Source organism: Cellulomonas sp. JZ18 (genome assembly GCF_009720485.1).
Lineage (GTDB): Bacteria > Actinomycetota > Actinomycetes > Actinomycetales > Cellulomonadaceae > Cellulomonas.
The window spans coordinates 3,619,779-3,735,121 of record NZ_CP045245.1 but is presented as its reverse complement, the minus strand read 5'-3'; the positions used below and the strand labels follow the sequence as shown (position 1 = coordinate 3,735,121).

The window sequence follows — 115,343 nt, the reverse complement described above, 5'->3', positions numbered from 1 at the left end:
CGGGCGACACGAGCGCGAGCGCGACGCCCGCGGCGACGAGCACGCCGCCGAGCGGCGGCCCGACGAACTGGTTGGCGGTCACCTCGACCGCGTAGAGGCGCCCGTTCGCGCGGTCGAGGTGCTCGCGCCCGACGACCTGGGGAAGGATCGACTGCGCGCTGGTGTCGTGGAAGACCTCGGCGGTCCCGACCACGAGGGCGAGCGCGTAGAGCAGCCCCAGCGAGGCCGGCCCGTCCGCGGGCAGCGCGACGAGCGCGACCAGCGCGGACGCGCGGACCACGTTGGCGACGAGCATCGTGCGACGGCGGTCCCACCGGTCGGCGAGCGCGCCGGCGGGCAGCGACACGAGCAGCCAGGGCAGGGACAGCGCGAGCGCGATGCCGGCGACCACGGCGGGGGAGTCGGTGTAGCGCAGCGCGACGAGCGGCAGCGCGGTCTTGAGGACGCCGTCGGCGGCGTTCGAGAGCCCTGACGACGTCCACAGCCACCAGAAGGCAGGACGGTGCCCGGGGCTCGGCATGCGCGGCACCGTAGCAGTTTCACGCGGGCGGATGACAAGAGTGCGCGGCTGCCCTCACCGCCCCTCCCGTCCCGGTTCGTCCCCGTCCCGCCGCACCGAGGCGGTACGGTCCGCGGATGGCCGTGACGAGCGCGGGGATCCTCCTGCACCACGGCGGTGCCACGCCGCGCGTGCTCATCGCCCACATGGGTGGTCCGTTCTGGGCCCGCAAGGACGCGCGCGCGTGGACCGTGCCGAAGGGCGTCGTCGAGCCGGGGGAGGACGCGGCTGCCGCCGCGCGGCGCGAGTTCCACGAGGAGGTCGGCGTCCCGGCGCCCGACCTGCCCGCGGTGGAGCTCGGCGCGTTCCGCTACGCGTCCGGCAAGGTCGTCGTCGTCCTCGCCGTCGAGGTGCCCGCGGAGCTCGTCGGCTCGCCCGACGACCCGGCGTGCGACGACCTCACCACCCGTCCGGGGGTGAGCACGGTGGAGGCCGAGTGGCCCCCCCGCTCGGGGCGCCGCACCACGTTCCCCGAGGTGGACCGGGCGGTGTGGTGCGGTCTCGACGAGGCCCGCGAGCGGCTGGTCGCCGGGCAGGTGCCGGCGATCGACGCGCTGGTCGCGGCGACGGTGCGGGCGTGAGCGCCGACCGGGAGGCCCGCCGTCCGGGCGACGGCGTCGGGACCGGTGCCGACGCCCGGGCGAGCGACGACCCGCCGCGCTGGAACCACAACGTCCACTACCACCCGGTCGTGATCGCGGCCGTGCCCGACGGCGCGCGCACCGCGCTCGACGCCGGGTGCGGCGAGGGCATGCTCGCCCGCCGGCTGCGTGCGCTGGTACCCGAGGTCACGGGCATCGACCTGCACGCGCCGAGCCTCGCGCAGGCCCGGGCCGCCGGGGACGACGTCACCTACGTGGAGGGGGACGTGCTCACGTACCCGTTCGCCCCCGCGTCGTTCGACCTCGTCGCGGCGGTCGCGACGCTGCACCACCTCGACGCGCGCACGGGGCTGCTGCGCCTGGCCGACCTGGTCCGCCCGGGCGGCCGGCTCGCGGTGGTCGGTCTGGCCCGCGCGTCGGGCCCCGCCGACCTCCCGCCCGGGGTCGCCGGACTCGTCCTCGACCACGTCGCGCGCCGGCGCCGCGGGTACTGGGAGCACCCGTCGCCCACGGTCTGGCCGCCGCCGTGCACGTACGCGCAGATGCGCCGCCTCGTGGCCGAACTGCTGCCCGGCGCGCGCTGGCGGCGGCACGTCTACTGGCGGTGGTCGGCGGTGTGGACGCGGCCGTCCGCGTGAGCCGTCAGCCGGTCGGCTCGGGGGTCTGCTGGTGCAGCACGAGGCGCCACCCGGAGTCCGTGCGCCGGTACGTCGACGCGAGCGTCGCGCGGTACGTCCACTCCCCGCGGCGCCCGCGGAAGGGGTAGACGACGGTCGCGACGTCGCCCGACGCCACGAGCCGGGGCGCGCCCAGCTCGACGTCGTCCCAGCCGTCGGAGGCGTCCATCGCCGCGACGCACGCGTCCCGGTCGAGCACGGCGCCGGGGACGACCACGAGGGCGTCGTCGGTGAGGGTGTCGGCGTACTCGGCGCCGCGACCGTGCGCGAGGCGCCGCTCGGAGGTCATGAGCTCGTCGGCGAGGTCCATGGGGCAGTGCTAGCACGCCCGGGCGCCGCGTGCCGCCGCTCACCGGGCGCGGGACCGGGTGCCTGGCTAGCGTCGACGACGTCGGCCACGGGAGGGGTGCGGGATGACGCTGCAGGGCAAGGTCGCGCTGGTCACGGGCGCGGGGTCGGGCATCGGACGGGCGACGGCGCTGCGGCTCGCGCAGGACGGTGCGACCGTCGTCGCGCTCGGGCACAGCCAGGACAGCGCGGACGACGTGGCGGAGGAGATCCGCGGGGCCGGCGGCACGGTGCTCCCGGTGGCCGCGGACGTGGCCGACGCCGCTGCCGTCCGCGAGGTCTACGAGCGCGTCGAGCGCGAGCTCGGCCGCCTCGACGTGGTGGTCGCGAACGCCGGTGTCAACGGCGTGTGGGCGCCGCTGGAGGAGCTCGAGCCGCAGGAGTGGGAGTCGACGATCGCGACGAACCTCACGGGCACGTTCCTCACGGTGCGCTACGCCGTGCCGCTGCTGGTGCGGCAGGGCGGTGCGGTCGTCGTCGTCGCGTCCATCAACGGGACGCGCACGTTCAGCAACTCGGGCGCGTCGGCGTACGCGACGAGCAAGGCCGGGCAGGTGGCGTTCGCGCGGATGGTGGCCGTGGAGCTGGGCCCGCGCGGGGTGCGCGTGAACGCCGTCTGCCCGGGCGCGATCGACACCGAGATCGACGACAACACCGAGCAGCGCGGCACCGAGGACCTCGGCGTCGCGGCCGAGTACCCCGACGGGCAGATCCCGCTGACGGGCGAGCGGTCCGGGTCGTCGCAGCAGGTCGCCGACGTCATCGCGTTCCTCGCGTCCGACGCGGCGAGCCACGTCAGCGGCACGGAGGTGTTCGTGGACGGCGGGCAGTCCCTCATCGCCTGACGGTGCCCCTCGGCGTCACGCGGCGGGCGCGTCCTGCTCGTCCGCGTGCGCGACGTGGCGCAGCTGGTGCCAGATGAGCACGACGAACACGGCCGAGCCCGCGAACGCGAACCAGAACGGCGCCGTCACGCCGTACCGCTGCGCGAGCGCGCCACCGATCCCCGCGCCGAGCACGAGCCCGCCGAAGACGCCGACGAGGTTCACGCTGCCGACGCGCCCCTGCAGCCGGTGCGGGACGGCGCGCTGGCGCACCGTCACCGACGTCGTGCCCCAGACGAACGCGTGCGCGCCGAAGACGAAGAAGATGCCGAGGGCCAGCCACGCCTGCGTCGTCAGCGCGAGCGCCAGGTGCGTGAGGGTCTCGATGACCAGGCCGACGCGCAGGAGGTTCGCGAGGGAGACGCGCGCCGTCAGCCAGCCGTACGCCGCGATGCCGGCGAGGCCGCCGAGCGCCTGCGTCGTCGTCAGCAGGCCGTAGCCGACCTCGCCGAGGCCGAGGCGCTCCTGCGCGTACAGGACGAGCACCGAGAACGCGGCGCCGAACGTCACGTTGAAGATGAGGATCGTCAGGACCAGCGTGCGCACGGCGGCGTGGTGCCACACCCAGCGGACGCCCTCGGCGACGTCGGCCAGCACGTGGCTGCGCTCGTGGTGGTCGGACGCGCGCTCGGGCAGGCGCACCCGCGCGACGAGCGCGACGCCGGCGGCGACGAGCAGCGCGTCGGCCGCGACCGGCCAGGCGTGCCCGACCGCGAACAGCGCGGCGCCCAGCGGCGGCCCGGCGAGCTGGTTGAGCGCGATGAACGCGGTCTGCATGCGCGCGTTGGCGACCGCGAGGTCGTCGCGCGCGACGAGCGTCGGCACGAGCGCGTTGAAGGTGTTGTCGGCGAACGTCTCAGCCGTCGCGACGAGGAACAGCGCCGCGAGCACCACCGCGATCGGCGCGGCGTCGAGCGCCACCGCGGCCGCGAGCGCCGCGAGCACCCCGACCCGCACGACGTTGACCGTCACCACGAGTCGGCGCCGGTCGAGCCGGTCGGTCAGCACCCCCGCCCACAGGCCGAACAGCAGCGGCGGCAGCCACGTGAGGAGCGCGGCGAGCGCGACGAGGAACGGGTCGTCGGTGCGCGAGGCGACGAGCAGCGGGCCGGCCGCGAGCAGCAGGCCGTCGCCGAGGTTGGTCGACCAGGACGACGCGAGCAGCCACCGGATCCCCGTGCCGAGGCGCGCGGGCAGCAGGCGCTCGACGAGCGGTCCCGCGACGCCGCGCGGCGGAGGAGCCGGCGTCGTCCCGGGCGCGCCGGTCGACGCCTCCGGGTCGGCCGTCACCGCGAGCCCGCGGGCCGGTGCCCGGGCAGGGGAGGCGCGCGGGGACGAGGGGGACATGGGCGTCATCGTCGCAGGGGCGCACGCGGCGGTGCACGCGGATTCGCCCGTGCGTCCGCGGGTGCGGTGGCCGACGTCCGGGGCTCGTCAGCGCATGCGTGCGAACCGGGTGCTGTCCATGGCGCCGATCATGAGGCCGTCGTCCTCGCGCACCCACCGCTGCCCGGTGGCGCGGCGCTCCGCGCGGGTCGCGAACCGGTACCGGTACAGGTGCGCGCGCACCCACCGGGGCCGCTCCCCGTCGAACGGGTCGCGTGCGAGCAGCCGCAGCGTGGGCCGGTCGGCCTCGAGCAGCCGGCCCAGGAACGGCACGAACCAGCGCAGCTGCGACGACGAGCCGAGCGCGAGGAACCACATCCCCCAGTCGAGGCGCAGGTGGTACGGCGCGTACTGGCGGGGCAGGCGGCGCACGTCGGTGGGCTTGCCGCGGAACTCGTACTCGAGCCACGTGGCGGTCGCCGGGTCGGGGTCGCGCGTCCCCTCGACCACGACCTCCGTGCGCCGGCGCGTGATGGAGCCGAACGCCCCGTACGCGTTGACCAGGTGCCAGACGTTGAAGGAGGCGTTCATCGCCTGGTGGCGCGACAGCAGGTTGCGCAGCGGGTGCCGGCTGATCCACACGCACAGCGCGGTGACGGCCAGGACCACGACGACGAACCACAGCGGCGGGTCGGCGGCCGGTGCGGCGGGGGCGACGTCCGCGCCGACGAGGCCGAGGGCCCACCGCCACGACGCGTCGTCGATCGCCGCGCACGCCAGGACGATCGTCAACCAGTTCAGCCACGCGAAGTTGCCGGACAGCACGAGCCACAGCTGCGTGACGACCATGACCGCCGCGGCCGTCGACGCCACAGGCCCGGGCACCAGCAGCCCGAACGGCACGACCAGCTGCGTCACGTGGTTCGCGACCACCTCGACCTTGTGCAGCGGACGCGGCAGCAGGTGGAACAGGCGGCTCAGCGGGCCCGGCATGGGCTGCGTCTCGTGGTGGTAGTACAGCGCCGTCAGGTCCCGCCACGCCGGGTCGCCCCGCCACTTGATGAGCCCCGCGCCGAACTCGAGGCGGAAGACGAGCCACCACAGCAGCGCGAGCACGGTGACCGGCGGCGCGACGTCGTCCGACCCGAGGAACGCCACGAGGAACCCCGCCTCGAGCAGCAACGACTCCCAGCCGAACCCGTAGAACACCTGCCCGACATTGACGACCGACAGGTACAGCGCCCACAGCAGCAGGAACGCGAGCGCCGACAGCCACGGCGGTCCCTGCTGCGGGAGCCCGGCGACGAGCGTCAGCGCGACCACGACGCCGACCCAGCCGACGACCACGACCAGCCGGTCGGAGAACCACCGGTGGAACAGGCTGGGGCTGGCGCGGAACGGCACCCGGGCCGTGAACGCCGGCACCGGCAGCAGCCCGTGCTCGCCGAGCAGCGGCCGGAACTGGCGCAGCACCGCGACGAACCCCAGGACGAAGACCGCCGCGACGCCGCGCTGCACGACCTCGCGCGCGATCGTGTACCCCTCGGCGTCGAACCACTCCACGCCCGACCACCCCCGCCCTGCTCGGCGCGCCCGCCGTCCAGGGTGGTCCACCGGACGCCCCGCCGCCCGCCGACGCCCCCGCCCGGTCCTGCACGGCCCCCGCCGGGTCCCCGCCCCGCCTCGGTCCCCCGCCCGGCCTCCGCCCCCGCCCCGCCCACCGCCGCCGAGATCGGTGGTTGCGTGCCGAGTCCGACGGCTACGAGTGCCGAACTCGACGCACAGGTGCCGGACTCGCGGGGAGGGGGGAGCGGGGGGACGGGCCGGAGGACGGGGCGGGGGCCGGGCCGGGCCGGGACGGGGGCGGGTGGGTCCGCCGGAGGACCGGACGGGGCGGGTGGGTCAGGCGGCGGTGCCGGTGACCGTGGTGCCCGTGCGGGTCACCGTGTAGCTCACCGTGTCGCCGCTCCAGAAGTGGAACGTCAGGTGCACGGGTGCACCGTCGGTGACCTCGGCGAAGAACGCCGGGCGGAGCACGATGCGGCCGTCCTCGGGGGCGAACGTCACGTCGAACTCCTTGAATGACGTCCACCCGTGCGGCCCGGCGTTCGTGCCGTCGGCGTACCGCGCCTCCATCGTGGCGAGGCGGTCGCCGCGGAAGTCCGTCGGGATCGCGAGGTCGTCGACCGTGCCGGCCGCGTCACCGAGCACGGGCGTGTCGGCGGCGACGACCTCGATCCGCCACGGCAGGCCCTTGCTGAACCGGACCTCCACGACCGCGCGCGGGCCGTGGGTGCCGTCGGCGACGAGCGGCTGCAGCAGCGCCGCCGGCAGGGTGAGCACGTCGCCGTCGAGGCGGTACTGCGACGGCTTCAGGCGCCGGCCGTCGAGGCGGACGTCCTTCACGCGGTTGCCGTTCGGGTGCAGCGTCACCGTCTGGTCGGCGACCGCGCCGGGACGCACGAACACCTGGTCGGTCGACGCCGTGCCGGACTGCCGCTTCCAGCTCTCGCGGATCTGCGCGAACAGCGCCGGGTCCTGCCACGTGAACGCGGTCCGCGACAGGTGCTGGCCGTTGTCCCACAGCATCGTGGTGACGCCCGTCGTGCGGGCCAGGTGGCCGACGTGCTCGAAGAACTTCAGCTTCTCGCCCTGCTGGATCGTGCCCGTGTGCCGGTCGAACCCGAGCAGGCCGTACTCGCCGAGGATCACGGGGATCCCCTGCGCGACGAACGAGTCGTGCACGCGCGCGAACGTGCCCTCGGTGTCCGCCTGCGCGGTCGCGTCGTACCGGTAGCCGCCCGCGACGTTCACGCTGAACGGCCAGTAGCCGTAGTAGTGGACGGTCGCGGCGAGGTTCGGGTCGTCGAGCTGCTCGAACGTCGCGGTCAGCGCGTCGAGGCGGCCCTGCTCGGCGTTGGTGTGCAGGGTCGGCAGGACGAGCACGCGGTCGGCGTTGCGCCCGCCGGACGAGCGGACGATCTCGTGGAACACGACGTTGAGCTCGTGCAGCAGCGCGTACGACGTCGCGTCGTCGACGCCCGCGAACTGCGGCTCGTTCACGCTCTCCAGCAGCAGCCGCCTCGGGTGGTCGCGGAACCGCTCGGCCAGCTGCTCCCACAGGGCGGTGTACTGCGCGAGCACCGCGTCGTGCTGCGTCGGCATCTGGTTGATCCACTGCCACGAGTCGTGGTGGACGTCGAGCAGGACGTACAGGCCCTCGTCGAGCGCCATGTCGACGACCTCCTCGACGCGGTCGAGGAACACCGGGTCGACCGCGTACTCGGGCGCCGGCCCCTGGTGCTGACCGAACGTCACCGGGATGCGGACGCTGTTGAAGCCCTCGTCCTCGACGGCGTCGAACAGGTCCTCGGTGACGCGCGGGTTGCCCCACGCGGTCTCGTCGGGGCCGACGGCGTCGAGCGTGTTGCCGAGGTTCCAGCCGGGCTGCATCGCGGCGACGGTCTTCTGCGCCGCCGTCTGCTTCGGTGCGCGTGCGGTGGCGGCGTCGGGCGCGGCGGCCGCGGGTGCGGCGAGGCCGGCGGCGAGCGCCGCGGTCGAGACGAGCGCGGTGACGCTCGCCCACAGGCGTCGGTTCACGTGTGTGCTCTCCTTCGAGCGCGGGGGGCGGCGGTGCCCCGGCGGCGCGGGCGACGGTGCCCACGGGCTGCGACGACCGGAACGTCGAAGCGCTTCGACCGGAGTGTACGGACGCGGGCGGTTCGTCCGGAACCCCCGGAACGCTTCGGGAACGCGGCGCGGGTGCGGGCGGGGGCGGGAGGTCAGGCGACGGTGCCGACGCTCGCGGCCCGCCCGCCGCCCGTCCTGCCGCGCAAACCCGTTGACGCGCCGCCGTCGTCAGGACGAGCGTCGCGGCGTGGACCACCGAGACATCTGGGACGAGCGGACGGCGCGACGCTACGACACCCCGGGCGTCGGCATGTTCGCGCCGGAGGTGCTCGACCCGACCGTCGACCGCCTCGCCGCACTGGCCGGGGACGGCCGCGCGCTGGAGCTCGCCGTCGGGACCGGGCGCGTCGCCGTGCCGCTCGCCGCGCGCGGCGTGCCGGTGGCGGGCGTCGAGCTGTCGGCGGCGATGCTCGCGCAGCTGCGGACGAAGGTCGACGAGGCGACGCTCCCGGTCGTGCTGGGCGACATGGCGACGGCGAGCGTGCCGGGGGAGTTCGCGCTCGTCTACGTCGTCTACAACGCGATCTCGAACCTGCTCACGCAGGACGCGCAGGTCGCGTGCGTCGCCAACGCGGCGCGTCACCTGGTGCCGGGCGGGCGGTTCGTCGTCGAGCTCGAGGTGCCGGACCTGCGCGTGCTGCCACCGGGGCAGCCGGGCGTCCTGTTCGCGTCCGCGGACCGGTACCTGGGCGTCGACACGGTCGACCCGCTGCACCAGCGGCTCGTCTCGCACCACGTGCGGTGGGACGACGACGGGACGGCGGAGGTGTGGCGCAGCGGCCACCGGTACGTGTGGCCGGCGGAGCTCGACCTGATGGCGCGCCTCGCCGGGCTGGTGCTCGAGGAGCGGCACGCCGACTGGTCGGGGACGCCGTTCACGGCGGAGTCGCGCTCGCACGTGTCGGTGTACCGGCGGCCGACGGGCTGAGGGCCGGGCGCCGCCGGGTCGAGCGGTGAGCCGGGTCGGGCGGCGGCCGGTCAGGCGGCGGGGTCCGGCCCCCGGGGTGCCCGGCGCGCGAGGACGTCCGCGGCCGCGACGACGGCCACCCCGGCCGCGTACGCGAGCAGGTCGGTGGGCACGAACGTCGACCCGAGCACGTACGCGGCCGGCGGCCACGCCGCCACCACCGTGGCGGGTACGGGTGTCAGCTGGGCGAGCTCCACCGTGACGCACGCACCGAGCGCCACGGCTGCGGCCACGCCGGGGCGCGTCCGCGGGGCGACCAGCAGCACGAGCAGGTGCACGAGCGCCGCGTACAGCGCGCCGCCGGCGAGGTCCGCGCCCAGGCCGCCACCGCGGGAGACGGCGAGGCCGCAGGCGAGGACCACGGCGGCTGCGGCCACGAGGGGATCCCGCCGACGCGCGGCGGCCGGACGCCGGTCCGCGGCGCGCCGGAGGGAGGGGAGCACGCGGTGACGGTAGCGGCTCGCGAGGGGCTGCGAGCACAGGCACCGCTGCGGGGTCAAACGTGCGGAAAGCGCGCTCCGAAACGATTCAAACCGTCCCTCCTGCTGCGTGACGCCGCCTACGGTCGAGACCGGCCGACCGGCTGGGCGTCCACCGACGCACGCCCGCACGTCGCCCGGCGGCCCGACGAGAGGTCACCGCATGCCGTCCTCCCTGCTCGCCCGAACCGCACGACCTGCCCGAACGACGCGTCACGCCCGATCTGCGCGCCCCCTCCGGCCCGCACGCCGACGCGCCGTCCTCGCGGCGCTCGCGGCCGGCGCCACCCTCGCCGCCGGCCTCGTCGCGGTGCCCGCCGCGCACGCCGCACCCGGCACCAGCTGCACCGGCTCGACCGTCCACGGCTCCGCCGTCCAGGACGGCAGCACCTGGCGCGCCTACCGCGGCACCCGCGAGCTGTGGTCCGGCTCCGACATGCTCACCGCCATCCAGCGCGCCGTCGACGGGCTCGACGCCGGCCGCACCAGCAAGCAGCGCGTCGTCGTCAACGGCTCCGGGACCATGAGCGCGAACGCCCGCATCACGCTGCCCAGCCACACCGCGTTCGAGTCCTGCGGCACCATCCACGTCAGCGGCTCCGGGTCCGGCAACGTCGCCGGCATCTACATGCGCGGGGTCCGCGACATCGAGGTCGCCCGGCTGGCGATGACCGGCACGCCCGTCTACGGGATCTTCGCGCGCAACGTCGACGACCTGCGGCTGCGGGACGTCGACATGCGCCTGTCCGGCGGCGGCATCGGCATCCGCGTCGACAACCACGGCGACCGCTCCCGCTTCGCGCGCAACATCAGCATCGACCGCGCGTACGTGTCCGGCGCCGGCTCGCACGCCGTCGAGACGTACGGCGTCGACGGCTTCACGCTCGGCACCCTCACGGCGCGCGACGTCCGCGAGTCGGGGCTCCTGCTCAACCAGACGATCAACGCGCGCGTCGGCACGGTCGACGCCGTCAACGTCGCCGCCGGCACGGGGTACGCCGCGTTCCGCATCGCCAACCGGGCGGGCCGCGTCGGCAGCTCCTACCCGACGAACATCGAGGTCGGGACCGTCCGTGCGAGCGGCGGCGGGCGCGGGATCTTCTGCGTCTCCGAGAGCGGTGGGCTGCGGGTGAACCGCGTCGAGCTGACGAACACCGGCAACAACCCGGTGCTCATCGAGAACTGCACCAACGTCAGCCTCGCGACCACGAGCGGCACCGTCTCCCGCGGGGACGTCCGGCTCGCCGAGCGCGCGGAGTTCCCCGGCAACCGGGACATCACCCTGCAGAACCTCACCCTGGCCAACGGGGCGCGCATCGTCGAGAACCCGTGCGCCGACAACCTCGTGATCCGGAACGTCAGCGGGCCGGTTCAGCGCTGCTGACCCGGGGGCGCGGCCCTGCCCGCGGCGTCGGCGAGCGTCCGCCGGCGCCCCGGGGCAGGGCCGGACCGGTAGCCTGCCCGCCGTGCCCCGCGCCGTGCTGGTCGACCTCTACGGCACGCTCGTCGAGGACGACGACGCGGTGGTGGCCCGGATCTGCACCGACGTCGCCGCCCGGTCGGGCGCCCCGGTCGCCGACGTGGAGGCCGCGTGGACGACGCACCTGTGGGCCGGCGGCGACGCGCACGGCGACGCGTTCCGCACCCTGGCCGACCTGACGCGGTCCACGCTCCGGCACCTCGCGGACGCGTTCGGCGTGACCGTCGACGGCGACGCGTGGCTCACGACGTCCCGGGCGGCGTGGCGCGCCCCGCGCCTGCTGCCCGACGCGCGGGCGTTCCTCGACGCGCTCGACGCGGTGGACGTGCCCGTGTGCCTCGTCTCCGACGTCGACCGGGACGACGCCGCCGCCGTCCTCGCGCACCACGGGCTGCACGTCGACGCGGTCGTGACGAGCGAGGACGCGCGTGCGTACAAGCCGCGCCCGGAGCCGTTCCTGCTCGCGCTCGACCGGCTGGGTGTCGCGCCGGCGGACGCGGTGCACGTCGGCGACTCGCCGGCTGCGGACGTCGCGGGTGCGCAGGCGCTCGGCATCGCCGCGGTGCTGCTCGACCGCGCCGGGCGTGCCCGCCCCGACTCGCCGGCGCACGTCGTCCGCTCGCTCACCGCCGTCCCCGCCGAGCTCCTCACCCCGTAGCCCCGAACACCGGGCCCCCGAGCCCCCGGACCCCGCCCCGCCCGACGCCGAGCTCGGTGGTTCCGTGCCGAGTACGCGACCTCGAGATCGCGAACTCGCGACAGAACCCCGAACTCGGCGAGGGATCGCGGCCGCGGGTGGGGAGTGGGCGCAGCGGTGCGTCAGCGGGTGGGGGTGCGGGGCGGGGGCTGGAGGTCCGGGCGGGGGGTCGGGCGGACGTCGGGCAGCAGCGACTGCACACGGGTCACCAGACGTGCGGGGTCCCGCCGGTCGGCGGCCGTCGCCCGCACGACGCGCCAGCCCGCCTCCTCGACGGCCAGCTGCCGTCGGCGCTCCTGACGCAGGGCGTCGACCGCGGCGGCGGCGTCCGTGCCGTACTTCTCGGCGCCGTCGTACTCGACGAGCACCCGGCGGCCGGGGTAGCCGAGGTCGCCCCAGTAGCGGCCGGCCGGCGTCACGACGGCGACCTGCGTCTCGGGCGTCGGCAGACCGAACCGCAGCAGCGTCCAGCGCGTCCAGGTCTCACCGGGCGACTCCGCCCCGCCGTCCGCCGCGGCGACGACCGCCCGTGCGCGGCGCACGCCCCGCCGTCCACGTGCGGCCTCGAGCATCGCGCCGATCCGGTCCGGGTCCGCCCCGGCGTGCAGGGCGGCGTCGGCGACGACGAGCCCGCCGTACGGGTCGAGCGTGGCGGCGCAGTCGACGACGGTCCGCTCGAGCGTCGTCACGTGCAGCCCGCGGTGCACGGTGCGGTGCTCGGCGGGGACGTGAACGACGTGCCGGACCACGTCCGCAGCGCTGCGGTCACTGGGGTGCGACGCCTGGGCGACGTGCGTGACACGGGGGACCGCGGCGAGCGGGAGGCCCCACACGAGCGCCGCCGACTCGCGCACGAGGAGCGGTGGGTGCGACGACTGGCGGTGCACCGCGACGACGCGGGCGAGCGCGGTGCGACGGTCGTGGCGTCCTGGTCCCGGCGCGTCGACGGACGCGCCGCGCCGCACCCGCGTCCACGTCCCGGTGGCGAGCAGGCGCCGGACGTCCTCGGGTGGGTGGTGCCCGTGCAGGTGCACGGTCGGCAGCGGGGTGGGGTCGAGCTGGAGCGCGGACGGTGGACCGGGACGACGAGGCATGCGCCGAGCCTCGGTGCCCGTCACCGCCCGTGGGGCCGAGCACCGACGACCTGTGGACAGGCCGGGACGCGTCCACCGAGTACGTCGGCTCGGCGTCGAGTACGGCACCTGGAGGTCGCGAGCTCGGCACCTACGCGGCGGACTCGGCGGGGAGGTGAGGATCTCGGGGCGGACGGGCGGGGTGCCGGGGCGGCGGGTGGGTGTGCGAACGCCCGGTCCGCGAGGGAGGTGCGGACCGGGCGTTCGGGTGGGCGATGGGTCGACCGGGTGGGTCAGCGGCGCGAGCAGATGCCGGTGGGGACCCAGTTGATGTTCTGGCTGCCCTTGTAGTACGTCACGCCGAAGGAGTGCGAGCCGGTGCTCGTGAAGGTGTTGCCGTTGCGGGTGGCGCCCCACGAGCTCTGGATCGACTGGCCGGTGTTCGGGTAGACCGTCACGCTCCAGGGTCCGGAGGACTGGACGTTGTAGGTGACGTTGAAGCGGTCGCCCCACTCCTGGCCCTTGGTGGCCGTCGCGGTGCAGGTGCCGCTGCCGCCGCCGCCCGTGGGCGGGGGCGTCGAGCCGCCGCCGCCGTTGTTGCCGCCGCCGGAGGACGTGCCCTCCCACACGGTGATGTTCGAGGAGCCGGAGGACTGGTACCCCTCCGTCGCCATGATCATGTAGTAGTGGTTGCCGAGGTTCATGCCGGCCCGGGCCCACGCGTCGAAGTGGTTGCCGGTGGTGATGGTGCCGCCCGTGCGCTTCTGCTGACGCACCGACCAGTACTGGTAGAAGGTCTGCGTGCCGTCGATGGACGGCTGGTTCACGCGCTGCGTCCGGTAGATGTCGTAGGTGCCGCCGTCCGAGGTGACGGTGCCCATGAACGTGCCGGTCGGGCGGTAGGTGCCCCAGTTCTCGACGATGTAGTACTCGACGAGCGGGCTGCGGGTCCACCCGTAGAGGGTCAGGTAGGAGTTGCCGCCGGGGTTGAACGTGCCGGAGTACGACACGGTCTTGCGGCCGCCGGGGTTCCAGCCCTTGCCGCCGACCCAGTTGTTGATGCCGGACCAGGACGTGCTGTACTGCCCGGCGTTGCCCATCGTCATCGAGACGTTCCCGGAGTCCTTCCAGAACGAGTAGAAGAACCCGTTGTGGGTGCCCTCGGAGTTGTTCGTGATCGTCTGGGCGGCGGCCGGGGTGGCGCCGACGGCGAGGCCGGCGGCGACGAGCGCCGTCGTCGCTGCGGCGGCGAGAACCGCGCGCAGGGGACGACGTGCCCGGGTGAGGGTTGCGGTCATGCGTTGCACTCCTTCGTGCGATCGGTGTGGCGGGGACTGTCCGGGTGGAGGGGACCGGGGCGGGGGCTGCCGTGAGCTCCCCGCCCCGGCACCCGGTCGGGAGGGCCGTGGCCGCGCCGAGCCGGCGCGGTGCCACGACGTGGGTCAGCGCGGTGAGCAGATGCCGGTGGGGACCCAGGTGATGTTCTGGCTGCCCTTGTAGTAGGTGACGCCGAACGACGCGTTGCCGCTGCCGGTGAAGGTGGTGCCGTTGCGGGTGGCGCCCCACGAGCTCTGGATCGACTGGCCCGTGTTCGGGTAGACGGTCACGGCCCAGCTGCCGGAGGCCCGGACGGCGTAGGTGACGTTGAAGCGGTCGCCCCACTCCTGGCCCTTCGTGGCCGTCGCGGTGCAGCTGCCGCCACCGCCACCGGTGGGCGGGGGCGTCGTCGGCGGGGGCGTCGTGCCGCCGCCGGAGCCGGCCGGGGCGACGACCCGCCCGGTGCCGGCCGAGATGTGGCCCGTGCAGAGGTTGCGCGAGCGCAGGTCCTGCAGGATGCCGGGCAGCGCCTGCACGGTCGCGGCCGGCCAGTCGTGCAGGAGGATCGTCTGCCCGTCGGTCAGGCGGGTGGCGGCCTGCCGGATCGACGCGGCGCTCGCGTTGTTCCAGTCGGTGGAGTCGACGTCCCAGGTGACGACGCGCAGACCGAGCGACGAGGCGACCGAGCTGACGGTCGCGTTCGTCTCGCCGTAGGGCGGGCGGAACACGGTCGGCGTGACGCCCGCGGTCTGCTGGATCGCCTGCTGCGTGCGGGACAGCTGCGACTGCACCTGTGACTGCGACTGCTGCACCAGGTGCGGGTGGTCCCAGCTGTGGTTGCCGATCTGGAAGCCGGCGTTCTTGTACGCCTGCATGAGGGTCGCGTTGTTCTGGGCGTTCTGACCCGTGGGGAACACGGCGGCGGTCGCGCCGTACTGCCGCAGGGTGCTGATGATCTGGTTGGTCGTGCTCGCGTTGGGGCCGTCGTCGAAGGTGAGGCCGACGTAGCCGGCGGAGCACGTGGAGCCGGTGATCGCGCCGGCGGGCGCGGCTGCGGCGAGGCCGCCGGCGAGCAGCGCCGCCGCCGCGGCGCCCCCGGCGAGCAGCCGCAGGGGCGGCGCGCGCGACGCGCTGAGCCTGCGCGGTCGAAACTGTCGGACATCTGCACTCCTTCGTGCGGACGGAGAGGCGCTCGTCCCGGTCAGTACCGGAGGTGACCGCGGGGTGTGCCGCTGTGACCCGCCGCCCGTGACGTCCCTCCCGGCGGCGTCGAAATCGATATCGACCGAGTGTGGGGACCCGGAGACGTCGATGTGAACACCTCGTTACGGTGAGGAAACGTTTAAGTCACCCGCGCGTGCGACACCAGTGCCAGCGGGAGCGCGACCACGGTTGACGCACGCCGGGCAGCGAAACTATCGAGCACCGTTCACCACGGCGTTCCGCCACGGGGGCAGCGGCTCGCCCGGCACGCGCCCCGCCCTGCCGCGCCGGCGGCACCGACGTAGCGTCGGTCCCGTGCCTGCCCCGCACCCGCGCCAGGCGGACCGCGCCCAGCGGCTCCGGCTCGCCGTCGCCCGTGACGGCGCCCGCTGCGTCTGGTGCGGACGTCCCTTCAGCGGCCTCGTGCCCGCGACGCGCGAGCACCTGGTCCCGCGTGCGAAGGGCGGGCCGTCCTGGCTGGAGAACGAGGTGCCCGCGTGCCGGCGGTGCAACGGCCAGCGTGGGCACCGTGGCGTCGTCGAGTGGCTGGAGGAGTGCGAGCGGCGCGGCTGGCACCCGGACGCGGCGGTCGTCGAGCGTGCGCTCGCGTCCCTCGCCGAGGCCATCGCGGAGCGCGGCGGTCAGCGGCGGGCGCGTGAGTACGTCCTCGCCCAGCAGCGGCGCCTGCGACGTCGGCACGCCGAGCCGCGGCCGGCCGGCGCCTGACCGCGCGGCCCCGAGCGGGAGGGGTGCTCAGGCCGTGGCCGCCCGCGTCGACGGGTCCTCGCCGACGCGCAGCAGGGGGATGCGCTCCACGGCGTGCCCGACGGCCGCCAGGCCCCGGCTCGTCGCGCGCAGTGCGGGCCGCACCCGCTGCGGCGCGTGCGGCACCAGCGCGTCGGCCCCGTCGCGCAGCCGGTCCACCACCGAGAGCGGCAGCGCCGAGATCACGTTGCCCGGTGGCCGTCGTGCCACCACCGGGTGCGCGCGCGTCGGTGCGACGCGCCGGACGACCTCCCAGAGCAGCCCGAGCCGCACCAGCCGCCCCCGGTCGGTCACCGCCTGCAGGCGCGGGAACAGCTCGTCCTCCTCGTCGCGCACGTCCTCGCGCAGCACGGCCGCGAGCCGCTCCAGCAGCGGACCGCGCCCCGGGTCGTCCGGGCCTAGCCGCTCGATCCGCGTGACGATCTCGTTGACCTCCTGGTGCTCGCGCTCGACCTCGAGCGTCAGCGCCTCGCCGTCCGGCAGCGCCCGGCGCATGAGCGGCCACAGCACCGACTCCTCCGCGAACGCGTGCGGGAACACCAGGCGGTACAGGCGCAGCAGCACCTGCTGCTGGTGCTCGCCGGTCGCGCCGTCGAGGTCGTGCAGCAGGCGGTCGAGGTGGACGTGGTCCGCGCGCTGGCGGGCCAGGACGCTCAGGCGTCCGCCCAGCTCCGCGACGCTCTGGTCGGCGATGGACGTGGGCACGGTGCCTCCCCGGGCGTGGGCGTGCCGTCCACGCTAGGCCGGGGTGCGGCGGACCGCCCGTCCGCCGGGCGTGTCGGTGACCGGGTCTACGGTCGGCGGGACGGACGGGACGAGGTGTCGGCCGCCCACCGGCGCCGCCCGCACGACCCGCGACGGGAGACGGCGATGACGACGTTCACGAGGGACGACGACCTGCGGGGTGCCCGGTTCGTCGGCGCGGACCTGCGCGGCGCGCGGTTCGTCGGCGCGGACCTGTCGGGCGTCGTCATGCGGGGGGTCGACGTCGACGGCGCGGACGTCGACGCGCCGTGGCTGCTCGAGGGCGGTGCGGCCTTCCGCGTCAACGGCGTCGACGTGGCCCCGTTCGTGGACGCGGAGCTGGACCGCCGGTTCCCCGGACGCGCCCTGCGCCGGGCGGACGACCCCGCGGGGCTGCGTGCGGCGTGGGCCGCGGTCGAGCGCGCGTGGGACGCGGCCGTGGCACGGGCCGCGTCGATGCCGCCCGGGACGGTGGACGTGCAGGTGGACGGCGAGTGGTCGTTCGCGCAGACGCTGCGCCACCTCGTCATGGCCACCGACACGTGGTTGCGCGGCGCGGTGCTCGGCGTCGAGCGGCCGTACCACCCGATCGGGCAGCCGAACGCCGAGTACGCGCTCGACGGGCACGACCCGTCCGTGTTCGCCGAGGGCACCCCGCCGTACGCGGAGGTGCTCGAGGTCCGCGCCGGCCGCGTCGCGATGGTCCGCGACGTGCTCGCGACCGTCACGGCCGAGGATCTCGCCGCGCCGCGCCGCAACCCGTGGGCGCCGCAGCACGAGGAGACGACGCTCTCGTGCCTGCGCACGATCCTCGAGGAGGAGTGGGAGCACCTGCGCTACGCGCTGCGCGACCTCGACGTGATCGAGGCGCGGCGCGACGGGTGAGTCCGCCGCGGGGGCGGCCGCGCTCGTCCCGCCAATCGTTTCAGGCTGCCCGCGCGTCGCTCGTGGCTGCCTAGATTGCGAGGCCTCGTCACGACGACACGCAGGGGGTCACCGCATGAACAGGATCAGGACGACGCTCACCGTGGGGCTGCTGGCGGCATCCGTGCTGGCCACGGTCCCGGCCGCCACCGCGGCGACGCCGGACGGCGGGCGCCACGGCGGGCCCGGCTACCACGGGCAGCGCGGCCCGTGCGACCGGCTCGACGCGCTGTTCTGCGAGGACTTCGAGTCCCTGCCCACGGGGGTGCGGCGAGCCTGGACTGGGGGATCAGCACGCGGCACGGCACGCTGCACGTCGAGCGGGACCGCCGCGCCGGCAAGGTGCTGCGCGTGCACACCGAGGGCAACGGGATGGCGTTCCTGCAGGTGCAGGACTTCGCCGCCCCGGCAACAGCTTCTGGGGCCGGCTGCGGCTGAAGGTCGACGAGTTCCCGACCGCGCCGGACTGGGCGCACTTCACCCTGGTCGAGGTGACGGGCAGCGGCAGCCCCGAGGTCGTGCGGCCGCTGGGCGGGCAGTTCGCGCCCACGGTCGGGCCGGACGCGACGTTCTGGGGCGTCGGCGCGGACGGCGGCCCGACGGGCGACTGGACGAGCTGGCGCGAGTCGGCGCCCACGGTCGAGGACCGCTGGCAGTGCGTCGAGTTCCAGTGGTCGGCGCCGGACAACCGGGTGGCGGTGTGGTTCGACGGCGTGCCGCAGCCCGACCTGACGGTGACGACCACGCAGCACGGCGGTGCCCCCGTCGACTTCGTCCTGCCCACCGCGGACACCGTGAAGGTCGGCTGGCAGCTCTACCAGGGCGGGCCCACGCCCGACCACTTCGACGTGTGGATGGACGACATCACCCTCGACGAGGAGCGGGTGGGCTGCCGGTAGGGGGACGGGACGCGCGAGGGGCCGGTGACCTGAGGTCGCCGGCCCCTCGCCCGTGCGGAGGTCGTTCAGGCGACGGGCTCCTCGGGCACGTCGCCCACGCCCGCGCCCGCACCGTCCGCGCTCTCGCGTCGCAGCAGGTCGCCGGGCTGGCACTGCAGCGCCTCGCACAGGGCCTCGAGCGTCGTGAACCGGACGGCCTTCGCGCGGCCGTTCTTGAGCACCGCGAGGTTGGCCGGGGTGATGCCGACGCGGTCGGCGAGCTCGCCGACGGACATCTTGCGGCGCGCGAGCATGACGTCGATGTCGACGACGATGGGCATCAGATCACCTCGTCCAGCTCGGCGCGCAGGGTCGTCGCCGTCGAGTCGAGCGCGACCGCCTTGGCGAGCAGCATCCGCATGACGAGCACGACGAGCCCGATGCCGAACGCGGCCGCGCCGATCGTGGTGACGATGAGGACGATGCCGGGCGGCACCGCCTCGCCCGGGGCGAGCAGCACCGCGAGCAGCGCCCACAGCCCCGCCTCGACGACGGCCGCGCCGATGACGACGTCGACCCAGCGGAACGCTGCGGTGGAGAACACCGTGTCGCGCCGGGTCATGGTGAGCAGCCGCCACACGCACACGAGCGCGACCTGCACGCACAGCACCATCGCCATCCCGATCAGCAGCAGCGCCCACCGCAGCGGCAGCATCGCGGGTGCCTCCTCCGGGACGTCCCGCCACAGGGCCGGCAGGGGGATCACCTGGATCGCGACGAGGCCCGCGAAGACCCCCACGATCACCACCCGCAGGGCCAGCACCGCCCATCGGCTCATGGTCACCACTCTCGCTTCCGCCTATCGAAGAACGATAGGAATCTATCGAGAGTCGTAGCCGACGGCAAGCCGGAGCCCTGCGACCACGCGGCGCCGACCGTGCGGTGCGTGGCTCGGCACGCCGGCTGCCTGCGCCCGTCAGCGCGTGGTGAACGTCTGCACGGGCCCCACCGTGCGGCCGTGCGCGTTCTGCGCCACGACGCGGAAGCGGTAGGTCGTCCTGCGCTGCAGGCCCGAGACCCGCTGCTCCTCACCGCGCTCGTACCCGGCCGCGCCCAGGGCGAGCGTCGGTGTCCGGCGGTCGGTGGACGACGTGCCCCACTCGACCCACGCGCTCGTCGCGACGCCGTTCGGGTGGACGCGCAGCTTCAGGTCCGCGGACGTCGTCCCCACCGCGGCCGGTGGCACGGCGCGCACGTCCGGCCGGCCGGGCGTGACCCAGGCGTCCTCGCGCGTGACCGACCCCGCCCCCGTCGTCGCCGTGACCGTCCACGTGTAGGCGGTGCCCGGGACGAGGCCGCGCGGGCGCACGGTGCGGATCTCCTGCGGCCCGTCCTTGGCGGCGGCCTGGAGCGTGCTGCTGCCGACCCGCGCGCCGTCGGCGAACCACTGGAACCGGACGCGGCCTGCGGCGCCGTTCGTGTCGACCCAGGCGTGCAGGTCGGCGGCCGTCGTGGTGACGTTCCGCTCGGCCACGCCCGTGACGGCGGGCGCCGCCGCGACCCGGACCGTCCGCCGGTCGGTGGCGGTGCGCCCGTCCTCGTCGGTCACCCGCAGCGTCGCGGTGAACGTGCCGGCCCTGTACGTGTGCCGCAGCGCGGTGGGCGGCCGGCCCGTGCCCGACCGCGTCGTGCCGTCGCCGAGGTCGAGCGACCACGAGGCGACGCCGCGGCCCGTGGCCGACCGGGCGCCGGAGCTGCGCTCGCCCGACAGGGTCACGGCGAGCGTCCCCGCGCCCTGCGTGGCCGACACCTCGAGCCACGCGAGCGGGCGCGGCCGCACCAGGGGCCGCGCGGCCAGCTCGCGGTAGGCCTCGGCGGCGGCGCCCTCGCCGAGCCGCCAGTCGCAGGTGCCCTCGGTGTCGAAGTAGGCGACCACCTCCAGCTCCGGCCACGTCGCGAAGTGCGCGAAGGCGTCCCGCAGCCACTGCGCGCGCCGCTCCGGCCGGTCGGGGTCCTCGACCGAGCCCCACTCCGCGAGCACGACCGGCTTGCCGTGGTTCGCCGCGAACCGGCGCAGGCCCGAGGCGACGCGCTCGAGGTCCCGCCACTGCGTGGTGCTGCCCTCCCGGCAGCCGAACCAGTTGTAGATCGCCGAGCCGATCCGGTCCACGACGTCGTCCCCCGGGTAGTAGCCCTCGGCCGTCGGGTCGCTGTTCGGGCGCGTCAGCACGCCCGCGCTCGGCAGCCAGGTCCAGCGCACGTTCGTGACGCCCTCGTCCCGGAAGACCCGGACGTAGTGGCGCCAGGCCGCGACGTAGTCGGCGGCCGTGCCGTACGACGACGACGCGATGTCCGGCTCGTGGTGCAGCGTCAGGTAGACCGTCGGGCCCATCTGCCGCACCTGGCGGGCGTGCGAGCGGATCCGCTCGTCGGCACCGCCGCGCGCGATCGTCGTCCACCGCACGACCGACCCGTCGGCCCGGCGGGGCAGGACCGACAGCACCGGCACGCGGCCGCGCTGCACCGCGTCGGTGGTCGCCGGGCCGAGCAGGTCCTCGTCCCAGCGGTGGTACAGGCGCTGCACGTCGAGCCGGCGGTCCAGGCGGTGCTCGGCGGCGTCCGTCGCGGCCGGCGCGCTCGCACCGCCGGCGCGCGCGACGTACTGGCCGAGCATCGTCCTGCCGGTGCCCGCGGAGGACGCAGCCGCGTCCGGCGCCGCGGCCTCCGCTGCGGTGGCCCCCTCGGCGGGTGCGGGGCCGGCGCCGCGGACGTCGGGCGTCGACCCGCCGGGCAGGGCGGGCGCCGTGGTCGGCCCCGGAGGGACGGACGGGGCGGACGTCGCTCTCGACGTCGGTGCCGGCGTCGCCGGCGCGGTCGGGGCGGGCGCCGGTGTGGTCGGGACGGAGGTCGGCGCGGTCGTCCCGGCGCCCGGTGAGGGGCTGGTGGCGGCGGCCACGACGGCTGCGGCCCGCTCGGCCTGGGGGGCACGCGCCGCGCTCGCGGACGCGTCGGCGGACGGCCCGGGCGGGGCGCCGTGCGCCGCGGACGACGGGACGACGAGCGCGGCGACGGCCAGGAGGGCCACGGCAGCGCGTGACGCGAGCGGCGCCGGTCGGGGCGCGTGGCGGTGCGGACGGGGCACGGTGTCCTCCCGGGGAGGGACGGGCGGGCAGGGTGGCGCGAAGGGTCAAGAAGACCGCGGTGTCACCCGTTCGGGTTCATCCGTCTCACCCGCTGGAGCGCCGCGGCCGCCGCTGCTCGCCCCGGACGCGACGCCTCGGCCGCCCCGTCGCCGCGCACGGCGGCGCCTCGGGCGCAGGTCAGACCAGGCGCAGCACGCCCGCCTCGGTGGGCCGGAAACCGCAGGCGTTCTCGTAGAAGCGCGCGAACCGGGGCTCGTAGTCGGCGTGCAGCCAGGTGCAGCCGTTCCGCCGGGCCTCGTCCGCCGCGGCCGCCACGAGCGCCCGCCCGACGCCGCGCCGCTCCACGTCGGGTGCGACGCACGTGTCGAGCAGGACCGCGTGCTCGCCGCCGTCACCGATGACGTTGACGAACCCCACGAGCCGCCCGTCCATGCGGGCGGTCACCCACGTGAGGCTGTGCCGGTCCAGCCGTCGGCGCCAGGGCGTCGCCGACGGGGGACCGCCGAACGCGGCGGCGTGCAGCGCCTCCAGCTCGCCGTCGGTCAGCGCGCCGCGGACGTGCACCGTCGCGCGCCCGGCGTCGGGACGGTCCGCCGCGACCTGCCCCTGCTGCGCCCACCAGCGGCGCAGCAGCGCGACGAACTCCTCGGGACGCGTCGGGTGCACGTCGTGCCCCGCGTCGATCGTCGCCATCGTGCCGGCCGGGAAGCGCGCCGCGAGCGCCGCGAGCCGGTCCTGGTCGACGAAGCTGGTCGGCCCGCCGCCGACGACGAGCGTCGGCACCGTGACCTCGTGCGCGCGGCGCGCCCACGCCGCGCCGGGCCGCCCGAGCTCGCGCAGGACGGCCGGGCGCACCTCGACGTCGTAGGGCACCGGACCGCCGGGGCGCGGCGGCGGGGACACGTCGACGGGCGGGAGCCCGAACGGCGGCGGCGGGGACGAGTCCTCGACGACGAGCGCGGCGACGAGGTCGGGCCGTGCCTGCGCGAGCACGACGGCGACCACCCCGCCCATGGAGTGCCCCACCACGGTGGCGTCGCGCACGCCGAGCAGGTCGAGCAGCCGCGCGACGTCGTCGGCCATCTCGTCCAGCGTGTAGCTGCCCGGCCGGCTGCTCGCGCCGTGGCCGCGCAGGTCCGGGACGACGAGCCGGTGGTCGCCGGCCAGCAGCGGCACGACGTCCCGCCAGGAGGACCCGTCGCTCGCGGCACCCATGCCGTGCAGCAGGACGAGCACGGGTGCCTCGGCGGGACCGTGCAGCTGGTAGGAGAGGGTCACCCCGGCGACGTCGGCGAGCACGGGCACATGGTCGCAGAGGCGCGCGGGCGGCGGTCGGGTCCCCGCGGGCGAGGAGCCACGCTCGTCGGCCTCTCAGCGCGGGGCGGGGGTGCGGCGACGTCAGCGACGGCGGGCGAGCAGCGTCGTGACGAGCGGCGCCACGAGCGCGACCGCGGCGGCCACGAAGGCGGCCGTCGCCACCGTGCCGTCGACGAGCGGCCCCGCCGTGCGGCCGACGCCGATCCACGTCAGACCCCAGGCCGTCGCCAGGCCGATCGGGACCGCGACCGACGGGCGTCCCCGCGCGACCACCGCGTACGCGACCGCGAGGACGGCGGCGACCGCGAGCACGACGACCGACCACGTCGTCGCGCCGAGGCCGAGCCCGCCGACCTCGGCGACCGCGAGGAACGCGGCCACGTTGGCCAGCGTCGCGACGCTCACCCAGCCGAGGTAGAGGCCCACGGTCACGTCGGTCACCAGGGAGGCCGCGGTGTCGGTGTGCGGGATGCGGACGAGCCGGACGAGGACGGTCGCGAGGACGGCGACGAGCGCGAGGATGACGAGGACGCTGCCGCCCACGGAGTCCGCCTGCACGGTCGCGATCCACAGGGCGTTGAGCACCATCGACGCCAGCACCCACCACGAGACCGCGCGCAGCCGCCGGTCGCCCGCCCGGCGGGGCAGGGCCTGGACGACGGCGAACACGGCGAGCCCGGTGTAGACGGCGGACCAGATCGAGAACGCGGGGCGGTCGGGGGCGAGCGGCGTCGCGGTCGCGGAGAGCGCGCCGCCCGCCGCCTCGGCCACGGGCTGCCCCCGAACGCACCCGAGCCGACCGCGGCGCCGGCGATCGCGAGCGCGGCCCCGAGCAGGACCGTGACCTGCCGGACGTGGTCGCGGGACGTGGCGGGCCGGCCGACTGCTGCGCTCGTCGTCTGCATGGCACCAGCGTGCCAACCCTCAGTACGCTGAGCATCTCGAGGGCGTCCGACGCCGGCAGCGGCGCCGGGGCCCGGGCTCAGTCCCGCACGCGCGCGCGCCGCTGCTCGCCCTGCGTGCGCAGCACGTAGCGGAACAGCGCGTCCTCGTCCTTCTCGTCGAGACCCACGAACCGGCAGCCGTAGTGCGTCGTGCCGGTGGTCGTCTCCTGGACGCGCACCACCTCCGCCTCGAGCGCGAGACCGCGCTCGGGCGTCGGGAACGTGAACCGGACGCGGTCCCGTACCGCCAGGCCCGCGGTCGTGGAGACCCGCACGCCGTGCGCGGCGAGGTCCACGACGACGAACGTGAGGCGCCGCGTGGCGCCGTCGGGGGAGCGCACGACGCCCGTGCAGATCTGGGTCAGCCGCACCCGCGCCGAGCGTCGCTTCTGCACGGTCGAGACGAGCTCGAGGTACTCCACCTGCACCGTCGTCGCACCGACGTGCGTGACCCGCCCGGTGTACCGCACCTCGCCGCGCACGTCGTCCAGCACCTGCAGCGCGACGTCGTCCCCGGCCTGGACCGCCCCGCCCAGGATCCCGTGGTCGGGCACGAACGACAGCACGCCGTCCGCGCACGTCGCGACGTGGCCGAGGACGGCGCGGTCGTCGACGAACACGGTGCAGGGTGCGAGGTCGTGCATGTCTGGTCCGTCCCGTCGACGTGACCACCCCCGTCGCGGCGGTGCGCCGCTGGTCCCGTGCACGTCCTGTCGGCGGGCGCCCCGCGGTGCTGAGGGGCGGGCCGGGCAGGTCCCCCGGTCGGCGCACGCGACGCCGGCCGGGTCAGGCGTCCCAGGTCCGGCCGTGCCACCACCCCCGGCCCGCGGGCGCGTCCCACGTGGGCACGGTGGCCGCCTCGAACCGCTCGTCGAGCGGGCGGACCAGGGCCCCGAGCCGGCGCCCCTGCCTCCCGCCGCGTCGGACCACCGCCTCGAGCCGGTCGCGCGCGTCGAGCCCGTCCTCGCCCTCGCAGAGGGGGCAGCCGGACGGCACGGCGGGCTCGCGGCGCTCGGCGCGACGGACGAGGTGGGACCACGCCTCGAGGTCGGAGCGGACGGCGCCGGGACGGCGCGGACGGCGCTGCCGCTGCGCGCTCACCGCGTCGGGGGCACCGCGACGGGCGGGCGGGGACGGAGGCGTACGGGACGGAGTCGTACGGGGCGGGGGCGCACGGGACGGGGTCGTACCAGGTGCATGCGGGGCGCCGTGACGTGGCGCTGCCGGTGCGTGCGGGTGCGGTGGCGCCACCCTGGCGTCAGGCGGGGGTGGCCGTCCCGGGCGGCGGGCTGGGCTGCCCCGGCTCCTCGCCGTCCCGTTCCCGCACGCGCAGCGACGCGCGCAGACCGCGCCTCGCGCCCGTGCTCACCCGGGCGCCGGTGGACGTCGTCGCGTGGTCGTCCGCGGCGAGCCGGCTCAGCACGGCGTCGTACCGCTCGTCCCCGGTCGCGCCCAGCGCGCGGGCGGCCCAGTACCGGATCTCCGGGTCGGCGTGCGCGGTGGCGGCCAGGAGCCGTGCGTGGACGTCCGGTCCGCAGGCGGCGAGCGCCCCCGGGAGGTAGCCGGGCCGGGGGTGCCGCCGGGCCAGGAACGCCGCCCACAGCGCGTCGGCCGCGGCGTCGGTCCCGATGCGGGCCAGCGCCCTGCTCGCCGCGGCGCGGACGTGCTCGGACGGGTCGTCGACGCAGGTGGCCAGCGCGCCGACGGCGGGCGCGTTGCGCAGCTCCCCGAGGGCCTCGCACGCGCTCGCCCGGACCATGCCGTCGGGGTGCGTCAGGAGCCCGACGAGCAGCGGCGCGGCCTCCTGCACCCCCAGCCGCCCGCAGGCGTCGGCGGCCCAGGCCTGGCAGCCGAGGTCCTCGTCGGACAACGCGGCGAGCAGCGGCTCGGTCAGGCCCCGGTCGCCGAACACCTCGACGCGGTTCAGCGCACGCGTGTAGACCTCCCGGTCGGTGTCGCGGTACCGGGTGACGACCTCCCGCAGCAGCGCCCGCGCCTCGTCGTCGCCGTGCGCGGCGAGCCCGACGAGCCCGTCCAGGGCGGCGACGCGCACCTCCCGGTCGGGGGCGGTCAGCTGCGAGCGGACGACGGTGGCGACGAGGGACTCCTGCCCGGACGTCGACGGGACGCCCGACAGCGCACCCGCCTCGGCGGCGCTCACGGCTGCGGGCGCACGCGCCGCACCGCCGCCACGACCTCGGCGTGCAGGGCGGCGACGAACGGGGTGCGGCCCTCGACGACGCGCTTCGCGACGGCGTTCGCGGGGTGCAGGAGCAGGTCGCCGGGCCGGCCGTGCAGCGCCAGGTCGGTGCCGTGCTCGTCCGTGGCGATGACCCACGACAGCCCGGTGTCGCGGGCCACGTGCTCGCCGAACGCGACGCCCACGGCGTTGACGACCGTGTTGACGTCGATCCCCCGGTCGTCGCCGTGCCATCCCGCCACGACCGCGTCGAGGGAGGTGAGCGAGGGAGGCGTCGTGCCGTCGCCCGCGTAGGCCTCGGCGAGCACGCCGGCGACGGCGAGCTGGTCCTGGCACCACTGCGCCTCGGCCTCGCTCAGGGGCGACACCTGCGGGGCGGGGGCTGGTCGGCGAGGCCCGGTCATGGGCGCAGTGTGCCAGCGGGCGGTCCCGGGGAGGCACGGAGAACCCGCTGCCGTGCGAGGAGCGCCCCGCGCTACCGTGCGCCGGTGAGCTGGACGGGGTGGGCGCGCCGGGTGCGCGACGCGGACCTGCCGCTGCGGCACCGGTCCAGCGCGCTGCGCTCGCTGCTGAACCTCCACGCGCCGTTCGGGTTCGAGGGCACCGAGCGGCACCTGCGCCGGCTCGTCGGCGTCCCGGACCACGGCGACGGGCCGCTGGGCGCGCGCCGCACCGGCGACTGGAGCGACGCCACGCTGCTCGCGGCGCTCGACGCCCTGGAGGCGTCGCGGGCGAGCCACCTGCGGTACCGCGCGGTCGTCGCGGAGCGGCGCCGGCACGAGAAGGCGCAGCACCGGCGCCAGCCGACGAGGGGTGACGTCGCCGCGCTCCGGCGCGCGGAGTGGTGCAAGGACGTCGACGAGGCGGCACGGCGGCAGCCGGGCGCCCGTGAGGCCCGGCGCGCACGCCGGGGGTCCCCGCGTGGCGGGGCGTGACGGGGGATTCCCGGTGACCGCGACGGCAGCGCCGGGCACGATGGCGCGGTGACGGGGTCGGGAGCGCGGTTCCAGGACAGGGACGAGCCGATGCGGTACCTGCACGCGTCCCGGGTGCTGGTGCGGTGCCCCCGGTGCGCGGAGCCGGCCGTCGCCACGCCGTGCCGGGTGGCCTGCCCGACGTGCGGGTTCACCCACGAGGGGCGCGGCTGGGTCGCGACGGCCGCGCGGACGACCGTCGTGCTGGAGGGCCGGTGCGGCGGGTGCGGGCGGCAGGCGCGGGTCGAGCGGGACGTGCCCGGGACGACGCGCGACCTCCCGGTGCGCTGCGCGGAGTGCGGCGCCGTCACCCGCCACCCGGCGCGCCCGGCGGTGTACCGGAGCGCGGGCGGACGCCCCCTGTACCGGGGGCTGGACCTGTGGCTGCAGACGCCGTGCGAGGGGCGCGTGCTGTGGGCCTACGACGAGGCGCACCTGGACTACCTGGAGCGGTACGTGGCCGCCGCCGTGCGCGAGCAGGAGCCCGGCAACGCGTCGCTGGCCAGCCGGCTGCCGGCGTGGGTGAAGGCGGCGGGGAACCGCGACGCGGTGGGCCGCGAGCTCCGGCGCCTGCGGGCGATGCTCCCCGCCTAGACCTCGGCGCGGACCCGCGGGCTGGGCCCCGCTGCGCCCGGCCCCGCTACCGTGACGCCGTGGTCCGGCTGCCGGTGGTCGTGTGCGCAGGGCTGGTGGCCGCCGTGGTGTGGGGCGAGGTCGCGCACCGGGGCGCGAGCAGGCGTCGGCTCGGGGACGGGCGGAGCGCGGGCGGCCGGGACGCGGTGGTGGTGCTCGGCTACAGGAACCGGGGCCGTCGCGCCAACCACGTCAACCGCTACCGCGTGCGCGCGGGGCTGCGGTCGCTCGACCCGGCGGCGGCGCGGAGCGTCCTCGTGCTGTGCGGCGGGGCCGTCGCGGGCGGCGTGCCCGAGGCCGTGCTCCTCGCGCGGTACGCACGCGAGCGGGGCTACCGCGGCCCGGTGCTGCTCGACCGGGAGAGCCGCTCCACCTGGGAGAACGTGCGGAACGCGATCCCCTTCCTCGAGGACGCCGACTCGATCGCGGTCGTCTCGAGCTCCCTGCACGCGGAGAAGGGACGTGCCTACCTGTGGCAGCTGCGCCCGGACCTCGCACGCCGGCTGCGCCGCGGCGAGGACTACCGCCCCGGGGAGCTGCTGCTCGTCAAGCCGGTCGCGGCGGCGCTCGGCGTCAGGAACCTGCGCCGGCTCCCGCCGTGAGCGCGGCGCGGGGCGCCATGTCGTAGGTGACCCACGGCGTGGCGTCGGCGTGCCGGTCGTAGAGCGCGCGGGCGGTCGCGTTGTCGGCCGCGGTGATCCACCGCACGACGCTCGCGCCGCGCTGCGCGGCGAGCCCGGCCGCGGCGTCCAGCAGGGCCGCACCCACCCCGGCCCGGCGGGCCGCGGGGTCGGTGAAGAGGTCGTCGAGGTAGAGGCCGAGGGTGCCGGTCGACGGCCGTGCGAACGTGCGGAGGTTCGCGAGGCCCAGCAGCGTCGTGCCGTCCGCTGCGGTCGCGACGAGGCCGGTGAGCCCGTGCTGCTCGCCGAGGACCCACCGCCAGGTCGTCGCCACCGCCTCGGGGTCGTCGGGCAGACGGTAGAAGGCCCGGTAGCCCGCGTACAGCCGCGCCCACTGCGGCGCGTCGTCCGCCGTGACGCGCCGGACGGTCGGCGCCGGCTGGTCCTGGTGCACGTGGTCGGTCACGGCGGACAGCGTGGTGCCGCGGCCCCGCCGGCGCGGCCGCGGCCACCATCCGGGACGGGGGGCGCACGACATGCCGGCGGTCGGCGTCAGCAACGTCGGCCCCGTCGTCGAGGGCGGGCTGCGACCGCGCGCCGGGACCGCCGCCCGGGGTGCGCGCTCTCGCGGTCAGCGGGGCCGGTGGCTCTGGTCGACTGTCCCGGGGGACGGTGCGGCCGTCCGGCAGCACCGGGCGATGCTCGCACGCCGTGCCGGGCACGACGCCGCGTCGGCGTGGCTCGCCTGACGGCGCGTGCACCGCGTGGGGCTCAGGCGTCCCGCCCGCCGTGGACCCGGGCCGCGACCGCGCCCTCGGCGGGCTGCGGGCCTGCGTGCCGTGCCGGCCGGTCGTCCACCGGGTCGGGCACGTCGCCCCCGCGTGGCCGTCGCACCCCGAGCACCGCTCGGACGACGAGCCCGGCGAGCAGGGCCCAGAACGCGGCGCTCACACCCGCGACGGCGACGCCCGAGGCGGCGGTCGCGAAGACGACGACGGCGGGGAGCTGCTCGGCCGGCGCCGCGAGCGCCGCCCGCAGCGAGGCGGCGAGCGTGCCGAGCAGGGCGAGCCCGGCGACGGCGGGGACGACGCCGGCGGGCGCCAGCGCCACGAGGGTGCCGAACGCCGCGGAGGCGACGCCGAGCACGACGAGGACGACGCCGGCGGTCACGCTGGCGACCCAGCGCCGGGCGCGGTCCGCGCCGGCCTCTGGGCCGGCCGCGAGCGCCGCACTGATCGCGGCGAGGTTGACGGCGTGCCCCCCGGCCGGTGCGCCCACCACGGTCGCGGTCCCGGTCACGAGCATCGAGCGGCGCCACGGCACCTCGTAGCCGAGGCCCTTCATCACCGCGACGCCCGGCACGTTCTGCGACGCCATCGTCACGAGCCACAGCGGCAGGGCGACGCCGACGACGGCCCCGGGGGTGAGCGTCGGCGCGGTGAGCTCGACGCGCGGCACGAGGGCGGCGGCGTCGACCGCCACGCCGGAGGTCACGACGTGCACCCCGATGACGACGGCCGCGGTGACGAACGCGAGGGGCGCCGCCCAGCGCGGTGCGAGCCGCAGCGCGAGCAGCCAGACGACCACGACGGGCACGACGCCGGCCGGGTTCGCCGCGAGCCCCGTGACGGGCCCGAGGCAGAGCTGCAGCAGGACGCCCGCGAGCATCGCCTGCGCGACCGAGGCGGGGATGCGGGCGATCAGCGCACCGAGCTGCGGCACGAGACCGGTCAGGACGACGAGGGCGCCGGTGACGAGGAAGGCCCCGACCGCCGCCGGCCAGCCGCCGTCCACGGCCCCGGTCGTCGCGAGCAGCGCGGCACCGGGGGTCGACCACGCGGCCGTGATCGGCATCCGCGTGGACCACGCGAGCACGATGCACGACAGGCCCATCGTGACGCTGACCGCGAGCAGCCCGCTGGACGCCTGGTCCGGGTCCGCGCCGACGCTCGTGAGCCCCGCCAGCACGACGACGAACGCGCTGGTGAAGCCGACCAGCGCCGAGACCACGCCGGCGGAGACCGGCCGGGACCACCCCTCCCGTCCGCCGCCGGGCGCGTCGGGAGCCGGGTCCGTGGGGGTCTCGTGACGCATCGTGTGGTGTCCCTCTGGTTCGGGGCCCGCTCGGTCGGCGCGGAGAGCGCGCGCGACGAGGGGGACTGTACTGCGCACGTCCGCGCCGGCCTCGTGGCGGGTCAGGGCAGCAGCCGGACGATCCGCTCCCGCCAGAGGCGGTCCATGAGGGCGTGGTCGTCGTAGGCGGCCTGCGAGACGAGCACCCGGCGCGGTGACACGTCCCGCCACCACACCCCGCGCACCGGCAGGACCTCGCACGCGAACGCGCCGTGCCCGCCGCGTGCTGCCAGGAGCGGGGAGAGCCACGACGGCCGGTAGCGCGCGATCACGCCGTCGTCGTCGTGCTCGTCGCGCCAGTCAGCCGCCGCGCACCGGTGCCGCTCCAGCAGCTCCGCCAGCACGGGCGTGCGCGGTGCGACGAGAAGTCCGGCCGTGGGGGCGCGCTCGACGTCGGCGACCCACTCCTGCCACGCGCCGGCCGGGACGTCCACGCGCGGCAGCGGTCGCACCGCGGGGGTCAGCGGCGGGAACTCGCCCAGCGCCGACGGGTCGACGCGGTCGCGCAGGTACAGGACCGTGGTGAGACCGGAGGCGTTGGTGCTGCTCACGACGAGCGAGCTCGTCCCGTCGACCCTCATGGGCTTCCCTCCGCCGGCGGACCACGTCGCGGGACATGCTGCCGGACGGCGGGCCGCGTCCCGTCAGGGACACTGGAGGCAGCAGCAACCGCCGCCTTGATGGAGGAGTCACCGTGCCCCAGGCAACCGTCCGTTGGTTCGACGCCGAGCGGGGGTTCGGCTTCCTCGACCTCGGGGAGGACGCCGAGGACCTGTTCGTCCACGCGTCCGAGATCGTCGGCGACGCCGGGCCGCGGGTGCTCCGCGAGGGGCAGACCGTCGAGTTCGAGCTGGGCGAGGGCGACCGTGGCCCGGTGGCGCGCCGCGTGCGCGTCACGGGCGACGTGGCCGCCGGCGCCGCGCTCGGGGTGCTCGGCACCGTCAGCTGGTACGAGCCGGCGAAGGGCTACGGGTTCGTCAGCCCCGACGGCGGCGGCGCGGAGATCTTCGTGCACAGCTCGGCCATCGTCGGCGGTGGTGTGATCACCGAGGGGCAGCGGGTCGCGTTCCTGGTCGTGCCCGGCGAGAAGGGGCCGCAGGCGGACCACCTGCTGCCGCTGGGCCCCGAGGCCGGGCGCCAGGCCGCGGCGTCCGACGGGGCCGACGGCACCGTGACGTTCTACGACGCGGAGAAGGGCTTCGGCTTCGCCGTCCGCGACGACGGCGGCGAGGACGTCTTCGTGCACGCCCGCGCGCTCATGGGGGTGACCGAGCTCGTCGAGGGCGACCGCATCACGTTCGACGTCGCCGAGAGCGACCGGGGTCCGCAGGCCCGTGAGGTGCGGCTCGTGGGCGGCACGGGACCGCGGCGCGCGCCCGCGTCGGCCGGTCGCGGCCGGCCCGCGCCGTCGGAGCGTGGCCGTCCGGCACGCCCCGCGTCGTCCGGCGCACCCGTCCGCGGCGGCGAGGGCGTCGTCGCGCGCTACGACGCGGACCGCGGCTTCGGCTTCATCACCCCGGACGCGGGCGGCGACGACCTGTTCGTGCACGTCTCGGTCGTGCAGGGCGGCGAGGTGCTGGAGGAGGGCGACCGCGTCCGCTTCTCGGTGCGGCAGAGCGACCGGGGACCGCAGGCGGACCGCGTCGAGCTGCTGTGAGCAGGGGACGGCCGGACCCGGCGCCGTCACGCGGTCGTCACCGGGTCCGGCCGTCCGGCGGCCGGAACGCCGTCCAGTGGTCGTCCCCCACCACCAGGACGCCGTGGTCACCGAGCGGCCAGAGGCTGTGGGCGTCGGCGGGGGCCCGCACCGACCACACGACGGTGCCGGTGCGGACGTCCCGTGCGACGAGGTGCGCCGCGCCGTCGCCGTCCTCGAGGGTGAGCACGCGGTGCCCGTCGGTCACGACGTCCCACCCCGCGACGTCGCCGGCCGTGTGCTCCCACACGACCGCGCCCGAGCCGGAGTCCAGGGCGACCATCCCGGTGGAGCCCCCGGACGCGGATCTGCCTGAGCCGGTCGGGACCAGGACGAGCGAGGAGAGCACCAGCGGCTGCCCGGTGGCCCCGGAGCCGACGGCCTCCTGCTCCCACCGCACGTGACCGCTGCGCGCGTCGACGCCCTGCAGGCCGCCGCCCTCCGGGGACGTCATCAGCAGCAGCCCGGGGGCCGTGCCGTCGTCCACGGCCGGCGGGAACACGTGCCCGTCGCGCTCCCACAGCACCGTGCCGTCCGCCTCGCTCACCTCGGTGCGCACGCTGCCGTCGCCGAGGCGGACCACCGCGACCGCGCCGTCCTCGAGCCCGATCCGTGCGACCTCCTGGGCGGGGTCCTCGTCGGACGGCTCGGTGGGCAGGGCCCGACCCGTGCCCGGCTCCACCACGACCTCTCGATCGCCGTGCGCCGCGTCGGCCACGACCTCGCCCGTGCGCGCGTCGAGGACGACCTCCCAGCTCCCGAACGACGCCGTCAGCAGGTCGTCGCCGAGCGCGAACGACTGCTGCGCGTGCCCACCCGGCAACGCGTCGGGGCTGCGGTAGGACCAGCGCTGCTCGCCCGTCCGCAACGACCACCGCCCGGCGGTGACGTGCTCGTCCACGGAGACGCCGATGACGACGAGGTCCGCACCCGACAGCGTCCAGCTGCTCGTCCCGTCGCCGACCAGGAGGGTCTGCTCCAGGCTCCCCGTCGCGGGGTCGAGGACGTGCACCGTGGTGGCGCCGCTCCCACCGCTGCTGAAGCAGGCGACGAGCACCGGCTCCGGTGCTGCGGTGCCCGCGGTCGGCCCGGTGGCCGCCACGGCCGGCGGAGCGTCCTGCGACGTGAGCTGGCACATCGACGCCTCGGTCACGCGCTCCTGGCGCCACCGCACCGTCCCGTCGCGCGCGTCGAGCGCGACGATCCCCTGACCGTCCGGGGCGACGGCGATCAGCGTGTCCTCGTGCACGCCCACCGAGCCGCGGAACCCCGCCTGCCAGGACTGCACGAGCGGCTCCTCCAGCGACGGACCGACCCCGGCGACGCGCGCGAGCCGCTGCTCGTCCGCACGTTCCACCCAGGCCTGCGCGAGGGCCGCGACGGCCACCGCGAGCACGCCGGCACCGGCCGCCCACCGCCAGTGGCGGAGTCGGGGGCGCCGCGCGACGGGAGGCGCGGCGTCGTCGCCCGGGACGGCGCCCTCGACGCCCTCCTCCACGAGCTCGACAGCCGCCTGGGACCCGCGCCCTCGCGCCACGGGGCCGAGGCTATCGGCCCCGTGGCGTCGAAGGGGGGCGCGGTCCGCGCCCGCGACCTCGCCCCCTCCGCGCCCGGTCGGCCCCTGCAGTCAGCCCGTCGGCGGCGCCTGATCGTTCCGGACGCCGATGATCGGGTCCGGCGGACCGTGCGGCCGTCAGGGTGGACGTCGGAAGGGAGCACCGTGATCGCCTGGCTCAACCGGCTCGTCGACCTCGTCGAGGAGAGCCTCACCGAGGACCTCGACGTGACCCGCCTCGCCGCCTCGGTCGGCACCACCGAGCACCACCTGCGCCGCATGTTCTCGTCGCTGGCGGGCATGCCGTTGTCGGAGTACGTGCGGCGCCGGCGGATGACGGTCGCGGCGGCGGACGTGGTGAGCGGGTCGCAGGACCTGCTGACCATCGCCGTCCGCCACGGCTACGGCTCGGCGGAGGCCTTCGGGAGGGCGTTCCAGGCGGTCCACGGCGTCACCCCGGGCGAGGCTCGGCGCGACGGCGGACCCTTCCGCACGCAACCACGCCTCAGGTTCCGCCTGACCGTCGAAGGAGAGCACCCCATGGACGTCCGCATCGTCTCGCGACCCGCCTTCCGCCTGGCCGGCCACGCCGCCCGTGTCCCGCTCCGGCACGAGGGGGTCAACCCCGCGATCCAGGAGCACGTCGCCGCGCTGGCACCGCAGGAGCACGTGCGCCTCAAGGCGCTGGGCGACGCCGAGCCGCACGGCCTGCTCGCCGTGAGCACCGACCTGGACCCGGACCGGCGCGAGGGCACCCCGCTGACCTACCTGCACGGCGTCGCGGTCTCGGACGCGGTGGAGGTCCCCGGCGACCTCGACGTCATCCCCGTGGCGGCCGGCTCCTGGGCGGTCTTCCGCGCCGCCGGCCCCTACCCGCAGACGCTGCAGACGGTGTGGGCGGCGACGGCGACGGAGTGGTTCCCCTCGAACCCGTGGCGCCTGCGCCCGGGTCCCGAGGTCGTCGCGGTGCTCGAGCGCGCCGACGACTTCAGCACAGCGACGGTCGAGCTCTGGCTGCCGGTCGAGCCCGCCTGAGACCGAGGCGGCGGGTGCTCAGCCGGCCCCGAGCGGGCGCAGGTCGTCCCGGCCGGTGAGGCGACGGAGCTCCTCGACGGCGGCGGGGGGCAGCGTGCAGGCCTCGGGGGAGCTGCACGCCGCCGTGGTCGTGTAGGTGCCGTCGGTGCCGACGAGCACGGCGTCGACGCCGCCGTCGGCCACCTCCGCGTCGACCCGGAACACCGCGTGCCGGCGCCCGGACGGCTCGCCGGGCAGCGCGAACGTGGGGACCTCGACCGCCGCCGTCCTGCCGGAGCCGGTGTCCCAGCCCTCCTCGGACACGAGGAAGACGCGGGCCCCCGGCAGGGCGGACGGCACGGCGAGCACCGTCACGCGTCCGCCCGCGACGTCCGCCGACGAGGCCCCGACCTGCTCCCGGCCGGACGGGAGGGTGATCGGCCGGGGCTCCCCGGCCACGAGCACCTGCGCCGGCGCGGCACCGCGCGGCCGCTCGTAGACGACCTCGACACCGCCCAGCGGGCCGAGCGGCACGGCCGCGCCGTCGTCGGCGCCCGGACCGGTGGAGGCCGCGACCCCGACGGCCGGCCGGACGACGCCGGCGACGGCCGGGGACGCGGCGGTCGGCACGGGCGCCGGCACGTCGGCCGGTGCGACGAGGGCGCGCGGCGCGAGGGTCGAGACCGCCACCGCGGCCACCACGACGGCGGCCGCGGCCGCACCCGTGGCCGCGGTCGCACCGAGGATCCGACGCCGACGTCCTCGCACGATCGCCGCCGCGGCGTCGACCTGCATCGGTGGCGCCAGCCGGGTGACGTGCTGCCGCAGACGTGCGGCCGTCTGCTCGTCCGTGGTCGGGGTCATCGGACGCCTCCTTCGCGGTCGTCGGCCGACGCGTCGCCGGTCGTGGTGCCCAGCAGGTGCCGCAGGCTGGCCAGGCCCCGCGACGCGGTCGACTTCACCGTGCCGATGCTCACGCCGAGGTCGTCGGCGACCTCCGCCTCGCTGAGCCCGACGAGGTGCCGCAGGACGACGATCCGGCGCTGCCGGACGGTGAGGGTGCGCAGCGCGCGGACCAGCTGGTCCCGGTCGTCGACGGTGCGCGACCCGCCCTCGGCGTGGTGGGCGGGCAGGTCGTCCGGCGGCACGAGCACCTCGCGACGCTGCCGCCGCCACGTGTCGACACGCAGGTTCACCAGGACCCGGCGCGCGTACCCGCCCGGGTTGCCGTCGCGCACCCGGGGCCACGCCGCGTACGTGCGCACCAGCGCCTGCTGCGTCAGCTCCTCGGCGCGGTGCGGGTCGCCGACGAGCAGCCACGCGGTGCGCAGGAGCTCGTCGGCGTGCGCCTCGACGAAGGCGGTGAACTCGGCGTCGTGCCGGGCGCGGGTCGGTTCCGCGCGCGCGGACCGGACGGAGCGCAGCTCCACGGCGGCCTGCCCGGTGTCGAGGCCGTCGGTGCCGTCCGGCGGCACGGCCGCGCTCGTCGCGATGGCGGTCATGCTCTCTCCAACGAGCCGGCCGGGAGGAAGGTTGAGTCGCGACGTCGGATGCCCGCCACCTGGCCCGTCCGCACCCGTGCGCTGGCACCATCGCGGTCATGACCCAGAGCGCGACACCGGTGACCCAGGGGTGCGTCTTCTGCGCCGTCGCGGCCGGCAGGGCCGAGGCCAGCGTGGTGCACGAGGACGAGACCGTCGTGGCCTTCATGGACCTGAACCCGGTCACGCAGGGGCACCTCCTCGTCGTGCCGCGCGCGCACGCCGTCGGCCTCGAGGACCTCGACCCCGCGACGGGTGCCCACGTGTGGTCGGTCGGCCACGGGCTGGCACGGGCCCTGCGCCGCTCCCGCCTGCGGTGCGAGGGCGTGAACCTGCTCGTCTGCGACGGCGAGGTCGCCTTCCAGACCGTCTTCCACGTCCACCTGCACGTCATCCCGCGCTACGCGGGGGACGGCTGGACCCTCGTCCCCGACACGACGGAGCGCGACAGGTCGCTGCTCGACGCCGACGCACGGGCGGTCAGGGACGCCGTGGCCGAGGTCGGCGCGAGAGGACCGACGCCCGGTGCCGAGCGGGCCGCTCACCGCACCCCCGGTCCGTCGCGCCCCGCGTAGGACGCCGGGACGACGGCGGCCCCCGCCGCGGTGCGCGGGGCCGTCGCCGTGTGCCCGGGCGGCAGCCCCACCCGGGTGACGTACGGCCCCGGCCGCGCGTGCACGCCGGCGCGGCGCCGACGGCTACCGTGCGCGCATGAGCAACCTGAGCGACGTCGGTGCCCGTGACGGCTGGCGCTGCTGGCTGTGCGACGAGCCGGTGGACCCCGACGCGTCGGTGAACTCCGACCTCGGGCCCAGCGTCGACGCGGGCGCACTGGTCAAGGGCAAGAAGGGGACGACCGGTGTCGAGCGGCTCGCGCACCGGGCCTGCAACACGCGCAAGGGCGCGGTGAAGCCGGTCGTCCCGTGGTCGCCGGACCTCTTCGTCGTCGACCCCGCGCCCATCGCGGAGACGGTCGAGCGGCTGCGGCGCAAGGGCGGGCGCGAGGTCGTCGCCCGCTGCCCCAGCCGGTCCGACGCCGACGCGGCCGCCGACTGGCTGGCCGACCGGCTGTCGCGGTTCGCGCCCGACCTGCCGGTGACGACGCAGGTCGAGCCCGGCGGCGGGCAGTTCCTGCTGGCGGTGCGGACGCGATGACGGACGCGAGCCGGACGATCCGGGTCGGGATGGCGCAGCTGCTCGTGGTGCCGGGACGGCCCGACGACAACCTCGCGCGCGCCCGCGCCGCGGTCGCCGAGGCGGCGCAGGCCGGCTGCGACGTCGTCGTGCTGCCCGAGTGCCTCGACCTCGGCTGGACGCACGAGAGCGCCCGGGAGCTCGCCGAGCCGATCCCCGGTCCGCGCGTCGACGTGCTCGCCGCCGCGGCCCGCGAGCACGGCGTCCTCGTCGCCGCCGGCCTCACCGAGCGGGCGGGCGACCGCGTCCACAACTCCGCCGTCCTGCTCTCCGCGACCGGCGAGCTGCTGCTGCACCACCGCAAGATCCACGAGCTCGACTTCGCCCGGGCCCTCTACACGACGGGCTCGTCGCTCGCGGTGGCCGACACCCCGCTGGGTCGCATCGGCCTGGACATCTGCGCGGACAACTCGGCGGCGACCACGGGCATCGGGCACGCACTGGGCCTGATGGGCGCGGAGGTCCTGCTCTCGCCGTCGGCGTGGGCGGTGCCGCCGGACCACGACAACCACGTCGACCCGTACGGCGCCGAGTGGGAGGCGCCCTACCGCGAGCTCGCCACCGCGCACGACATGCCGGTGGTCGGCGTGAGCAACGTCGGGCCGGTCGTGGGCGGCGAGTGGGACGGGTGGCGGTGCATCGGCGCGTCGCTCGCGGTGGGCCGGGACGGGGAGACGATCCGGCAGGGCACCTACGGCGAGGCGGCCGCGGAGCTGCTCGTCGTCGACGTCGAGCTGCGGCCGCGCACCGGGGCCGCCACCGGGTCGACGGCGGACTCACCCGCCGCGTGACCGGCGCTACCCCGGGCGGTCGTCGGTCTCGGCGACCGTCGTGACCGGCGTGGTCAGCGGCCCGTGACCGCGTCGAGGCCGCGTCAGCCCTCCACGACGACGTAGCCGGTGAGATCCCTGCCGGCGGGGCGCAGCAGAGGTCGCCGTCCGCGTCCGCGCCTCGGGGAGCGGCACCGGACCGGGACGAACAGGACACGAGGTGACCTGTTCGGTCCGGACGATGACGGCATGACCACACACACGAGTCCCTCTGCCGCGTCCCACCCCGGCCCCGCCGACTTCCCCGAGCCCACCCTCGTGCCGCTCGGCGGCGTGGAGCTCGAGGTGTTCGAGGCCGGCCGCGAGAACGCGGGCCGGCCGATCGTCCTGTGCCACGGGTGGCCCGAGCTCGCGTACTCCTGGCGCCACCAGGTCCCCGCCCTCGTGGCGGCGGGCTACCACGTCATCGCGCCGAACCAGCGGGGGTTCGGCGGCTCGTCCCGCCCCACCGAGGTGACGGACTACGACGTCACGCACCTGACCGGTGACCTCGTGGCCCTGCTCGACCACCACGGCTACGACGACGCCGTGTTCGTCGGTCACGACTGGGGCGCGATGGTCGTGTGGGGACTGGCCGTGCTGCACCCGAGCCGGGTCGAGAAGGTGGTCGCGCTGAGCCTGCCGTACCAGGAGCGCGGGGAGCGGCCGTGGGTCGAGGCCATGGCCGACGTGCTCGGCGAGGACTTCTACGTCGTCCACCTCAACCGGCAGCCCGGCGTGGCGGACGCGGTGCTCGAGGCGGACACCGCCCGCTTCCTGCGCAACCTGTACCGCAGGGACCTGCCGCCCGCGGCGCCGCCCTCGGGGATGATGCTGATCGACGTCGCCCGTCAGGAGGCGCCGCTCGGCGAGCCGCTGATGAGCGACGACGACCTGGCCGTCTTCGTCTCCGCCTTCGAGGCGTCCGGGTTCACCGCCGGCCTGAACTGGTACCGGAACCTGGACCGCAACTGGCACCTGCTCGCGGAGGTCGACCCGGTCGTCCGCCGCCCCGCCCTGATGGTCTACGGGACCCGGGACACCGTCGCGCGAGCGCCGCACCTGACCACGTTCGTCCCGGACGTCGACGTGGTCGAGCTCGACTGCGGCCACTGGATCCAGCAGGAGCGGCCCGAGCAGACGACCCGCGCGATCCTCACCTGGCTGGAGCAGCGGGACGCCGGGTAGCGGGCCGCGGGACGGACGGGGTCAGCGGCCCATGATCGCGTCGATGATCCCCTGCTGGGTCACCGTCGCGGTCCGCCGGTCGAACAGCGCGAACCCGTACTGGCCGTTGTACCCGTTGTCCCAGTAGGCGGTGGCGGCGCCGTACTTCTTCGCCGTCGCGACGAGGGTGCGCGCGTAGTCGGCGCGGTACCGGTTGTTCGACGCGTCGAACGCGGTCTTGTCGATCGAGCCGTACTCGCCGATGAAGACGGGGTAGCCCTTGACGACGAACGCGTCGTGCATCTTCTTCAGCTGCGCGTCCATGAAGTCCTGCTGGCCCCACGTGGACGTCCGCGCACGGTCGGTCGCGTTCGGGCCCCACTGCGTGATCGCGCCGTCCTCCGTGCCGGTGAAGTCCCACGGGTCGTAGTAGTGCGCGTAGATCATGAGGCGCTGCTCGTTCGCGGGGATCGCCGACGAGCGGTACCGGTCCGTCGGGATGACGAACCCGTAGTTGCCCGTGGTGTAGTCGATGTTGGTGTTCCAGCCCGGGACGAGCAGCCACCGCGAGGTGTTGGTGCCACCGGTGCGGCGCACGGTGTCGACGAAGATCTGGTTGTACGCGTTGATGTTGGAGTAGCACGGCTGCGTGGGGGCGCCGTACTGGCCGTCGAAGTTCTCGTTCATCGACTCGAGGACGAGGCGCCCGCCGTAGTCCCGGAACGTCGTGGCGACCTGCTGCCAGACCGCTCGGTACTTCTCCCGGATCTGGTCCTGGTTCGCCGCGTCGCAGATGAGCCAGCCGCCGCCGACGCTCTTGTATCCGTCGCCGTGCATGTTGATGATCACGTGCAGGCCCCGGTCGTAGGCGAGGTCCACGACCTGCCGGATCCGGGCGAGCCAGGCCGCGTCGACGGTGTACGACGGCGCCGGGCCGATCTTCGCGAGGTACGACACGGGGATGCGGACGGTCCGGAACCCGGCGGCCTTCACCCGGTCGAGCAGCGCACCGGTGACGACGGGGTTGCCCCACGCCGTCTCGCTCGGCACGCCGTCGATGTTCGCCTCAAGCTGGTTGCCGAGGTTCCAGCCTGCGCCCATGTCTGCCACGAGCTGCGTCGCGCCGACCGTGACCGGACCCGTGGTGGGGGTCGGCGTGGGCGTCCGCGTCGGGGAGGGTGTCGACGTCGGCCGGGGCGACTGCGTCGGCGTGGACGTCGGCGACGTCGACGGTGAGGTCGTCGGGGTGACGGGGCTCCCCGTGCACGTGACGCCGTTGAGCGTGAAGGTGGTCGGCGCGGGGTTGCTGCCCGTGGACGTGCCGATGAAGCCGAACGACGCGGTCCCGTTGGTCGCCAGCGTGCCGTTGTACGCGGCGTTGCGCACTGACACCGCCGCCCCGGACTGGGTGGCGACGCCGTTCCACACCTGGCTGACGGTCTGGCCGGCGTTGAACGAGAAGCGCAGGTCCCACCCGGTGACGGGGTCGCCCAGGTTGGTCACCCGCACGTCGGCCTGGAAGCCGCCCTGCCACTGGCCGGCGACGGCGTAGTCGACCCGGCAGCCGGCGGCGGCGCTCGCCGTCCCGGTGGCGGCGACCGATCCGACGACGGCGACGACTGCTGCCGCGCTCGCGGTCAGCACCTTGCGCAGAACGTGCACGGTGGGTTCCTTCCAGGAGTGGGGGCAGGTCATGCCACCAGACCGACGCCCCTGCGCACACCCGTCGAAGCGCTTCACACGATGCCGTGGGCCCGTCCGCGAGCCCGGGCCGTCGAGGCCTCGACCGGGCCCTCGCACGCGCGTACCGTCGCCATCGGCAGGAGAGGTCGGCGTCCCTCGGCGACGGCGCCGCACGGGACCTCGTCGAGCAGGCGAGGCCCACGCACATCCACAGCACGAGCGGCAACCGGACCAGGGGCGGGTCTCGGAGCATGGACATGCTGAGCGGCGACGCGATCGCCGAGGCCGGGCTGACCGACCGGCGCAAGCTGGCCCAGGGGCTGCACGCCCGGTACCGGGTCGACGACTTCGGTGCCGGCGTCCGTCTCCTCGCCGCGGTGGCGGAGGCGGGCGACACGCTCGGGCACCACCCGAGCGTGTCGATGGGCACCGGGCACGTCGACCTGAAGCTCGTCAGCGCCGACGCGATCTACCGCGACGACGAGGGCACCGAGCACGTCGTCGAGTGGGTCACCCAGCAGGACGTCGACCTCGCGCGACGCATCACGGCGATCGCCGCGGAGCACGGCCTCGTCGCCGACCCGGCCTCGGTCAGCGTCCTCGAGCTCGGCCTCGACACGCCGGACCCCGGGACCATCGCGCCCGTGTGGGCCGCCCTGCTGACGGGCGACGCCGCGTCCCAGGGGCGCGGGTCGCCGAGCGACGAGGTCCGCGACGCCACGGGGAGGGTGCCGAACCTGTGGTTCGGCGACGTGGGGTCGGACGACGCCGCGCGCCAGCGGTTCCACGTCGAGGTCTACGTGGCGCCCGAGGTGGCCGAGCAGCGGGTCGCGGCCGCCGTCGCCGCGGGTGGGACGGTCGTCGACGACAGCGAGGCGCCGTCGCTGACCGTGGTCGCCGACCAGGACGGCAACACGGGCGTCGTCTGCGTCGCCTGAGCCGCGCGGCGACGGGCCGCCACCCCCGCCTCCAGCGACGCGCGGGAACCCGGCGGTGCCGGCTCAGCCCTGCAGGAGCCAGAGCACGGACGCGAACGTCGGGCGCCCCTGGGCGTCGACGGCGAACGGCTGCGCGCCCGTCTCGGTGCCGACGGCGACGACGGTCTGCCCGGCGGGCACCGTGACGACGCTGCACGTCTGGACCGTCGCGCCCACCTCGGGCCCGACCAGCGGCTCGTCCGCGCACTCGAACGGACCGGTCAGGCGGTCGAAGACCATGAACGTCGTGCTCCGCTCGCCCTGGTCGGTCCAGCCGAAGAGGTTCGGCGCGTCGAGCACCTCGAGCGGGTCCGACGACTCCGCCCACAGCAGCTCGTGCCGGGCGCGCAGGTAGAACGCGTCCTCGGCCTGCGGGTCGTACGCCGGGCCGCCGCTGACGTCGACCGCGGCGAGCGCCTCCTCGTCCGCGGGCTCCACGGCGACGACGCTCGTCCGGTAGTGCGCCTCCCGCCAGGAGCCGGACGCGCGGTCACCGAGCGCGTACCGGACGACGGCGCTCTGGTCCGCCGGCAGCGTCGTGCCGTCCGGGGTGAGGTCGGCCGGGCCGGTGCCCACCACCGAGGGTGCGGGCGACGGCGCGGCGGCCGTCTGGGCGAGGGGCGGCGAGGGGGGTGCGGCGGTGCCCCCGTCGCCGGCGCTGCACGCCGTCAGGGTGAGCGCGACGACGGTCACGGCCAGCAGGGTCGTCGAGGAGCGGCGGGCGGTGCGCGGCACGGTGCCTCCGGGCGTGGGGGCGTCGGGTCGTGGAGGAGTCTTCCCCACCTGCCACGACGGCCGCACCGGGGACGGTCGCTCCGGGGGGACGCCGGTCCCGCGGGCGCCGGCATCAGGTGGCGCGTCGCACCCCGTACCGGACGTGCACCACGCCGCTGGCGAACCGCCGGTGCTCCAGCAGCTCCAGGTCGAGCCGGACGCCCCGCGGCAGTGCCGGCTTCCCGCCGCCCACGGTCACGGGGTGCAGCAGCAGCACGCACTCGTCCACGAGACCATGCCGGAACGCCTCGGCGCCGAGGGTCGCACCACCGACGCTCAGGTCCGAGCCGGACTCCTCCTTCAGCCGTCGGACCGCGTCCGGGTCGAGCTGCCGCTCGATCCTCGTCCGCGCGGTGCTCACGTCCTGCAGCGTCGTGGAGTAGACGACCTTGTCGGCGTCCCGCCAGATCTGCGCGTACTCGCGGACGACCGGCGGCTCGTCGGCGAGCCAGTCGTCGTCCTCCCACACGCGCATCGCCTCGTACATGCGCCGGCCGTAGAGGGACGTGCCGATGCCCCGCTCGTGCTCGTTCCAGAACGCGTGCACCTGCTCGTCCGGCTCGGACCACCCGAAGGAGCCGTCCTCGTCCTCCACGTAGCCGTCGAGCGAGACGTTGGCCGCGTAGACCAGCTTGCCCATGGGTGCGCCTCCGGACGGACGGGTGCTCCAGGCTCCCAGCGGCGCGGCGGCACGGGCAAGGGCCGGCCCGGGCGGGCCCGGGACCCGTCGGGGCGGTCCGGTGCGGGCGGTGGTCCTCCGTGCCCGCTCGCCGGGCACGACCACCGGCCCCGGGTGATCCTGGACGAGCGGCCGGACGACGCCCGCGCCCACCACCGGTCAACCCGAGGAGAGCTCATGACGACGAAGGTCGAGAAGTCGGTGCTGGTGAACGTGCCGATCAGCGTCGCCTACAACCAGTGGACGCAGTTCGAGGAGTTCCCCCACTTCATGGGCGGCGTGAAGAAGGTGACGCAGCTGGGCGACGACCGCCTGCACTGGGTCGCCGAGATCGCCGGGGTGAAGCGGGAGTGGGAGGCGCGGGTCCTCGACCAGGTGCCGGACCAGAAGGTGTCGTGGGCGGCGACGTCGGGCGCGACGAACGCCGGCGCGGTGACGTTCGAGGACGTCGGCGGCGGCCAGACGTCGGTGCACCTGTCGCTCGAGTACGAGCCCGAGGGCCTCGTCGAGAAGGTCGGCGACAAGCTGAACGTCGTCGAGAACCAGGCCGAGCGCGACCTCGAGCGGTTCAAGGCGTTCATCGAGGACGAGGGCTACGCGACGGGCGCCTGGCGCGGGTCGATCGGCACGGGGACCGCCGGCACGCCCGGGGTGGAGGCAGCGGCCGCGTCCCGCGGGGACAGCGGCCACGCCGGGATCTCGGGCAAGGCGGCTGCCGCCGGGCTCGGTGTCGCGGCGGCTGCGGCGGCGGCCGTGGTGGCCGGCCGGAGCAGCGGCTCCGACGAGACCGAGGTCGTGGGTGCCGACCTGTCGAACCCGACGCCGCCCGTCGTCCCCGTCGTCGACGAGACCGTGGCTCCCACGACCGCGCCGGCGGGTGGCACCGTCGCGGCCGACCCGCTCGTGGTCGCGGACGACGCCGACGGCGACCCGCGCATCTGACGGCTCGCACGGAGCACACGGCGCGCACCGCGCCGAGCACGTCCCGACGGGGCGCCGGACCTCCGGCGCCCCGTCGGTGTGCGACGTCTGCGTGAGCACGTCTAGCGGTACTCCGCGACCACCTCGATGGGCCCGACGATGTGCCGGTTGAGGTCCTCGAGGTCCTCGGCCGGGATCCAGTACTCGAGGATCGTCTGCCCGCCCGCCTGCTGGACGTCGTAGCGGTCGAGGAACTCCTTCTCGACCTCGAAGCGGGTCACGTACCCGACGCCGCTGGCCTTGACGTTCCAGTCCCGGGCGATCCGTGTGGCGTAGTCCTCGTTGAGCACGGGGTAGAAGATCGGCTGGTCCGGCAGCCGAGGCGGCCACGCGCGCCACCCCGTCGCCTCGACGAGCGCCAGCTCCTGCGGTCCTGTCGGTCGCCACAGCGTCACCGTCTCCACGGTCGCGATGCTGCCAGTCGCGCTCACCCCGGGGTAGGGCCCGCGTCGACGTCGCTCGGCCCGGTCACCGGCACCACCCGTCGCCCGGGGCGGCGCAGACCCGTCCTCCGCTGCTGCCCGGCCCCGGCATCAGGCTCCGGCGCCCTCCTGCGACGTCCGCGCGAGCCGTTCGACGAGGTCGTCCGGGACCGGCCGGCGGGGCGAGAAGGTGATGCCGGTCTTCGTCGCCTTCAGACCGGCGGCGGCGATCTCCTCGGCGTGCGCGGTGATCGCGTGGGGGAGGACGTACAGCCCGCACTGCCTGCTGAACGCCGCATAGCTCGCGACGACGGAGCTCCCGACCCGGAACCCCGGCATGTCGTACGCCACGATCTCCTCCGCGTCCGGCAGGGCGCGGGCGAGGACCGCGCGCAGCCGTTCCAGCACGGGCCGGAAGGGCTCCGGTGCTGCGGCGATGTACGCGTCGTGGTCGGCCACCGTGGCCATGGCTGCGGCTCCTTCCTCGCGGCGTGGCGCACCTCGACCAGGGGTACCCCAGGCTGGCAGCGCCGTGGTGGCACCGGCAAGGGCGGGGGACGGCGACGAGGAACGCGCGCCGGGCGGGCCGGCGTGCTCGGCGATCGGCCGAGCCGTGGTGCGGGCCCGGTTGCGTGGTCACGCTGACGCGACGGACCCGGTGAAGCCGAGGATCGCCGCCGCGAGTGCGTCCGGGGCCTCCAGGGCGACGTAGTGACCGACACCGTCGAGCTGGACGGCTGTGACGGCTCCGGCCGTGACCTGACGGAGGGTCGCGGAGGTGAACGACCCACCACCGGCGCCGACGGCCAGCACGGGCACGGTCAGCGGGCTCGACGCGGCCAGGGCCCGGAGGTCCTCACCCTCGGCCAGCATGGAGCGGTAGAGCCCGACGGCGCCGCGCCAGCCACCGGGGCGGGCGTAGGTGCGGGCGAGCTCGTCCACGTCGGCGTCCGTGACCGACCCGGCGACGGCGACCATGCTCGGGAAGGCCCACCGCCCGAGGAGCTCGCGCTCCCGGCCCGCGAACAGCAGCTCCGGGATGCCGGGGGCCACCAGCGCGCCGATGTGCCAGGAGCCGCCGTGCGTGACGTCCGCCAGGCCCTCCAGGCCGAACCCGGCCAGGCCCGTCTCGATCGCCGTGAGGCTGAGGACGTCCTGCGGGTGCGCGGCGACGAGCCGGAACACGGTCCCTCCGCTGATGTCCTGCGCGGTCACGTGCACGCGTCCCCAGCCGAGGTGCTCGATCAGCCCGTGCAGGTCCTCGGCAGCGGTCGCGCTGTCGTGGTCGTCGTCGGCGGTGCTGGAGTCGCCGAACCCGCGCAGGTCCACGGCGACGACCCGGTGGGCCTCGGCGAGCAGCGGGATGAGCCTGTGGAAGGCCCACCAGGTCTCCGGGAACCCGTGCACGAGGAGGACGGGCGAGCCGGTGCTGCCGGCGGTGACGTAGTGGATCTGCGCGCCGTTGATCGCGGCCGTGTGGTGCGCGACGGCCGGGATGGTCGCGTTGGTGGCGGGCATCGCCGTCTCCTCAGATAGACAACCGGGTTGTCCACCAACGTAGACAACTCGGTTGTCGTTGTCCACCACCGATCTAGACTGCGTCGCATGTCCCGGTCGGGGGCCGATCTCGCCCTGCTGCTGCTCGGCGGCTTCCGCACGCTCGTGGACGGCGCGACGAGCGAGCTGGCCGCGCGCGGGTACGACGACTTCCGCCCGACCCACGAGTTCGCGATGCGCGCGATCATCGCCGGCGCCGACAGCACGTCCGCCGTCGGACGCCGCCTCTCCGTGTCCAAGCAGGCCGCCGCGAAGACCGTCGCCGTCCTCGTCGAGCGCGGCTACGTGTCGAGCGAGCCCGACCCGTCCGACGCGCGACGCAACCGGCTCCAGGTCACCGCCCGCGGGTTCGACGTCCTGCGCGAGGGGGAAGCGGTCTTCGAGGAGCTGCGCGCCCGGTGGGAGGAGAAGCTGGGCGCCGCCGAGCTCGCGCACCTCGAGGCGAGCCTGGCGACGCTCGTCGGCGACGCCGCGGTGGACGCGGGCGCACCCGGCTGGGTCGGCCAGGACACACCCACGACCTAGGAGCGCCCGGCCACGGGGCTCGCGATGTGCCGTCCGCCCGCTCCCGGACGTCCTCGCGGTGCACGGCCAACCGCGTCGGAGGGGGAGCCCGCGGCCCCCTCCTCAGGAGGCGGCCGCGCAGCCCCCTGCGTCCCCGGTGCCCGCCGACCCTCCCGCCGGTCGCGGTGGACCTGCCCGGCGCGGATGACGGCGTCGAGCTTGTCCCGCGTGGCCGTCAGCTCGTCCAGCTGCGCCTGCACGCGCGCCCGCTCGGCCAGCAGCCGCTCGTGCATCTCGTCGGTGAGCACGCCGTGCTCCATGCACGGCAGGATCCGCAGGACCGCCTTGCTGCCGAGCCCAGCGGCGTAGAGGTTCTGGATGAACCGCACCCGCTCGACCGTCCCGGCGCGTACCGACGCTGCCCGCCGGGGCTGCGCTCGGCTGTGAGCAGGCCCTGCTCCTCGTAGTACCGCAGCGCGCGCACGCTGACGCCCGCCCCTGCCGCGACCTCGCCGATGCGCACGCGTCCCTCCCGCACTTGACCCTGACGTCGACGTCAGGTCCTAGCGTCCCACCCATGACCACCGCACTGATCACCGGGGCCAACCGCGGCCTCGGCCGCCACTTCGCCGCCGAGCTCCTCGCCCGGGGGGCCACCGTCTGGGCCGCCGCCCGCGACCCGCGCGCGATCGACCTGCCGGGCGTCCGGCCGCTCGCCCTGGACGTCACCGACCCCGGCGCCGTCGCCGCGGCCGCCGCGGTCGCCGACGACGTCGACCTGCTCGTCAACAACGCGGGCATCTCCACCGGCGCCGCGCTCCTGGGCGACCTCGACGCCGTGCGCGCCGAGATGGACGTCAACTTCTGGGGCGCCCTGGCGATGGCCCGCGCCTTCGCCCCCGTGCTGGCGGCCAACGGCGGCGGCGCGATCGTCAACGTCGCCTCCGCGCTGTCCTGGTTCGCCGCCCCCGGCGCCGGCGCGTACGCGGTGTCCAAGGCGGCGAGCTGGAACATGAGCAACGCCCTGCGCCTGGAGCTCGCCGGGCAGGGCACGCGGCTCACCTCCGTCCACCTGGGCCTCGCGGACACCGACATGGCGCGGGGGATCGAGGGGCCGAAGACGGACCCGGCCGTGGTGGTGCGTCGCACGCTCGACGCCGTCGAGGCGGGCGACCTGGAGGTGGTCGTCGACGAGTGGACCGCGATGGTGAAGGCGTCCCTGGCGGACGACCCGCGCACGTTCTACGCCCGCTTCCTGCCTGCCTGACGCCCCTGCGCGACCTACGCGCCGACGACCGGAGAGGTCGCGAGGGACGGCCCGACGATCCTGGTCCGACCCGGGTGCGCGGCGGGCTACCCGCCCGCCGCGCGCCCGGCTGGTGCTACCGGACGAACTGCATCTCGGGGTAGCGCGGGTGCGGCGCGCGGAGCAGCCGGCCGCTGCCGTGCCGCAGGTGCTCGTCGAAGAACGCCCGCACGTACGTGCGCTGGACCGTGAGGGAGCGCTTCGGGTCGAGGGTGCCGACCAGCTCGGCCAGCACGTCGGCGGGCAGGCCGATGGCCGGGGCCGCCTGCGGGTAGAGCAGCAGGCCGTCGTTGAACGAGCCGTGGGCCGAGCCGGTCAGGCTCAGCTCCCGCTTGTACCCCGTGTGGTTCGCCCAGAACGCGTCCCAGCTGGGGTCGCGCGGCTCGGTGCCGTGGTCGCTGCTCAGCAGCAGGAACGGCCGGTCCGAGCCGGCGGTGGCACTGTCGCCGACGAGGGTCCCGTCCAGGTTGACGCCGGCCTTGATGCGGCGGTCGTCGTGCATCGTCGCCGCGGCGGTGCTGCCGCCGAGGGAGTGGCCGAACATGCCGACGCGGTCCAGGTCGAGGGCACCGCGCAGACCCGTCGGCAGCCGGCGTCCCCCCGCGTCCGGGTTGCGGCCGGCGTTCAGCACGGCGAGCTGGTCCAGGACGAACCGGGTGTCGGCCTCCCGCACGGCGGCGACCTGGGCGATGACCTCGTCGTCGATCTCGGGGAGGGCACCGACCTCGACGCGCCCGTCGGGGAACTCCACCTCGCTGGCGTCGTGGGTGTGGTCGATCGTGGCCACGACGTAGCCGTGGCTGACCAGCTCCTCGACGAGCGCGGTGCTGGTGCCGCGGTCCCCGCCGAGGCCCGGTGAGTAGAGCACCACCGGTCGACCGCCCCGGGCCCGGTCCACCGGTGCGCCCTCGCGGGCGTGGGTGACGGTGGACCGCACCGCGTCCGCGGGGAGGCCGAACGCCTCGGCGAAGTGCGGCACCGCGCCGGGCGACAACCACGGCGACACGGGGTGCCCGTGGGTCCGCTGGGCCGGGTACCAGAGCTGCACCATGATCTCGCGGACGGGCTGGGACGGCACCCACGGGTCGGTGCGCGTGGTGTCGACCAGGTGCAGCGCGACGGTGCCGAGGCGCTCGGGGCCGGTCGGTGCCGGGAGGCGGTAGCCGGCGGTGGCGGGCGGGTGGCCGGGGTGGGCGGCGACCGGCGCGGCGCTGCCGACCAGTCCGATGCCCGCGGCGAGGAGTGCGGCGGTCAGCAGCCGGCGGCGGTGCCGTGGTGGGCGCGGGGAGCTCGTGCGCATGTGGGTCCTCCTGTGTCGTGGCCTGCCCGGTCGGCGGCCGCGACGTCAGGCTGCCGGGGCCTGCGGGGCGTTGTCGGTGAGGCGGACGGCGGCGGTGAGGTGGGGATGTCCGCACCCCGCGCGGCGGGGTGACCCCCTGCCTGCGCGGTCGGCCCCGTGGCTACGGTGACCCCCGTGACCTGGACTGGAGCGGCCGTGGCCCGGCGACGCGGGACGGCCCTCACCACGGTGCTGCGCGCCTGGTGGTCGGCCCGCGCTCGCGGGGGCACCGCGCACGCACTCGTGGGGCTGCCCCTCGGTGCGGTCTCGTTCGCGCTCGCCTGGGTCCTGCCCATCGCGGCCGTCTACTGCGCGGGCTGGAGCCTGATGTACGCCGCCCCCGAGTACCGGGTGCGGACCGTCGCCCTGGTGGTCCTGGCCGTCGTCGTCCCGCTCCCGGTGCTGGCCGCCGTCCGGGTCCTCACCGCACTGCAGCGCCGGCGCTTCCGGGGCCTTCTCGGGGTCGACCTGCCGCCGCCGAGCCCCGACGGCCGGTGGTCGCGGCCGCTGCTGCGCGACTGGGTCGCGCCGGGCACCTGGCGGCAGGTCGCGTACCACGGGCTGGCACTGCCCCTCGGCGCGCTCGGTGCCGGTGCGGTGGCGGCGTCCTGGCTGGCCTGGACCGGGGTGGTCGTGGCGCTGGCGTCCGGCGGCGCTCACCCGCCGGCGCGCGCCGCCGCACTGACGGCGCTGGCGGTGGTGGCGCTGCTCGCCGCCCCGTGGGTCGCCCGCGGGGTAGCCCGGGTGGACACCGCCGCGGCCCGGGCCCTGCTCGGCCCGAGCCGCAGCGAGACGCTGGCCGTGCGTGTGGAGTCGTTGTCCCGGAGCCGGGCCGACGTCGTCGCCGCCACGGACGCCGAGCGCCGGCGGATCGAACGGGACCTCCACGACGGCGCGCAGCAACGGCTGGTCTCCCTGGCGATGAACCTGGGGATGGCCCGCGCTGCACTGACCGACGCGTCCGGACCCGCCGGGCGGGCGATCGAGGCGGCTCACGAGGAGGCAGTCCAGGCCGTCGCCGAGCTCCGCGAGCTGGTCCGCGGCCTGCACCCGGCGGTCCTCGACGACCGCGGGCTCGACGCCGCGCTGTCGGGGATCGCCGCGCGGGCGCCGCTCCCGGTGCGGCTGACCGTCGCCGTGACGCCACGGTGCTCCCCGGTGATCGAGGCGATCGCGTACTTCACGGTGTCCGAGGCGCTCACCAACGTCGCCAAGCACGCCCGGGCCGACCACGCCGAGGTCGTCGTCGAGCGCGTCGGCGACCGGCTCCGGGTCGTGGTGTCCGACGACGGCCGGGGCGGTGCCGACCCGGACGCCGCACCCGACGGGACCGGGGAGCGCACCGGGCTGCGCGGCCTGGCGCAGCGCGCCGCGTCGGTCGACGGCACGTTCCGCCTCGACAGCCCGCCCGGCGGGCCGACGACGATCACCGTGGAGCTGCCGTGCGCGTCGTGATCGCCGAGGACTCGGTCCTGCTCCGCGCGGGCCTGACCACGCTGCTCACGGGTGGTGACGTCGAGGTGGTCGAGGCCGTGGCCGACGCCGAGGGGCTCCTGCGTGCCGTCGAGGAGCACCGCCCCGACCTGGCACTCATCGACGTCCGGATGCCCCCCACGCACACGGACGAGGGCATCCGCGCCGCCCTCGTGATCCGGCACCAGCACCCGGAGGTCGCCGTCCTGGTGCTGTCCCAGTACGTCGAGGAGCGCTACGCCACCGACCTGCTGTCCGCGCAGACCAGCGGTGTCGGCTACCTGCTCAAGGACCGGGTCGCGCACGTGCCCGACTTCCTCGCCGCGCTGCGCCGGGTCGCCGCCGGCGGGACGGTGCTCGACCCCGAGGTCGTCGCCCAGCTGCTCGTGCGCCGCGGCCACGACCCGATCGACCGCCTCACGCCGCGCGAGCTGGTGGTGCTGCGGCTCATGGCCGACGGCCGCTCCAACAGCGGGATCGCCGACGCCCTGGCGGTCAGTCACAGCGCGGTCGAGAAGTACGTCGGCAACATCCTCGCCAAGCTGGACCTGCCGCCCACCGACGCCGACAACCGCCGGGTCCTCGCCGTGCTGAAGTTCCTGGCCACGCGCACGGCCTGAGTGCGGCCGGTGCTCGGGCTGCTCACGGCGCGCGCCCGGCAGGGAACCCGGTCCAGCGCAGCTCCGGGGGCAGGTGCCCCTGGTCGTTGAACACGACCAGCGTCGGTGGGAGGTCCGCGCGGTACTCGAGCACGGTGAGGGCCGCGTTGGCGCTGTCCAGGCCGAGCCACCGGGGCGCGGGTGCGTCCATCGCGTGCCGCACGAGCCAGGCGATCGGGTAGGAGTGCGTGACGAGCACCTCGTGGGTGTCCCGCGACGCCGTGGTGCCCGGCGCGGTCGCGAACCGGGCGACCAGCGCCTCGGCGACCGTGCTGCCGGCGGCGGCCTCCGCCTCGTCGTAGCCGTCGAAGAACTGGGTCCAGGCCCGAGGGGTCTGCGCGGGTGCGGGGACGAACGGGACGTGGTCGACCAGCTCGGCGGCCTCGGCGACGGGGGCGCCGGGCAGGTGTTGGGCGAGCTCGTGGGCACTGGCCGCGGCACGGGGGAGGGGGGAGTGCCAGACGACGTCGACGGGGACGGACGCGAGCCGTGCGCCGAGCAGGCGGGACTGCAGCCGACCGGCCTCGGTGAGGGTGCCGAACGCGTCGGCGGCGCCGTGACGGGCGAGGTAGAGGTGTCGCGTCGCGCTGCGCACCATGGTCAGCCCACCGCCGTCGTGACGACGCCCGCGGTGCCGTCGACGGTCACGGGTACGGCGTCACCCAGGAGCAGGGTCGCGTCCGGGACGCCGAGCACGGCGGGGATCCCGCGTTCGCGCGCGACGATCGCGGCGTGGGACAGCACCCCGCCGACCTCGGTGACGACGCCGCCGGCGACTCGCAGCAGCGGCGTCCAGCCGGGGTCGGTCCAGGGGCAGACGAGGATGTCTCCCGGCCCGACGCGGCCGAAGTCGGCGGGACCGCGGACGACCCGCGCGAGGCCGGTGGCCGTGCCGCGGCTGCCGGGCGCCCCGGTCAGGACCGTCGCCCCCGGAGCGGGAGCCGGGGCCGGGGTCGGGGAGGGCACCGTCCGGTGGGGGAGCGCTGCGGTGACCGGCCGGGCCTGCAGGACCCAGGTGCGGCCGTCGGCGATCGCCCACTCCACGTCCTGCGGACCACCCAGGGCGGCTGCGACCCGCTGCCCGAGCTCGGCGAGCCGTCGGGCGTCGGCGTCGTCGAGCACACGCCGGTCGCGGTCGGGAGGGAGCACGCCGCGCGGCACGAGCCGGTTGCCTCGGCGGTCGAGGCGGGTCCGCTTGTCGGCCACGACCGTGACCACCGAGCCGCCGGCGCCGACGGTGTACGCGTCGGGGTTCACCGTGCCCTCCACCACGCTGGGTCCGAGTCCCCAGGAGGCTTCGATCCGGGTCGCGGCGTCGGGGGCTGCGGGCGTGAACATGACGCCGGAGACCTCGGCGTCGAGGTGCCGCTGCACGACGACACCCATCGCCGGCTCCCCGTCGTGGCCGCGGCCACCGCGGTAGGCCGCGGCGGTGTCCGCGTAGAGCGACGCCCAGCAGGCGCGCACGGCCTCGACGACGTCGTCGACGCCGTGCACGGCCAGGACGCTCGTGTACTGCCCGGCCGCCGCGCCGTCGCGGGCGTCCTCGTCCGACGCCGACGAGCGGACGGCCACCGGGCCGCCGCCGAGCGTCCCGAGCGCTGCCGCGAGCGCCTCGCGCAGACCGGCCGGCGCCGGGCGTCCCAGGATCGCCGCGCGCGCCGCCGCCGGTCCCTGCCGACGAGCCAGCGTTCCCGGGTGCAGCCCGCGGACGGCGGACGTGTAGACGTCCAGCGGGACGGCATGACCGTCCGGCACGGGGAGGTCGGCGCGCAGCAGCGCCCCGAGCGCGCCCGCCTTGCTCCCGCAGGCCCGGGTGCTGGCGGCGCCCAGCGGCACGATCATCCGGCTCCTCCTTCCGCCACGACCTCAACGGATCGTTGACAACGTTTCGTTGAGTGTGCAGGGTCGGGGCCATGGAGCACAAGCACGACGACGGACGCGGTGCGGGCGCCGACCAGGCCCGCGCACGTCGCGAGGACGAGGCGCGGGACCGACTCCTGCGGCAGGGTGCCGACGAGCTCGCCCCGCGCCCGTGGCGCCCGGCGCCCGTCCCGCCCTCGGCGGCCGACCTGGCTCACTTCGCGCTCTGGCGCTCGGCCGACCTCCCCGCACCCGACCTGCTCGCGGCGCTGGCGCTGCTGCCCGCGGCGCGAGCCGAGATGGACGGCCTCGAGGCCGGGCTCCTGTTCGTCGCCAGGAGCGCAGGTCTGACCTGGGCGCAGATCGCCGACGCGATGGGCTTCAACTCCCCGCAGGCGTGCCAGCAGCACTACACGCGGCTGACGAACCGGGCGAGCACGTGACGTGGGACTCCTCGCCCGAGGTCCTCACGCTGCACGCGGTGCGCGTGCTCGGCTTCGCCGACACCCCTGCGGTCGCGCGACGCTACGACCTCGAGCCGGCCGAGGCCGACGAGGCGCTGGAGGACGCGCGGGCGCGCGGCTGGGTGACGCAGGCGAGGTTCGCCGACCTGAGCGGCTGGTCGCTCACCGACGCCGGCCGTGCCGAGAACGAGCGGCAGCTGGCCGCCGAGCTCGCCGCCGTCGGAGCGGACGCCGAGGTGCACGCGGTCCTCCGCGAGTTCCTCCCCCTGAACGCGCGGCTGCTGAGAGCCTGCACCGACTGGCAGATGCGGCCCACCCCCACCGACCCGCTCGCCGTCAACGACCACACCGACACGGCCTGGGACGCCGCCGTCCTGGCCGAGCTGGAGGGCATCGGGCGCGGGCTGGCTCCGCTGGTGCGACGGCTCGAGGACCTCCTCACCCGCTTCCGGGGCTACGACACCCGGTTCCGCGCCGCGCTCCGACGCGCCGAGGCAGGGCAGCACGGCTGGGTCGACCGCACCGACCTCGACTCCTGCCACCGCGTCTGGTTCGAGCTGCACGAGGACCTCCTCGCCACGCTCGGCATCGACCGCCACCCGCACCCGCGCGTCCGGCGCACGGAGGAGCTGTAGGGACTCCGTGGAGCGGTCAGGTCGTCCACGTCAGGGAGGGGAGGGCGCGTGCCCTGCCTCGCCCTCACGCACCACGCTCGGGGACCCGCCCCGGCGGACTCTCGTCGACGACGAGGAGCAGCTTGCCCTTGGCGCGTCCTGCTGCGAGCCGAGCGAGCGCAGCGGGGGCCTCGGTGAGCGGGGAGGTGCTGTCGACGACGAGCCGCGCGCCCTCGTCGATCCTGTTCACGACGTCGGCGAGTCGCTCGGCGTCGGACTGGTGGAAGACGAAACGGGCTCGGACGCCCCGGGCGCGTGCCCGCTCGTCGTCAGGGGGTGCCGGGGTCGCCACGAGCACTCCGCCCGCCGCGAGGACGTCGAGGGAGTCCTCCTCCACCGCGCCGCCGACGGTGTCCAGCACCACGTCCACACGCGGGACGACGGTACGGAAGTCGGTCTCGGTGTGGTCGACGACCTGGTGCGCACCCATCTGGCGTGCGATCTCCAGTCCGCGTCCGGACGCCGTGCTGATCACGTGCGCACCCAGCGCACGAGCGAACTGGACAGCGAACGTCCCGACGCCTCCTGCGCCTGCGTGGACGAGGATCGTCTGACCCGCCCGGAGACCTGCGACCTCGGTGAGGGCCTGCCACGCCGTCGCCGCCGTGGTGACGACCCCCGCGGCGTGGGCCAGGGGCAGCGACCTCGGCGCGGCGACGAGCTGGTCGACGGGGACCACGACCTCCTCGGCGAAGGCGCCGCCGCGGCTCGGGTCGAGTCGTGCGACGACGCGGTCGCCGACGTCCCACCCGGCGCGGGTGCTCCCGGTGGACGCGACGGTCCCGGACACGTCGGTCCCGAGGGTGTACGGGAACTCGACGGGGAAGTAGTCGTGCACGGACCCCGCAGCGATCTTCAGGTCGAGGGGGTTGAGCGCGGCGCCGGCGACACGGACCACGACCTCCCCCGGGCCCGGACGTGGGCTGTCGACCTCGACCACGGCGGGCCGGTCTCCGTAGCTGGTGATCTGCACTGCCTTCATGACTGCTCCTCGTGGACCGCCGGCGCGGCACCCGCCTGTGGGGACGATGCACCGGTCCCCGGTGCGGGACGGTGCCGTCGTACGACCCTGCGGCGGAGGGCGACGACCGACCAGACGGCGCACTCCCTGGGGACGCCGCCCCCTGCCTCGGCCCCGGAGCAGCACGGGATACTCCAGCGGTGGACGTGTCTGCGCTCGGCGCCTTCCTGAAGTCGAGGCGCGACCGGCTCACACCGTCCGACGTCGGCCTGCCCAGCGGGCCTCGGCGGCGCGTCCCGGGCCTGCGCCGCGACGAGGTCGCCCGGTTGGCGCAGGCGTCCGTCGAGTACTACACCGAGCTCGAGCAGGGCCGCGGGCCCCAGCCGTCCGAGCAGATGCTGGCGTCGCTGACTCGCGCCCTGAGGCTGACCGCCGACGAGCGCGACCACGTCTACCACCTCGCGGGACGCGCACTGCCGTCGCGCACCTCCACCGCTGCCCACGTCCACCCCGGGATGCTGGACCTGCTCGATCGTCTCCACGGCACACCGGCACAGGTGATCACCGACCTGCACGCGCCCCTCGTCCAGAACCCGATGGCGGCGGCCCTGCTGGGCCGACCGGAGCACCACGCAGGTCCCCGCGCCGGGTTCATCCACCAGTGGTTCCTCGACCCCGTGGTGCGCCGGCGCTATCACCCCGAGGAGCACGACCACCAGTCGCGCGTGCTCGTCGCCGACCTGCGCGCGGTGTCGGCGCGCCGAGCCGGTGCCCGTGACGTGACCGAGCTCGTCAGGGACCTCACCCGCGGCAGCGCCGAGTTCGCCGGACTGTGGGAACGGCACGAGGTGGCCGTGCGGCGGCAGGACCGCAAGCGGCTGGTCCACCCGCAGGTGGGCGTGGTCGAGGTGCACTGCCTCAGCCTGCTCAGCGAGGACGGGACCCAGCGGCTCCTGTGGTTCACCCCGGCACCCGGCACCGACGCCGCCGAGAAGCTCGAGCTCCTCGCGACGATCGGTGAGCAGGACCTCGCACCCGCGAGCGCGGCCGAGCGACGTCCGCAGCCGCACCCGGCACACCGGCACCGGTAAGCGCCGGCCGCCGGAACCCGGCACCCGCCGTCTCCTCCACGCGGCGGACGAGAGGCGCGCCCGCGACGGCGGTGCGTCGGCACCAGTCGACGCCTGCTCCTGGTCCATCTGCACCAGGGGGAGACCGCCGCCGAGGGCGATGTCGCGGGAGGGGCCCGGCGGAAGCCTTGCAGGCGTGGGCTCCCCGCGCCGCTGGGGGCGAGGGCCTGCATCCCTGTCCTCCCGACGAAACGAGGCCGTCGTGTCCACAGCCGTGAGAGTCCCGGAGGGTGCTGTCTCCCCTCCCCGTCTCGGGAGGAGGTCCATCGGTGCCCTCGGCATCCTGGCGCTCGCTCTCGGGACGCTGCAGTCGGTGGTGGAGCCTGCGCTCCCCCTCCTGCAACGCGAGCTGGGCGTCGGCCCGGCCGAAGGCGCCCTGGTCGGCAGCGCACTGCTCATCACCGGTGCGGTGCTCACACCCGTGGCCGGGAAGCTGGGCGACCGCTACGGCGGCAAGCGGGTGCTGCTCTCGCTCATGGCCGTCGTCGCGGTCGGCGGACTGCTCAGCGCCCTGGCGCCGAACCTGCCGGTGCTGCTCGTCGGTCAGGCGCTCCAGGGCGTCATGGTCGGTGCCCTGCCGCTGTCCTTCATCCTCGTGCGCCGGCACCTCACCACGGGTGAGTCGCAGGCAGCCGTCGGCGTGGTCCTCGCGCTGTTCGCCGGCGGCAGCGCCATCGGCATGTCGGTCGCAGGGCCGATCGCGCACGGCCTGTCCTGGCAGTGGATCTTCGCCCTCCCGACGGTCGTCGTCGTCGCGGCTGCCCTGGCCGTCGCCGTCTGGATGCCCCACGACCCACCGGCGTCGTCCGGGGACCGGATCGACTGGGCCGGCGTCGCCCTGCTCAGCGGCACGCTCTTCGCCCTCATGGTCGGGCTCGCCCTGGTGTCGAGCGGCGACCTGTCACCGCTGGCGATCGCCGGCGTCCTCGTGGTCGTCGTCGGCCTCGCCTCCTGGTGGGTCCTCGTCGAGCGCCGCGCGGCGGCGCCGATGGTCGACCTCCGGATGCTCACGGCGCCCGTGACCGGGAGGTCGTTCCTCCTCACTCTCGTCATCTCCGTCATGTTCGGGATCGTGGGCCTGCTGCTCCCGCAGGTGTTCGCGGCCCCGGTCGACGGGTACGGGTTCGGTCTCAGCACCGGCGAGATCGGGCTCCTCCTGCTGCCTGCCGCTGTCGCCGGTGCCCTGAGCGACTCGGTCGGCGGTCTCGCGGCGCGGCGCCTCGGGGCGCGTCGCGTGGTGCTCATGGCGATGGGGGTGGCCGCTGTCGTGCTCGCCGCCCTGGTGTGGCTGCACGACGCCGCGTGGCAGCTCGTGGCGGCGAAGGTGCTCATCGCGTTCGCCGTCGGCGTGGGGACCACGGCGTTGCTCGCCACCACGGCCGTCGCCGTCAAGGCCGAGGACACGGGGATCGCCACCAGCCTCCTCGTCGTCACCCGCGTCGTCGGCGCCGTCGTGGGCGCGCAGGTCGCCGGCGGGATCCTCGAGGCCGGGGCGGGACCGGCGACCGGGCTGCCGACGGAGCCCGCCTTCGTCACGGGTCTCGTCGTCGCCGGCCTCGCCACCGCGCTGTCGCTCGTCGTCGTCCGCACCAGCAGGAAGGGGACCTGGGCATGATGTCTCGCAGGAGGACCACCACCGGACCCACCGTCCTGGTCACGGGAGCCGGCATCTCCGGGCTCGCACTGGCGTACTGGCTGCACCGGGCGGGGTTCACGGTGACCGTCGTGGAGAAGGCCGCCGCACCGCGCGACGGCGGCTACCCGGTCGACGTCCGCGGCACCGCGATCGAGGTCGTGCGGCGCATGGGGCTGCTGGCACGGCTGCGCGAGGCGGACGTCGACATGCGGCGTTGGACGTTCCTCGACGTCGACGGGAGCGAGCTGGCGTCGTTCGCCCCGCGGCCCGGCGGGGGAGGCGCGGCGGGTCAGGACCTCGAGGTGCGCCGTGGTGACCTCACGGCGAGCCTCCACGCGTCGGTCCGCGACGACGTCGAGCTCCGCTTCGACAGCTCCGTGGACACCCTCGAGCAGTCCCCGGGCGGTGTCGACGTGCGGTTCCGCGACGGCCGCGCTCGCACGTTCGACCTCGTGGTGGGGGCGGACGGTACGCACTCCTCCACCCGCAGGCGCGTGTTCGGTCCCGAGGAGCGGTTCCACCGGCACCTGGGCTACGGCTTCGCCATCTTCACGATGCCGAACGTCTTCGGGCTCTCCCGCGAGCTCGTGCTCTGGAACGCGCCGGGGCGGGCCGTGGCCCTCTACGCCGTCGGGGACGACGAGCTGCACGCCTTCCTCAACTTCCACCACCCGCGGCCTGCGTCCCGTGCCCGGGGGGCCCGAGCGTGCACGCGGACCTCGTCACCAGGACGTTCGCGGGGGCGGGGTGGGAGGTGCCGACGGTCCTCGACGCCATGCACCTCGCGGACGACGTCTTCCTCGACACGGCCGGACAGGTCCGGATGCCGCGCTGGTCCAGCGGGCGGGTCGCGCTCGTCGGCGACGCCGCGTACGCGCCGTCGTTCCTCACCGGACAGGGGTCGAGCGTCGCGCTCGTCGGTGCGTACGTGCTCGCCGACGCGCTGGCCACGCACGGCGACCACACAGCGGCCTTCGCCGCCTACGAGCGACGCCTGCGTCCCTTCGTGGACATGAACCAGGCGCTGGTCGACCACGGGGCAGCAACCCTCTTCCCCACCAGCGCGCAGGCCCTCGAGCAGCGCAACGCCGGCTTGCGCGGGCTCACGTCCGTGCCGCCGTCGGCCCCGCGCCCGGCGCACACGGCGCTCGTGCTGCCCGAGGCGACCTGGGGGTCGTGAGCCCACCGCGCCGCCGGGCAGGACCGCGTCATGTCGCCCGGGCGAGGCCGTTCCGGTACGCGATGACGACGAGCTGCGCCCGGTCACGGGCACCGAGCTTGGTCATGGCGCGCTGGACGTGGGCGCGTACCGTGAACGGGCTGACGCGCAGCCGCTCGGCGATCTCGTGGTTGGACAGGCCCGTCGCGACCAGGGTGACCATCTCCCGCTCGCGAGCGGTGAGCGTCTCGAGGTCCGCAGAGGGCCCCGGACCCCCTCGTCCGGGGTCGCGAGGAAGCGGGCGACCAGGGAGCGCGTCGCGGCCGGGGACAGCAGGGAGTCCCCGGCCGCGACCGTGCGCACCGCGTCGAGCAGGTCCTCGGCCCGGATCCCCTTGCCGATGAAGCCGGCGGCCCCCGCACGCAGCGCCCGGGCGACGTGCTCGTCGGTCTCGTAGGTGGTGAGGACGAGGACGTGGGTCGCACGCAGGTCCGGGTCCGCGCAGATCCGCGAGGTCGCGGTGAGACCGTCGGTCCCCGGCATGCGGATGTCCATGACCACCACGTCCGGACGCAGCTCGCGGGCGAGCGCGACCGCCTCCACGCCGTCGGCGGCCTCTCCCACGACGGTGATGTCGTCGGCGCTGTCGAGGAGCAGCCGGAACGCCTCGCGCAGCAGCGCCTGGTCGTCGGCGAGCAGGACCCGGAGCGTCACGGGGCACCTCGGGCCGGGAGCTCGGCGCGGACCCGGAAGCCACCTTCTGCCCGGGGGCCGGCGGTGAGGGTCCCGCCCGCCGCGGCGGCACGTTCGCGCATCCCGATGAGGCCGTAGCCGGGAGCGTGGTGCTGCGGGGTCACGGTGCCCACGCCGTCGTCGGAGACGGTGAGGACCACACGGTCGTGGGTCCACGTCAGGTGGACCTCCGCACGATCGGTGCCGGCGTGCCTGGTCGCGTTGGTCAGGGCTTCCTGGACGATGCGGTAGGCGGCCAGGTCCACACCCGCCGGGAGCGGTCGCGCCGTGCCTTCCTCGCGCACGGACACCTCGAGGCCCGCCCCGCGGACGGACTCCACCAGTGCCGGGAGCCCGGCGAGCCCGGGAGCCGGTTCGGAGAGCGCTGCCGTGTCCCCGGACCGGCGGAGCAGGCCGACCGTCGCCCGGAGCTCGTCGAGCGCCTGCGCGGTCGTCCCGAGGAGCTGGTCCAGGCTGCGCCGAGCCTGCTCGGGGCGGGTGTCGAAGAAGAGTGCGGCCACCTCGGCCTGCGCGTTGGCCAGGGTGATCTGGTGGGCGACGAGGTCGTGCAGCTCCCGGGCGATGCGGAGGCGCTCCTCCGCGACCCTGCGGCGGGCCTCGCGGTCCCGGCTCTCCTCGGCCCGCCGGGCGCGGTCCTCCAGGGCCGAGAGGTAGGCCCGTCGGGTCCGCACCGAGTAGCCGAGCACGCCGGCCACCAGCGGGACCGCCGCGACCAGGGCCATCCGGCTCGCGTCCTGCCACGAGAGCTCGTCCCAGGCGGGGGCGGACGCGCCCAGGAGCGCCGCGGCGGTGAGGACGACCGTGCCCAGCGCCCGCCTCTCGTCGCTCGCGGTGCGCGCGTAGTGGTAGGTGGCGACGACGACGGCGGCCTCGACGAACGGGTTGGGCAGCAGTCCCAGCGGCCGAGCCAGGACGACGACCGCGGCGGTCGCCACGAGGGCGGCCTGGGGTGCACGGTGCCGGGCCGGCAGCAGGACGCTGGACACCACGGCGACGACGTACGCCGCGACGGACGGCGGCCACACCACGCGGTCGGACTGCATCGCGCCGCCCAGCAGGCAGACGACGAGCACCGTCGCGGTGACCACTGCCTCCCGCAGCCGGCGAGCGCGCCCTCCCTCACGCCCGCTGCCCGGGTCCGCGAGGACGCGCCCCGCAGCCGGCGCGCCGTCGGCGTCGTCAGCGCCCTCGACGGGCGCGCGGTGGAGGTCGGGACGTGTGTGCACAGCACCCCCGGTGTCGACGGTCGGCACTCGACGCCCAGGATAGGAGGTCGCCCCGGCGGCCCCTCGCCCCGGACGGGACCCGACGTCGTGCAGGAACGCGCGGGACCTGTCATCGGGACGGTGCCGCGACCTGCACGGGGGCGACCCGGGCGCAGCGGGCACGAGGGCAGGTCCGTCCGATCGGTCGCCGCACTAGCCTCGCCGGGATGGAGATCCTGCATCTCGCCCATCGCGCCGACTGGGACGAGGCGCTGGTCGGTGGTCAGTACCGGACGTCGACCCGCGGGGCGTCCCTGGACGACGTGGGTTTCATCCACGCCTCGACCCGTGACCAGCTGCCCGATGTGGCGCGCGTCGTCCACGCCGACGACACGGAGGAGCTCTGCGTGCTGGTGCTGGACTCGGCGACGATCGAGGCCGCGGGCACCGACGTCCGACTCGAGGACGGGGGAGACGGGCGGATGTACCCGCACGTCTACGGGCCGATCCGGCCGGAGTGGGTGCTCGCTGTGCTACCGGCGGTGCTCGGGCCGGACGGCGAGCTGAGGTTCTGAGCCCGTCACACCGCTGCGTCGGCCGCCGCGCCTCGCCGCACCGTGACCCACGCCGCCGCGCAACGGCAGCGTCGCCCTGCGACGGCCGGGTGCGACTGGCGACACGCCTGACGCCTCGATGCGACAGGACGACGTGGATGCGATCCCCCACGCCTGCAGGGACGCGAGATGGCCGGCCTCGAGGCCGGGCTCCTGTTCGTCGCCAGGAGCGCAGGTCTGACCTGGGCGCAGATCGCCGACGCGATGGGCTTCAACTCCCCGCGGGCGACAGGCCGACGCGACCGCGGCTTCGTGGGTGCGGACCCACGTCGTCTGATCCAGGGGCCGTGCGTCAGGCCGGACCCCTGGGCGCGCCTCGCCGCGGGAGCCGGGCTGATCGCTCCGGCGCGCGCCCGGGCGTGCCGGACCTCAGCGCAGCGTGAGGGCGAGCAGGTCGTCGACGAGCCGCTCGGGGGTGTCGTCCAGGGCGAGCTTCGCCAGGCCGCCGCGCTCACCCAGCACCGCCAGGCCGTGCAGTGACGCCCACAGCGTGCGGGCGATCGCCGCGGTGGGCTCGTCGGCGGGGAGGTCACCGCTCGCCTGCGCGTCGATCACGGCCTGGACGAGCGGCCGGAACGTCGGCGGACCGACCTCACTCGTCCCCCGAGCCTGGCCGTGAACATGATCGCGAACACGGCGGGGTTCTCGGCGGCGTAGCGCAGGTAGGCGATGCCGAGCCGCCGCAGGCGGTCACGCGGGCCCGACGAGGCGTGGACCGCGGCGTCGAGCGCAGCGCCGAAGGCGACGTAGCCCTCGTCGGCGAGGGCGCACAGGAGGGCGTCGCGGTCGGCGAAGTGCCGGTAGGGCGCTGCGGTGCTCACCCCCACCCGTCGGGCGAGGGCGTTGAGGCTGAACCCGTCGGGGCCGCGCTCGACGAGCATCTCGCGGGCGCCCTCGAGCAGGGCCGTGCGCAGCGCGCCGTGGTGGTAGCCGGCGCGTCCGTGACCCCCGGGACGTGCACCGTCGGAACGTGTCGTGGACGGCATGTTGACGACCGTAACATCGCCCGCATATGTTCATGGTGCTCACAATGTGAATGCCACTAGCATCCGGGAGTCCCGATGACCGTCGCCCCGCCGTCGCCGCCATCCTCGCCGGATCCCGTCGCCGCCTCGCCCGGGACGGTCGCGTCCAGAGCCGCCGAGCCCGGCGCGGCCCGGTCCAGGGCCGACGCGCCCGGTTCTGCTGCGCACGTGACGCCGGCTCGCTCGCCCGCCGCCCGGCCGCCCGGCCCGGCCGGTCTCGTCGTCGTGGGCCTCCTCGCTCTCGGCGTCGCCGTGGTGTCCTCCGGCGCCTACGCGCTCGCCGGCCTCGACGCGCTCGCCGAGGACGGCGCCGGGCTCGCCGCGGCCTACGCCGTGCTGCCGGCGTTCGTCCAGGGGGCGCTCTACGTCCACATCGTCTCCTCGTCGGTCGCCCTGCTCGTCGGCCCGCTGCAGTTCTCGCAGCGTCTGCGACGACGCTCCCTGCGCACGCACCGGCTGCTCGGGCGCGTGTACCTCGGCGGCGTCGCGGTGGGGGCGGTCAGCGCGGTGCTCATGCTGCCCACCAACAGCGCGGGCGTCGTCGGGTTCTTCGGGTTCGGCGCGCTCGCCGTGGTGTGGGCCGTGGCGGCCGTCCGCGCCTACCGGTCGATCCGCGTCGGCGACGTCGACTCCCACCGGGCGTGGATGATCCGCACCTACGCCCTGACCTTCGCCGCGGTGACGCTCCGCGCGTGGCTCGGCCTGCTCGTCGCCGTGCAGCTGCCGTTCGCCGGCGCCGAGCCCGACGTCGATGCCGTCTTCGCGGACGCGTACGCCGCCGTACCGTTCCTGTGCTGGCTGCCCAACCTCGTCGTCGCCGAGTGGCTGGTGCGCCGCCGCGGTCTGCCGTCCTACCGCCTGGTGCCGACCCCGACATGACCGCTGACCGCACGGTGGCGGACGCGAGCCCGACCACCGTCGTCGCCTCGCAGCGCGAACGGCCGGGCCGCGATGCGCCTACTCGACGGTCGCATCCGCGAGGTCGACCACGGCGTCGGCCAGGAAGGCGCCGAACCAGACGGGGTCGTTGTGCCCCGCACCCGGCACCTCGATCTCGCCCTGCAGGTTGCCCACCCGCGACGCCAGCTCGGCCGAGAGCCGGGACGGCACCACGTCGTCGGCGCTGCCGTGCAGCACGAGCACCGGGACCTCGCTCGCCGAGAGGTGCTCCGCGCTCGGGAACCGGTCGCGCAGGACCAGCCCGACGGGCAGGAACGGGAGCTGCGCCCGCGCCACGTCGACGAGCGACGGGAACGGTGACCGCAGCAGCACACCGGCGGGCGGGTCGGTGGTGACCAGCCTCGACGTGACGCCGGTCCCGATCGACTCCCCGACGTACAAGGTCCGGGCCGGCGCGAAGCCCTCGGCGCGGAGCGCCGCGGCCCCCGCACGGGCGTCGAGCGCGAGGCCCTCCTCGCTCGGCCGACCCGGGTTGCCGCCGTACCCCCGGTACTCCAGCAGGAGCACCGTGAACCCCCGGCTCGCGATCTCCTGCGCCACCTCCAGCCGACCGAGCCGGTTGCCGCCGTTGCCCGGCAGGTACAGGACGGCGACGTCCCGGTCCGCACCGCTCGCCGGGACGAGCCACGCCGTCAGCTCGAGCCCGTCCTCGGTCCGCAGAGTGAGGTCCCGCCCGCCCGGCAGGCGGTCCGCGACCGAGCCGACGTCGGTCCGGTCCGGGAAGTAGATGAGCGCTCTCTGCAGCACGGCCACCAGTGTGACCAGCACCAGGGCACAGGCGAGGACCACGGCGACGCCGCGCCCCAGCCGGCGCGCGAGGCCCCGCGGCGGCTCGGACGGGCCCGGCCGAGTCACGACGACCTCCTGGGGACACGACGCTCGACGGGCCGGCGACGCGCCCCGCGCTCCGGCTGCCCGCCCGGCGGGGACCTGAGCGGCTGCCTCTCCGCCCGGACCGCCCGACGTCGTCACGGTAGCGCCGCGGACGTCGGAGGGCTCATCGGGCTGCCGGAGCTCACGACCCCAACGCACCAGGGGCGGTGGTGGCGACTCATCTGTGGCACGCGATCGAGCGCAACTCGTCGCTCCGATCGCGTGCGACGCTCCCGCCCGGTCACCGTGCCGAACGCACTGGCCCGGCCTCGCCGTGGGTCGTCGTCGAGGACGTGCTCGAGCCCTGGCGATCGTCCGGCGGCGCTACTGGCTCACCTTCGGCCCGAGCAGCTCCCGGCGACCCGGAGACGACAAGCGTGCCGAGCGATTCTGCGTCTTCCCGAGCCCTCGGGCGCGTCTTCCCGCAGGATCGCGGGCCGCAGATCAGCTGATGAAGTGAGCCGGCCGCGCGGGAACAAGCCGTACGACGCCACAGTTGAGCCAACCAGACTCAACTTCACCGCGTCTGGTTTGCCTCGGATCCACGTCGGACGCAGACTTGAGCGCGGCGGACTCAAGACTCAGGGCCCGCGGGCCCGGACGACGGGCCGCACGGCCCCGGAAGGAAGGCATCACACATGGCACGAGCAGTCGGCATCGACCTCGGCACCACCAACTCGGTGGTCGCCACCCTCGAGGGCGGCGAGCCCACGGTCATCGCCAACGCCGAGGGGTCGCGCACGACGCCGTCGGTGGTCGCGTTCTCCAAGACCGGCGAGGTCCTCGTCGGCGAGGTCGCCAAGCGGCAGGCCGTCACCAACGTCGACCGCACGATCGCCTCGGTCAAGCGCCACATGGGCACGGACTGGACCACGACGGTCGACGACAAGAAGTACACGCCGCAGGAGATCAGCGCCCGCATCCTCGGCAAGCTCAAGCGCGACGCCGAGGCGTACCTGGGCGAGCCCGTGACGGACGCCGTCATCACGGTCCCCGCGTACTTCAACGACGCCGAGCGCCAGGCCACGAAGGACGCCGGCACGGTGGCGGGCCTCAACGTCCTGCGCATCATCAACGAGCCCACCGCCGCCGCCCTCGCGTACGGCCTGGAGCGCGGCAAGGAGGACGAGCTCATCCTCGTCTTCGACCTCGGCGGCGGCACGTTCGACGTGTCCCTCCTGGAGGTCGGCAAGGACGACGACGGCTTCTCCACCATCGAGGTCCGCGCGACCGCCGGCGACAACCGTCTCGGCGGTGACGACTGGGACGCGGCGATCGTCGCCCACCTCATCACCGAGGTGAAGAACACGACGGGCGTCGACCTGTCGAAGGACAAGATCGCGCTGCAGCGTCTGCGCGAGGCGGCCGAGCAGGCCAAGAAGGAGCTGTCGTCCGCGACGAGCACCAACGTCTCGCTGCAGTACCTCTCGATGAGCGAGAACGGCCCGATCCACCTCGACACCAAGCTGACGCGCGCGCAGTTCCAGCAGATGACGCAGTCGCTGCTCGACCGCGTGAAGGCGCCGTTCCACCAGGTCATCCGCGACGCGGGCATCTCGGTGAGCGACATCGACCACGTCGTGCTCGTCGGCGGCTCGACCCGCATGCCGGCCGTGGCCGACGTCGTGCGCGAGCTGACCGGCGGCAAGGAGCCCAACAAGGGCGTCAACCCGGACGAGGTCGTGGCCGTCGGCGCCGCCGTCCAGGCCGGCGTCATGAAGGGCGACCGCAAGGACGTCCTGCTCATCGACGTCACCCCGCTGTCGCTCGGCATCGAGACCAAGGGCGGCGTGATGACCAAGCTCATCGAGCGCAACACGGCCATCCCCACCAAGCGGTCGGAGATCTTCTCCACGGCCGAGGACAACCAGCCGTCCGTCCTCATCCAGGTGTTCCAGGGCGAGCGCGAGTTCGCGCGGGACAACAAGCCGCTGGGCACGTTCGAGCTGACCGGCATCGCGCCGGCCCCGCGCGGCGTCCCGCAGATCGAGGTCACGTTCGACATCGACGCGAACGGCATCGTGCACGTGTCCGCCAAGGACCGCGGCACGGGCAAGGAGCAGTCGATGACGATCACCGGCGGCTCGGCCCTCCCCAAGGAGGACATCGAGCGCATGGTGCGCGACGCCGAGGAGCACGCGGCCGAGGACAAGCGCCGTCGCGAGGAGGCCGAGACCCGCAACTCGGCCGAGCAGCTCGTCTACCAGACGGAGAAGCTGCTCACGGACAACGACGACAAGCTGTCCGACGACGTGAAGTCGGACGTCCGCAACGCCGTCGCCGAGCTCAAGACGGCTCTGGAGGGCACCGACGTCGAGGCCGTGAAGGCCAAGCACGCGGCGCTGCTCACCGCGAGCCAGAAGATCGGCGAGGCGCTGTACTCGCAGAACCAGGCGTCGCCGGCCGGTGACGCGCCCGCGGGTGACACCGCCGGGGCGACCGGCTCCACGTCCTCGGACGAGGACGTCGTCGACGCCGAGATCGTCGACGACGAGGACGACAAGAAGTGACGGACGAGAAGCAGACCCCGAGGGGGCGGACCAGCCGCAGGGCGGGTCCGCCCCCGTGAGGGGGAGACCCCGCGCGTGACCGACAAGCGCCGGATCGACCCCGAGACGCACCTGCTGCGCGACCAGACGCCCGAGGAGGCCGTGCTGGCCGAGGCCGCCGAGGCGGTCGCGGGCGTGGCCGACGAGGCCGCGTCGGCGGAGTCGGAGGCGGAGCGGCTCGCGGCCGAGCGGCTCGAGGAGCTGCAGCGCGCCCAGGCGGCGCACTACAACCTCGAGCAGCAGTACTCGGCGTACGTGAAGCGCTCCAAGGCGGAGGCCCTGGCCGCGCACCAGCGCGGTGCGGAGGCGGTCGCGGAGGCGCTCATCCCGGTGCTGGACGACATCGCGCTGGCCCGCCAGCACGGTGACCTCACCGGTCCGTTCGCGTCCATCGCCGAGAAGCTCGAGGCGACGCTGACGCGGTTCGGCGTGGAGCGCTACGGCGAGGCGGGCGAGCCGTTCGACCCGGCCGTGCACGAGGCGCTCATGCACGGGCAGTCGGCCGACGTCACGGAGCCGACCGTCCAGCAGGTGCTCCAGCCGGGCTACCGCACGCCCGACCGGGTGCTGCGGGCCGCGCGTGTCGCGGTCGTCGACCCGGAGGGCTGACCATCATCACCACCATGACCGAGCGAAGCGGGAGGGAGGCGCCGTGACCGGCCAGGACTGGCTCGAGAAGGACTTCTACGCCGTGCTCGGCGTCCCCAAGGACGCCGACGCCGCCGCGATCAAGAAGGCGTACCGCAAGCTGGCGCGCCAGCTGCACCCGGACCAGAACCCCGGGGACGCCGCGGCGGAGGCCCGCTTCAAGGACATCGGTGAGGCGTACGCGGTGCTCTCGGATCCCGAGCAGCGCCAGCAGTACGACCAGCTGCGCGCCATGGCCGGCGGCGCCCGCTTCCGCGCGGGCGCCGGCGGCCCTGGCGGCCCTGGCGGCGCCGCCGGCTTCGAGGACCTCTTCGGCGGCATGTTCGGCGGCGGTGCGAACGGCCCCGCGGGGCGCGTCCGGTACTCGACGGGCGGTGCCGGCGGCGGGGGCTTCGAGGACATCCTCGGCGGGCTGTTCGGCGGCGGTGCGGGCGGCTTCGGCGCCCGCGGGCCGCAGCCGGGCGTGGAGCTCACCGCGACGACGACCCTGCCGTTCCGCACGGCCGCCGAGGGCTCGACGATCTCGCTCGACGTCGAGGGGCGCGTCGTCAACGCGCGCATCCCCGCCGGCGTGCGGGACGGGCAGAAGATCCGCCTGCGCGGCAAGGGCCGTCCCGGCGACCCCGGCGCACCCGCGGGCGACCTCGTCATCACGGTGCACGTCGAGCCGCACCCGGTCTTCTCGCTCGAGGGCGACAACCTGCGCGTCACGGTGCCGGTCGCGTTCGACGAGGCCGCGCTGGGCGCGACGATCGACGTCCCGACGCTCGACGGCTCGTCGGTGCGCGTGAAGATCCCCGCGGGCACGCCCTCGGGCCGCACGCTGCGTGTCAAGGGCCGCGGCATCACCACGAGCCGGGGCACGGGCGACCTGCTCGTCACCGTGCAGGTGGTCGTGCCCCAGAAGCTGAGCCCCGCCGCCCGTGAGGCGGTGCAGGCGTTCGGCATCGCCACGTCCGGCGAGGACGTGCGCGCCGGCCTCATGGCGGAGGCGCGGCGCTGAGACGTGCCCCGGCGGCTGCCGGGGCACGACGGCGGGGGAGGAGGACCGACCGGTGGACGACGACGCGAAGATCTACGTCATCTCCGTCGCGGCGCAGCTGGCGGGGATGCACCCCCAGACGCTGCGGCAGTACGACCGGCTCGGCCTCGTCCAGCCCGCCCGCACCCGGGGCCGCGGCCGCCGCTACTCCAAGCGGGACATCGAGATGCTCCGCGAGGTGCAGCGCCTGTCCCAGGACGAGGGCGTGAACCTGGCCGGGATCAAGCGCATCCTCGAGCTCGAGGCCGAGGTGCGGCAGATGCGCCGGCAGGTGGAGTTCCTGCGCACGCTCGTCGACCCGGGGCGGCGCGTCTTCCGGGCCGACCCGACGGGCAACGTCGTCGCGGACCGCCTGCACCCCCTGGCGGAGCGCCCGGCGCCGACCCGGCCCCGCTGGGTGCCGCGCCAGCTCATGGCGGGGCCGTCGGCGCAGCGCCGCGACCCCTGACCCCGGCGCCGGACCGCGCCGGGCCCCGCGCGGGGGAGGTCTGCTGGGCCGATCGGGTGGACCGGGCCGGCTGCGGTGTCGCAATCGGACATACCGGACGACGATGGCCGGACCGCCGCGGGTCGCGGTCGCCCGCGGCGGTCCGTCCGCTCGGCCGCGCACCCGACGAAGGGCCCGCCCGTGTCCGACGCAGCCGCCGCGCCCGACGCACCCCCCGCGCCCGAGGCGCACCCCGCGCCCGGCGCGCGCACGGTGGCCGGCCCGCGTCCCGCGCTCGCCTCCCACGACATCGCCGCCGACCGCGAGCGGGTGCGCCGCCGGCGCGTGCTGCGCGTCTGCCTCGTCGTGCTGGCCCTCGAGGCGTACGTGATCTGGTCGGCCGTCACCGGGCGTCCGCTGCTCGTGGTCCCGGACGTCGACCCGCTGGTGGTCGTGCCGGTGCTGTTCTTCGCGGCCCTGCTCGTGCTGCTCGTCGGGACCCAGCTGGGCGCGGGCCGCTCGCCGCACGTCACGTACCGTCCGGAGCAGGTCGACGTGACGCTCGACGACGTCGTCGGCATCGACCCGATCGTCGACGACGTGCGCCGCTCGATCGACCTGTTCCAGACCCACCGCCGCTTCGCGGACCAGATGGGCGGGACCCCGCGCCGCGGCCTGCTGTTCGAGGGCCCGCCCGGGACGGGCAAGACGCTGACCGCCAAGGCGATGGCCGCCGAGGCCGGCGTGCCGTTCCTGTTCGTCTCGGCGACCAGCTTCCAGTCGATGTACTACGGCGCGACCGCCCGCAAGATCCGCACGTACTTCCGCGCGCTGCGCGCCGCGGCCCGCAAGGAGGGCGGCGCGATCGGGTTCATCGAGGAGATCGACGCGATCGCGCTGCGGCGCGGCGGGCTCCTCGCGGCGCAGGGGAGTGCGGCGTTCGTGTCCGTGCCGTCGACCGCCGCGCTGCTGACCGGTCACGGCACCGGCGTCGTGCGCGAGGCGATGGTCTCCGAGGGCACGGGCGGGGTCGTCAACGAGCTGCTCGTGCAGATGCAGTCGTTCGACGAGCCGGTCGGGCTCGACCGCGTCGTCAACCGGTTCGTCGCGGCGGTAAACCTGCTGCTGCCGTCGCACCGCCAGCTCAAGCAGCGCAAGCCGGTCCGCGCGCCGATCCTGCTCATCGCGGCCACCAACCGGGCGGACCACCTCGACCCGGCGCTGCTGCGCCCCGGCCGCTTCGACCGCCGGCTCACGTTCAACCCGCCGGACGCCCACGGCCGTCGTGCCCTGGTCGACCACTTCCTGGCGCGCCGTGCGCACCACCACGAGCTCGACGAGCCGGCCGTGCGCGACCGCGTCGCCGCCGCGACGAACGGGTGGACGCCCGTCATGGTCGAGCACCTGCTCGACGAGGCGCTCGTCAACGCGCTGCGCCGCGGCGACTCGGCGATGCGGTACGTGGACGTGGAGCAGGCGCGCATCACCGAGCTCGTCGGCCTGGGGCACCCGGTGACGTACACGACCCAGGAGCGCACGCTCATCGCCACGCACGAGGCCGGGCACGCCGTCACCGCCTGGCTCGTCGCGCCGAACCGCACGCTCGAGGTGCTCACCATCGTCAAGCGCGGGCAGGCGCTCGGCCTGCTCGCGCACGGCGACTGCGAGGAGGTCTACACGCGCACGCAGTACGACCTGCGCGCGCTCGTGCAGATCGCGATGGGCGGCATGGTCGCCGAGGAGCTGTTCTTCGGGCAGACGACGACCGGCCCCGCGTCCGACCTGGCCGCGGCGACGCGCACGGCGGCGCAGATGGTCGGCGCGGCCGGCATGACGGGCTCGCTCGTGTCGTTCGCGGCGACCGGCAAGGACCTCGTGGAGCAGGTGATCGGCGACCCGCTGGCGCGCACCCAGCTCGAGGACGTCCTCGACAGCGCCCGCGCCACGGTCCGGCGCCTGCTCGCGTCGAACCGGGACCTGGTCGAGGCGCTGCGCGACGCGCTGCTGGAGCGGCACGAGCTGATCGGCGAGGAGATCACCGGCGTGCTGGAGAAGGCGGTGGCCGACCGTCCCGACGGCGTGCGGCCGACGTCGCCGGCGGAGCACCTGCGCATCGCCTGACCCGCCCGGACCGGGCCGCGGACCCCGCCTGCCCCGCCCGCCCCGCCGGCCCGCGCTCGGCCCGCCGACCCCGTCGTCGTGCAGCATCGGGGCGACGGACCGGTGCACGATCGCGGGCTCGCCGGGCGGGACCCCGGGTGACAGGCGTCCCGGCGGAGGGGGACGAACGTCCCGGGGGACCCCGCCCGACCGGGGAACGTGAGCGGATGCACCCCCCACGCGGGCCCTGGGACCCGGCGGCGCGTCCAGATCCTGAGACAATGGGAGGGCCGGCGACCCCGGCCCGCAGTGATCCCGTCGCACCTACAGGAGCGTCCGCCGTGTCCGTCCTCTCCGTCCGCCGACCGTCCTCCGCCCTGCCCCTGCGCACCCGCCTGCGCCACCTGCGCGAGACGGTGCGCTGGGCGCCCGCGCCGTACTTCGAGGGCGGGCCACGCCAGCGCCTGCGCTTCGTGGGGTACCTCGCGGGCAGCGTCCTGCTCTGGACCACCCTGACCCTCGTCGTGCTCGCCGCCCTCGGCCGCGCGCTCGCGACGATCGCCTGACCGGGCGCCCGCGCCGTCGCGGGTGTCCTCCGTTCGAGGGGGATCCGACGTGTCGCCGACGACACGCCGGGTCCCCCTCGGCGTGCGATCCGGACATGCCGGACGCATCGGCTGTGGACGGCGCTGGGGGCGTCCCCCGGTGGGTTGTGGACGGCTGTGGGTGGGCCGTCGGCGTGTCGGTGGGCGGCGGTACGAAGGTGCACGTCAGGGGCTCGCGAGGGTGTCCACAGGCGGTGCAGGACGCCGGTCACAGGGTGAAAACGACACGCGTGCAACACAAGCCCTAGTGGTGTCTTGCGATGTCGGACCCCAGGTGTAGTGTCGTGCTCGACGGTTCGCCCGACGCCCCCGAAGGCCCACGAACCCCTCGGCGGGACCGGTGGACGGCCCCTCGACGAGGGGGGACGAGGTCGGGGAGACGCCCCGGCGGACCCGTCGCAGGACATCAGCCACACGAGCATCGAGGGACATCGCGATGACGATCACGGTCTACAGCAAGCCGGCGTGCGTGCAGTGCACGGCGACCTACCGGGCCCTCGACAAGCTCGGGCACGAGTACACGGTCGTCGACATCTCCGAGGACGCCGACGCCCGTGACTACGTCATGTCGCTCGGCCACCTGCAGGCGCCCGTCGTGGTCGCCGGTGGCGAGCACTGGTCGGGCTACCGCCCCGACCGCATCAAGGCGCTCGCGGACCAGCTCGCCGGCCAGGTGGCCTGACCGCGACGCCCACCGGTCGGCGGTCGTACGAGGCGCGCCGACCCACGGACGCCCCGGGTCGGCGCAGGCCACGAGCCGCGTCGGCCCGGCGGGCACTCCTCGGTCCGGCGGCCTCGGCCGCCGGACCGCAGCACGTCCGCCGGAGGTGAGGGTCGCTCCGGCCTGCCCGGGACCGGCCGAGAGAGGGAGGGGAGCGTCGTCATGGCCTCGCTCGTCTACTTCTCGTCCGTCTCGGGCAACACCCACCGCTTCGTCGAGAAGCTGGGCGTGCCGGCGCAGCGGATCCCGCTGAAGCCGACCGACCCGTTCCTGCGCGTCACCGAGCCGTACGTGCTGATGCTCCCGACCTACGGCGGGGGCAACGGCGAGGGCGCGGTGCCGCGGCAGGTGGTCAGGTTCCTCAACGACGAGGGCAACCGTGCCCTGATCCGCGGCGTGATCGCGGCAGGCAACACGAACTTCGGTGCGGCGTACTGCATCGCGGGCGACATCGTGGCGGCCAAGTGCCACGTGCCCTACCTGTACGCGTTCGAACTCATGGGAACAGCCGAGGACGTCACGCGCGTCCGCGAAGGATTGGGACGATTTTGGCAGCGACAGTCGCAGATACCCGCGTAGAGCTGACGGGGCTGGACTACCACGCCCTCAACGCCATGCTCAACCTGTACGACGCGGACGGGAAGATCCAGTTCGACAAGGACCGTGAGGCGGCGCGGCAGTACTTCCTGCAGCACGTCAACCAGAACACGGTCTTCTTCCACGACCTGGACGAGAAGCTCGACTACCTGGTCGAGAACAAGTACTACGACCCCGCCGTGCTCGCGCAGTACGACCGCGAGTTCGTGAAGTCGCTGTTCCAGTACGCGTACTCGAAGAAGTTCCGCTTCCAGACCTTCCTCGGCGCGTTCAAGTACTACACCTCGTACACGCTGAAGACGTTCGACGGCAAGCGGTACCTGGAGCGCTTCGAGGACCGCGTGACGATGGTCGCCCTCGCCCTGGCGGAGGGGAACCAGGAGTTCGCCACCAACCTGGTCGACGAGATCGTCTCGGGCCGGTTCCAGCCGGCGACGCCGACGTTCCTCAACCTCGGCAAGGCGCAGCGCGGTGAGCCCGTGTCCTGCTTCCTGCTGCGCATCGAGGACAACATGGAGTCCATCGCGCGCGGCATCAACTCCGCCCTGCAGCTGTCCAAGCGCGGTGGCGGCGTCGCCCTGCTGCTGTCGAACATCCGCGAGCACGGCGCACCGATCAAGCACATCGAGAACCAGTCGTCCGGCGTCATCCCCGTGATGAAGCTGCTCGAGGACTCGTTCAGCTACGCCAACCAGCTCGGCGCCCGCCAGGGCGCCGGCGCGGTGTACCTGCACGCGCACCACCCGGACATCTACCGCTTCCTCGACACCAAGCGCGAGAACGCGGACGAGAAGGTCCGCATCAAGACGCTCTCCCTCGGCGTCGTCATCCCGGACATCACGTTCGAGCTGGCGAAGAAGAACGAGCCGATGTACCTCTTCTCGCCGTACGACGTCGAGCGCGTCTACGGGGTGCCGTTCGCGGACGTGAACGTCACCGAGAAGTACTACGAGATGGTCGACGACCAGCGCATCCGCAAGACCAAGATCAACGCGCGCGAGTTCTTCCAGACCCTCGCCGAGATCCAGTTCGAGTCGGGCTACCCGTACATCATGTTCGAGGACACGGTGAACCGGGCGAACCCGATCAAGGGCAAGATCACGCACTCGAACCTGTGCTCGGAGATCCTGCAGGTCTCCACGCCGTCGACCTTCAACGAGGACCTGTCCTACGCCGAGGTCGGCCGCGACATCTCCTGCAACCTCGGCTCGATGAACATCGCGCTCTCGATGGACTCGCCCGACCTCGGCAAGACGGTCGAGACCGCGATCCGCGCGCTCACCGCGGTGTCGGACCAGACGGACATCGAGTCGGTCCCGTCGGTGAAGCGGGCGAACCGCGGCGGTCACGCCATCGGCCTGGGGCAGATGAACCTGCACGGCTACCTCGCCCGCGAGCGGATCCACTACGGGTCCGACGAGGGCCTGGACTTCACGAACATCTACTTCTACACGGTCGCCTACCACGCGATCCGTGCCTCGAACCTGCTCGCGCGCGAGCGGCAGGCGAAGTTCTTCGGGTTCGAGGAGTCGAAGTACGCGACCGGCGAGTACTTCCAGAAGTACATCGAGAAGGAGTGGAAGCCCCGGACGGCCCGTGTCGCGGAGCTGTTCGAGACCGCGGGCGTGCACATCCCCACGCAGGACGACTGGCGCGAGCTGGCCGAGCTCGTCAAGGAGCACGGCCTGTACAACCAGAACCTGCAGGCGGTCCCGCCGACCGGCTCGATCTCGTACATCAACCACTCGACGAGCTCGATCCACCCGATCGCGTCGAAGATCGAGATCCGCAAGGAGGGCAAGATCGGCCGCGTGTACTACCCGGCGCCGTTCATGACGAACGACAACCTGGAGTACTACGCCGACGCCTACGAGATCGGCTACGAGAAGATCATCGACACGTACGCCGAGGCCACGCAGCACGTGGACCAGGGCCTGTCGCTGACGCTCTTCTTCAAGGACACCGCCACCACGCGCGACCTCAACAAGGCGCAGATCTACGCGTGGAAGAAGGGCATCAAGACCATCTACTACATCCGCCTTCGCCAGCTCGCGCTCGAGGGCACCGAGGTCGAGGGCTGCGTCAGCTGCATGCTGTGACGCCCGGCGACCCACGAGCGACGACGACGAAGGACCGAGGAACGACGACATGATGAGCCCCACGGGCAAGCTCAAGCTGGTCGACCGCGTGTCGGCGATCAACTGGAACCGCCTCCAGGACGAGAAGGACCTCGAGGTCTGGGACCGCCTGGTCGGCAACTTCTGGCTGCCGGAGAAGGTGCCGGTCTCCAACGACATCCAGTCCTGGGCGACCCTCACCGAGGCCGAGAAGACGATGACGAGCCGCGTCTTCACGGGCCTGACCCTCCTGGACACGATCCAGGGCACGGTCGGCGCGGTCAGCCTCATCCCCGACGCGCTGACCCCGCACGAGGAGGCCGTCTACACGAACATCGCGTTCATGGAGTCGGTGCACGCCAAGTCGTACTCCTCGATCTTCTCCACGCTGATCTCCACCAAGGAGATCGACGAGGCGTTCCGCTGGTCGGAGGAGAACGTCAACCTGCAGCGCAAGGCCGAGATCGTCCTCGAGTACTACCGGGGCGACGAGCCACTCAAGCGCAAGGTCGCCTCGACCATGCTCGAGTCGTTCCTGTTCTACTCCGGCTTCTACGCGCCGATGTACTGGGCGTCGCGGGCGAAGCTGACGAACACGGCCGACCTGATCCGCCTGATCATCCGCGACGAGGCCGTGCACGGCTACTACATCGGCTACAAGTTCCAGCGCGGCCTGGAGCTCGTCTCGCCGGCGGAGCGCGCGGAGATCAAAGACTACACCTTCAACCTCCTCTTCGAGCTGTACGACAACGAGGTGGAGTACACCCAGGACCTCTACGACGAGCTCGGCCTCACCGAGGACGTCAAGAAGTTCCTGCGCTACAACGCCAACAAGGCGCTCATGAACCTCGGCTACGAGGCCCTGTTCCCGCGCGACGAGACGGACGTCAACCCGGCGATCCTGTCCGCGCTGAGCCCGAACGCCGACGAGAACCACGACTTCTTCTCGGGGTCCGGCTCGTCGTACGTCATCGGCAAGGCCGTCAACACCGAGGACGAGGACTGGGACTTCTGATCCCGGCCTGAACGCCGCCGCGGCCCCCGTGACCCACCTGGGCACGGGGGCCGCGGCGTGCCCGGCCCGCGCGTCGGCGCTCCGGCGGGAAACCCCTGGTCGCGGCCGCGTCCGGACGCGATGCTGACGGCGTGCTGACGTCACCCGCACCTCCGCCTCCCGCCGGCCGACGGTCCCGACGCGTCCGTGGGCGGGTGCCCGCGTGAGCGCGCCGCACGACGTCCGCGTCCCCGCCGCGGACGGCACGGAGCTCGTCGCCCACGTCACGGGAGCGGGCGAGCCGCTCGTGTGCGTCCCGGGCGGTCCGATGCAGGCCTCGGCCTACCTGGGCGACCTCGGCGGCCTCGCGGCACGACGTCCGCTGCTCCTGCTCGACCTGCGCGGCACCGGCGGGTCGCCTGCGCCTGCCGACCCCGCGGCCTACCGCTGCGACCGGCAGGTCGACGACCTCGAGGCGCTGCGCCGGCACCTGCGCGTCGACCGCCTCGACCTGCTCGCGCACTCGGCCGGTGCGGCCGTCGCCGTCCTCTACGCGGCACGGCACCCCGAGCGGGTCCGCTCGCTCGTCCTGGTGACCCCGAGCCCGCGCGTGGTGGGGATCGAGGTCGCCGACGCGGACCGGCGCGCGGTCGCCGAGCGGCGCCGCGGCGCACCGTGGTTCCCGGCGGCGTGGGCGGGCTTCGAGCGCATCTGGTCCGGTGCCGCGACGGCGGAGGACGTCGCGGCGATCACCCCGTTCCTGCACGGCCGGTGGGACGACGAGCGTCGCGCACTGCTGCCGGTGCTCGACGCGGGGCGCGACGGCGCGGCCGCCGCGGCCTACTACCCGGACGACCTCGACCCGCAGGGCACCCGCACCGCCCTCGCGGCCCTGCACGCGCCCGTGCTCGTCGTCGCCGGCGAGCTCGACGTCGCCCTGCCGCCGGACCGTGCCGCCGACTACGCCGCGCTGGTGCCGCAGGCCTCGCTCGCGGTGCAGCCGGGCGCGGGCCACTACCCCTGGCTCGACGACCCGGCCGCCTTCGTCGCGGCGGTGGGCGGGTTCCTCGACGCGCACGGCTCGCCCGCCGGTCCTCGCTGACGCCGGGCCCCACGTCCCTCCAGGGACGACCGTCGCCACCCCGCCGTGCACCGGCACCGTCTTGCGGGCACCGCGGACCTCGGTTCGACTGGGGCGATGCACGTCGACCGCCCGGCCGTGCGCCGCCTCCTGCGCCACCCGCGCCTCGACATGGCCGTCAAGGCGGCGATCGCCGCGACCGTCGCGTGGCTGCTCGCGCTGCAGGTGCCGGGTGCGCGGGAGTACGCCTTCTACGCGCCGTTCGGGGCCGTCGCGACGACGTACTCGGCGGTCGTCCAGTCGGTCTCGGCGACGCTGCGCACGGTCGCCGCGATCCTGCTCGGCGCGGCGCTCGGGGTGCTGGCCGACGCCCTGCTCGGACCCGGCGTCGCCGCCATCGCCCTGGTCGTGGGCCTCGGCATGCTGGTCGCCGGTCTGCCGTGGCTCGGCGACAGCCGCTCCTACGTGCCGGTGGCGGGCATGTTCGTCCTGCTCGTCGGGCACGGGCAGGAGCTCGGGTACGCGGCCTCCTACGCGGGACTGTTCCTGCTCGGCGCGGCGTGCACCGTCGTGGTCAGCGCGATCCGGCCCGCGCTGCCGCTGGAGCGCACGGACCGCGCGCTCGACGCCCTGCGCGACGCGTCGGTGCAGCACCTGCGGCTGCTCGCGGCGGTGATCGACCCCGACGCCGAGGGTGACGTCGAGGCGCCCCCGCGCGAGCGGTTGAGCGAGCCGCTCGCGCGCGCCCGCACGGAGGTGGACGAGCTGCGCCAGGCGGCGCGCGCCAACCCGCGCGCACGCCGCCACACCGCCGACGTCACCCGCCGGACCGACGACTTCGGTGCCCTGCAGCGCGCCGTGCTGCTCGTCGACGACATCCAGGCCATGGGCGCGGACGAGCCCTGGGGCACGAGCGTGCGGCGGCTGCCCGAGGAGCTGCGCCGCCCCATGGCGGAGGCGCTGCGCGAGCTCGCCGCGACGACCGCGGAGGCCGGGACCGGCGACACGGAGCCGGGCCGCCGCCGGGCCGCCGACCGTGCGGTCGCCGCCCTGGCCACGGCCCTGCGCCGGTACCGCGCCGACGGCGGGTCGGAGGCGGTCGCGCTCGTCGTCTCGACCGTCGTCACGACGCTGCGACGGTCGCTGTCGGCGCTCACGCCCGCGGACCGCTTCCGGCTGTCGACGAGCCCCGCCGCGGCACCCGAGGACGAGGACGAGCCGGCGAGCGGATGAGGGGCGCCGCAGGCCGCCGCGCGCGGCAGCGCACCGCGCCCACCTGCGCCGACGTCACTGGGAGGAAGGCTAGCCTCACCTGAAATGCGCCCCTGACCTGCGGTTTAGCCCTCCTTCCGTGGTGGCGTGACGCGCGTCACGGGTCTACCGTCGAGGAGGACGACGTGCCACGGCACGACCGCGATCCGACTCGGAGGTCAGCATGAGCACCCTCGCAGAGCTTCCTCCCGTCGCCGAGTGCTCGGTCGACGGCTGTTCGTACAACGAGCACCACTCCTGCCACGCGGCCGCCATCACGGTCGGCGGCACGGGCGACGCGCAGTGCGCCACGTTCATCCCGCTGAGCGCCAAGGGCGGCCTCGACAAGGTCGTCAGCCACGTCGGAGCCTGCCAGCGGCAGGACTGCCTGCACAACGACCACCTGGAGTGCCACGCGGAGTCGATCCGCGTGGGCGCCGGGCACGACCTGGCCGACTGCCTCACGTTCGCCCCGCGCTGACCGGCGCCCGCTGCGGCGTCACCCCGTCCGGGCCGCGGCCCGGCCCGGACGCGCGACGGCCGCCTCCCGACTCGCCGGGAGGCGGCCGTCGCGCGTGCGGAGCCGGCGCGGCGTCCGGGTAGCGGGCGTCCGCCTCGTCCTCGGGACCGCGCCGCGCGGCCCCGGCCCCGGTCGACGTGCAGCGCCGCACGCGTCCGGGGCGGGGGTCAGGGGTGCGTGGTGAGCTCGACGAGCGTGCGCACCAGCGCGGCGGCGTCGTGCACGAGCTCACGCTCGCCGGGCACGAGCTGCGGGTCGGCCGCACGCAGCGCCGCGGCCTCGTCCAGGGCGGGCAGCGGGTTCGTGCCGCTCGCGTGCAGGAACGAGGCGAGCAGGGCCCGCGCCGCCTGCGAGTAGTCGCCGCCCGCGTCGACGACGACCTCCGCGACGACCAGGGACGTCACGGCGACGTCCAGCTCGGGCGTGCCGAGGCGGGCGTGCGACCAGTCGACGACGTGCGGGCCGCGCTCGCTGAGCACGACCGTGCCGGGGTGCAGGTCCAGGTGGACGACCACCGGGCCCGACGGCGCTCCCGCGGGGAGGCCGGCGGCGTGCCAGCCGAGGGGCGGGGGGACCGCGTGGAGGCGGCGGTGCAGGTCCGCCAGCAGGTCGCCGGCGTCGTGCAGGGACATCTCGCCGGCGCCGAGCGCCTGGAGCATCGTCGGCCCGTGCAACCAGTCCATGACCAGACCCGGACCGGCGTCACCGTGCACGCGCGGTGCGGGGAACCCGTGCGCGGCCAGGTGGTCCAGCAGCGCCCGCTCCGGTCCGACGTCCCGCCCGTCGCGGTAGCGGCGCAGCACCCGGTCGTCGTCGAGCGCGTACAGGTCCGCCGAGCTGCCGGAGGTCAGGAGCCGTCCCGGGACGTCGGCGGCGTCAGCCGAGTCGGCAGTGCGCGCCGGGTCCGTCGGGGCGACGTCGGCCGGGGACATGCGTCGACGGTAACCCGCCGGTCCCGTCGTGTCTCCCGGGGGTCGGCATCTGGTCACGAGGAGGTCAGGGGACGACCCGCGGCGCGCCAACCTGCGGCGCGACCGGACACGGTGCGAGCGGACACGGTGCGACGGGGCGCTCAGCCCGGCAGGTCGCCCGCGGAGGGGTCGCCGAGCGTCGGCGGGACCGCCGGACGCGGCACGCCCGTCCAGGGCTCCGGCCGGGCGAGGGACGCCAGGCGGTGCAGCGCGCCCGCGTGCGTGCCGGGCAGCGCCTCGTGCCAGACCCGCACGGGCTGGCGGGTCGCGCCCCGCACGTCGTGGTCGGCGCACCGCTCGGCGACCTGCCGACGCAGCGCGTCGATCTGCCCGTCGAGGTCGTCCTGCGTGCGCGTGAGGACGACGAACACCCCGCCGCCGAGGGTCGCCATCGGGTGCCCCGTCCCGAACACCGAGCGCAGCGCGGCGCCGACGGCCGCCGACCGTGCCGCCCGCAGGAACCCGGAGGCGTGCCCCGCCGCGACGTCGACCACCGCGAGCCCGTGCAGGGCCGCCGGGTGCACGTCCTGCTCGTCGGCCTGCAGGTAGGTCTCCGCGAGCCGCACGCCCAGGTACTGCTGCGTCGGCAGCCCCGTCTCGGCGTCCACGCACGACCCCGTGACGACCAGCTCGGCCTGTGCGTCGGCCCAGCCCTCGTTCAGCGCGCGGACCGCGTCCATGGGCGGGGTGTCGCGCCCGGTGGTGCGGTACAGGCAGACGAGGTCGTCGATCGCCTCGCCGATCCCGACGCCGTGCTCGCCGCGGGCGCGCCCCAGCTCCCAGGCGGCCGCCGCCGGGTCCTCGTCCTCGAGCACCGCACCGGCGAGCGCGTCGACCGCCGGGTGGTACCAGTCGGACGGCCGTCGCCACACGGAGCCGACGCTGCGACGGCGCCAGCGCTCGCGCAGGGCCTCGCCCGGGGCGTGACCGTCCTTGCCGATGTGGGTCGTCACGCCGGATGAGAGGGCGCTGCCGGCACTCCATGACGCGGCTTCGCCCCACCCGCGCGCTTTTCACCCGTGCGGGTGGACGGGAGGCGTCCGCGCAGGTCGTCCCTGCCACCCCCGTGCGGGCCCGGTCGCCCCACCTCGTACCGTCCGCTCGCCACCCGTTCGCCGGGTTCTTCCGTTCGGTCGCATATGGCACCCTTGCGCTCGGGACCGACGGCGACAGGGGTCCGGACGTGGTGCGTGACGGGGGCGCGGACGGCGGCATCGAGGATGACGCCGCGCTGCTGCGTGCGACGCGGGGCGGGGACGGCGACGCGTTCGGCCGGCTGTACGAGCGGCACGCGGGTGCCGCGCTCGTCGTCGCGCGCCAGTACTGCGACTCGACGGCCGACGCCGAGGACGTCGTCGCCGACGCGTTCGCCGCCGTGCACCGCGCGATCCGGGGCGGGGCCGGGCCCGAGGTCGCGTTCCGCGCCTACCTGTTCACGGCGGTGCGCCGGACGGCCGCGGTGCACCGGACCGCCGGCCGGCGCGTCGAGCCGACCGACGACGTCGCCACCCTGGAGACCGCGGCGCGGCCCGTCGAGGCCGCGGAGGCGCCCGCGCTCGCCGGCTTCGAGCGCAGCGTCGTCGCCCGCGCGTTCCGCTCGCTGCCGGAGCGCTGGCAGGCCGTCCTGTGGCACGCGGAGGTCGAGGGCCTCACGCCCGCCGAGATCGCCCCCGTGCTGGGGCTCAGCGCCAACAGCGCCGCGGCCCTCGCCTACCGGGCCCGCGAGGGGCTGCGTCAGGCGTACCTGCAGCAGCACCTGCACGACCCGCTCGAGGAGGGGTGCCGCGGAGTCGCCGGCAAGCTCGGGTCGTACGTGCGCGGCGGGCTCGGCACGCGTGACACCGGGCACGTCGAGCGGCACCTGGAGGACTGCGGCGACTGCCGCGCGCTCGTCCTCGAGCTGGGCGACGTCAACCACGGCATGCGGGCCGTCGTGGCGCCGCTCGTGCTCGGGCTGCTCGGGCTCGGTGCGCTGCGGCACCCGCTGCCCCTGGGCGGCGGGCTCGGTGCGGGCACCGCCGCGCTCGCGGCCGCGCCGTCGGCCGGCGCCGTCGGCGGCGGTGCCGCGGGTACCGCCGGGGGTGCCGGGAGCGCGGCGGCCGGGAGTGGTGCGGCCGGGAGTGGTGCGGCCGGGGGCGGTGCCGCCGGGAGCGGGGCCGCCGCGGGTGCGGCGAGCGGGGGCACGGCGGCGGGGGCCGGCGGTGCCGCGGGCGGTGCCGCCGGTGGTGCGGCCGGCGCCGCAGGGGGTGCGGCGGGTGCCGCGGCGGGCGGGTCGGCCGTCGCGGGGACCGCCGCCGGCGGCCTCGTCGGCGCCGTCGCCGGCGTCGCGAGCGCCCCGGCCGGGATCGCGGCCGTCGGGGGAGCCGCGGGCGCGGCCGCCGGTGCCGCGGCCACCGGCGGCGTCGTCGCCCTGGGCGGGGTCACGGCCACCGCGGCAGCCGCGACGGTCGGCGCGGTGGCGGTCGTCGCCGCCGTGGTCGTCGGTGCGACGCAGCTGCTCGGGCCCGGGGCGGGCACCGCCGGTGCGACCGCGTCGCCGACCGTCTCGGGCACCGCGCTGGTCGGCACCGTCGCCCCGTCGCCGGGCACGACCGACGGGGTGCTCCCCGAGCCGCTGCCCGTCCCGTCGGTGAGCCCGACGGACCTGCCGGAGCTCGCGCCAGAGCCCGAGCCCGAGCCCGAGCCGGGTCCCGGCCGGGCCGAGCCGGACGACGACACCCGGGTGCTCACCGCCCCCGGCCCCGACGTCCCCAGCCCCGACCCGTCGGCAGGTCCGCCGCCCGACCCGACACCGCCGCCCGACCCCGAGGTGCCGCCCGCGCCCGCCGTGGTCGTCCGGTACGACGCGCCCGTGCTCCTCGCCGGCGCCACCGGGCAGCAGATCGCGCTCAGCGTGCACAACGGCGGCGCGGCGCCCGCGGTCGACCTGCTGGCGGAGGTGGCGCTGCCCGCCGGCGTCCGGCTGGAGGAGGTCGGCGGCGTCCTCGCGTTCGGCGCCGGCTTCTCCCCGCTGGTCACCGACGGCTGGCTGTGCGTCACGACGGGTGCGCACAGCGCCGCGTGCACCCTGCCCGAGCTGGCGCCCGGCGCCACGGCCCGGCTGGTGCTGCACGTCGCGGTCGACGAGTCCGTGCCCGTCGGCGACCACGAGCTGGGCCTGCGCATCGCGGGCCGGTACCACGCGTGGGCGCCGCCGCCGGTGCCGGTGCGCGTCCACCCGTCGCCCGCGCGCCTCGTGCCCGCCGCCGAGCCCTCGCCGGTCCAGCTCGTCGCGGGTCGCGCGCGGACGCTGAGCCTCCCGCTCGTCAACGCCGGCGGCGCCCCGGTCACCGCCGAGGCGCCCGCCACCGTCGACCTCGACCTGCCGCCCGGCGTCACCGCCGAGGCCGCCGCGCCGTGGTCCTGCACCCGCGAGGACGGGCGGACCCGGTGCCGCCTGCCGGCGCTCGGCGGTCACGAGGCCACGACCCTGGTGCTGACGCTGACCGTCCCCGGTGGCACGCGCACGGGCGACGGCACGGTCACGGCCGTGCTCGGTCCGGCTCCCTCCGGTGCGGCGCCGCGCCTGGGCGTCCCGTACACGCTGGTGCGCCCCGCGGCCCCGGTCGTCACGGCACCCGCCCGGGTCGAGGTCGGCCTCGGTCCCGTCGCGCACCTCCCGGTCGACGTGACCAACCACGGCGACCTGGCGGCGAGCGGCACCGTGGTGCGCGTGACGCCGCCCAGCGGGGCCGTGGCCGTCGCGGGCGGCGCGTGCGTCCCCGAGGGCAGCGACGCCGTGTGCCGGCTGCCCGAGCCCGTCCTCGCGGGGGAGACCGTACGCGTGCTGGTCCCGCTCACGGGTGCGCCGGGTGCGGTCGGCGAGCTCGGGGCCGCGAGCGTCACCGTGCGCGCCGACGACGCCGACCCGTCGCCCGCCGTCCTCGTCGGCGTCCGCGGGACCGCGCCGGTCGTCACGCTCGACGAGGCGACGGCCGTCGCCGACGGCGACGGCGGAGGCGTCCTCGCGTTCGTCGTCGCGGTCGCCGGCCCCGCGCACGGCGGCGCGGCCGCGGACGCCGACGACGTCCTGGTCCGCGTGACGCTGCCCCGCGGTGTCACGCACGACCCCGGGTCGGTGCTGCCCGGCACGGCGGGGTGCACCGGGGGCGGCGGCACCGTCGAGTGCCGCCTGGGCCGGCTGGCCGCCGGGCAGCGCGTCCCGGTGCAGGTGAACGTGCACGTCGCGGGCGCGCTGAACCGCTCCGCGGAGGTCGTCGCCACCGCGGCCGGCGCCACCCCCGTCCGCGCGTCCGTGCGTCTGGTCGCGCCGTCCGCGGGCCTGACGCCCGTCTGGTCCGGCGTCGGCGACCTCGACGTCACCGAGGTGGGCGCACCGCTGCTCGTCTGCCGCTGGGGGCCCGCGCCCTGCCCCGCGGTCCACCACGCGCAGGACAACAACGGCCTCGACATGCAGCCGCTCGACGAAGCGCCGCCCCCGGGTGCGCGCGCCCGCGTCCCCGTGTCCTCCGAGACGCGCCTGGCGCTGCCGCAGGGGCGGCCCGTGGTGTGGGCGGGCCTGTACTGGTCCGGCGTGCGCGGCCCGCGCGACGGGTGGAGCGGCGACCTCGCGACGGCGCGCCTGCGCGCGCCGGACGGGACGTGGACCGACGTCCGGGCGGCGGCGGACGCCGTGCACGAGGTCCAGGACGACAGCGGCCGGCGCTACTACCAGTCCGCGGTCGACGTCACGGCCCTCGTGGCGCGCGGCGGGGCGGGGACGTGGGCGCTCGCGGACGCCGCGGTGAGCGACGGTCGCACCGACCGCGAGCCCACCTACTACGCGGGCTGGTCCCTCGTGGTGGTGCACGGCGTCGAGGGCGCGGGTCGCGGGTCGGTGACGGTGCACGAGGGCCCGTCGTGGGTCGGCCGCGACGTCGCCTCACCGGCGTTCGCGTTCGTCGCCGAGGCCGGCACGCGCGCGCGCATCGGCGTCGTGGGCTGGGAGGGCGACCGCGGCTCCGGCGACGACCGGCTGACGATGTCCGGCGTCGGGGCGCTCACGCCGGTCCGCTGGGACGGGTCGCAGGTGGTCGGCGGCGGCTCGCGCGCGAACGCGTTCGACTCGACGGCGACCGGCTGGCGCTGGCCCAACTCCCTCGGCGTGGACGCCAAGGGGTTCGCCGAGGTGGCGCTCACCTCCGACGTCGCGACGCTGACGCCCACGACGTCCGCCGACCAGTACCTCCTCGGCGTCGTGACGGTCCGCACGACCGCACCGGTGAGCCTCGCGCCGCCGCAGCGCTGAGCGGCCGACCCCGCCCGCGCGCGGGCGGGAAGGGTGCGCTGCCGGGCCGGTCGGGGTCCCCCGATCCCGTGCACCGGCCCGGCAGCGCGTGTCCTCAGCGGGCGTCCCCCGAGCCGCCGAGGACGTCGGTGGGCGGCGTGGGCGCCGGGGCACCCGGCTCGTCCCCCTCCGGGGGGTCGAGCAGCCGCAGGTGGGTGATCCGGTCACCGATGCGGCGCACGTCGCCGCTGGTGCCGGGCACGAGCGAGAGGGCCACCGACGCCTGCGCCGACGGCAGGAGGTCCTGCGCGAGCTCGCGCAGCATCTCGGCGGCCTCGGCGAGCTCCCCGGCGCCGGGCGCGGGCCGGTCGTCGGCGGGCAGGCTCACGTAGAGGACGAGGGCCGCGCGGGGCGGGTCGGGCGGTGCGGTGGGCGGTGCGGCGACGGCCGCCGCGGTGCGGCGGACGCGCGCGGTCGCGGGTGGCGTCATGGGTGGTCTCCGGGTGAGCGGACCGGCGTCCGGGGTGCGGGGCCGGCGGGGCGGGTGGTGGGGGCGGCGTCAGGGGCGACAGCGGCGCGGATACCACCCGGACGCGACGACGCACGTGCGCATGCCGGCGGCATGGACGGGTCGACGCGTGACGGGGCTCACCGGACGATCGTGACACGTCCGGGCGAAGGGGTCCACGGAATGACGACGGGGTCTCAGGTCATGGGACGACCGCCGCGGGCGGGACGAGCGGCCCGAGGGCCGCCGGTGTCAGACGATGCCGTAGAGGCGGTCGCCCGCGTCGCCCAGGCCCGGGACGATGTACGCGTGCTCGTCGAGCCGCTCGTCGACGGCGGCGACGACGACCTGCACGTCCGCCCGGTCCCCGACGAACTCCTCGACGACCTTCAGCCCCTCGGGGGCGGCGATGAGGCAGACGGCCGTCACGTCGCGGGCGCCGCGCTGGAGCAGGTAGTCGATCGACGCGACGAGGGTGCCGCCCGTCGCGAGCATCGGGTCGAGCAGGAAGCACTGCCGCCCGGTGAGGTCGTCCGGCAGGCGGTTGGCGTACGTGATGGCCTCGAGCGTCTCCTCGTCGCGCTGCAGGCCCAGGAAGCCGACCTCGGCGGTCGGCAGCAGCCGCGTCATGCCGTCGAGCATGCCGAGACCGGCGCGCAGGATCGGCACGACGATCGGGTTCGGGTCGGCGATCTTGACGCCCGTGGTCGTCGCGACCGGCGTGCGGATCTCGACCTCGTCCGTCCGCACGTCGCGCGTCGCCTCGTACGCGAGCAGGGTGACGAGCTCGTCGACGAGCTGCCGGAACGTCGGGCTCGGCGTCCGCTCGTCCCGCAGGACGGCGAGCTTGTGGGCGACGAGCGGGTGGTCGGCGACGTGCAGGCGCATGGGGGCCAGGGTAGTGCGAGGATGCGGCGCACCACCGGGACGACGGGCACGGTGGTGCGTCCCGCCCGCGGGGACGGCGCCCCGTCGTGACGCACACGACACGCGCGCCGCCCGCACGCCGGGCGGGCCGGGCGACGGGACGCGGAGGCGGTGTGGACGGCACGAGCACGGACGGCGACGTCGTCGTCGGCGCGCGCTCGCCCTGGGCGACGGCCGCGGACGACGCCGCCATGGGGCACGCGCTCGACGAGGCGCGCGCCGCCCTCGCGACCGGGGACGTGCCGGTCGGCGCGGTGGTGCTCGGGCCGCACGGCGACGTGGTCGGGCGCGGCCGCAACACGCGCGAGGCCGACGGCGACCCCACCGGGCACGCCGAGGTCGTCGCGCTGCGGGCGGCCGCCGCCGCCCTGGGCCGCTGGCGCCTGGACGGCTGCACGCTCGTCGTCACGCTCGAGCCGTGCCTCATGTGCGCCGGGGCCACGCTGCTCGCGCGCGTGCCGCGCCTCGTGCTCGGGGCGTGGGACCCGAAGGCCGGCGCGTGCGGGTCGCAGTGGGACGTCGTGCGCGACCGCCGGTCCAACCACCGCGTCGAGGTGGTCGCGGGCGTGCGCGCCGAGGAGTCCGCGACCCTGCTGCGCACGTTCTTCGCCCCCACCGCTGACCCCGTGCGCCGGCCCGCGCCCGCGCCCGCGCCCGCCGCCCGCGTCGAGCGCGGTAGATGCGGCACGAGCGCACCCGATACGACTACCGCGCTCGACGCGCACCTACCGCGCTCGACGGGTCGCGGGCGCGGGGGTCAGGGGGTGGGGAGGAGGGTGACCAGGGCCGCGAGGGTCTCCGACGTGCCGGCGTGCAGGGTCAGGGTCGCGAAGCGGTCGCCGCGGGTCTCGCCGCGGTTGACGACGACCACGGGCTTGTCCGCCTGCGCGGCGTGTCGCACGAACCGCAGCCCCGACTGCACCGAGAGGGACGAGCCCGCGACGAGCAGCGCGTCCCCGGCGTCGACCATCGCGTACGCCCGGTCCACGCGCTCGCGGGGCACGTTCTCGCCGAAGTAGACGATCTCCGGCTTCAGGACGCCGCCGCACGGGCGCGACGCGTCGTCGGGGTCGGGCGCCCAGCAGGCCTGGACGCGGAAGTCCTGCGTCTGCTCGATGACCGCGTCGGCGTCCGGCGCGATCTCCACGTCGCCGACCTCGCCGCCCACCCGCTCCACGAACCCGGGGTTGAGCGCCTCGAGCCGGTCCGCGAGCGCCGCGCGCGGCACCACCGTGCCGCAGCGCAGGCACACGACGCGGTCGTACCGGCCGTGCAGGTCGATGACGTTCCGCGAGCCCGCCGCCTCGTGCAGCAGGTCGACGTTCTGCGTGATCAGGCCGAGGACGACGCCCCGCTGCTCCAGCGCCGCGAGCGCGCGGTGCCCGGCGTTCGGGTGCGTCTCGTGCACGTGCCGCCAGCCGACGTGGTTGCGGGCCCAGTAGTGCCGGCGGAACGCCTCGTCGCCCACGAACTGCTGGAACGTCATCGGGGTGCGCGGCGGGGAGTCGGGGCCCCGGTAGTCGGGGATGCCGGAGTCGGTGGAGACGCCCGCACCCGTCAGCACCGTGAGCCGGCGGCCGCTGAGCAGGTCGACGACGTCGTCGAGGGTGCCGCGGGCGGCGACGGGACGGGCCGGGGACGTGCTCACCGCTCCACGGTACGTCGCGGTCCCGGTGCGGCACGGCGGCCGGCGACCGCGCGTGCGGCACGTCACGGAGCAGCGGATTGGGTGACCGGGCGGGGGAGCGGGTAGGGTTACCCGCCGAGGTAGCGTGTCCGAGCGGCCTAAGGAGCACGCCTCGAAAGCGTGTGTGGGTGAAAGTCCACCGTGGGTTCAAATCCCACCGCTACCGCTCACCGAAGGGCCCCGCCCGCAGCCACCTGCGGATCCGGGGCCCTTCGTCATCCCCGCGCTTTCACTCCCCTCCGGCGTGGACGGGGACCGGGCGGCTCGCCGCGCTCGGCTGGTCGGTTCACCGCCGCCTGACACGTCTGCTGGTCGCTACCGCCCGACGAGCAGCAGGAGCGCGACCGCGAGAAGCGTCAGGACGCCGACGCCGGCGGCGATGAGCCCGACGCGCTCGTACGGGCCCATCCGCTCGGCCACCCCAGGGCAGTGGTGGCCTCGCGGATCAGTCGGCGAGCCTCGGCCGTGCAGAGCCGCCCCTCGACCACGGGCCTCTCGTGCGGGCGCCGGCCTGGGCGCCACGTCCACTCGCGAGAGGTGGACCAGGTGCGGCCGCGCACGGCGCCGGCCCGGGCGGCGACCAGACGTGGTGTGCGCCCTGTGACGCCGACGGCCCATCGCACGTGAACTGCGCGTCGGTGGTCTGCAGGGTGCGTGCATCTCCGTCCAGGCGGACCTGGCACTCGACGACCCGCCTGCGCCCGGCCGAGGCGAGCAGACCGTGCCAGCGTGCGTCGTCCACGGCGATCCGCAGGTCGAGACCCTCAGCCGTCTGCTCGACCCGGTACGGGGTGCCCTCGGTGGCCCTCTCGACCGCCGCGCGCAGCTCGTCGGCGGCCGTGCTCACGAACCCGCCGGGAGCGGCTCGTCGTCCACGTCGATCTGGACGGAGACGTCGAAGCCGTCACGGACGCCGGTGACGCTGACCGTCACCCCGATGCGCTGCTCGCCGTCCGTGATGGTGCACCGGACGTCGGCACCCTCCCGCGCCGGGACCTGCTCGGGGCACTCGATGCTGTCGGGCACGCGGCCTGCCTTCTCGGTGAGTGCCGCTGCGACCTTCTCCTCGATCTCGTCGGTGCCGACGAACCGGGTGTCGACATGGACCGAGCAGCCTGCGAGGAGAACCGTCGCGGCGATCGTCAGGGCGGGGAGGGCCGAGCGCACCCGCGCATCCTGGCAGTCAGCGGGCGACCAGGTGCACGAGCGGGTCGGCGGGCCGTCCCGCGTCCGCGCGACGGCCCGACACCCCGCGACCTCCGCCGGTCCGCACCGACGTCGTCGCCCCTGGCGTACGGTCGCCGGCGTGGACGACGCTGCGACCGCGCGGCAACGGCTCGCCGCTGCGGAGACGAGGGAGCAGCTCGTCGACGCGCTCTGGGACCTTCGCGACTCGGCCTACGACCACCCCGAGGAGTGGGACGCGTTCACCGCGGAGACGTTCTTCCAGTGCCTCGCGGAAGAGCTCGGCGAGGTTCCGGACGCAGGTGGTGCCGTGCCCACCGACGTCCTGGCGCGAGCGGTCGGCAGGGCATGCGCGGACGCCAGGACCTACGAGGACCGGTCGTCCCGGCGACATGCCGGTGGTCACGGCCCCCGGTGCTGCGCGGAGCCACCCGTGACGGGCGGCTGAAACGGTTCTGGACCTGTCTGCCGCGGCCGTCGGTCCGTACGTTCGGTCGGACCCGTGCTTGTCCGATCCGCTCCCGGTCGAGGTGACCCCGCCATGAGTTCACACGCTGTTCCCCGTGCCCCCCGATCAGCCGCTGCGCGGCTGGTCCTGTCCGCCCTGACGGTGCTCGGGCTGACCGTCGCGCTGCTGGCCGCCCTGCCCGCACCGTCCGCCCAGGCGCACGGGTGGATCTCCGACCCGCCCAGCCGGCAGGACCTCTGCTACACCGGCGCGGTCAAGAACTGTGGTCCGGTCCAGTACGAGCCGTGGAGCGTGGAGGCCCGCAAGGGCTCGATGCTGTGCTCCGGCGGCGGCCGCTTCACCGAGCTCGACAACGAGTCGATCGCCTGGCCGCGCCAGGCGCTGAAGACCAACCAGACGTTCACCTGGGACATCGTCGCGAACCACTCCACGTCGACGTGGGAGTACTTCGTGGACGGCCGGCTGCACACCACGATCAACGACAACGGGGCACTGCCGCCCAAGCGGTTCACGCACCAGATCAACAACCTGCCCGAGGGCAACCACAAGATCTTCGTCCGGTGGAACATCGCCGACACGGTGAACGCGTTCTACCAGTGCATCGACGCGTACATCACGCCCGGCGGCAACCCCGCGCCGCAGCCCACCCCGACCACGCCGGCGCCGCAGCCGACGTCGACGACCCCGGCGCCGCAGCCGGGCACCGGCTCCTGCACCGCCACGGTCCGTGCCGCCAACTCCTGGAGCAACGGCTTCCAGGGTGAGGTCACGGTGAAGGCGGGCAGCACGGCGATCAAGGGCTGGAAGGTCACCGTGAACGGCGCGACCATCACGCAGGCGTGGAGCTCCACGCTCAGCAACGGCAACACGCTCGCCAACGCGGGCTGGAACGGCAGTCTCGGCGCAGGTGCCTCGACGACCGCGGGCTTCATCGCCAGCGGCAGCGCGAGCGGCCTGAGCGCCACCTGCACCGCCAGCTGACCGACGCTGCACCGACCGGCAGCCCGGACCCGACCAGGGTCCGGGCTGTCGGCGTCGGTGGGGGGCCTGCGCCTCAGGGGGCGGGCGCCGTCGACTCCCGGACCGTGAGGGTCGTGACGAGCTGCACCTGGCGCGACGCCGGCTCGGCACCGTCGGCCATCGCCAGCACGGTCTCGACTGCCATGCGGCCCATGCCGGACAGCGGCTGGTGCACCGACGTCAGGCCCGGCGTCGTCCACGCCGCCTGCGGGGTGTCGTCGAAGCCCACGACGCTCAGCCGCTCGGGCACCGGGACGCCGGACTCGCGCGCGGCCGCGAGGACGCCGACCGCGATCTCGTCGTCGCCGCACACGACGCCGGTCGGCGGGTCGGCGAGCCGCAGGAGCGCGCGGCCGTGGTCGCGCCCCGCCTCGAGGGAGAACGGGCCCTCGCGCACGAGCCGGGGGTCGAGGGGCAGCCCGGCGGAGGCGAGTGCGGCGCTGTAGCCGTGGAAGCGCTCGGTGGACGCGGTCGACGTCGGCGGTCCGCCCACCCACGCGACGCGCCGGTGCCCCAGCTCGAGCAGGTGCTCGGTGGCGGTGCGGCCGCCGGCCCAGTTGGTCGAGCCGATGCTGACGACGCCGGGGTAGCGGACGTCGACGGGGTCGACGACGACGAACGGCAGGCCGGCCTGGGCGGCGGCGCCGAGGAGGGCGTTCGGCTCGCCGAGCGTCAGGCCGATCAGGCCGACGACGCCCGCGGCCCGCTGCTCCGCGACCCACGCGCGTGCGACGGTCGTCGTGCTGCGCACCGCGCGGTCGGGCGCCAGGCGGAGCAGGAGGTCGCAGCCGGCGGCGGTCGCGGCCGCGAGGACGCCCTGCAGCACGCTCGAGATGTACGGCGACTCCAGCCCGTCGAAGACGGCGGCGAGTGCGCGCCCACGCGTCGGCGGAGCCTCGGTGGCGGGGCGGTAGCCGAGCGCGGCGACCGCGTCGAGGACGCGCCGGCGCGTGCCCTCGGCCACGTCGCTGCGGTGGTTGAGGGCCTTGGAGACGGTCCCCGTGGAGACGCCGGCGTGTGCGGCGACGTCCGCGAGCGTCACCCGTCCCGACGGTCTGTTCACCACCGCTCGACCCTCCCCGTTGCTCGAAACGTTTTCGAGCCTAGGAGGCGGGCGGCGGGTGCCGCAAGGGGGTTCGGCCGCGCAGCCCACGTGGATGAGCGGGCCGTTGACCGACTGCGACCGGCCTCGCTACCGTCGCTGTTCCGTCGTTGTGCACGAAACTGTTTCGAAGGCGAGACGCATGAGCGAGACGCACCCCGGCCCCACCCTCCGCATCGACGGCGCGACGCCCCGGGAGCGCCCGCTGCGGCACGTGTGGAACGCGTGCCTCGGTGCCGGCCGCGCGAACGAGGCGCTGCGTGCGGACTGGCAGCAGCACTTCCGGGAGGCCGTCGACGTCCTCGGCGCCCGCAGCGTGCGCTTCCACGGCCTCTTCCACGACGACATGTTCGTGTACCGCGCGACGTACGGCGGCGGCTTCGGGCCGGACGAGGTGCTGGCCGAGCCGGTGCTCACGTTCTCCTACGTCGACAAGGTCATGGACTTCGTCGTCGACGTGGGCGCCCGGCCGTTCGTCGAGCTCGGCTTCATGCCGCGCGCGCTCGCGACGCAGACCGAGACGCTGTTCTGGTGGAAGGCGCACTGCAGCCCGCCCACCGACATGGGCGCGTGGGCCGACCTCGTGCGGGGGACCGTGCAGCACTGGGTGGACCGCTACGGCCTCGACGAGGTGCGGCAGTGGCGCTTCGAGGTGTGGAACGAGCCGAACCTCGTGCCGCACTTCTGGACCGGCACCCGCACGCAGTACTTCGAGCTCTACGAGGCGACGGCCCGCGCGGTGAAGTCGGTCGATCCCGGGCTGCTCGTCGGTGGCCCCTCCACCAGCGTCTTCGTCCCCGACGACCGCTACGCGGGCGAGGTCGAGGACCCCACCCGCACCCACGCCACGGCCGCCGCCGAGGACGTCGACGCGCTCGACTGGCGGCCCGTGTGGGTCGAGGAGTTCATCGCGTGGTGCGCCGAGCGCGAGCTGCCCGTCGACTTCCTCACCACGCACCTGTACCCGACCGACTTCGCGTTCGGCGCGAACGGCGAGGTGCGGCACATCCGCCGGCACGTCGACGCCACGTCGGACGACCTGACCCGGATGCAGGAGATCATCGTCGCGAGCCCCTACCCGGACGCCGAGCTGCACATCACCGAGTGGTCGACGTCGCCCTCGAGCCGCGACCGCATGCACGACACGCTGTTCGCCGCCACGTACGTGACGCGCGCGTTCCTGCGCTGCGCCGACCTGACCGACTCCCTCGCGTACTGGACGTTCACCGACGTCTTCGAGGAGGGCGGCGCGGGGCTCGGGCCCTTCCACGGCGGGTTCGGCCTCGTCAACGAGCAGGGGCTGCACAAGCCGACGTTCCACGCATTCGCGATGCTCGCGCGCCTGGGGACGTGCGCCTGCTCGACGCCGAGCACGGTGTGCTCACGCGGGACAGCGCGACCGGCGCCGTGTCCGCGGTGTTCGTCAACTACCCCGCGGACATGGGGCGGCGCCCGGTCGGGTCGGCCGACTCGTACGCCGAGACGCGCGCGCTCGCGGAGGTGGGCCCGGCCCGCCGGGTGCGGCACGTCGTCGAGGGCCTGCCGCCCGGCGCGCGCTTCGCGGTCGAGCGGGTCGACTGGGAGCACGGCAACGTCGCCGAGGCGTGGCACGCGATGGGGGAGCCGCTCAACCTCACGCGGGAGCAGACCGCGCGGCTGCGGGAGGCCGCGGACGACCTGTGGCGCACCGAGCTCGTGGTCGACGCGGACGGCGTGCTGGAGATCGACCTGGACCTGCCGCCGTGGGCGGTGGTGTCGGTGGCGCCGGCGGCGTGAGCGCGACACGCACGGTGGGTTTCACCCGTTCGGTCCATCCCGCGTCTTCTGCCCGTTCCGCTACGTTCACGCCCGACGGTCACGACGGCGACGGTGCGTCGTGACTCGCCGTCGGCCTCCCGTGCCGCCGGCCGGTGGGCGGCGACGGCACGACGGTGTGCGCGTCCCGGGGAGGAGCGCACGTGGAGCGACACCGGGCCGTGGCCCGCACGAGGACGACGCTGGCGGCCTGCCTGGTGGCGGCACTGGTCGGAGGCGTCGCTGCGCCGGCCGGGGCGAGCGCAGCGCCCGAGCCCCCGGCGCCCGGAGCCGAGCCCCCCGTCGAGTGCGTCGAGCAGACCGCCGACCAGCTCGACGCGGTCGCGGTGGCGCAGGAGTGCGGCGAGGACGTCGAGGTGCTGAGCGCGCGCACGGAGTGGCAGACGCTCTACGCCCGCCCGGACGGGTCGCTGCGGCTCGAGATGTCCGCTGCCGCCGTCCGGACGCGGCAGGGCAAGGCCTGGCGCGACGTCGACAGCTCGCTCCGGCGCACCCGCGGCGGGATCGCACCGGCCGCCCCGGTCGTCGGCATGACGTTCTCGGACGGGCGGCACGGTGCTCCGCTCGCCACCCTGCGCCGGGAGGGCCACGAGCTGCGGCTCGACGTGCCGTTCGACCTGCCGCGACCCACGGTCGACGGTCCTCGGCTCACCTACGCGGACGTCCTCCCGGACGTCGACCTGGTCGTGACGGTCAACGAGGACGCCACCGGGTTCTCGGAGGTCCTGCGGGTCGAGACCCCGGAGGCCGCTGCGGACCCGCGCCTCGCCCGGCTGTCGTTCCCGATCGAGACGTCCTCGGGCCTGGACGTCGTCGAGGACGCCGGCGGGTTCGCCGCCCGGGACGGTGCCGGCGAGCCGGTCTTCCACAGCGCCACGCCGGCGATGTGGGACTCCGCCGAGGCGTCGTCCCTGCCGACGCACTCCTTCCTCGCGCTCGGCGGGACCGCGCAGCGGTCGTCCGCCTCGCCAGCGGCGGACGCGGCGGACGGCGCGGGGGAGCCCGTCGGCGACCGCGCGGTCGCCCCGGTCGGCGGGGAGGCCGTCAGCCACCTGCCCGCGACCGTCTCCGACGACGCGATCACGATCGACGTCGACCAGGACATGCTCACGGACCCCGACACGGTGTGGCCGGTCTACATCGACCCGCCCGTCAGCGGCTCGCTGCACCAGTGGTCGGCCGTGCGCACCGGCGTCACGCCTGCCATCCGCTTCAACTTCGCGGACACGCAGGGCGTGGGGCTCTGCGACCCCCGAGCACCTGGCGGTGACGACTGCCCCTCCCGGTACGCGAGCCGTCTCCTCTGGCGCTTCGCGGGCCTGGAGCAGGTCGGCGCCGTGGACGGTGGCCACGTCCGGTCCGCCGTGTTCTCGGCCTACGGCACGCACACCTACGACTGCTCGGTCCGGCCGATCACGGCTCACCACATCGACGACTTCGGCTCCGGCACGGGCTGGCCGGGCAGCGCGCTGTGGGACGCCCAGCACACCGCGCACGTGAACCACAAGCAGGCCTGCGGCACCGGGCCGGCGTGGGTCGAGTTCGACGTCACCCGGGCTGCGCGTGCCGTCGCCGACGCCAACGCGTCGGTCCTCGCGCTCGGTCTCGCGACGGACGAGTCGAGCATGGCGTTCTGGAAGCGGTACCGGTACGACGCAAAGCTGTCGGTCGTCTACAACCGCCCCCCGGCGGCGCCGACGGGCCCGAGGACGAGCTCGCCGCCGTCCGCCTGCACGACCGGCGCCGGCCGGCCCCTCCTCGCCTCGACGACCCCGATCCTGCGCGCCTCGCTCGCCGACCCCGACGGTGACTCGGTTCAGGCCACGTTCGAGGTCGTGGACGTGGCCACCGGGGGCCGGGTCTGGGGCCCCTACACGACGGCGGCGCTGGGGTCGGGAGCCGAGCACGCGGTCTGGGTGGGGTCAGGGCTCGCGGACGGGCGGGCGTACCAGTGGCGCGTCTTCGGCCGCGACCCCAGCGGCGCTCAGGGACCCACCGCCGCCTGCGAGTTCCTCGTCGACGTGACGGCACCTGACATGCCGGTCGTCACGCCCGTCGAGACGGGTCTGCCTGCGGTGTACCGCGAGAACGCGACGGGAGGGGGCATCGGCAAGCGCGGGGAGTTCGTCATCTCGGCGGGCAGCTCCACAGACGTGGCGAAGTTCCGCTACTCCGTCATCAGCGACGCCAAGAACAAGGAGCTGGTCCCCGTCGCTGGGACGTCGAAGCTGACGTTCGCGCCGACGAGCGACGGGATGCACACCCTGTACGTGGAAGCGGTGGACCGCGCGGGGAACGTCAGCGCGCAGCGCGTGTACCCGTTCGTGGTTCAGGCGCCGGGAGTCGTGGCGCTGTGGCGCCTGGACGAGGGTGGCGGGTCGAGCTTGTTCAGTACCTCCCACGTCGACTCTGGCCCGCTCGGCAACAGGTTCCCCATGACGTCGTCGCCCTACACGTCGCGTGCTGCCGGGCTCTTCCAGGAGCTGGGGATCGACCCCACCGACCGTGCGCTCAAGTTCGACAGTGGCGCGGACCAGGCAGCGACCACCGGACCGGTCGTGGGCATCGAGTCGAGCTTCACCGTCATGGCGTTCGTCCGTCTCACGTCGATGCCGACCCGCGCTGCGACGGCGGTCAGCCAGGACGGGGGCAACACGAGCGCGTTCGAGCTCGGGCTGATTCCTGGCGGGGCCTACAGCGAAGGGCCGTGCTATAAGCAGCAGTGGTGCTGGGGGCTCGACATGCGCACCGCGGCCGGCGGTACGCAGAAGCGGATAAGCGCGGCGTGGCCAACCGAGGCGACGGTCGGCGACTGGGTCCATCTCGCAGTCGTCCGCGACGCGCAGGCCGGGACGTTGAGCGCCTCGTTCTGCAAGGTCGGATCGGTTGAGAAGGGCACCGTCATCGCCCACCCGGTCCCGCGCGTGGTGACCGTTCCCTTCACCTCGTCCTGGTACGCACCGGGCAAGTTCCGGCTGGGCCACGGCTGGATCAACAGCCAGGCCGAACCGACCCCCAAGGCGTACAACCACTGGCCCGGCGACGTCGACGAGGTGCGCGTGCTCGACACGGCCGTGCCCCGCGAGGACCTCGTCCGCTACTGCACCCGCGCCGAGTGACCTCAGCGCTCCGTCCCACCACCCCAGCGCTCGAGGAAGAGGCGGCTCGATGAGGTTCTGGAACGCAGCGCGCACGGTGCTCGTCGGTGCGGTCGTCGGTGCACTCGTGGTCACGACCGGGCCGATGGCCGGAGCTGCGCCCGAGGACGGGGCGGGCGCACGGTGGAGCCGGAACCGGGTGCAGCTCTCCGCACCGGTGGAGACGCCGGTCCCGCACCGGGAGGCGCGGCCGGCTCCCGCCGGGCAGCCGGCGATGCCGGCGGCATCGGACGAGCCGGGCGCGTGGCCCGACGGGTCGGCGACGCTGGTGCCCGGAGCCGGTGCGGCGACGTCGGACGTGGTGACGCTGGAGCGTGCGGCGGACTCCGACGTCGCGGACGCGAAGGTCACCGCGCAGGTCCTCGACCGCGACGTCGCCGAGGACGTCGGCGTGGAGGGCCTGGTCATCGAGGTCGACGGCGCGGACGGCGACGTCGCCGAGGACCGCGGGTCCGGGGCGCCGGCCGCGGGGCCGCGCTCCGCCGCGCCCGCACCGAGCGCCGCCGGCGTCGAGGCGGCGAGCGCCCCGCAGCCGGAGCAGCCCGTCGAGCTGACCGTCGACCGCGAGCGCCTGGCGGACGCGTTCGGCGGTGACTGGGCGTCGCGCGCCCGGCTCGTCCAGCTCCCCTCGTGCGCGCTGACGACGCCGGAGAAGGCGGAGTGCCGCACCCGCACGCCCGTCGACGGCGCCGAGGTGTCGACCGGCTCGGCGCTGACGGCACACGTCCCGGCGTCGGGGTCGACCGTCATGGCGGTGACGGCGGCTGCGTCGGGCTCGGCCGGCAGCTGGGCGGCGACCCCGCTGTCCCCGTCCTCGACCTGGGACGTCAGCGAGCAGACCGGTGACTTCGGCTGGTCCTACCCGTTCGACGTGCCGCCCGGTGTCGGCGGCCCCGAGCCGGACCTGGCCCTGGTGTACTCGTCCGGCTCGCTGGACGGGAAGGTCGCGGGCACCAACACGCAGGCGTCGTGGGTCGGCGACGGGTGGGGCCTGGAGACGGGCTACGTCGAGCGGCGGTACGTGCCCTGCGCGCAGGACGCGACCGCCGGCGCGAACAACGTCGGCCGGCTGACCGGTGACCTGTGCTGGAAGACCGACAACGCGACGCTGGTCCTCGACGGGCGCGCGAGCGAGCTCGTCAAGGACGCCGCCACGGGTGCGTGGAAGCTCAAGAGCGACGACGGCACCCGGATCGAGCGGCTCACGGGCGCGTGGAACGCGGACGACGACAAGGAGTACTGGAAGGTCACCACGACCGACGGGACGCAGTACTTCTTCGGACGCGACCGCCGCTCGGCGTCGGACGGGTTGGCGCTGAACTCGTCGTGGACGGTGCCCGTCTTCGGCAACCACCCGGGCGAGCCGTGCCACGCGGCCACGTTCGGCGCGTCGTCGTGCAGCCAGACGTGGCGTTGGAACCTCGACTACGTCGTGGACACCAGCGGCAACTCCATGACGTACGTCTACGCCCGCGAGACCAACGCCTACGGCCGCAACCTCGGCCAGGCGACCACGACCTACGACCGCGGCGGCCACCTCGTCCGCATCGACTACGGCCAGCGTGCCGGCGCCGAGACGGCGAGCTCGCCGCAGCGCGTGGAGTTCACGGTGGCCGAGCGCTGCCTGCCGTCGGCCACGACCACGTGCGACCCGGCGCAGCTGACCGCTGCGACCAGGAAGTCCTGGCCGGACGTGCCGTTCGACCAGATCTGCTCCTCGGCCACCTGCACCTCCTCGCAGGTCGTGCCCACCTTCTTCAGCCGCAAGCGGCTCACCGGCGTGACGACGAAGGTGCTCGTGGGCGCCGGGTACCGGGACATCGACTCGTGGGCCTTGCAGCACACGTTCCCCGATCCCGGCGACGGGACCAGCCCCGCGCTGTGGCTGGCGTCCATCACGCGGACCGGTCGCAACGGCACGCCGGTGGCGCTCTCACCCGTCACGTTCCAGGGCGTCCAGCTCGCGAACCGCGTCGACACGATCGGCGACAAGGGCCCGGCGATGTACCGCTGGCGCGTCAACCGCATCACGACCGAGGCAGGCGGCCTGATCACCGTCGCCTACACGCCCACCGACTGCTCCGTCGCCAGCCTGCCCGGATCCCCGGACACGAACACCCGTCGCTGCTTCCCCGTGCGCTGGACACCCGAGGGTGCCGGCGAGCCCATCCAGGAGTACTTCCACAAGTATCTCGTCGCGACGGTGGCCACGGACGGACGCGACGGCGAGAGCGTGCCGGTCGAGACCGCGTACTCGTACGTGGGCACTCCGGCGTGGGCCTACGACGACAGCCCGCTGCTCCCCGAGAAGGAGCGGACCTGGCGCGAGTACCGCGGCTACGGCACGGTCGACGTCCTCACGGGCGCGTCGACGGGGACGCGCTCGCAGACGCGCTACCGGTACTTCCGGGGCCTGCACGGCGACCGGACGGCGACGGGCACGCGCACGGAGTCGGTGGACGGCATCGCGGACGTCGAGCGGCTCGCGGGCTTCGTGCGCGAGGAGATCGTCCACGACGGCGCCGGCGGCCCCGAGGTCTCGCGCACGACCACCTCTCCCTGGACGGCCACGACCGCCACGGCGGCGGACGGGTCGACGGCGGTGCTCCTCGGCGACGCCGTCGTCGAGGAGCGGGTCGTCGCGCCCGCGCTGCCCGGCGGCGCCCGCACGACGCGGACCGTCACGACCTACGACGCCACCTACGGGATGCCCACGCAGGTGGACGACCTCGGGGACGTCACGACGGCGGCCGACGACAGGTGCACCCGGATCGAGTACGCGCGGAACGTCGCCGCGCACATCGTCGACACCACGTCGCGGAGCGAGACCGTCGGGGTCGCCTGCGCCGCTGCCCCTTCGCGGCCCGCGGACGTCGTCAGCGACACGCGCACCCTGTACGACGGGCTCGCCTTCGGCGCGGCGCCGACGCGCGCCCTGGTCACCGCGGTGGAGGAGGTGAGCGGGTACTCCGGTGCGACGCCGACCTACACGACGCGTGCGAGGCACGCCCACGACGTGCACGGGCGCGAGACCTCGGCGACTGACGCGCTGGGCCGCACCACGTCGACGGCCTACACACCGGCGACCGGCGGTCCGCTGACGAGCACGCGCACGACGTCGCCCGACCCCGACGGGACGGGCCCGTTGACCGCGCACGTCACCGTGTCGGAGGTCGACCCGGCGCGCGGGCTCCCCGTCAAGGAGACGGACGCCAACGGCAAGGTCACGACCGCCACGTACGACGCGCTCGGCCGCGTGACGCAGGTGTGGCTGCCGGGACGGGCGCAGGGCAGCAAGAGCGCCCACATGACCTACTCCTACGCGGTCTCCTCCGACGCGCGGAACTCCGTCACGGCCAAGACGCTGACGGCCGCGGAGACGTACCGGACCAGCATCACCCTGTACGACGGCCTGCTGCGGGAGAACCAGACGCAGCGAGAGTCCTCCGACCGCACCGCGCCGGGGCGGATGGTCACCAACACGGTGTACGACTCGCGCGGCCTGGTCGGCTACGTCAACGCGGAGTGGTTCACGACCGGGGCGCCGTCGACGACTCCGGTCGTGCCGACGGACGCCGTGGCGGTGCCGCTGCGCACGCGCTTCGAGTACGACGGTGCCGGGCGGCAGACCGCCGAGATCACCGACGTCAAGCACCAGGAGCGGTGGCGCACGGTCACCACCTACGGCGGCGACCGCGTCAGCGTCGACCCGCCGCAGGGCGCGGTCCCGACCACGACGATCAGCGACGCGCGCGGTCAGACGGTCGAGCTGCGGGAGCACACCGGTGCCGACCCGAGCAGCGCGTACGTCTCGTCCACGTTCGCCTACGACCGCGCGGGCCGGCTCGCGGCGACCGCCGACGCCGCCGGCAACCGCTGGACGTACCAGTACGACCTGCTCGGTCGGCAGGTGCAGTCGGTCGACCCCGACCGCGGCACCAACACGTCCACGTACGACGCCGCGGACCAGGTCACGTCCGTGACCGACGCGCGCGGCGTCACGCTCGCCTACGGCTACGACGCGCTCGGCCGCCGCACCGCCGTCCGCGAGGGCAGCGCCTCCGGGACGCTCCGCGCGTCCTGGGTGTACGACACCCTGGCCAAGGGCCAGCTGACGTCGTCGACGCGGCACGAGGGCAGCGCGCAGTACGTCCGGGCCGCGACCGGGTACGACGACGGCTACCGGCCGCTCGGCTCCTCCCTGACCCTGCCGAGCACCGAGGGCGCCCTGGCGGGCACCTACACCACGACGTACACCTACACGGCCGACGGTCAGCTCAAGAGCTACCGCTTGCCATCCGCCGGAGGCCTCGGCGCCGAGACCGTCCAGCTGACCTACGACGCCGCCAACCAGCCCGACTCGCTGAGCGGGGGCTTCGGCTACGGGGTCTACGTCACCTCGACCACGTGGTCGCCCTACGGGGAGCCGCTGCTGTACCGCATGGGTACGAGCGGCAACTACCACGCGACCCTCTCGCACACGTACGAGGAGGGGACGCGGCGGCTCGCGTCGACGGCGCTGGCGCGGTCGAACGGCAACGGCCTGGACCGCAACGTCACGTACGCCTACGACCCCGCCGGCAACCCGACCTCGGTCGTCGACCGCCCGACGAGCAGGCCGGTGGACGCGCAGTGCTACCGGTACGACGGGCTCCGGCGCCTCTCCGCGGCCTGGACGCCGGCGAACGGTGACTGCGCCGCGTCGCCGACCGCGGGCACGCTCGGCGGACCGGCGCCCTACTGGTCGAGCTACACGTACGACGCCATCGGCAACCGCAGCGCCGAGGTGCTGCGCACCGCGACCAGCACGGTGAACCGGACGTACGCCTACCCGGCTGCCGGCGCACCCCGACCGCACGCCGTCCAGTCCGTGACGCAGTCCGGCACCGGGGGGACGGCGACCAGCACCTACGCGTACGACGCCGCCGGCAACACGGTGACCCGCGCCCCGGCCGGCGCGACGGCGCAGACGCTCGAGTGGGACGTCGAGGGCGAGCTCGCGCGCGTGCGCCAGGGGACGACCGTCACCGGCTCCTACCTGTACGACGCGGACGGCGAGCGGCTGATCCGCCGCCAGGGCGGAACGGTGACCGCGTACCTGCCCGGCGGCGTCGAGCTCACGCTCACCTCGTCGACGGGAACCGTGAAGGCGCTCCGGTACTACTCGTTCGGCGGCCAGGTCGTCGCCGTGCGCACCGGGACCGGAGCGGGTGGCGTCAGCACGCTCGTCGCCGACACCCAGGCCACGGCCCAGATCTCTATCGCGAACAGCACCAACGTGATCACGCAGCGCTGGACGGACCCGTTCGGCAGCCCGCGCGGGTCGACGCCGACGTGGCCCGGCGACCGGGGCTTCCTGGACAAGCCCGTCGACGCCACCGGTCTGGTGCAGGTCGGCGCCCGGTACTACGACCCGACGATCGGCCGGTTCCTCTCGGTCGACCCGGTGATGGTGATGGCGACGCCCCAGCAGTGGGCCGCGTACTCGTACGCGAACAACAACCCCGTCACGTACTCGGACCCCACGGGTCTCGCGCCGCGCATGGTGGCCGACTGGGCGAGGGGGCCGCGGCGGCCCGCGGCCACACCCGCGCGGAAGTCCACCACGCCCTGGGTGTCCGCGCCGACGCGCAAGGCGAGACCGGCAGCCCGGCCCATGACGCCGATCGGGTGCTTCGGGAACACCGCGTGCCGCTCGCGGTCCGTCCAGTCCTGGGTCAAGCGGAACAAGGAGACGATCCTCGACTCCACGCCGGTCGTGGGGACGGTCCGCTTCGCCCAGCAGACGGCGCGCGCCTTCCGGACCGGCGACTTCAGCCGCTGGGAGGGAACCGGGCAGCGTGGGGTGACGGCGTGGTCACGCGCGCTGCAGATGGAGGTCGGCGGTCTCGCCCTGAGTGTCGTCGGCGGCGGTGTGCTCGCCAGCGGCTTGAAGGCGGGTGCGACAGCGACGGCGCGGGGGGCCGCAAGGACTGCACCTGCTGCTGCGCCTCGGTCGCTCCCCACGCAGCTGACGTCCGGCAGGAACGCTCAGTCGGGGGTGCACGTCTACTACGGTGTGGACCGCGGGAAGCCGGTCTACGCCGGCATCACCGACGACATCGCGCGGCGCCAATCCCAGCACGGGAGCAGGTTCGTGCTGGAGCAGCTGACCCCTTCGGGGGGCGTGACCCGTGGACAGGCTCGCGCAATCGAGGAGGCCCTGATCGTCCGGAACCCTGGGTTCCAGAACGCGCGGCACGAGATCAGCCCGCGTCATCCCTGGTACCAAGACGCACTCGGCTGGGGCGACGACTGGCTGAACGGGCAGGGGTTGTGATGCGTCCGACCACGAACCTGCGTGTGCTGAAGGCGTCGCGCAAGAAGCCTCGCGCCGGCGACCTCTTCGTGATGCAGCTGCCCGACGGCAGCCATCTCTTCGGCCGGGTGATCAGCACCGATGCCCAGGCGGGACCGTCCATGCCGGGTGCCGTGCTCATCTACGTCTATCGGCAGCGCTTCCCCGGGAAGGATGTGCCGGACAGGTCGGCTCTGTCACGGGACCACCTGCTGGTGTCGCCCATGATGACGAACCACCTGCCGTGGTCGAAGGGATACTTCGAGACCGTGGCGCATCGGCCACTCGAGCCCGGGGACGTGCTGCCTCAGCACTGCTTCCTCAGCGCCGCGCGTGGACGGTACTTCGACGAGCGCGGCAACGAGCTGCCGGGACCGATCGAGCCGGTCGGCGACTACGGGTTGCACAGCTACCGCACGATCGATGACGCCGTGAGTGAGGCGTTGGGACTGGACCTCGCCTGACGGTCGGGTCCTAGGTGCGTGAGGGTGATCGGTGCGCCCTAGGGTGGCGGTACTTGCCTACTAGTGCGTAAGTACCGCCCACGACGAGGTGAGGCAGCAGTGACCGACACGTCCACCACCGCGTTCGCGGCAGCCGTCGAGCGTGTCCGCGCCGGGGCCGCCCCCGCCGACGAGGCCGCCGCGCTGTACGCGCAGCTCGACGAGACCGAGCGCCTCGGGCTGCTCGACGGCGACCAGCCCTTCTGGGAGGGCATGGCCGAGATGAGCCAGGGCTACAACGTGCGCCCGTACGTGCACGGCGCGGTCGAGCGGCTCGGCATCCCGGGCATCCGGTTCGTCGACGGCCCGCGCGGCGTCGTCTCCGGGCACGGCACCGCCTTCCCGGTGTCCATGGCGCGGGGCGCCACGTGGGACACGGCCCTGGAGGAGCAGGTCGGCGACGCGATCGGCACGGAGCTGCGCGCCGTCGGCGGCAACTTCTTCGGCGGCGTGTGCATCAACCTGCCGCGGCACCCCGCCTGGGGCCGGGCGCAGGAGACCTACGGGGACGAGCCGTACCACCTGGGCGAGCTCGGGGCGGCGCTCACGCGCGGCGTCCAGCGGTACGCGATGGCGTGCGCGAAGCACTACGCGCTGAACTCGATGGAGAACGCGCGCTTCACGGTGGACGTGACGATCGACGAGGCGACGCTGCACGAGGTGTACCTGCCGCACTTCAGGCGGACGGTCGACGAGGGCGTCGCCGCGATCATGTCCGCCTACAACTCCGTGAACGGCGAGTGGGCCGGCCAGAACCACTACCTGCTCACCGACGTGCTGCGCGACCAGTGGGGCTGGGACGGCATCACCGTCAGCGACTTCATCTGGGGCCTGCGCGACGCGGCGGCGTCCCTGAACGCGGGGCTGGACCTCGAGGAGCCGTTCGCGCAGCAGCGCGCCCGGGACCTTCCCCGCCAGCTCGAGGCCGGCGAGACGACCTGGGAGCTCGTCGAGCGCGCGGGCGTGCGCCTGCTCGCCGCGCAGCTGCGCTCGTACGCGCGGCGCGAGCAGGGCGACTTCCCGGTCGAGCTCATGGCCTCCCAGGCGCACCGCGACCTCGCCCGCGAGGTGGCGCGCCGCGCGATGGTGCTGCTGCGCAACGAGCCCGTGGACGGCACGCCCGTCCTGCCGCTCGACCCGTCGGCGATCAGGTCCGTGGCCGTCGTCGGCCGCCTCGCCACGGCGCCCAACATGGGCGACAAGGGCTCGTCGGACGTCCGGCCCCCGTCGTACGTCACGCCCGCCGACGGCATCCGCGCCGCGTTCCCCGGCGCCACCGTCACGGTGGTCGACCAGGACGACTTGGCCGCCGCGGCCGAGGCCGCGCGGGCGGCGGACGTCGCGATCGTCGTCGCCGGGTTCGACGAGCGGGACGAGGGCGAGTACGTCGGTGCCGAGACGATGAACCGGCCCGAGCTGCTGGCGCTCTTCCCGGAGCAGCCGGACGGCGGGCAGGCGTCCGACGCGATCACCGCCGCGGCGGGCGAGGGCAACGTCGTCATGACCGCAGGCGACGAGTACGGCGGCGACCGGACGAGCCTGACGCTGCGGCCCGTCGACGAGGAGCTCATCCGCGCCGTCGCCGCCGCGAACCCCCGCACGGTCGTCAGCGTCGTCGCCGCCGGCGCCGTCCTCATGGAGCGGTGGCGGCACGACGTCCCCGCGCTGGTCATGATGTGGTACGCGGGCATGGAGGGCGGGCACGCCCTCGCCGACGTGCTCACGGGTGCGCACAACCCGTCCGGGCGGCTGCCGTTCTCGGTGCCGACGAGCGAGGAGCACCTGCCGTTCTTCGACCGCGACGCCACGGCGATCACGTACGACCGGTTCCACGGCCAGCGGCTGCTCGACAGGCTGGGCGTGCAGGCCGCGTACCCGCACGGGTTCGGGCTGTCCTACACGACGTTCACCGTCGAGGACGCGAGCGCGGGCGAGCTCGTCGACGGAGCGCTCACCGTGACGGCGCGCGTGCGCAACGGCGGCGACCGGGACGGCCGGCACGTCGTGCAGGTCTACGGCCGCCGCGCCGAGGGCGAGCGCGCGGGCGAGACGGTGGTCGTCGGCTTCGCAGTCGCCGAGGTGCCCGCCGGGCAGGCCGTCGAGGTGGCGGTGCCCGTGAGCCTCGTCCCGCTGTCGCTGTGGGACGCCGGGGCGAAGCGCCTGCGCCTGCCGTCCGGCGTCGCGGTCGAGCTCGAGGTCGCCTCGCACGCGCACGCCGACGACGCGGTCACCCTGCGCGTCCAGGCGTGACGGGGCGTCCGCCGGGCTGAGGTCCACCGGTGCGCCCCGCGGGTGTGCGGCGGGGGAGGATGTCCCGGTGCCGGCCGCGCGCCGGCGGACCGGTGGGAGGAGGCGGCGTGCCGTCGTACCGCGTGACGTCGACGGTCGGGCTGCTGCGCCCGGGGACCGCACCGCAGGACGTGCTCCCCGAGGCGGTCGCCGTGGCACGGGCGATGACGACGGTCGAGGCGCACGACGTCGGGGTCGTGCGGGGCGCGGCACGCGTCACCGTCCGCTTCGAGGCCGCCGGTGACGGCGAGGCCCGCCGCGTCGCCTGGGCCGTCCTCAGCCGTCTCGACGAGCTCGCGGAGACGTCCGACGGCCACCTGACCCGCCGCTACGGCAACCGCTGGCTCCCGCCCCGCCGCCCGCCGGGCTGACGGCATCTGGCAGCACGCGGGGCGAGGGCGTCCGGTCCGGCCACGGGGCGTGCCGGGGTGTCGCGCGGGACGCGGTCCGGCAGGCTGGGGCCGTGGTCAGCCTGGACGAGGTGGTCGACGACCTGTACGGCGGGTCGCTCGCGGACTTCGTCACGCGTCGGGACGCCGCCGTCCGCGAGGCCCGCGCCGCGAAGGACCGCGACCTCGCGCGCGAGATCGCGGCGCTGCGCAAGCCGACCCTCGCCGCGTGGGCCGTCAACCTGCTGGTGCGCGACGACCCGGGGCTCGCCGAGCAGATCCGCGCCGTCGGCGAGGGGCTGCAGGAGGCGGAGCGGACGCTCGACGGGCCGGCGCTGCGCGAGCTGACGACGCAGCGGCGCAAGCTCGTCGCGGGGCTCGTGCACCGCGCCCGCCGGATCGCGGCCGCCGCCGGGCAGAAGGTGTCCGAGGCGGCGGCCCAGGAGGTGGACCGCACGCTCAACGCCGCCCTGCTCGACCCGCGGGTCGCGGAGGCGGTCACCAGCGGGACGCTCACGCACGGGCAGGAGTACGTCGGCTTCGGGTCGGCCGACGGGGACGAGGAGACCCCGGGCGCCGACGCCCCGGACGCGGAGACCCCCGACGCGCAGACCCCCGACGCGGACACCCCCGACGCGGTCGTGACGCCGTTCCCCGTCGGGGGCCGGGCGGGGCGGGACCGGGCGCGGCGGTCCGCGGGCGGGGGCACGGGCCCGGGGGACGACGGCGGGACGGACGACGGCGGGACGGACGACGGGGCCGACGGTGACGGGGGAGGTCGTGGCTCGCGCCGCGGCTCCCGTGCCGGTGGGACGACCACGCGCCCGAGCGGGGGACGCACCCCGTCGGCGGCGCACGACGACGGCGACGCCGGGCGCCCCACCCGCGGACGCGGTGCGTCGCGGCGGGCGTCCGGGGACGACGACGAGGCGGCTCGCGCCGCCGAGGCCGAGCGCGCCGCGCAGGAGGAGCGGGCGCGCGCGGAGGCCGCCGAACGGGAGCGGCGGGCCGCGCAGGAGCGCGCCCGGCGCGAGCGCGAGCGGCTGCGGCGCCGCCACGAGCAGGCCGTCGCGGCGCGCGAGGAGGCGGAGGCGGAGCTCGCACGCGTGCATCAGCGGCACGACGACGCGTCCCGGGCGGAGCACGACGCCGCGAGCGCGCTCGAGGAGGCCGAGGAGGCGTCCGCCGAGGCGTACCGCACCGAGGAGGAGCTGGTCCGGCAGCTCGCCGAGGTGCGCCGCCGTCTCGCCGAGGCGCGCTCGGCGCTGCCCCGCGCCGACGAGGCGGTCATGGCGGCGCGGACGGCCGCCCACGAGCGCGAGAAGGCCCTGCGGGCGGTGCACCGCGAGCTCGAGCGCGCGCGCGGCGCGGCCGAGCGGGCGCACGCCGTCGAGGAGGACGCCGCCGACGCCCTCGCCGCGGCGCCCGCCGACTGACCGCCGGCGCTCCCCGGGCGGGGCACCGGGCCGGGCGACCCGGGGTGCGACCCCGGGCCCTCGTCCTGCCTCGTCGTCGCAGGTCCGGCCATGATGGCTCCGTGCCGACCGGACCCGACGACGCCGAGCTCGAGCTCATCCGACGCTCGGGCGTCGTGCTGCGGGTGGGCCGCCTGAGCCTGTCCGCCGGCACCGGCTCGTACCGGGTCAAGGCGTCGATGGCGCGGGTGGCGCGGGCCCTCGGCGTCGACCGCCACCAGGCGCACGTGACGCTGACGGAGATCACCACGACGTCGCACCGGGGCCGCTCGTTCCGCACCGAGGTCACCGAGGTGCGCAGCGTCGGCGTGAACACCGACCGCCTCGACGAGCTCGAGCGGCTGGGGCAGCGGCTGGAGGCGCACGCCCCCGTCGCGGTCGAGGAGGTGGAGGCCGAGGTCGACCGCATCGCCGCGAAGCCGCCGCTGTACCCGACGTGGCTCAACGCGCTGTGGGCGGCGGTCGCGTGCGCGGCGTTCGCGTTCCTGAACAACGGCGGCCCGGTCGAGGTCGTCGGCGCGTTCGTCGGTGCCGGGCTCGGACAGGGGCTGCGGCGCACGATGCTGCACCGCGGCTACAACCAGTTCGGCGTCACCATGCTGGCGGCGGCGCTCGCGGCGACGAGCTACCTCGGCTTCGTCGCGCTGCTGGAGGCCGCCGGCGTCACGGGCGGCGCGCACGAGTCGGGGTACGTCGCGGCCGCGCTGTTCCTGGTGCCGGGGTTCCCGCTCGTCACGGGCGCGCTGGACCTCGCCCGCCTCGACCTGTCCGCGGGCGTCGCGCGGCTGACGTGGGCCCTGATGATCTTCGTGTCCGCCGCGTTCGCGGTCTGGGCCGTGTCGATCGTCGTCGGCCTGAGGCCAGACCCGCCGACGGCCGTCGCGCTCGACCCCGTCGCGCTGCAGGGGCTGCGGGTGCTCGCGTCGTTCGTGGGCGTGCTCGGGTTCGCGCTCATGTTCAACAGCCCGTGGTCGATGGCGCTCGTCGCCGCCGCCGTCGCGGCCGTGCCGAACGTCCTGCGGATCGGCGCCGTCGAGCAGCTGGACTGGCCGCCGCAGGCCGCGGCGGCGGCCGCGGCCTTCCTCGTCGGGCTGCTCGCCGCGTGGGTCGCGCCGCGCCTGAACATCCCGCGGGTGACGGTGTACGTGCCGGCGGTGACGATCATGGTCCCGGGCGTCGGCGCGTACCGGGCCGTCTACCACCTGAGCAACGGCGAGGTGACGCAGGCCCTGGAGCACGGCGTCCCCGCGGCGCTCGTCGTCACCGCGCTCGCGGTCGGGCTCGCCGTCGCGCGCATGGTGACCGACCGCGAGTGGGGCTTCGAGCACTGACGCGGCACGCCCCGGCGCGGGGTCGGCGCGCGGGCGCTTTGGCGCCGGGACGCCCGGCGGGTAGCCTGTGCTCGTCCTTGGAGACGTCGCATAGCCAGGTCTAGTGCGCGGCCCTGCTAAGGCCGTGAAGGGGTCAACCCTTCCGTGGGTTCAAATCCCACCGTCTCCGCTGTCGCGAAGGCCCCCGACGAGCACCTGCTCGTCGGGGCCTTCGTCGTCCCCGGGGCGGCGCGCCGCGGCGTGACGTCCGTCGCATCCGGTGGGTGACCGGCGGATCCGGTTTGGGACCAGCGGCCCGGACCTGTAATGTTCTCTGCGGCCCGCAAGGGCCACGCGCCCGTAGCTCAACGGATAGAGCATCTGACTACGGATCAGAAGGTTGGGGGTTCGAGTCCCTCCGGGCGCGCAGCAGTGACCAAGGCCCAGCACCGCGACGGTGCTGGGCCTTCGTCGTCTCCCGGTCCGGACCACCGCGTCCCCCGCCGGTCGATGCCCGCGGACAGCGCTCGCCCGGGGCCGTTCACCCGTCTGCGCCGCTCCGTTTGCCGACCGTGTGCGCGCCCCTGACCCTGGGGAGGCCGGGACCTCACCCGTGCGCGACCGGCAGCAGGGGGCAGGTGACGACGACCCAGCCCGTCCCGGCGGTCCCGCGCCCGCCGGTGCCGCGTGCCGTGCGGGCCGCGCTCGTGGGCGGTGCCGTCGCGCTCGCCGTCGCCGCGGTGGCGACGGCCGGTGGGGACACGGCGCACGCGGTGACGGCCGGGGTCCACCTCGGGGTCGAGGTGCTCGCGGCGCTCGTCGTGCTGGCACGGTGCGTGACGGTCCGCACCGAGCGCCGGGCGTGGGGGCTCATGGCCGCGGCGCTGCTGCTGCACCCGGCGGCGGAGGTCGCGGCCACGGTCGCGCACTCCCGACCCGCGTCGGCGGGAGCCGCCGCGGTGGCCGTGGCGCTGCCGGTGGTGCACCACGCGCTGGCGGTGGGCGCCGTGGTGGTCGTCGTCTCCGGACGGCTCGTGCTGCGCCGGCCCGTGGTGTGGCTCGACACGGCGATCGCCGCGCTCGGCCTGTTCGCGGTGGGGGCGCTCGTGCTGGCACCGGCGGCCGACGGCGGCGAGGTGCCGTGGCTGACGCTCGCGCCCGTGGTCGGGGCGCTGGTCGTGCTGTCGGCGTTCGTGGGTGCGCTCATCGCGCTGTCCGCGTGGCCGTCGCGCGCGTGGTGGACGCTCGTCGGCGGCTTCGCGCTCGTCGCGGTGTCGTCGATCCTGGCGGCGGTGAGCGGCGGAGGGGCGCACGCGCCCGGGGACCCGGCCGACCTGCTCACGTCCGCCGGGCTGCTCGTCGTCGCCGGCGGCGTGTGGCTGTCCTGGCCGCCGCCGCGCGGCGAGGTCCGGTCGCTGCCGCGTCTGGGCCTGCCGCTCGTGTTCCTCGTCGCCGCCCTCGGGGTCGACGTGCTCGCTCTCGTGACGCCGGTGCCGGTGCTCGCGGCGGCGGCCGCCACGGCGACGCTCGCGGCCGGCACCGGCCGCCTCGTGATCGCGCTGCGCGTCGCGCAGCGGCTGGGGCACAAGGAGCGCGCGCTCAACCGCGAGCTGGTCCGCGCGCACGAGGCGTCGACGGCCGCGGCCGCGGAGAAGAGCGCGTTCGTGGCCAACATGAGCCACGAGATCCGCACGCCCATGAACGCGGTGATCGGCATGACGGACCTGCTGCTCGCGACCGACCTGGACCCGGAGCAGCGCGAGTACGCGGACACCGTGCGGCGCTCCGGCAACCTGCTGCTCGACCTCATCAACAACGTGCTCGACCTGTCGAAGATCGAGTCCGGCAACCTCGTGCTCGAGGACCACCCGTTCGACCTCACGGCGGCCGTCGAGGACTCCGTGAGCCTGCTCGCGCACCAGGCCGAGACGCAGCAGGTCGCGCTCGTCGTCGACGTCGACCCCGCGTGCCCGGCCTGGGTGCGCGGCGACGTGACGCGGCTGCGGCAGGTGCTCGTGAACCTCGTCGGCAACGCCGTGAAGTTCACGCGCGCCGGTGAGGTGCTCGTGCGCGTGGCGCCGGAGCCGCAGCGCCCGGGAGCCTTGCGGTTCGCCGTCGTCGACGAGGGCATCGGCATCCCCGCCGACCGCATGGACCGGCTGTTCCGGACGTTCAGCCAGGTGGACGCGTCGACGACGCGCCGGTACGGCGGCACCGGGCTGGGCCTGGCCATCAGCCACGCGGTCGTCGCGCTCATGGGCGGGGAGCTGACGGCGACGTCGCAGGTCGGGCGAGGGTCGACGTTCGAGTTCGCGGTGGTGCTGCCCGAGGTCGAGGGACCGGCCCGCGCCGTCCCCGCCGCGGTGACGGCCGTGCGCGGCCGGTGCGCCCTCGTCGTCGAGGACGACGACACGAACCGGCGGATCCTCGTCGCGCAGCTGGGCCGCTGGGGCATGACGTGCCGCACGGTGCCGGCGGCGGAGGACCTGCTCGGCACGCTCGACACGGCCGACGTGCCGGACCTCGTGGTGCTGGACATGCGGCTGCCCGGGGCCAGCGGCGCGCAGGCGGCGGCGCGGCTGCGCGCGCACCCGCGCTGGTCGCAGGTGCCGCTCGTCCTGCTCAGCAGCCTGGGGGAGGTGCTCGCCGCGCCGCAGCGTGCCGCGTTCGCGGCGGTGCTGACGAAGCCGGTGCGGGCGGCCGAGCTGCGCCGGGCCGTGACCCGCGCCGTCGCGGCGGACCCGGTCCCGGTCCCGCCACCGGCGACGCCGCCGCCGGCACCCGCACCCGCACCCGTCGGGGACGGCCCCCGGCTGCGCGTGCTCGTGGCCGAGGACGACGCGGTCAACCGCGCGATGGCACAGCGCCTCCTCGCACGCCTGGGGCACGACGTCGAGACCGTCGAGGACGGGGCGCAGGCCGTCGCACGCACCGAGCACGAGCGGTTCGACGCCGTGCTCATGGACATCCACATGCCCGTGCTGGACGGCCTCGACGCGGCACGCGCGATCCGGGCCCGTGGTGCGCGCACGCACCAGCCCGTGATCCTCGCGCTCACCGCCTCCGCGACGGCGCAGGACCAGCGGGCGAGCGCCCAGGCGGGTATGGACGGCTTCCTCAGCAAGCCGTTCCGCTCGCAGGACCTGCAGGACGCGCTGCTGCGCGCCACGGCCCGCGCGGGCGAGGGGGAGCGCGGCCGCCCGGTCCCGCCCGCGCCGCCCGCGGACCCGCGGCCCGGGACGGACGACCGGCCGGTGGTCGACGCACGCCTGCTCGCGCTCGCGCGCGAGGTGGACGCGGGCTCCGACGAGCCGCTCCTGGCGTCGTTCGTCGCGGAGTGCGAGCGGGGGGCCGAGGCCCTCGCGGCCGCCGCGCGGGCGGGCGAGCCGCCGCGGGTCGCGTCGGTCGCGCACCGCTGGCTGGGCGGGTGCGCCGCGGTGGGGGCGCTGCGCCTCGCGGGCCTGCTGCGCACGGTCGAGCGGGACGCCCGCGAGGGGCGCCTGCCCGACGCGCCGACGCTCGAGCGCGTCGGCGCGGAGGCGCGCGCGGTCCTGGACGCGCTCCGCGCCGCCTGAGGGCCCCGGCCCCGCCCGGCCCCGCCCGACCCCTGCGTTGGGCCGTCCGGGCGACGCGCCCACCCGAGGACGTGGGTGCTGCCACCCACCGTCGCGACGCCGGTGAGCCCCCTCACAGGTCCGATCCACCCGATCTGCCTGCCGGTGCCCCTTAGGCGGCGTTGACCCGCGGCCTAGCGTCCAGCAGGACGCACGTCCAGCACAGGTGGACAGGCCCGCCGGGGCCTCGGGGGGAGAACGTCGTGACGGTGGCAGACCGGCCGGGGGCCGCGGGGGACGCAGGACGACGCGGGCGCACACGGCGCCGGCGGGGGCTCGCGCACGTGGCGGCGCTCGTCGTGGCGGCGCTCGTGGCGCCGCTCGCGGTCGTGGGGCTCGCCGCGCCCGCGACGGCGGCGGAGTACCGGCCGTTCGCGCGGCAGTTCTCGACGAACACGAACGGCGACATCCTCCTCGCGGCGAACACGCTGATGACGTGCTCGGGCACCGGGACCGCGTGCACGGACGCCCGGTCCGGCGCGAGCAACGCGAGCAACAACGACCTGGCCATGACGTACGTCGACGTCGACGGCGCGGGCGGCGCGTTCAACTCCTCCTCGGCGACCCTGACGATCCCCGAGGGCGGCACGGTGCTGTGGGCGCGCCTGTACTGGGGCGGGCGCATCCTGACGTCCAACACGACCACCGCGAACCCCGCCCTGCGCCGCCAGGTGTCGCTGCAGACCCCCGGGGCCACGGCGTACCGGCGGGTGGAGGCGCCCGTCGGTCAGCTCGACGAGGCGACCCGCGACTCGTGGGGCACCGCCTACCAGGCGTACGCCGACGTCACCGACGTCGTGCAGAGGGCCGGCAGCGGCAGCTACACCGTGGGTGACGTGCAGTCGTCGGTCGGCAGCTCCAACCGCAACGAGTACGCGGGCTGGTCCCTGGTCGTCGCGGTGGCCGACCCCGCGGCGCCCGCGCGCAACCTCACGGTGTTCGACGGCTTCGGGTCGGTGAACAGCGGCGACCCGCTGCCGACGTTCACGGTGAGCGGCTTCGTCACGCCGCCCAACGGCGACATCCGCACGTCCGTCGGTGTCGTGACGTACGAGGGCGACCGCGGCATCACCGGCGACCAGCTGCGGCTGAACGGCGCGACCCTCGGCGCCGAGGGCAACCTGTCCGACGCGGCGAACCCGCTGAGCAACTCGTTCAACTCGTCCATCAGCCGCAACGGCGCGAACGTCACGACCCGCAACCCGGCCTACGTGAACCAGCTCGGCTTCGACGCCGACGTCTTCTCGGTGGGCAAGCCGATCATCAAGAACGGCGACACGAGCGCGACGATCACGCTCACCACGTCGGGCGACCAGTACTTCCCGGGCGTCGTCACGTTCGCGACCGAGCTGTACGACCCGACGCTGCTGGGCAACAAGTCCGTGGTCGACCTCAACGGCGCGCCGGTGCGCCCGGGCGACGTCCTCGAGTACACCGTGCCC

At 75.3% G+C, this 115,343-nt stretch carries 105 protein-coding genes, 3 tRNA genes and 4 pseudogenes (2 of these 112 cut by a window edge); 63 read left to right on the top strand and 49 right to left on the bottom strand.

What is annotated here, in order from left to right:
* On the bottom strand, positions 1-520 hold the 5' end (the start) of the coding sequence (locus tag GC089_RS16830) for an MFS transporter (protein ID WP_155378601.1). It extends 755 nt beyond the left edge of the window; only the first 520 of its 1,275 coding nucleotides appear in the window; its start codon is at positions 518-520; the stop codon falls past the left edge of the window.
* A 116-nt stretch (positions 521-636) separates the two neighbouring features.
* On the opposite strand from GC089_RS16830, the gene GC089_RS19450 reads away from it, so the two are divergent.
* Positions 637-1,140 (top strand): NUDIX domain-containing protein, encoded by a 504-nt coding sequence (locus GC089_RS19450; RefSeq protein WP_230684914.1) that lies wholly within the window; start codon positions 637-639, stop codon positions 1,138-1,140.
* Entirely contained in the window at positions 1,137-1,799 is a 663-nt protein-coding gene (locus GC089_RS19445; RefSeq protein WP_230684913.1) for a bifunctional 2-polyprenyl-6-hydroxyphenol methylase/3-demethylubiquinol 3-O-methyltransferase UbiG, read from the top strand. The genes GC089_RS19450 and GC089_RS19445 overlap by 4 nt, the downstream gene beginning before the upstream one ends.
* Positions 1,800-1,803: 4 nt before the next feature.
* Here GC089_RS19445 and GC089_RS16820 read toward each other — a convergent pair whose 3' ends face one another.
* Positions 1,804-2,148 (bottom strand): nuclear transport factor 2 family protein, encoded by a 345-nt coding sequence (locus tag GC089_RS16820; RefSeq protein ID WP_155378599.1) that lies wholly within the window; start codon positions 2,146-2,148, stop codon positions 1,804-1,806.
* Between the two features lie 103 nt (positions 2,149-2,251).
* On the opposite strand from GC089_RS16820, the gene GC089_RS16815 reads away from it, so the two are divergent.
* On the top strand, positions 2,252-3,031 hold the full coding sequence (locus GC089_RS16815; RefSeq protein WP_155378598.1) for an SDR family NAD(P)-dependent oxidoreductase: 780 nt from the start codon (positions 2,252-2,254) through the stop codon (positions 3,029-3,031).
* A gap of 15 nt (positions 3,032-3,046) precedes the next feature.
* On the opposite strand, the gene GC089_RS16810 is transcribed toward GC089_RS16815, so the two are convergent.
* From GC089_RS16810 to GC089_RS16800, 3 genes are all read right to left on the bottom strand, one after another.
* The gene (locus tag GC089_RS16810) at positions 3,047-4,417 is read right to left on the bottom strand and encodes an MFS transporter (RefSeq protein ID WP_155378597.1); all 1,371 of its coding nucleotides are present in this window, start codon (positions 4,415-4,417) and stop codon (positions 3,047-3,049) included.
* 87 nt (positions 4,418-4,504) lie between these two features.
* Complete coding sequence (locus GC089_RS16805) at positions 4,505-5,959, bottom strand: lipase maturation factor family protein (RefSeq protein WP_155378596.1); 1,455 nt, start codon at positions 5,957-5,959, stop codon at positions 4,505-4,507.
* A gap of 339 nt (positions 5,960-6,298) precedes the next feature.
* Positions 6,299-7,996: a cellulase family glycosylhydrolase gene (locus tag GC089_RS16800; protein WP_230684912.1), complete on the bottom strand. Its 1,698-nt coding sequence runs from the start codon at positions 7,994-7,996 to the stop codon at positions 6,299-6,301.
* Positions 7,997-8,273: 277 nt separating this feature from the next.
* Between GC089_RS16800 and GC089_RS16795 the strand changes: the two genes are divergently transcribed.
* A complete protein-coding gene (locus GC089_RS16795; protein WP_155378595.1) occupies positions 8,274-9,014 on the top strand; it encodes a class I SAM-dependent methyltransferase in 741 nt (246 codons plus the stop codon).
* Positions 9,015-9,064: 50 nt separating this feature from the next.
* Here the strand turns inward: GC089_RS16795 and GC089_RS16790 are convergent, their stop codons facing one another.
* Positions 9,065-9,496: a DUF2809 domain-containing protein gene (locus tag GC089_RS16790; RefSeq protein ID WP_230684911.1), complete on the bottom strand. Its 432-nt coding sequence runs from the start codon at positions 9,494-9,496 to the stop codon at positions 9,065-9,067.
* A 346-nt stretch (positions 9,497-9,842) separates the two neighbouring features.
* Between GC089_RS16790 and GC089_RS16785 the strand changes: the two genes are divergently transcribed.
* Both GC089_RS16785 and GC089_RS16780 read left to right on the top strand, forming a co-directional pair.
* Positions 9,843-10,916: a hypothetical protein gene (locus GC089_RS16785; protein ID WP_196250744.1), complete on the top strand. Its 1,074-nt coding sequence runs from the start codon at positions 9,843-9,845 to the stop codon at positions 10,914-10,916.
* An 82-nt stretch (positions 10,917-10,998) separates the two neighbouring features.
* A complete protein-coding gene (locus GC089_RS16780; RefSeq protein WP_196250743.1) occupies positions 10,999-11,670 on the top strand; it encodes an HAD family hydrolase in 672 nt (223 codons plus the stop codon).
* Between the two features lie 161 nt (positions 11,671-11,831).
* Here the strand turns inward: GC089_RS16780 and GC089_RS16775 are convergent, their stop codons facing one another.
* The 3 genes from GC089_RS16775 to GC089_RS16765 form a co-directional block, all read right to left on the bottom strand.
* A complete protein-coding gene (locus GC089_RS16775; protein WP_155378593.1) occupies positions 11,832-12,803 on the bottom strand; it encodes a hypothetical protein in 972 nt (323 codons plus the stop codon).
* Between the two features lie 272 nt (positions 12,804-13,075).
* Positions 13,076-14,080 (bottom strand): glycoside hydrolase family 11 protein, encoded by a 1,005-nt coding sequence (locus tag GC089_RS16770; RefSeq protein ID WP_155378592.1) that lies wholly within the window; start codon positions 14,078-14,080, stop codon positions 13,076-13,078.
* A gap of 144 nt (positions 14,081-14,224) precedes the next feature.
* The gene (locus tag GC089_RS16765) at positions 14,225-15,133 is read right to left on the bottom strand and encodes a polysaccharide deacetylase family protein (RefSeq protein WP_255449067.1); all 909 of its coding nucleotides are present in this window, start codon (positions 15,131-15,133) and stop codon (positions 14,225-14,227) included.
* Positions 15,134-15,617: 484 nt separating this feature from the next.
* Between GC089_RS16765 and GC089_RS16760 the strand changes: the two genes are divergently transcribed.
* Positions 15,618-16,028, top strand: coding sequence for an HNH endonuclease (locus tag GC089_RS16760; RefSeq protein ID WP_155378590.1), 411 nt, complete (start codon positions 15,618-15,620; stop codon positions 16,026-16,028).
* 27 nt (positions 16,029-16,055) lie between these two features.
* Here GC089_RS16760 and GC089_RS16755 read toward each other — a convergent pair whose 3' ends face one another.
* Positions 16,056-16,772, bottom strand: a complete 717-nt coding sequence (locus GC089_RS16755) for a hemerythrin domain-containing protein (RefSeq protein ID WP_155378589.1) — start codon at positions 16,770-16,772, stop codon at positions 16,056-16,058.
* A 165-nt stretch (positions 16,773-16,937) separates the two neighbouring features.
* Here GC089_RS16755 and GC089_RS16750 point away from each other — a divergent pair, with 165 nt between their 5' ends.
* Positions 16,938-17,696, top strand: coding sequence for a DinB family protein (locus tag GC089_RS16750; RefSeq protein WP_155378588.1), 759 nt, complete (start codon positions 16,938-16,940; stop codon positions 17,694-17,696).
* A 530-nt stretch (positions 17,697-18,226) separates the two neighbouring features.
* A complete protein-coding gene (locus GC089_RS16745; protein WP_155378587.1) occupies positions 18,227-18,634 on the top strand; it encodes a hypothetical protein in 408 nt (135 codons plus the stop codon).
* 65 nt (positions 18,635-18,699) lie between these two features.
* Here the strand turns inward: GC089_RS16745 and GC089_RS16740 are convergent, their stop codons facing one another.
* The 9 genes from GC089_RS16740 to GC089_RS16700 form a co-directional block, all read right to left on the bottom strand.
* Positions 18,700-18,954, bottom strand: a complete 255-nt coding sequence (locus GC089_RS16740; protein ID WP_155378586.1) for a helix-turn-helix transcriptional regulator — start codon at positions 18,952-18,954, stop codon at positions 18,700-18,702.
* Positions 18,954-19,451, bottom strand: a complete 498-nt coding sequence (locus tag GC089_RS16735) for a DUF2975 domain-containing protein (protein WP_155378585.1) — start codon at positions 19,449-19,451, stop codon at positions 18,954-18,956. Before GC089_RS16735 ends, GC089_RS16740 begins: the two co-directional genes overlap by 1 nt.
* A gap of 138 nt (positions 19,452-19,589) precedes the next feature.
* Positions 19,590-21,287 (bottom strand): PKD domain-containing protein, encoded by a 1,698-nt coding sequence (locus GC089_RS16730; protein WP_155378584.1) that lies wholly within the window; start codon positions 21,285-21,287, stop codon positions 19,590-19,592.
* A 646-nt stretch (positions 21,288-21,933) separates the two neighbouring features.
* Positions 21,934-23,055, bottom strand: a complete 1,122-nt coding sequence (locus tag GC089_RS19775) for an alpha/beta fold hydrolase (protein ID WP_196250742.1) — start codon at positions 23,053-23,055, stop codon at positions 21,934-21,936.
* Between the two features lie 99 nt (positions 23,056-23,154).
* Positions 23,155-23,844 (bottom strand): tryptophan-rich sensory protein, encoded by a 690-nt coding sequence (locus tag GC089_RS16720; protein ID WP_230684910.1) that lies wholly within the window; start codon positions 23,842-23,844, stop codon positions 23,155-23,157.
* A 211-nt stretch (positions 23,845-24,055) separates the two neighbouring features.
* Complete coding sequence (locus GC089_RS16715) at positions 24,056-24,661, bottom strand: flagellar brake protein (RefSeq protein ID WP_155378583.1); 606 nt, start codon at positions 24,659-24,661, stop codon at positions 24,056-24,058.
* A 142-nt stretch (positions 24,662-24,803) separates the two neighbouring features.
* The gene (locus tag GC089_RS16710) at positions 24,804-25,118 is read right to left on the bottom strand and encodes a hypothetical protein (RefSeq protein WP_155378582.1); all 315 of its coding nucleotides are present in this window, start codon (positions 25,116-25,118) and stop codon (positions 24,804-24,806) included.
* A gap of 157 nt (positions 25,119-25,275) precedes the next feature.
* Positions 25,276-26,178 carry a HEAT repeat domain-containing protein gene (locus GC089_RS16705; RefSeq protein WP_155378581.1) on the bottom strand — a complete coding sequence of 301 codons (903 nt, stop codon included), beginning with the start codon at positions 26,176-26,178 and terminating at the stop codon, positions 25,276-25,278.
* Positions 26,175-26,621, bottom strand: coding sequence for a DUF3806 domain-containing protein (locus GC089_RS16700; RefSeq protein WP_155378580.1), 447 nt, complete (start codon positions 26,619-26,621; stop codon positions 26,175-26,177). The genes GC089_RS16705 and GC089_RS16700 overlap by 4 nt, the downstream gene beginning before the upstream one ends.
* 84 nt (positions 26,622-26,705) lie before the next feature.
* On the opposite strand from GC089_RS16700, the gene GC089_RS16695 reads away from it, so the two are divergent.
* The 3 genes from GC089_RS16695 to GC089_RS16685 are packed head-to-tail and all read left to right on the top strand — an operon-like array spanning position 26,706 to position 28,426.
* Positions 26,706-27,152 carry a hypothetical protein gene (locus GC089_RS16695; protein ID WP_155378579.1) on the top strand — a complete coding sequence of 149 codons (447 nt, stop codon included), beginning with the start codon at positions 26,706-26,708 and terminating at the stop codon, positions 27,150-27,152.
* Between the two features lie 48 nt (positions 27,153-27,200).
* Positions 27,201-27,785, top strand: coding sequence for a hypothetical protein (locus GC089_RS16690; RefSeq protein ID WP_155378578.1), 585 nt, complete (start codon positions 27,201-27,203; stop codon positions 27,783-27,785).
* Between the two features lie 59 nt (positions 27,786-27,844).
* The gene (locus GC089_RS16685) at positions 27,845-28,426 is read left to right on the top strand and encodes a YdcF family protein (protein WP_196250741.1); all 582 of its coding nucleotides are present in this window, start codon (positions 27,845-27,847) and stop codon (positions 28,424-28,426) included.
* On the opposite strand, the gene GC089_RS16680 is transcribed toward GC089_RS16685, so the two are convergent.
* From GC089_RS16680 to GC089_RS16670, 3 genes are all read right to left on the bottom strand, one after another.
* Positions 28,398-28,910: a GNAT family N-acetyltransferase gene (locus GC089_RS16680; RefSeq protein ID WP_230684909.1), complete on the bottom strand. Its 513-nt coding sequence runs from the start codon at positions 28,908-28,910 to the stop codon at positions 28,398-28,400. The two genes, GC089_RS16685 and GC089_RS16680, sit on opposite strands and share 29 nt — an antisense overlap.
* Positions 28,911-29,215: 305 nt before the next feature.
* Positions 29,216-30,538 (bottom strand): benzoate/H(+) symporter BenE family transporter, encoded by a 1,323-nt coding sequence (locus tag GC089_RS16675; protein WP_155378577.1) that lies wholly within the window; start codon positions 30,536-30,538, stop codon positions 29,216-29,218.
* Between the two features lie 101 nt (positions 30,539-30,639).
* Entirely contained in the window at positions 30,640-31,158 is a 519-nt protein-coding gene (locus GC089_RS16670; protein WP_155378576.1) for a hypothetical protein, read from the bottom strand.
* A gap of 113 nt (positions 31,159-31,271) precedes the next feature.
* Here GC089_RS16670 and GC089_RS16665 point away from each other — a divergent pair, with 113 nt between their 5' ends.
* Positions 31,272-32,234: a cold-shock protein gene (locus GC089_RS16665; RefSeq protein WP_155378575.1), complete on the top strand. Its 963-nt coding sequence runs from the start codon at positions 31,272-31,274 to the stop codon at positions 32,232-32,234.
* 37 nt (positions 32,235-32,271) lie between these two features.
* Here GC089_RS16665 and GC089_RS16660 read toward each other — a convergent pair whose 3' ends face one another.
* Positions 32,272-33,810, bottom strand: a complete 1,539-nt coding sequence (locus tag GC089_RS16660) for a PQQ-binding-like beta-propeller repeat protein (RefSeq protein ID WP_155378574.1) — start codon at positions 33,808-33,810, stop codon at positions 32,272-32,274.
* A gap of 183 nt (positions 33,811-33,993) precedes the next feature.
* Between GC089_RS16660 and GC089_RS16655 the strand changes: the two genes are divergently transcribed.
* Positions 33,994-34,863, top strand: coding sequence for an AraC family transcriptional regulator (locus GC089_RS16655; protein WP_155378573.1), 870 nt, complete (start codon positions 33,994-33,996; stop codon positions 34,861-34,863).
* An 18-nt stretch (positions 34,864-34,881) separates the two neighbouring features.
* Here GC089_RS16655 and GC089_RS16650 read toward each other — a convergent pair whose 3' ends face one another.
* On the bottom strand, positions 34,882-35,706 hold the full coding sequence (locus tag GC089_RS16650) for a hypothetical protein (RefSeq protein WP_155378572.1): 825 nt from the start codon (positions 35,704-35,706) through the stop codon (positions 34,882-34,884).
* The gene (locus GC089_RS16645; RefSeq protein ID WP_155378571.1) at positions 35,703-36,344 is read right to left on the bottom strand and encodes a SigE family RNA polymerase sigma factor; all 642 of its coding nucleotides are present in this window, start codon (positions 36,342-36,344) and stop codon (positions 35,703-35,705) included. The genes GC089_RS16650 and GC089_RS16645 overlap by 4 nt, the downstream gene beginning before the upstream one ends.
* Before the next feature lie 98 nt (positions 36,345-36,442).
* Between GC089_RS16645 and GC089_RS16640 the strand changes: the two genes are divergently transcribed.
* The 4 genes from GC089_RS16640 (at position 36,443) to GC089_RS16625 (ending at position 39,574) form a co-directional block, all read left to right on the top strand.
* Positions 36,443-36,958: an HIT family protein gene (locus GC089_RS16640; protein ID WP_155378570.1), complete on the top strand. Its 516-nt coding sequence runs from the start codon at positions 36,443-36,445 to the stop codon at positions 36,956-36,958.
* Between the two features lie 136 nt (positions 36,959-37,094).
* Positions 37,095-37,538 (top strand): hypothetical protein, encoded by a 444-nt coding sequence (locus GC089_RS16635; RefSeq protein WP_155378569.1) that lies wholly within the window; start codon positions 37,095-37,097, stop codon positions 37,536-37,538.
* Positions 37,535-38,368: a carbon-nitrogen hydrolase family protein gene (locus tag GC089_RS16630; RefSeq protein WP_155378568.1), complete on the top strand. Its 834-nt coding sequence runs from the start codon at positions 37,535-37,537 to the stop codon at positions 38,366-38,368. Before GC089_RS16635 ends, GC089_RS16630 begins: the two co-directional genes overlap by 4 nt.
* A gap of 228 nt (positions 38,369-38,596) precedes the next feature.
* Positions 38,597-39,574 (top strand): alpha/beta fold hydrolase, encoded by a 978-nt coding sequence (locus tag GC089_RS16625; RefSeq protein WP_155378567.1) that lies wholly within the window; start codon positions 38,597-38,599, stop codon positions 39,572-39,574.
* A 21-nt stretch (positions 39,575-39,595) separates the two neighbouring features.
* Here the strand turns inward: GC089_RS16625 and GC089_RS18550 are convergent, their stop codons facing one another.
* Positions 39,596-41,215, bottom strand: coding sequence for a cellulase family glycosylhydrolase (locus GC089_RS18550; RefSeq protein WP_230684908.1), 1,620 nt, complete (start codon positions 41,213-41,215; stop codon positions 39,596-39,598).
* A 272-nt stretch (positions 41,216-41,487) separates the two neighbouring features.
* Here GC089_RS18550 and GC089_RS16615 point away from each other — a divergent pair, with 272 nt between their 5' ends.
* A complete protein-coding gene (locus tag GC089_RS16615; RefSeq protein WP_155378565.1) occupies positions 41,488-42,174 on the top strand; it encodes a VOC family protein in 687 nt (228 codons plus the stop codon).
* Between the two features lie 63 nt (positions 42,175-42,237).
* Here the strand turns inward: GC089_RS16615 and GC089_RS16610 are convergent, their stop codons facing one another.
* Both GC089_RS16610 and GC089_RS16605 read right to left on the bottom strand, forming a co-directional pair.
* A complete protein-coding gene (locus tag GC089_RS16610; protein WP_155378564.1) occupies positions 42,238-42,948 on the bottom strand; it encodes a hypothetical protein in 711 nt (236 codons plus the stop codon).
* Between the two features lie 112 nt (positions 42,949-43,060).
* The gene (locus GC089_RS16605; protein WP_155378563.1) at positions 43,061-43,627 is read right to left on the bottom strand and encodes a dihydrofolate reductase family protein; all 567 of its coding nucleotides are present in this window, start codon (positions 43,625-43,627) and stop codon (positions 43,061-43,063) included.
* Positions 43,628-43,843: 216 nt separating this feature from the next.
* Here GC089_RS16605 and GC089_RS16600 point away from each other — a divergent pair, with 216 nt between their 5' ends.
* Complete coding sequence (locus GC089_RS16600) at positions 43,844-44,608, top strand: SRPBCC family protein (protein ID WP_155378562.1); 765 nt, start codon at positions 43,844-43,846, stop codon at positions 44,606-44,608.
* Between the two features lie 101 nt (positions 44,609-44,709).
* On the opposite strand, the gene GC089_RS16595 is transcribed toward GC089_RS16600, so the two are convergent.
* From GC089_RS16595 to GC089_RS16585, 3 genes are all read right to left on the bottom strand, one after another.
* A complete protein-coding gene (locus tag GC089_RS16595; RefSeq protein ID WP_155378561.1) occupies positions 44,710-45,051 on the bottom strand; it encodes a hypothetical protein in 342 nt (113 codons plus the stop codon).
* Positions 45,052-45,180: 129 nt separating this feature from the next.
* A complete protein-coding gene (locus GC089_RS16590) occupies positions 45,181-45,537 on the bottom strand; it encodes an iron chaperone (RefSeq protein WP_155378560.1) in 357 nt (118 codons plus the stop codon).
* A gap of 168 nt (positions 45,538-45,705) precedes the next feature.
* Positions 45,706-46,587: an alpha/beta fold hydrolase gene (locus tag GC089_RS16585; protein WP_155378559.1), complete on the bottom strand. Its 882-nt coding sequence runs from the start codon at positions 46,585-46,587 to the stop codon at positions 45,706-45,708.
* An 87-nt stretch (positions 46,588-46,674) separates the two neighbouring features.
* On the opposite strand from GC089_RS16585, the gene GC089_RS16580 reads away from it, so the two are divergent.
* Positions 46,675-47,151: a MarR family winged helix-turn-helix transcriptional regulator gene (locus tag GC089_RS16580; protein WP_155378558.1), complete on the top strand. Its 477-nt coding sequence runs from the start codon at positions 46,675-46,677 to the stop codon at positions 47,149-47,151.
* Here GC089_RS16580 and GC089_RS19425 read toward each other — a convergent pair.
* Positions 47,148-47,519 (bottom strand): hypothetical protein, encoded by a 372-nt coding sequence (locus GC089_RS19425; RefSeq protein ID WP_230684907.1) that lies wholly within the window; start codon positions 47,517-47,519, stop codon positions 47,148-47,150. The two genes, GC089_RS16580 and GC089_RS19425, sit on opposite strands and share 4 nt — an antisense overlap.
* Before the next feature lie 188 nt (positions 47,520-47,707).
* Here GC089_RS19425 and GC089_RS16570 point away from each other — a divergent pair, with 188 nt between their 5' ends.
* Positions 47,708-48,397 (top strand): SDR family oxidoreductase, encoded by a 690-nt coding sequence (locus GC089_RS16570; RefSeq protein WP_155378557.1) that lies wholly within the window; start codon positions 47,708-47,710, stop codon positions 48,395-48,397.
* Positions 48,398-48,512: 115 nt separating this feature from the next.
* On the opposite strand, the gene GC089_RS16565 is transcribed toward GC089_RS16570, so the two are convergent.
* Positions 48,513-49,736: a hydrolase gene (locus GC089_RS16565; RefSeq protein WP_155378556.1), complete on the bottom strand. Its 1,224-nt coding sequence runs from the start codon at positions 49,734-49,736 to the stop codon at positions 48,513-48,515.
* 174 nt (positions 49,737-49,910) lie between these two features.
* On the opposite strand from GC089_RS16565, the gene GC089_RS16560 reads away from it, so the two are divergent.
* Together GC089_RS16560 and GC089_RS16555 are read left to right on the top strand one after the other, a co-directional pair.
* Positions 49,911-51,230, top strand: a complete 1,320-nt coding sequence (locus tag GC089_RS16560) for a sensor histidine kinase (RefSeq protein ID WP_155378555.1) — start codon at positions 49,911-49,913, stop codon at positions 51,228-51,230.
* A complete protein-coding gene (locus GC089_RS16555) occupies positions 51,218-51,868 on the top strand; it encodes a response regulator transcription factor (RefSeq protein WP_155378554.1) in 651 nt (216 codons plus the stop codon). The genes GC089_RS16560 and GC089_RS16555 overlap by 13 nt, the downstream gene beginning before the upstream one ends.
* Positions 51,869-51,890: 22 nt before the next feature.
* Here GC089_RS16555 and GC089_RS16550 read toward each other — a convergent pair whose 3' ends face one another.
* Together GC089_RS16550 and GC089_RS16545 are read right to left on the bottom strand one after the other, a co-directional pair.
* Entirely contained in the window at positions 51,891-52,505 is a 615-nt protein-coding gene (locus GC089_RS16550) for a histidine phosphatase family protein (protein WP_155378553.1), read from the bottom strand.
* 2 nt (positions 52,506-52,507) lie between these two features.
* Positions 52,508-53,752 carry a PEP/pyruvate-binding domain-containing protein gene (locus tag GC089_RS16545; protein WP_155378552.1) on the bottom strand — a complete coding sequence of 415 codons (1,245 nt, stop codon included), beginning with the start codon at positions 53,750-53,752 and terminating at the stop codon, positions 52,508-52,510.
* 71 nt (positions 53,753-53,823) lie between these two features.
* Between GC089_RS16545 and GC089_RS16540 the strand changes: the two genes are divergently transcribed.
* Together GC089_RS16540 and GC089_RS16535 are read left to right on the top strand one after the other, a co-directional pair.
* The gene (locus tag GC089_RS16540; RefSeq protein WP_155378551.1) at positions 53,824-54,213 is read left to right on the top strand and encodes a DNA-binding protein; all 390 of its coding nucleotides are present in this window, start codon (positions 53,824-53,826) and stop codon (positions 54,211-54,213) included.
* Complete coding sequence (locus GC089_RS16535; protein ID WP_155378550.1) at positions 54,210-54,869, top strand: transcriptional regulator; 660 nt, start codon at positions 54,210-54,212, stop codon at positions 54,867-54,869. The genes GC089_RS16540 and GC089_RS16535 overlap by 4 nt, the downstream gene beginning before the upstream one ends.
* Before the next feature lie 64 nt (positions 54,870-54,933).
* Here the strand turns inward: GC089_RS16535 and GC089_RS16530 are convergent, their stop codons facing one another.
* Positions 54,934-55,890 (bottom strand): NADP-dependent oxidoreductase, encoded by a 957-nt coding sequence (locus GC089_RS16530; RefSeq protein WP_155378549.1) that lies wholly within the window; start codon positions 55,888-55,890, stop codon positions 54,934-54,936.
* Positions 55,891-56,069: 179 nt separating this feature from the next.
* Between GC089_RS16530 and GC089_RS16525 the strand changes: the two genes are divergently transcribed.
* The 4 genes and pseudogenes from GC089_RS16525 (at position 56,070) to GC089_RS19420 (ending at position 59,815) form a co-directional block, all read left to right on the top strand.
* On the top strand, positions 56,070-56,960 hold the full coding sequence (locus tag GC089_RS16525) for a helix-turn-helix transcriptional regulator (RefSeq protein WP_155378548.1): 891 nt from the start codon (positions 56,070-56,072) through the stop codon (positions 56,958-56,960).
* A gap of 139 nt (positions 56,961-57,099) precedes the next feature.
* Positions 57,100-58,614: an MFS transporter gene (locus GC089_RS16520; RefSeq protein WP_155378547.1), complete on the top strand. Its 1,515-nt coding sequence runs from the start codon at positions 57,100-57,102 to the stop codon at positions 58,612-58,614.
* Positions 58,611-59,120 (top strand): annotated as a pseudogene (locus GC089_RS20265) (FAD-dependent oxidoreductase); the annotation flags it as partial. The gene GC089_RS16520 and the pseudogene GC089_RS20265, both read left to right, overlap by 4 nt.
* A gap of 221 nt (positions 59,121-59,341) precedes the next feature.
* The gene (locus tag GC089_RS19420; RefSeq protein WP_230684905.1) at positions 59,342-59,815 is read left to right on the top strand and encodes an FAD-dependent monooxygenase; all 474 of its coding nucleotides are present in this window, start codon (positions 59,342-59,344) and stop codon (positions 59,813-59,815) included.
* A 28-nt stretch (positions 59,816-59,843) separates the two neighbouring features.
* Here the strand turns inward: GC089_RS19420 and GC089_RS20260 are convergent, their stop codons facing one another.
* From GC089_RS20260 to GC089_RS16505, 3 genes and pseudogenes are all read right to left on the bottom strand, one after another.
* The gene (locus GC089_RS20260) at positions 59,844-60,017 is read right to left on the bottom strand and encodes a response regulator transcription factor (protein ID WP_370514030.1); all 174 of its coding nucleotides are present in this window, start codon (positions 60,015-60,017) and stop codon (positions 59,844-59,846) included.
* 194 nt (positions 60,018-60,211) lie between these two features.
* Positions 60,212-60,508: pseudogene (locus tag GC089_RS20255) on the bottom strand (response regulator transcription factor); the annotation flags it as partial.
* On the bottom strand, positions 60,505-61,635 hold the full coding sequence (locus GC089_RS16505; protein ID WP_230684904.1) for a sensor histidine kinase: 1,131 nt from the start codon (positions 61,633-61,635) through the stop codon (positions 60,505-60,507). The pseudogene GC089_RS20255 and the gene GC089_RS16505, both read right to left, overlap by 4 nt.
* A 344-nt stretch (positions 61,636-61,979) precedes the next feature.
* Between GC089_RS16505 and GC089_RS16500 the strand changes: the two genes are divergently transcribed.
* On the top strand, positions 61,980-62,327 hold the full coding sequence (locus GC089_RS16500) for a DUF952 domain-containing protein (protein ID WP_155378545.1): 348 nt from the start codon (positions 61,980-61,982) through the stop codon (positions 62,325-62,327).
* A 408-nt stretch (positions 62,328-62,735) separates the two neighbouring features.
* Here GC089_RS16500 and GC089_RS19415 read toward each other — a convergent pair whose 3' ends face one another.
* Complete coding sequence (locus GC089_RS19415; protein ID WP_230684903.1) at positions 62,736-62,921, bottom strand: WHG domain-containing protein; 186 nt, start codon at positions 62,919-62,921, stop codon at positions 62,736-62,738.
* Positions 62,918-63,352, bottom strand: a complete 435-nt coding sequence (locus GC089_RS16495; RefSeq protein WP_230684902.1) for a TetR/AcrR family transcriptional regulator — start codon at positions 63,350-63,352, stop codon at positions 62,918-62,920. Before GC089_RS16495 ends, GC089_RS19415 begins: the two co-directional genes overlap by 4 nt.
* Before the next feature lie 207 nt (positions 63,353-63,559).
* Between GC089_RS16495 and GC089_RS16490 the strand changes: the two genes are divergently transcribed.
* Positions 63,560-64,270 (top strand): DUF2306 domain-containing protein, encoded by a 711-nt coding sequence (locus GC089_RS16490; protein ID WP_230684901.1) that lies wholly within the window; start codon positions 63,560-63,562, stop codon positions 64,268-64,270.
* 78 nt (positions 64,271-64,348) lie between these two features.
* On the opposite strand, the gene GC089_RS16485 is transcribed toward GC089_RS16490, so the two are convergent.
* Positions 64,349-65,098: an alpha/beta hydrolase gene (locus GC089_RS16485; protein WP_230684900.1), complete on the bottom strand. Its 750-nt coding sequence runs from the start codon at positions 65,096-65,098 to the stop codon at positions 64,349-64,351.
* Between the two features lie 764 nt (positions 65,099-65,862).
* Between GC089_RS16485 and dnaK the strand changes: the two genes are divergently transcribed.
* The 13 genes from dnaK (at position 65,863) to GC089_RS16420 (ending at position 79,837) form a co-directional block, all read left to right on the top strand.
* The gene (dnaK, locus tag GC089_RS16480; protein ID WP_155378543.1) at positions 65,863-67,734 is read left to right on the top strand and encodes a molecular chaperone DnaK; all 1,872 of its coding nucleotides are present in this window, start codon (positions 65,863-65,865) and stop codon (positions 67,732-67,734) included.
* Between the two features lie 75 nt (positions 67,735-67,809).
* Positions 67,810-68,382, top strand: coding sequence for a nucleotide exchange factor GrpE (locus GC089_RS16475; RefSeq protein ID WP_155378542.1), 573 nt, complete (start codon positions 67,810-67,812; stop codon positions 68,380-68,382).
* 43 nt (positions 68,383-68,425) lie between these two features.
* On the top strand, positions 68,426-69,424 hold the full coding sequence (locus GC089_RS16470; protein WP_155378541.1) for a DnaJ C-terminal domain-containing protein: 999 nt from the start codon (positions 68,426-68,428) through the stop codon (positions 69,422-69,424).
* Positions 69,425-69,476: 52 nt separating this feature from the next.
* On the top strand, positions 69,477-69,911 hold the full coding sequence (locus GC089_RS16465; RefSeq protein WP_155378540.1) for a heat shock protein transcriptional repressor HspR: 435 nt from the start codon (positions 69,477-69,479) through the stop codon (positions 69,909-69,911).
* A gap of 180 nt (positions 69,912-70,091) precedes the next feature.
* The gene (locus GC089_RS16460; protein ID WP_230684899.1) at positions 70,092-72,011 is read left to right on the top strand and encodes an AAA family ATPase; all 1,920 of its coding nucleotides are present in this window, start codon (positions 70,092-70,094) and stop codon (positions 72,009-72,011) included.
* Between the two features lie 320 nt (positions 72,012-72,331).
* Entirely contained in the window at positions 72,332-72,556 is a 225-nt protein-coding gene (locus tag GC089_RS16455; RefSeq protein ID WP_155378539.1) for a chemotaxis protein CheW, read from the top strand.
* A 475-nt stretch (positions 72,557-73,031) separates the two neighbouring features.
* Entirely contained in the window at positions 73,032-73,277 is a 246-nt protein-coding gene (gene nrdH, locus GC089_RS16450; RefSeq protein ID WP_136517327.1) for a glutaredoxin-like protein NrdH, read from the top strand.
* A 201-nt stretch (positions 73,278-73,478) separates the two neighbouring features.
* The gene (nrdI, locus tag GC089_RS16445; RefSeq protein WP_155378538.1) at positions 73,479-73,895 is read left to right on the top strand and encodes a class Ib ribonucleoside-diphosphate reductase assembly flavoprotein NrdI; all 417 of its coding nucleotides are present in this window, start codon (positions 73,479-73,481) and stop codon (positions 73,893-73,895) included.
* Positions 73,865-76,012 carry a class 1b ribonucleoside-diphosphate reductase subunit alpha gene (gene nrdE / locus GC089_RS16440; protein ID WP_155378537.1) on the top strand — a complete coding sequence of 716 codons (2,148 nt, stop codon included), beginning with the start codon at positions 73,865-73,867 and terminating at the stop codon, positions 76,010-76,012. The genes nrdI and nrdE overlap by 31 nt, the downstream gene beginning before the upstream one ends.
* A 52-nt stretch (positions 76,013-76,064) precedes the next feature.
* The gene (nrdF, locus tag GC089_RS16435) at positions 76,065-77,045 is read left to right on the top strand and encodes a class 1b ribonucleoside-diphosphate reductase subunit beta (protein ID WP_155379300.1); all 981 of its coding nucleotides are present in this window, start codon (positions 76,065-76,067) and stop codon (positions 77,043-77,045) included.
* Positions 77,046-77,247: 202 nt separating this feature from the next.
* A complete protein-coding gene (locus GC089_RS16430; RefSeq protein ID WP_230684898.1) occupies positions 77,248-78,126 on the top strand; it encodes an alpha/beta fold hydrolase in 879 nt (292 codons plus the stop codon).
* Positions 78,127-78,222: 96 nt separating this feature from the next.
* Positions 78,223-79,338 carry an aromatic acid exporter family protein gene (locus tag GC089_RS16425; RefSeq protein ID WP_155378536.1) on the top strand — a complete coding sequence of 372 codons (1,116 nt, stop codon included), beginning with the start codon at positions 78,223-78,225 and terminating at the stop codon, positions 79,336-79,338.
* Between the two features lie 202 nt (positions 79,339-79,540).
* On the top strand, positions 79,541-79,837 hold the full coding sequence (locus GC089_RS16420) for a DUF1540 domain-containing protein (RefSeq protein ID WP_155378535.1): 297 nt from the start codon (positions 79,541-79,543) through the stop codon (positions 79,835-79,837).
* A 206-nt stretch (positions 79,838-80,043) separates the two neighbouring features.
* Here the strand turns inward: GC089_RS16420 and GC089_RS16415 are convergent, their stop codons facing one another.
* The gene (locus tag GC089_RS16415; RefSeq protein ID WP_155378534.1) at positions 80,044-80,808 is read right to left on the bottom strand and encodes a phosphotransferase family protein; all 765 of its coding nucleotides are present in this window, start codon (positions 80,806-80,808) and stop codon (positions 80,044-80,046) included.
* A 140-nt stretch (positions 80,809-80,948) separates the two neighbouring features.
* On the bottom strand, positions 80,949-81,800 hold the full coding sequence (locus tag GC089_RS16410; protein WP_196250740.1) for a hypothetical protein: 852 nt from the start codon (positions 81,798-81,800) through the stop codon (positions 80,949-80,951).
* Positions 81,801-82,030: 230 nt separating this feature from the next.
* On the opposite strand from GC089_RS16410, the gene GC089_RS16405 reads away from it, so the two are divergent.
* Positions 82,031-86,134 (top strand): sigma-70 family RNA polymerase sigma factor, encoded by a 4,104-nt coding sequence (locus GC089_RS16405; RefSeq protein WP_196250739.1) that lies wholly within the window; start codon positions 82,031-82,033, stop codon positions 86,132-86,134.
* A gap of 94 nt (positions 86,135-86,228) precedes the next feature.
* On the opposite strand, the gene GC089_RS16400 is transcribed toward GC089_RS16405, so the two are convergent.
* Both GC089_RS16400 and upp read right to left on the bottom strand, forming a co-directional pair.
* Positions 86,229-86,603 carry a hypothetical protein gene (locus tag GC089_RS16400; RefSeq protein ID WP_155378532.1) on the bottom strand — a complete coding sequence of 125 codons (375 nt, stop codon included), beginning with the start codon at positions 86,601-86,603 and terminating at the stop codon, positions 86,229-86,231.
* Positions 86,604-86,873: 270 nt separating this feature from the next.
* Entirely contained in the window at positions 86,874-87,509 is a 636-nt protein-coding gene (gene upp / locus GC089_RS16395) for a uracil phosphoribosyltransferase (protein ID WP_155378531.1), read from the bottom strand.
* A 230-nt stretch (positions 87,510-87,739) separates the two neighbouring features.
* On the opposite strand from upp, the pseudogene GC089_RS16390 reads away from it, so the two are divergent.
* A pseudogene (locus GC089_RS16390) lies at positions 87,740-88,159 on the top strand (nucleoside deaminase); the annotation flags it as partial.
* 146 nt (positions 88,160-88,305) lie between these two features.
* Here the strand turns inward: GC089_RS16390 and GC089_RS16385 are convergent.
* Positions 88,306-89,196: a Sir2 family NAD-dependent protein deacetylase gene (locus tag GC089_RS16385; RefSeq protein ID WP_155378530.1), complete on the bottom strand. Its 891-nt coding sequence runs from the start codon at positions 89,194-89,196 to the stop codon at positions 88,306-88,308.
* A 118-nt stretch (positions 89,197-89,314) separates the two neighbouring features.
* Between GC089_RS16385 and GC089_RS16380 the strand changes: the two genes are divergently transcribed.
* Positions 89,315-89,401 (top strand) — tRNA-Ser (locus GC089_RS16380).
* Positions 89,402-90,078: 677 nt separating this feature from the next.
* On the opposite strand, the gene GC089_RS16375 is transcribed toward GC089_RS16380, so the two are convergent.
* On the bottom strand, positions 90,079-90,402 hold the full coding sequence (locus GC089_RS16375) for a DUF4333 domain-containing protein (protein WP_155378529.1): 324 nt from the start codon (positions 90,400-90,402) through the stop codon (positions 90,079-90,081).
* Positions 90,403-90,541: 139 nt separating this feature from the next.
* Here GC089_RS16375 and GC089_RS16370 point away from each other — a divergent pair, with 139 nt between their 5' ends.
* On the top strand, positions 90,542-90,868 hold the full coding sequence (locus GC089_RS16370; RefSeq protein WP_155378528.1) for a hypothetical protein: 327 nt from the start codon (positions 90,542-90,544) through the stop codon (positions 90,866-90,868).
* Between the two features lie 162 nt (positions 90,869-91,030).
* On the top strand, positions 91,031-91,870 hold the full coding sequence (locus GC089_RS19410) for a lytic polysaccharide monooxygenase (RefSeq protein WP_230684897.1): 840 nt from the start codon (positions 91,031-91,033) through the stop codon (positions 91,868-91,870).
* Between the two features lie 73 nt (positions 91,871-91,943).
* Here GC089_RS19410 and GC089_RS16360 read toward each other — a convergent pair whose 3' ends face one another.
* Complete coding sequence (locus tag GC089_RS16360) at positions 91,944-92,975, bottom strand: LacI family DNA-binding transcriptional regulator (protein ID WP_230684896.1); 1,032 nt, start codon at positions 92,973-92,975, stop codon at positions 91,944-91,946.
* Positions 92,976-93,066: 91 nt separating this feature from the next.
* On the opposite strand from GC089_RS16360, the pseudogene GC089_RS16355 reads away from it, so the two are divergent.
* From GC089_RS16355 to GC089_RS16300, 13 genes and pseudogenes are all read left to right on the top strand, one after another.
* Positions 93,067-94,299, top strand: a pseudogene (locus GC089_RS16355) (beta-xylosidase); the annotation flags it as partial.
* 62 nt (positions 94,300-94,361) lie between these two features.
* Entirely contained in the window at positions 94,362-94,787 is a 426-nt protein-coding gene (locus tag GC089_RS19405) for a hypothetical protein (protein ID WP_230684895.1), read from the top strand.
* Positions 94,788-94,969: 182 nt separating this feature from the next.
* Positions 94,970-97,945 carry a LamG-like jellyroll fold domain-containing protein gene (locus GC089_RS16350; RefSeq protein ID WP_155378527.1) on the top strand — a complete coding sequence of 992 codons (2,976 nt, stop codon included), beginning with the start codon at positions 94,970-94,972 and terminating at the stop codon, positions 97,943-97,945.
* A gap of 49 nt (positions 97,946-97,994) precedes the next feature.
* Positions 97,995-104,303 carry an RHS repeat-associated core domain-containing protein gene (locus GC089_RS16345; protein WP_155378526.1) on the top strand — a complete coding sequence of 2,103 codons (6,309 nt, stop codon included), beginning with the start codon at positions 97,995-97,997 and terminating at the stop codon, positions 104,301-104,303.
* Positions 104,303-104,785, top strand: coding sequence for an immunity 26/phosphotriesterase HocA family protein (locus GC089_RS16340; RefSeq protein ID WP_155379296.1), 483 nt, complete (start codon positions 104,303-104,305; stop codon positions 104,783-104,785). The genes GC089_RS16345 and GC089_RS16340 overlap by 1 nt, the downstream gene beginning before the upstream one ends.
* A 99-nt stretch (positions 104,786-104,884) precedes the next feature.
* Positions 104,885-107,074 (top strand): glycoside hydrolase family 3 C-terminal domain-containing protein, encoded by a 2,190-nt coding sequence (locus GC089_RS16335; protein WP_155378525.1) that lies wholly within the window; start codon positions 104,885-104,887, stop codon positions 107,072-107,074.
* A gap of 107 nt (positions 107,075-107,181) precedes the next feature.
* The gene (locus GC089_RS16330; RefSeq protein ID WP_155378524.1) at positions 107,182-107,484 is read left to right on the top strand and encodes a hypothetical protein; all 303 of its coding nucleotides are present in this window, start codon (positions 107,182-107,184) and stop codon (positions 107,482-107,484) included.
* A 92-nt stretch (positions 107,485-107,576) separates the two neighbouring features.
* Positions 107,577-108,938, top strand: a complete 1,362-nt coding sequence (locus GC089_RS16325; RefSeq protein ID WP_155378523.1) for a hypothetical protein — start codon at positions 107,577-107,579, stop codon at positions 108,936-108,938.
* Between the two features lie 101 nt (positions 108,939-109,039).
* Positions 109,040-110,308: a threonine/serine exporter ThrE family protein gene (locus GC089_RS16320; protein WP_155378522.1), complete on the top strand. Its 1,269-nt coding sequence runs from the start codon at positions 109,040-109,042 to the stop codon at positions 110,306-110,308.
* A gap of 79 nt (positions 110,309-110,387) precedes the next feature.
* Positions 110,388-110,477 (top strand) — tRNA-Ser (locus tag GC089_RS16315).
* Positions 110,478-110,641: 164 nt separating this feature from the next.
* Positions 110,642-110,714 (top strand) — tRNA-Arg (locus tag GC089_RS16310).
* 211 nt (positions 110,715-110,925) lie between these two features.
* Positions 110,926-113,862 carry a response regulator gene (locus tag GC089_RS16305; protein ID WP_155378521.1) on the top strand — a complete coding sequence of 979 codons (2,937 nt, stop codon included), beginning with the start codon at positions 110,926-110,928 and terminating at the stop codon, positions 113,860-113,862.
* Between the two features lie 323 nt (positions 113,863-114,185).
* Positions 114,186-115,343 carry the 5' portion of an Ig-like domain-containing protein gene (locus GC089_RS16300; RefSeq protein ID WP_155378520.1) on the top strand. Its footprint extends 4,242 nt past the window's final position, so only the first 1,158 of its 5,400 coding nucleotides appear in the window; its start codon is at positions 114,186-114,188; its stop codon lies off the right edge, out of view.

Coding starts and splice junctions, on each gene's coding strand:
- GC089_RS16495 (WP_230684902.1), bottom strand. CDS start 63,352: ATGCCGTCCACGACACGTTCCGACGGTGCACGTCCCGGGGGTCACGGA.
- GC089_RS16700 (WP_155378580.1), bottom strand. CDS start 26,621: ATGACCGGGCCTCGCCGACCAGCCCCCGCCCCGCAGGTGTCGCCCCTG.
- GC089_RS20260 (WP_370514030.1), bottom strand. CDS start 60,017: ATGGTCACCCTGGTCGCGACGGGCCTGTCCAACCACGAGATCGCCGAG.
- GC089_RS16740 (WP_155378586.1), bottom strand. CDS start 18,954: ATGCCCATCGTCGTCGACATCGACGTCATGCTCGCGCGCCGCAAGATG.
- GC089_RS16730 (WP_155378584.1), bottom strand. CDS start 21,287: ATGCTCGGCCAGTACGTCGCGCGCGCCGGCGGTGCGAGCGCGCCGGCC.
- GC089_RS16605 (WP_155378563.1), bottom strand. CDS start 43,627: ATGGGCAAGCTGGTCTACGCGGCCAACGTCTCGCTCGACGGCTACGTG.
- GC089_RS16650 (WP_155378572.1), bottom strand. CDS start 35,706: ATGACCCCGACCACGGACGAGCAGACGGCCGCACGTCTGCGGCAGCAC.
- GC089_RS16585 (WP_155378559.1), bottom strand. CDS start 46,587: ATGCCCGCCACCAACGCGACCATCCCGGCCGTCGCGCACCACACGGCC.
- GC089_RS16645 (WP_155378571.1), bottom strand. CDS start 36,344: ATGACCGCCATCGCGACGAGCGCGGCCGTGCCGCCGGACGGCACCGAC.
- GC089_RS16675 (WP_155378577.1), bottom strand. CDS start 30,538: ATGCGTCACGAGACCCCCACGGACCCGGCTCCCGACGCGCCCGGCGGC.
- GC089_RS16815 (WP_155378598.1), top strand. CDS start 2,252: ATGACGCTGCAGGGCAAGGTCGCGCTGGTCACGGGCGCGGGGTCGGGC.
- GC089_RS16735 (WP_155378585.1), bottom strand. CDS start 19,451: ATGAGCCGATGGGCGGTGCTGGCCCTGCGGGTGGTGATCGTGGGGGTC.
- GC089_RS16640 (WP_155378570.1), top strand. CDS start 36,443: ATGACCCAGAGCGCGACACCGGTGACCCAGGGGTGCGTCTTCTGCGCC.
- nrdI (WP_155378538.1), top strand. CDS start 73,479: ATGGCCTCGCTCGTCTACTTCTCGTCCGTCTCGGGCAACACCCACCGC.
- GC089_RS16590 (WP_155378560.1), bottom strand. CDS start 45,537: ATGGCCACGGTGGCCGACCACGACGCGTACATCGCCGCAGCACCGGAG.
- GC089_RS16810 (WP_155378597.1), bottom strand. CDS start 4,417: ATGTCCCCCTCGTCCCCGCGCGCCTCCCCTGCCCGGGCACCGGCCCGC.
- GC089_RS16520 (WP_155378547.1), top strand. CDS start 57,100: ATGTCGCGGGAGGGGCCCGGCGGAAGCCTTGCAGGCGTGGGCTCCCCG.
- GC089_RS16415 (WP_155378534.1), bottom strand. CDS start 80,808: ATGTCCCCGGCCGACGTCGCCCCGACGGACCCGGCGCGCACTGCCGAC.
- GC089_RS16340 (WP_155379296.1), top strand. CDS start 104,303: ATGCGTCCGACCACGAACCTGCGTGTGCTGAAGGCGTCGCGCAAGAAG.
- nrdF (WP_155379300.1), top strand. CDS start 76,065: ATGAGCCCCACGGGCAAGCTCAAGCTGGTCGACCGCGTGTCGGCGATC.
- GC089_RS16820 (WP_155378599.1), bottom strand. CDS start 2,148: ATGGACCTCGCCGACGAGCTCATGACCTCCGAGCGGCGCCTCGCGCAC.
- GC089_RS16420 (WP_155378535.1), top strand. CDS start 79,541: ATGAGCACCCTCGCAGAGCTTCCTCCCGTCGCCGAGTGCTCGGTCGAC.
- GC089_RS16545 (WP_155378552.1), bottom strand. CDS start 53,752: ATGATCGTGCCGCTGGGCGCCGCCAGCACCCGGGCCTGCGGGAGCAAG.
- GC089_RS16775 (WP_155378593.1), bottom strand. CDS start 12,803: ATGCCTCGTCGTCCCGGTCCACCGTCCGCGCTCCAGCTCGACCCCACC.
- GC089_RS16580 (WP_155378558.1), top strand. CDS start 46,675: ATGTCCCGGTCGGGGGCCGATCTCGCCCTGCTGCTGCTCGGCGGCTTC.
- GC089_RS16635 (WP_155378569.1), top strand. CDS start 37,095: ATGAGCAACCTGAGCGACGTCGGTGCCCGTGACGGCTGGCGCTGCTGG.
- GC089_RS16615 (WP_155378565.1), top strand. CDS start 41,488: ATGGACATGCTGAGCGGCGACGCGATCGCCGAGGCCGGGCTGACCGAC.
- GC089_RS16715 (WP_155378583.1), bottom strand. CDS start 24,661: ATGCACGACCTCGCACCCTGCACCGTGTTCGTCGACGACCGCGCCGTC.
- upp (WP_155378531.1), bottom strand. CDS start 87,509: ATGCGCCTGCACGTCGCCGACCACCCGCTCGTCGCCCACAAGCTCGCC.
- GC089_RS16670 (WP_155378576.1), bottom strand. CDS start 31,158: ATGAGGGTCGACGGGACGAGCTCGCTCGTCGTGAGCAGCACCAACGCC.
- GC089_RS16565 (WP_155378556.1), bottom strand. CDS start 49,736: ATGCGCACGAGCTCCCCGCGCCCACCACGGCACCGCCGCCGGCTGCTG.
- GC089_RS16500 (WP_155378545.1), top strand. CDS start 61,980: ATGGAGATCCTGCATCTCGCCCATCGCGCCGACTGGGACGAGGCGCTG.
- GC089_RS16750 (WP_155378588.1), top strand. CDS start 16,938: ATGACGACGTTCACGAGGGACGACGACCTGCGGGGTGCCCGGTTCGTC.
- GC089_RS16600 (WP_155378562.1), top strand. CDS start 43,844: ATGACGACGAAGGTCGAGAAGTCGGTGCTGGTGAACGTGCCGATCAGC.
- GC089_RS16345 (WP_155378526.1), top strand. CDS start 97,995: ATGAGGTTCTGGAACGCAGCGCGCACGGTGCTCGTCGGTGCGGTCGTC.
- GC089_RS16630 (WP_155378568.1), top strand. CDS start 37,535: ATGACGGACGCGAGCCGGACGATCCGGGTCGGGATGGCGCAGCTGCTC.
- GC089_RS16570 (WP_155378557.1), top strand. CDS start 47,708: ATGACCACCGCACTGATCACCGGGGCCAACCGCGGCCTCGGCCGCCAC.
- GC089_RS16550 (WP_155378553.1), bottom strand. CDS start 52,505: ATGGTGCGCAGCGCGACGCGACACCTCTACCTCGCCCGTCACGGCGCC.
- GC089_RS16770 (WP_155378592.1), bottom strand. CDS start 14,080: ATGACCGCAACCCTCACCCGGGCACGTCGTCCCCTGCGCGCGGTTCTC.
- GC089_RS16625 (WP_155378567.1), top strand. CDS start 38,597: ATGACCACACACACGAGTCCCTCTGCCGCGTCCCACCCCGGCCCCGCC.
- GC089_RS19450 (WP_230684914.1), top strand. CDS start 637: ATGGCCGTGACGAGCGCGGGGATCCTCCTGCACCACGGCGGTGCCACG.
- dnaK (WP_155378543.1), top strand. CDS start 65,863: ATGGCACGAGCAGTCGGCATCGACCTCGGCACCACCAACTCGGTGGTC.
- GC089_RS16540 (WP_155378551.1), top strand. CDS start 53,824: ATGGAGCACAAGCACGACGACGGACGCGGTGCGGGCGCCGACCAGGCC.
- GC089_RS16425 (WP_155378536.1), top strand. CDS start 78,223: ATGCACGTCGACCGCCCGGCCGTGCGCCGCCTCCTGCGCCACCCGCGC.
- nrdH (WP_136517327.1), top strand. CDS start 73,032: ATGACGATCACGGTCTACAGCAAGCCGGCGTGCGTGCAGTGCACGGCG.
- GC089_RS16400 (WP_155378532.1), bottom strand. CDS start 86,603: ATGACGCCACCCGCGACCGCGCGCGTCCGCCGCACCGCGGCGGCCGTC.
- GC089_RS16530 (WP_155378549.1), bottom strand. CDS start 55,890: ATGAAGGCAGTGCAGATCACCAGCTACGGAGACCGGCCCGCCGTGGTC.